The organism is Amycolatopsis sp. NPDC051373 (assembly GCF_040689465.1).
GTDB lineage: Bacteria > Actinomycetota > Actinomycetes > Mycobacteriales > Pseudonocardiaceae > Amycolatopsis.
Window position 1 is genome coordinate 1 of record NZ_JBFBAE010000016.1, and the last position, 113,340, is coordinate 113,340.

A 113,340-nucleotide genomic window follows, 5' to 3' on the forward strand; every position below is an offset into this window, starting at 1 on the left:
CCGGGGCCGGCGCGGGGGCGGGCTGTCGAGGTCGCGGTCGCGAGGCGGGCGGCGCGCACCGGCGGGCGGCGGAGCCTGGCCGGCGCCCGCGGGACGACCCGAGCCCGGCGGGCGCGTGCGCGGCCGAGCGGGCGGCTCGTCGCCGTCTTCGCGGCCGCGGGGCGGCTTGCCGTCCTTGAGTTTCACGGCGGCGTCGGGGTCGCGTTCCCGGAAGATGCGGAAGAACCCGAACAGCAGCGTGACACCGGTGGTGATCGCCATCGTCGGGAAGCCGTTGATCAGCGGCGTGCCGACGTTGAGCAGCTTCGACAGGGTGTCGCTGCCCGAGCCGGACCCGCCGGTCAGGAGCACCACACCGGGCACCGTGACGGCCAGCACCAGCGGCGGCTGCACCATCGGTCCGAACAGAGCGCGTCTTTGCACCGCGCCCACCGCGAGCACGGCCCCCACGAAGTAGCCCGCCTTGAAAACGAAGTCGAGGCTGCCCTTGGTCTTCTCGTCGATGATGGCGCCCAGCACGGCCAGGCCGAAGCCCACGAGGACAGCCGCCCACCAAGGCAGGCCGCGCCTCTCGCCGACGACGAGACGCTCGTCCCAGGGCACGGTGGCGTCTTCGGCATCAGGATCGCTCTGGCGATCGCGTATCGCGGTCACGAGGCAACACCGTAGCCGTTACTTGTCACGATCTTGCTGCCACTGCCGAAGACCGCCCTGACCAGCCACCCGGCAGCGTGACGTGGGTTGCCGACCGCCGGAACACGTGGTGCCGGGCGGGCCGTCGCGATGCGGACCGCATCCGGTCCGTGGTCTGGTCACCTGACCTGCGGATACAGCCCACTGGTCTGGTCCGACTCATCGTCCCGTCGACGCTTCGACGCCAGCCGCCCCGTCGCGCACCGGCCGCGGCGGGCGTCGACGCGGAACGTTCCCGCTCCCCGGAAGCCTCACAGCGACGGAACCAAACCCGGGGCAGCGCAAATGCCCCATCGGCCCCGAACCGGCCACGGCCGGTACACACCGTGACGAGCCGTGCGGCCCCGGCTGCCGAGGCCATGAGCCACGCCGGGCGGGCCGCCGCTGCCTCGGATTGCCGTCGGCTCGGTGCTGTTTCGCACGTCCGATGCCGGTGACGGGCCTCCGGGCGAGTTCGTCACGGGTGCCGCAGGTCGTGCGGGCGTGAGCACCAGCGCGGCAGACCATCGGCCACCGCTCGGCAAGGGCTGCCCGGCGAAGGGCCGAGGAGGCGCCGTCCGCACCTTGCCGTTGGCTCTCGGCTCCTTTCCTCACCTCCGGCACCGGAGATGAGCTGCCGGTCGCGTTTGTCTGGCGCGCTGCAGATTGCGCGGGTTCGACCACCAGGGCCGCAGACCACCAGTCGCGCGCACCAAGCGCTGCCGACCGAGCACCGAGCAGGAGCTCGCCTCGCCTTGCCGCCGGCTCGGCTCCCCTTGTACGTCCGGCTGTACGTCCGGCTGTACGTCCGGCGCCCCGCCGGGCGCGTCTTTGTGGGTGCCTGCCGACGTTCGTGCGAGCCCAGCCGCCAGCTGCTGTGGCCCGTCAGCTACGACTGACGGCCCGGTGACGGGCTGCCGGCCGCGTCCGTCGGGCGCTGCAGGTCGTGCGGGCGTGACCACCAGCGCAGCAGATCATCGGCCACCATCCGGCAGGGGCTGCCCGGCGAAGGGCTGCGAGAGAACCGACCTCAGCTAGCCGCCAACTCGTCCCCCTTCCGTACCTCCGGCACCGGCGACGGGCTCCCCGACGCGTCCGTCAGGGGTGCCACCGTCGCGCGGAAGCTCTCCAGCGCCTCCAGCTCCCGCCGTCGCGCGGAGAGGAAACGCTGCAAGTGCGTGCTCGTCAGGTTCAGCGCCTCGACCGCGTTCCCCGCTGAACGGTGCGCGGCCGCAGCCCCCGCGCGGACCTGCTCGACGTCCTCCACCAGCGCCCGGTCGCTCGCCGCGAAGAGGGCAGCCGACGCCAGTACCCCGAACCCCGTCGGTCCACACAGGAACACCCGGCGGTCGATCAGCCAGCGCAGCAGCTCCGGGTCGGTGTCGAGCGCGGCGACCACGGCCGCGTCGGACGGGACGAACATGATCGTGCCGTAGATCGCGTCGGCCCAGCGCTGGTAACCCTTGCCGGCGAGCTCGGCCGCGCGGGAACGGATCTGGCGCACGTGGGCGCGCAACGCGTCGAGCCGTTCCTCGGGATCGTCGGTCTCCACGGCCTCGGCCCAGATCGCCATGCTCGCCTTCGCGTCGACGGGCACGGTGCGGCCGCCGCCCACGCGCAGCACCATGTCCGGCTTCGCACTGCCGCCGCCCGCCAGGTCGGTCTGCAGCGTGAAGTGCAGTTCTTCGCGCAGTCCCAACGCGCGCGCGGTCTCGACCAGTACCTGCTCGCCGAGCTCACCGCGTCCGCTGATCGACGCGAACGCCACCTCGTACCGCCGCAACGCCAGCTGCTGCTGGTCGTTCTTCGCGCGCTCGGCCGCCACGAGCCGCGCCGCCGCGTCGGCCCGGCGCATGCCGTCGCCGTAGAGCCGCCACAGCAGCGCGACCGCGATGCACAGGAGCAGCGCGAGCACGACGGCCGCGGTCGTGATCACCGTCTCCACCCGAGTCTCCTTTCCCTGCCAACTCACCCGGACCGGTCGGAACGGCCGGTGCCGATCGACGCGGACATCATGGCGGACCGCACCGACAAAAACCGGCACGCTCAGTCGCGCTGCGTAGCTGACCAGCGCGTTCACCGGTTCGGTGGTCGGCGTGTCCACCAGGGCCCTGATAGGGTTCGTACACACGTTCGAGTGGCTCTCCGGCGAGTCTCCGCGGTTTAGTCGTGATCGCCTCTTACCGTGGTTGCCGTGAGACTCCTCCACACCTCCGACTGGCACGTCGGCCGCACGTTCCACGGCGCCGACCTGCTCGCCGAGCAGGAGGCCGTCCTCACCCACCTCGCCGAGCTCGTCACGAGCGAGCACGTCGACGTCGTGGTGGTGGCAGGCGACATCTACGACCGCGCGGTCCCTTCGGCCGAAGCGGTCCGAGTCGCGACCAAGGCCATGAGCCGCATCCGCCAGGCCGGCGCGCAGCTCGTGATCACGCCCGGCAACCACGACTCCGCAGCACGGCTGGGCGCCTTCGCGGACTTCGCGGCGGCCGGCGGTCTGCACCTGCGCGCCACCATCGCCGGCCTCGCCGAACCCGTGCTGCTGAACGACGAACACGGTGACGTCGCGATCTACGGCATCCCGTACCTCGAACCCGAGTTTTCGCGTCACGCCCTCGGCGTGCCTGAAGCGCGCGGCCACACCGGCGTGCTCACCGAAGCCATGCGCCGGGTACGCGAAGACCTTGCCACGCGGGCGAAAACGCGGTCCGTCGTGCTGGCCCACGCCTTCGTCACGGGCGGCGCGAGCAGCGAATCCGAACGCACCATCGCCGTCGGCGGGGTCGAGCAGGTTCCGGGTGACGTCTTCGACGGCGTCGACTACGTCGCACTCGGCCACCTCCACGGCCCGCAGACCCTCGCCGAGCACCTCCGCTACTCCGGCAGCCCGCTCGCGTACTCGTTTTCCGAAGCGCGCCAACGGAAATCGGTCTGGCTCGTCGACCTCGACGCGGCTGGGCTCGCCGAAGTCCGCCGCCACGAACTGCCCGTGCCACGCCCACTCGCGACGTTGCGCGGCGAACTGCAGGAGCTGCTGGACGCGCCGGAACACGAGGAATGGCGCGACCACTTCCTCTCGGTCACGGTCGTCGACCGCGTGCGCCCGGTCGACGCGATGCGCCGCCTGCGCGAACGTTTTCCGTACGCGGTGCACCTCGACTGGGAGCCGGAAGGCGGGCTCGCCGGCGCGCAGCTGAAGTACGCCGACGCCGTCCGCGGGCGCACCGACATCGAGATCGCCCGCAGCTTCCTCGACGACTGCCGCGGCGCGCTCCCCACGGAAACCGAGGAACGGCTGGTGTTCCTCGCGCTCGAAGCGGCCAACCGGGTGGCGGTGGCGAAGCTGTGAGGCTGCACCTGCTGGAGGTCGAGGCGTTCGGTCCGTACGCGGGCCGCGAGGTGGTCGATTTCGACGCGCTCGGCGCAGACGGCCTCTTCCTGCTGCACGGCGACACCGGCGCCGGCAAGACCACGCTGCTCGACGCCATCGCCTTCGCGCTGTTCGGCGTGGTCCCGGGCGCACGGGGTGATGTGAAGCGGCTGCGGTGCGACGTCGCCGCGCCCGAGCAGCTCACCGAGGTCGTGCTGGAGCTGACGGTGCAGCGCCAGCGGCTGCGGATCGTGCGCAGCCCGGAGTACCAGCGCGCGAAGAAACGCGGCGACGGGTTCACCACGCAGCAGGCGAAGGTGTCGCTCACCTGGGTCGGCGAGCCGCCGGCCGGGCTGCCGCCCGACGGGGTCATCCGGATCGACGAGGTCGCGCGGACCGTCGAACGTTTGCTGGGGATGACGGCCGCGCAGTTCTTCCAGGTCGTGTTGTTGCCGCAGGGGGAGTTCGCGAAGTTCCTGCGCTCCGACACCACCGAGCGCGAGAAGCTGCTGGAGCGGCTCTTCGGCACCGAGCGGTTCTCCGACGTCGAGCGCTGGTTCGCCGACCTGCGCGCCGAACGTGGGCGGGCGCTGGAAAAGCGGCAGCAGGAGCTGCGGGAGCTCGTCGCGCGCTACGCCCAGGAAGCGCAGCAGGAGCCGCCGGAAGAAGACCGGGCGGAGTGGGTCGACGCCGTGCTCGCAGAGGTCGCCGCACGCGCCGAAGCGGCGGAAACCGAAGCGGCACAAGCACGTTCGGCCGCGACCAAGGCAGAGACCACGTTGCGGGAAGCCGAGGAGGACGCCGACCGCATTCGTCGCGTCCGCACCGCGCACACGCGTCTCGCGCAGATCGCCGAGACGGCGGCCGAGCGCGCGGAGTGGACCGAGGAGATCGCGGCCGCGCGGCGGGCGTCGGCCGTGGTGCCCGAGGTCGAGCTGCTGGAACGGCGGAGTTCCGAGCTGGGCGACGCGCAGCTCGCCGAGGCCGATCACACGCGGGCCTTGAGGGAGCTGGGTTTCGACTCCGTCGGCCTCGCGTCGGCGGACCTGCGTGAGCGCGCCGGATCGTTGCGCGAGGAAGCGGGTGCGCTCGCCGAGCTGGTCGCGGAGGCCGAGCAGCAACGCGTCGACACCGAGCGGCGAGACGAGCGGAAGGTCGCGGCCGGTGCGGCGGCCGAGCGGGTCACCGAGCTGCAGACGCGGCTGGCGGAGCTGCCGGAGCGGCTCACGGCTGTGCGAGGCGAAGCCGCGTCGGCGGCCGAATCGGCGGCGAAGCTGGACGGTGCGAAGGCGCGGGTCGAGGAGCTGACTGTCGTTTCGCGCGCGGCCGCCGAGCTGCCGGAGGCCGTCGCGAAGGTCGGGCGCGGTGAGGCCAAGCTGCGTGAGGTCGTGGACGCACACCAGGCGGCTCGTCAGCATCGGCTTGACCTGCGGGAACGTCGGCTGGAAGGCATGGCCGCCGAGCTGGCCGCGAGCCTGGCCGACGGCGCGCCGTGTCCGGTGTGCGGGTCGGCCCAGCACCCGGAGCCGGCACGGCACGGGGCTGAGCTTGTGGACCCAGCCGAGGAACGGGCCGCGGAGGAGTCCGAGCAGAAGGCCGGTGCCTTGAGGCAGCGCGTGGTGTCCGCGCTGGAGGAGGCGAAGGCGCGGCTGGACGCGTTGCGTGAGCGGCTGGGTGAGCGGACGGCCGAGTCCGTGGCCGCGGAGCTGACGGAGGCTCGCGCGAGCGTGGGGGCGTTGTCCGAGCAGGCCGCGCGGAAGGACCGGCTTGCACGGCAGGTCGTCAAGCTGGAGCAGGAAGCCGACCAGCTGGCGGAGCACCGGCGGCTGGCCGACCAGGCCGTCACGGAGGCACAGGCTGAGGTCCGCGCGCTGGAGGAACGGCTGGCCGAACGCTCGAAGCGGCTGCTCGAAGGGCGTGGCGAGTTCCCGGACGTCACGGCGCGCCGGCGGCATCTGCTCACGTTGGCGGGTGCGTTGGATTCCGTCGCCGAGGCGCGCACGGCAGTGGATGGTGCGGAGTCCCGGCTCGCCGAGCAGCACGGTCTGGTCGAAATCTCCTTGCATGCCAAAGGTTTCGCCACGTCGGAAGAGATGCGTGGCGCGGTCCGCTCCGACGAGCAGGTCACGAAGCTCGAACAAGGTCTCGCCGAAGCCGAGGCGACGGCCGCGGGGGCGCGCGAGCTGCTGGCGCAGCCCGAGCTGTTCGGCATCTCGCCCGACGACGTCGTCGACGTCGCGCCACTGGGCGAAGTGGCGAAGGCCGCGCGTGAACGGGCGGACACGGCGTTCGCGGCGCTGAAATCCGTGGCGGCGCAGCACGGTGAGCTGAAGAAGCTGGCCGCGCGGATGGGCAAGGCGCTCGCGGAGTTCGAGCCGGTCCAGAAGGAGTACGACGAGCTGCGCGCACTGTCCGAAGTGGTCAACGGCCGCGGCCAGAACTCGCGCAAGATGTCGCTTCGCTCGTACGTGCTCGCCGCCCGGCTGGAGGAAGTCGCGCTCGCGGCCACCGCCCGGCTGCGCACCATGAGCCAGGGCCGCTACTCCTTCGTGCACTCCGACGCGGCCGGCGCACGCGGCACTCGCGGCGGCCTCGGCCTCGACGTGCTCGACGACTACTCCGGCGCCGTCCGCCCCGCGAAAACCCTGTCGGGCGGCGAATCGTTCCTCGCGTCGCTCTCGCTGGCGCTCGGCTTGGCCGACGTCGTCGCCGGCGAAACCGGCGGTGCGCTGCTCGACACCCTGTTCGTCGACGAGGGTTTCGGCACCCTTGACGCCGAAACCCTCGACGTCGTGATGAACATCCTCGACGAGCTCCGCGCGGGCGGCCGGGTCGTCGGCCTCGTCTCGCACGTCGAAGAACTCCGCCAACGCATCCCGACCCGCCTGCGCGTGCACAAGTCACGCACCGGCTCACGGATCGAGCTCCGCATGGCGTAACTCAGGGCGAGACGTGGCCTCCGCGCTGCGGCGCGGAGGGTTGTGGGACTGCCGACGAGAAGTGCGGCCTGCCTGTTCAGACAGCCTCGCTCGTGAGCGGCCAACGGTTGACGTCAGCTCCCAGCAGAAGCAGCCTATGGCGCTGCCGGGTGCAATGGGAAGGCGGCGGTCGCGTTCCGGGAGCCGGCTGATCCTGTTGCGCGGGGGGCCATGGGGCTGCGGACGAGGAACAGCGGCGTGCTTGCTCAGACAGCCTCGCTCGTGAGCAGGCGACACCTGGAGTCAGGGCCCGGCGGAAGGTGCTGATGTGGCAGCCGGTCAAGCGAACGGCCGAATTCCGAGCGCAGGCAGCTGCCGTGGTCGCGGACGGTAGGGGTCGGCTGCGTAGGTCAAGCGGCCTCGTGCATGAGCAGCCAGCGCTTCGCGTCCGTACCCCAACGAAAGTTGCCCACCGCCCCGCCGGTGCGGACGATGCGGTGGCAGGGCACGAAGAGGGCGGCGGCGTTGCGGGCGCAGGCCGAGGCGGCGGCGCGGACGGCCGTGGGGCTGCCCGAGAGCGTGGCGTACTCGGCGTAGCTCACCGGGCGGCCCGGCGGGACCTTGCGCAGCATGTCCCACGCGTGCTGGCGGAAGGCGCCGGAGCGTTGGCGGACCTCGATGTCGTCGACGGCGTCCAGTTCGCCCGCGTGGTAGCGGCGGACGGCGGTGGTGACGGGGCCGAGGTCGCGGCGCTGGGTGAGCGTGGCCGGGGCCAGGGACGGGGAGATGAGCGTGGTCAGCTCGGCGACGTCGGCGGTCCAGCCGGAGGCGAGGACGGCGCCGTCGCCTGTGACCACGGCGGTAAAGGGGCCGATCTTGGTGTCCACAGTGGACCAGAAGGCGGCGCTCACGAGAGGTTCTCCTCGGGGTCGAACATCTGCAGGTATCGGGTGGCGTACGAGCTCCATGGCCGCCAGCCGCAGGCCGCGCCGGGCAGGTCGAGGCCGAGGGCGGCGGCGGAGCGGCGCACGGCGGGGTCGGTGGTGAGCAGGACGTCGGGGGCGCCGAGCACGCGCATCAGGACGTAGTCGGCGTCGATGCCGAGCGAGAGCAGCTCGGCCCGCAGCTCACCCGGATCCCGGCCGACGTGGGGGTCGAGGCTGCCGTCCGCCAACGCCGCGGCGACCGCCTTGACGTGCGGTTTCACGTCGGCGGCAGCCACGACCTCGGGTGTCGGGAACAGCGTCGTCAGGGTGTCCATCGGCGGCTCACCGGACGGTACCCGGGGGCCGAGCGCGGCGACGGAGGCGGCGGCTGAGCCGAGCGCGGCGCGCAGGACCAGCTCTGGCCCGTCGACCGCACCGGGCACGCGCAGGCCCGGCACCTTCGTGACCAGCGGCGCGAGCACCGGATCCGCACCGAGGACGCGCGCGACGGCCTCTGGATCTGCGTCGAGATCGAGCAGCCGCCGGACGCGGGAGACCGCGCTGCCGAGGTCGCGCAGGTCGGTCAGCGCGAGGTCGCACCGGACATGATCCGGTTGCGGCGATAGCCACACCAGGCCGGGGCCGTGGGAGAGGCGCAGCGTGCGGCCGTAGCCGGTGATGCCGTCAGCGCTCTGTTCGACCGCCTCGATGCCCGGCAACGCACGCGACGCGTGGTAACGCAGCACACCCTGTGCGTCGAACGGTGCGCGGAACGGCAGGCGCAGGCTCAGCCGTGTCGAGCCGGTGGGTTCGGCGCGGCGGCCGCGACGCAGTGAAGCCGCGCGAAGCTGCGAAGGCGTCGTCGCGAAGACCTCGCGGATCGTCTCGTTGAACTGCCGGATGCTGGAGAACCCGGCGGCGAACGCGACGTCGGTCAGCGGCAGCGCCGAGAGCTCGATGAGCAGCCGCGCGGAGTAGGCACGGTGGGCGCGGGCGAGCGCGAGCGGGCCGGCTCCCAGTTCGGCGGTGAGGACGCGGCCGATCTGGCGTTCCGAATAGCCGAGCCGCCGCGCCAGGCCGGGCACGCCTTCGCGCTCGACGAAGCCGTCGGAGATCAGGCGCATGGCGCGGGCGGCCAGATCGGCGCGGACGTTCCAGTCGGGTGAACCCGGCACGGCGTCGGGCAGGCAGCGCCGGCACGCGCGGAAGCCGCTCGCCTGGGCGGCGGCCGACGTGGGGAAGAACCGCACGTTCTGGGCCTTCGGCGTGATCGCCGGGCACGACGGGCGGCAGTAGATGCCGGTGGTGCGCACGGCCATGATGAACTGGCCGTCGAACCGCTGGTCGCGGGCGGTGACGGCCCGGTAGCAGCGCTCGGTGTCGCGCCAGAGCGGGGCGGTCTGGGTGGCCATGTGGTCGATGGTGCCAGCAGGTCGCGGGCTTGGCTGGCGGGAATCCGACACGGCGTTACCGGGTCGGCCGGGGCGTTGGCCGGGCACGTAGACTTCACTGTCGTGAGTCTGACCCTCGGTATCGTCGGCCTGCCCAACGTCGGCAAGTCCACCCTGTTCAACGCGCTGACGCGCAACGACGTGCTCGCCGCGAACTACCCGTTCGCGACGATCGAGCCCAACGTCGGCGTCGTCCCGCTGCCGGACCCGCGGCTCGACAAGCTGGCGGAGATGTACAGCTCGGAGAAGATCGTGCCGGCTGTCGTGTCCTTTGTGGACATCGCGGGCATCGTGAAGGGCGCGTCCGAGGGTGCCGGGTTGGGCAACAAGTTCCTCGCGAACATCCGCGAGGCCAACGCGATCTGCCAGGTCATCCGCGTGTTCGACGACCCGGACGTGGTCCACGTCGACGGCCGCATCGACCCGTCGAGCGACATCGAGACCATCAACACCGAGCTGATCCTCGCCGACCTGCAGACGCTCGACAAGGCCCTGCCGCGCCTCGAGAAGGAGGCGCGCACCAAGAAGGAGGCGCGTCCGGCGCTCGAGAACGCGCAGCGCGCCAAGGAAATCCTCGACGCGGGCCGGACGCTGTTCCAGGCACAGAAGGAAGTCGACTTCGAGGCGCTGCGTGAGCTGAGCCTGCTGACGACGAAGCCGTTCCTGTACGTCTTCAACGCCGACGAGGGCGTGCTGACGGATTCCGGTCGCCGCGACGAGCTGGAGAAGCTCGTCGCCCCCGCCGACGCTGTCTTCCTCGACGCGAAGGTCGAATCCGAGCTGCTGGAACTCGACGACGAGGAGTCCGTGCGCGAGCTGCTGGAGTCCGTGGGCCAGGCCGAGCCGGGCCTCAACGCCCTCGCCCGCGCCGGCTTCCACACCCTCGGCCTGCAGACCTACCTCACCGCCGGCCCCAAGGAATCCCGCGCCTGGACGATCCCCCAGGGCGCCACCGCCCCCCAAGCCGCGGGCGTCATCCACACGGACTTCGAGCGCGGCTTCATCAAGGCGGAGATCGTGTCCTACGCCGACTTGATGGAGGCCGGCTCGATGGCCGCCGCGCGCGCCGCGGGGAAGGTGCGGATGGAGGGCAAGGATTATCTGATGGCGGATGGCGATGTGGTTGAGTTTAGGTTCAACGTCTGAGCCTGCTCTCCGTAAACGCGGTCCTTGTTCCGGCGTGGAAACTCTAAATTGACCCGGTGATCCGCGAACTGGAGGCCGCCCTCGCCGAGCACCGCGCGGCGCCGTTCCCCGCTCCCGAGGTCGTGCGGGGCCGGGACTACGGCTCGGTGTGCGCTGTGATGATCGACGCCGACATCTACGCGCCGTCGGAGCGGGTGTCTCGCGGAGAATTGCCGGCGGATGACCGGTGGAACTGGCTCGCGGAATGCGAGGCAAGACTGCAGGACTCGCTCGCCGAGTTCCCCGAAGCAGGGCGGCCGTACTACGCGCGGCTCCTGCGGATCGCCGAACTGGCGTTCCAGCGCATGGAGGCGATGGCGCCGACCCACGCCAGTTGACCGGAGGTCAGGTGAGCCCTGTTCGCTCGGTCAGACGTTCTCATCGAGGATTTCGCCCAGCTCCGTGCGCCGGCGCTGTCGGACCGTGGCGGCTTTCGTCACGGCCAGGCCGCAGAGCGCGAGCACGATCGCTGACACGGCGAGGAGCAGCCAGAACGTGCTGCCATCGGCAGAAGTGAGCGTGCCGACGAAGATGAAGACACCGACGAAGCCGTAGAACAATGCAAGCCTCACCTGCCTGGCGAATTGCTGTGCGTAGAGCTTGTGCTTCTGCCGGGCGGCGTCCAACGCTGCGGCCGATGGTGGTTCGCCGGCGACCGTGAACGGTCCGTCAGTGAGGTCGTGGACGGAGGTCGTTCCGGGCCGGGCGAGCTCCAGGCTGGGGCGCGCGCTGTCTTGTGCCACTCGGCGTACTTCCCAGCCCGCGGATTCTGCGGCGCGGCGGACGTCGTTCAATGGGATGGCCGGGTACTGACTGGCGTCCAGGAGGTAGCGGCCCTGGACGTCCGGCTCGGCAGCGGCCAGCTCACCCGCCAAGCGAGTACGCGCACTGCCGACCTCGGCAGGCTCGGTTCGCCGAGTGAAGTGCAGTGTCCAGGCTGTATCGCCGACGTCTTCAGCGCACAACATCCAGCCCTGCCCGCCGAGCACGTCCAGCAGCTCGGCTTTGGGGATCTCCCGATACTCCAGCCAGTCGAGGTCCAGCGAAGTGCCGGAGCCGAGGCTTTGCAGCCGGCACAGCTGACTTTCGCGACGGCGCCGCCGGGTCGCCCGCGGTGTGCCGGCCACCTGCGCGGCGAGGACCAGCACGACCAGCGACAGCGCGGGCAGCAGCAGCCAGAGTGCGATGGAGTTCGCGACCTTGTCAGACATCCAGTGACAGCTTCCGTCGCTGCTGAGGCGGCTTGAACTCGAGGCCGCGTGCTCCGTTGTAGGTCATCCGCTCGCCGACGTACCGGTAGCCGCGAGCGGTGGCCAGCTCTTTGATCATGTGGTCGCTCAACGGGTGCGCCGACCACACGGCGACCAACGCCGTGTCGGACCCCGGACGCAGTTTCGCCAGCTCGCGGTGCACCTGCTCGACGGCTTTGCCCAGCCGCTGGGTACGCCGGCGCAGCCGGTCGGCGAGCAGACTCAGCGCGACCAGGGCGACCACGCTCGCGCCGATCACGTTCGTCACCATGCCCTCCTCGTCATCATGGATTCACGCATCTAGTGTGGCGTTGATCGATTTGGTCGACGACGGATCGGTGAACGACACGCTGTTCACGATCCCGTTGAGGATCTCCATCAGGTACGGCCAGTCATCGAGACTCTCGCTGGACAGGCCGAACGTGGTAATCCGACGTCGGTCTGGGCACGCGAAGCTGACCTGTGCTTGACGGACCCGGTGCTCGGCAGGAGCCGGTTCGCCGAGCGGGCCGAACGGCACAGTCACCAACAGCTCCTCGGCGACGATCAGACCGTCACCCGCGGGAAACCGCTCCAGCACCACTTCACGTGGAGAGCCGGGCGTGCGCAGACCTCCTGCCGCGCCGGCGAGCGGACGTTCCGCGTGCAGGTCCGCAGCCTGGACGGTGACTGAAAACTGAGCGGTGACTATCCGGTGGGGGTCGGTCTCGGACCGAGCGCAGCACAGTCCCAGGTAGACGCCGCCGTGGTCGTTCAGCTCGGCGATCAGGTATTCCTGGCTGTAGGCGAGATGCAGTGCTTGACGCTCGGTGAGCCCGTGCAACGATGCCCGGAGCCGGTCGTAATTCCGCCGAACCCTGATCTCCGGATTCTCCGTCAGGTCGATCTCGTGTAACTGTTCCAGCACCTTGAAGGCCAGCGGCGCCTCGGTGCGTCCGGGATTGAGCAGATCCGAGATTCCCACGCTCACCTCGCGGTCAGGATGCCGGTGGCCAAACCGCCCCAGCCGGCTGCGTTCTTGGCATCGGTCGTGGCGTCGTGCGTGTCGAACAGGCCCGCTGCCGACGGCACTTGCAAAGCGACGTTGGTTCCGCCTTCGAACGCCTTCGCGACGTTCTGCGTCAGCGCGGGGTCAGTGAGCGCTCCGGTGCCCATCGCCTTGTCCGCCAGCCACTGCGCGGCCTTGCTCGGGTCCTTCATCTCGCTGATCACTCGCGGCATTTCGTCGGCGAACGCGCGCCCGCCCGCCGCCGCGGCGTCGCTCGCGGTGCTCAGGGCGCCACCGGCCCTGGTGACGTCGACCAGCCGGTCGACACCGGCGACGGCGTCACCTGCGGCGTTGAACCCCTTCGACACCGCGCCGATGCCGGGGATCAGCCCCACAACGTCGCCGCCGAGCGAGACCCAGGCGTTCGGGTCGTCGTACTTCTCGTTGACCACCATGTCCGCGCCGTGCGCGGCCAGTGCGACGGCGCCTGCACCAAGGGCGATCGGCCCGCAAATCGGGGTCAGAACGGGGATGAACGCCAGCGCACCGGCCACGGCGGACACGATGCCCGCGATGTCCCCGATATCGCCGAGGTGGTCCTTGAACCATCCCCCGATGTCGTCGAACATGCTGCCGAGCGAATCCCAGAACGACTCCTTGGGAGCCTCCTCCGCGGCATCTTTGAGAGCGTCCGCGCAGGTGTCCGCGTCGTCTTCCCATGCATCACGCACGTCTTCGGCCTGCCTGCGGAGATCTTCCACCCTGGCCCAAGCGGCGTTGGCCGCGCTGATCTTGTCCGTCGCCTCGTTGTGCATCGTGGCGTTGTCAGGCTGCTGCAGTGCAAGGTCTCGGGCGGACTCCGCGGCGGAGTTCTTCGCCTCGGCGTCACCGAGAGCTTTCCGACACTCCTCTTCCAGCTGCTTTGCCTTTTGCTGGTGCGCGTCGAGCCGGTCGGACCAATCGGCAAGAGCTTTGCCGGCCAGTGCCAACGATTTCTGGCCTTTGTCGAGGTACTCGGGTAGCTGGTCGAGCTTCCCGGCGAATGCTTCGGCGGCATCACCGGTCCAGACGTCTTTCTTGTCCTGGATGGATTTCAGCACGTTGAAGGCTTCGTCCGTGTAGGTGGCCGTGTCGCTGATTTGCCTGGCCAGTTCACGAACTGTGCTCACATTGCCGCGCGCCGGCTCGAACCGGAGAGACGGGTAGTCGGCGTCGCTCATCCAGCGGTCGCCTCCTCGATCTTGGCGGCCATGTGCTGGAGTGATCCCTTGAGACCTTCTTCCAGTTCGGCATAGCCTTGAACCGCGTTGTCGAGGCCGCCCTTGATGCCGGAGACGGCTTCCTTGATCTTCTTCAGCCCTCCGGCCCAGTCCGATGTGAAATCGGCACAGGCTTCGTCGAGATCGTCCGGGCCGATCGAGTCCGGACCGACGTCCTCCATGCGTTTGGTGGCCTGCTCGATGTTCTCGCCGACGCGGTCGAGATTCTTGCCGAGCGCCTGCAAACCGCCGATGTCGACGGTGAAGTCGGGCATGTCGAGGTCCCCCCTCGGGCATCGCGATGTCCAGTCCTGTTCGTCGGCAGGCGCCAGCAGCCGACGAAAGGCCCACCTTAGTCAAAATCGGGCGTTTCTGGTGCTGATTCGCCAGGTCCGGTGAAGGTGTGGACTGAATTCACGACAAAGTGAGGGGGTATCTCATCGAGGCGGCTGCATGTGCGCGCCGAGGGTGACGAGTCCCGAGGGCGAAAGAAGGCTCAGCCGAGCAGGCCGAGCACCACCAGAACCGCCAGCGTGAACGCCGTGGCGAACATCGTGATCCAGGCGCGCTGGGTGGCGGACAGGGTGGTGGGCGAGTTGTTCATCGCGTGTCCTAGCGGGGGCGGGGCGGGCGGATTCCGCTGGGATAGCGCGCTGATCAAGGGTGGTGTTACGGCCTGTGGTCGAGATCACGGTGGGCGCGGAAAGTGCGCCACAGGACCGCGCCGGCGGAGGCCACCATCAGGGTGAACGCGATGGTGCCGACGACGATTGCCTGGGTCATGGAAAGAGATCCCTCCTCGTGGAACGTACGAAGAGGGGACGTCTCAGACCGCGGAAGGTGTCGCGACAGTAGGGCGCGTCACACGGTGAGCGCGGCGTCGATCTGGCCGGCGAGCGCGAAGTCCTTCGAGGTGAGGCCGCCTTCGGAATGGGTGGAGAGGCGGAAGGTCACCGTGCGCCAGCGGATGTCGATGTCCGGGTGGTGGTCGGCGGCCTCGGCGAGTTCGGCGACGCGGACGACGTAGGCCACGGCGTTCGGGAAGGAAGACAGGGTCACCGAACGGGTGATCGTGGCGCCGTCGCGCTGCCAGTCGGGCACGGTGGCCAGGGCGGACGAGATCTCGGAATCGCTCAGTAGTTGCGCCATGTGTCCAATGGTGAACCCGTTTGGGCTACGCTGCACGGTTGCCACGGGAGTCCGGTACGCCGGGCTGAGAGGCGGGTGCCCGAGACCCGCGACCGTTCGCACCTGATTCCGGATCATGCCGGCGCAGGGAGGCCTGCTCTCCTTGCTCACGGCGAAGTGCAGGAGGGCAGATGATTCCGCGGACCGCACGCACGGTGCTGGGCCTGGCCACGGTCACGGTGCTGGCGAGCGCGTGCTCGCTGTCCGGCGGCTCGGGCGGCGACGCCCAGCAGACCCCGACGGTCACGCTCGTCACCCACGACTCGTTCGTCGCGCCGCAGGACGTGCTCGACGCGTTCCAGCGCCAGTCCGGGATCAAGCTCAAGATCCTCAAGTCGGGCGACGCGGGGGAGCTCACCAACAAGCTGGTGCTCACCAAGGCCAACCCGATCGGCGACGTCGCGTTCGGCGTCGACAACACGTTCGCCTCGCGCGCGCTGAACGAAGGCGTCTTCCAGGCCTACACGAGCCCCGAGGCCGACCGCGGGCCGCAGCGGTACTCGGTGGACCCGCAGCACCGCCTGAGTGCCGTCGATGTCGGCGACGTCTGCGTCAACATCGACCCCGCGTACTTCGCGAGCAAGCACCTGCCCGAACCCAAGACGTACGACGACCTCGCCGACCCGAAGTACAAGGACCTCACCGTCGCCGAGAGCCCCGCCACGGCGTCGCCCGGGCTGGCGTTCCTGCTGGGCACCGTGGCGAAGTACGGCGAGCAGGGCTGGCACGACTACTGGGCCAAGCTCAAGGCCAACGGCGTCAAGGTCGACAGCGGCTGGGAAGAGGCCTATACGAAGAACTTCTCCGGCTCCTCGGGCAAGGGCCCGCGCCCGATCGTGGTCTCGTACGCGTCCTCGCCGGCCGCCGAGATCGGTGACGACGGCAAGCCGCGCACCAAGGCGCTGCTCGACACGTGCTTCCGCCAGATCGAGTACGCCGGCGTCCTCGCGAACACCAAGCAGGTGCCGCAGGCCCAGAAGGTGGTCGACTTCCTGCTCTCGCAGCAGTTCCAGGCGACGGTCGCGGCCAACATGTACGTCTACCCGGCCCGCGAGGGCGTCGACCTGCCCGCCGGCTGGGCCGCGGCCGCGCCGCTGCCGCAGGACCCCGCGACTCTGCCCGCCGACCAGATCCAGGCCGGCCGTGAGAAGTGGATCGGTGAATGGCGCTCGCTCATGGGCGCGTAACGCAGGCGCAGACCGCGCGCACGGCGGGCCTGGCGCTGCTCGGACTGCTGCCCGTCGCGTTCCTGGTCCTGTTCTTCGCCTGGCCGGTCGTCGCGATCCTCGGCCGCGGCTTCTCGGCGGGCGGCGTGGACACCGTCCTGGCCGACGCGCAGACGTGGCAGCTCGCCGCGTTCACGCTGGTCAGCGCCGCCGCTTCGACGGTCGTCGCCGTGGTCGCGGGGCTGCCGGTGGCGTATGTGCTCGCGCGCGTGAAGCTGCCGGGCGTCGGGCTGGCGCGCACGCTGGTGCTGGTGCCGTTCGTGTTGCCGACGGTGGTCGTCGGTCTCGCGTTCCGCGCGTTGTGGCCCGACGGCGGCGTGTTGCCGCTGGTCCTGGCGAACGCGTTTTTCAACGTCGCCGTGGTCGCCCGGACCGTGGCCGGGCTGTGGAGCCACCTCGACCCGCGGGCGACGGAGGCCGCCCGCGCGCTGGGGGCCTCGCCGTGGCGGGCCTTCCGCACGGTGACGTTGCCTGCGCTCGGCCCGGCCGTCGCGTCGGCCGCGGCGGTCGTGTTCCTGTTCTGCGCCACCAGTTTCGGCGTGGTGCTCATCCTCGGCGGCGGCCGCTACCGCACGCTCGAGACCGAGATCTATCTGCGCACGGTCGACCTGCTGGACCTCTCCGGAGCGGCCGCGCTGTCGCTCATCCAGTTCGCCGCCGTCCTCGCCGCGCTCGCACTCGGCGCGATGGCCCGACGCCGCCGCGAGAACGCCGTGAAGCTCAAGCAGTCCGCTCCCCGGCGGCCGAGAAAAGGCGAGTGGTGGACGGTCGGTGCCGCCACGGTCGTGATCGCGCTGCTGATGACGCCGATCGTCGCGCTGCTGGTGGAGTCGGTGTCCACACCGGACGGGTGGAGCCTCGCCGGCTTCCGCGCGCTCGCGAGCACCGGCACGGACGACGCGCTGCAGGTCAGCGGCTGGGTCGCCGCCAAGAACTCGCTCGCCGCGGCCACCGACGCGACGCTGCTCGCGATGACGGTCGGCGTGCTGGCCAGCGTGGTGCTCGTCGCCCTGCGACGCGCACCCGGCCGCCTCGCCCGCGGCATGGGCGAGACGATGGACGCCGCCCTCATGCTGCCGCTCGGCGTCTCCGCCGTGACGGTCGGCTTCGGTTACCTCGTGACGCTTGACGCGCTGCCCGGCGACCTGCGCACGTCACCGCTGCTCGTTCCGCTCGCGCAGGCGCTGGTGATCATCCCGCTGGTCGTGCGGATGATCCTGCCGGTGCTGCGCGCCGTCGACGTGCGGCTGCGCCAAGCCGCGGCCACGCTCGGGGCGAGCCCGGCGCGCGTGTGGCGCGAGATCGACCTGCCGCTCACCGCGCGTTCGCTCGTCGCGGCCGCCGGGTTCGGCTACGTGGTGGCGCTCGGCGAGTTCGGCGCCACGAGCTTCCTCGCCCGACCCGACGCGCCGACGCTGCCCGTGGCCGTCGCGACGCTCATCTCGCGCCCGGGCGAGCTCAACAACCAGATGGCGTACGCCGCGTGCGCGCTGCTCATGGTCGTGACGGTCGCGGCCGTCGCGCTGATCGACCGCTTCGGCTCCGTGCGCGGGCACGGCACGGTGGGGGAGTTCTAGATGGCGCTGGCAGTGCGGGACCTCACGGTCCACTACGGCTCGTTCGCCGCGGTGCGCGACGCGCACCTCGACATCACCGACGGCGAGGTGCTGGCCCTGCTCGGACCGTCCGGCTCCGGCAAGTCGACGCTGCTGCGCGCCATCACCGGCCTCGAGCCCATGACGTCCGGTTCCGTGAGCTGGGACGGCACCGACCTCGCCACCGTGCCCGTGCACCGGCGCGGGTTCGGGCTCGTTTTCCAGGACGGCCAGCTCTTCCCGCACCGCGACGTCGCCGCGAACATCGCGTTCGGCCTGCGCATGCACGGGATCCCCAAAGCGAAGCACCGAGCACGTGTCGAAGAGCTGCTGGAATTGGTGGGGCTCAAGGGATTCGAGCGCCGGCGCGTCACCGAGCTGTCGGGCGGCCAGGCCCAGCGCGTGGCCCTGGCCCGCGCTCTCGCGCCCGAACCGCGGCTGCTGCTGCTCGACGAGCCGCTCTCCGGCCTCGACGCGGGGCTGCGTGAGCAGCTGGCCATCGACCTCGCGGATCTGTTGCGGCGCAGCAAGATCACCGCGCTGCTGGTCACCCATGACCAAGAAGAGGCGTTCACGCTCGCCGACCGCGTGGCCGTGCTCGACGCCGGGGAGATCCGGCAGGAAGGCGCCGTGCGCTCGGTGTGGCGCAACCCGGCGGACGACGACGTCGCGAAGTTTCTCGGCGCCACGTCGTTCGTCGACGGGCTCGCCGCGGGCGGGGTCGTGCACACCGATCTCGGTGATGTCACGCTCCCGGAACCCGAAGACGGTCCGGTGCGGCTCGGCTTGCGGCCGCACGCGTTGCGGGTGGCCGAAACCGGCGTGACCGGCGAGGTGACGGCCGCGGTGCACCGCCGGGAGCACCTCAGGCTGGTCGTACGACTGTCCGAAAAGGACACCGTGGACGCCGTCGCCCCCGTGACGGCCGACTTGCGTGCGGGCGATCCCGTCCGGCTCGCACTGGACCCGGACGGGATCGCGATCGTCGGCTGAAATCCCTCGAGCTCAGCCGTCTCGAGTGGCGAGCCGGCCGTAAGCCAGCGACAGCCCCACGATGATGTAACAAGCCGCCCGCAACGCACCTTCGGTGAGCATCGAGCCCGAGATCGGATCGGTCAGCACTTCGGTCGGGGCCTCACCCCAGTTGCGCGTGAGCAGGAACGGGTGCAGCCAGTCGAGCGAGGTCAGGAACCCCAGGATCGTGAACACGATGTCGCCGGCCAGCACCGAGGCCACCACGAGCATCGGGTGTTCCGTCCAGCTCGACACGGCCAGCGCGACCGCGCCGACGGCCCACAGCTGCAGCACGATCCAGCCCGCCACCAGCAGGATCCGGCCCAGCGCCGCGCCGAGCGACAACGTCGTGCCCGACAGCGTGAACAGCGATCCGGTGCCGTTGATGATCAGCCCGGTCACCACGCCCGTGACGCACATGGCCAGCACCGCGACCACGCACACGACCGCCACGCCGATGGCCTTCACCACCAGCAGCCGGCCGCGGCTGACCGGGGCGACGAGCCACGCGCGCAACGTGCCGTGGGCGGCTTCGCCCGCGAGCGCGTCGGCGCCGGCCATGGCCGAGGCCAGCGGCAGCAGCAGGGCCAGCGTCATCGTCAGCGCGGCGATGGGCAGCACCAGCGCGTTGTTCACGGCCGACGCGAGCAGCGCCGCGTCGCCGTCGGCCGGGCCACCGTCGGGCCCGCTGTCGCCGACGAGCGTGAGGCCGATGCCGATCACGATCGGCACCACGGCCAGTAGCGCGAGCACGGCCAGCGTGCGCGGGCGCCGGAAGATCCAGCGCAGCTCGGCCGCGACGAGCCGCGGCAGCGGCACCGTGTCGTGGCCGGTGCGGCTCACGGGTGCCGTGAGCGTCGCGGTGGTCATGCCGCCTCCGCGGAAGTGAGTACGTCGGCGGTGGTCATGCTTCCCCCTCGGATTCGGCGCCGGCCGGGTTCTCAGCGCCTTCGGTGAGCCGCGCGAACAGGTCCTCCAGCCCGGTTCGCGCGCGAGTCGCCTCGTGCACCTCGACGCCGGCGCCCACGAGCACCTGCAGCACCCGCGGCGCGGGCGTGGCGGTGAGGTCCGCGCGGACACCATCGGGCGTCAGCCGGGCCCCAATGCGGTTCTCCCGCAACACTTCCACGGCGTGTTCCGCGTCGGGCGTGCGCACGAGCAGCGCCGCGTTGCCCGACTCCAGCAGCTCGGCCAGCTCGCCCTGCGCGACGACGTTGCCCGACTGCAGCACGGCGACGTGGGTGCACGTCGCCTCGACCTCGGCGAGCAGGTGCGAGGACACGAGCACGGTGCAGCCGTCGGCGTGCAGCTCGCTGATGATGCGGCGGATCTCGCGCGTGCCGGCGGGGTCGAGGCCGTTGGTCGGCTCGTCGAGGATCACCATCCGGCGCGGCACGAGCAGCGCCGCGGCCAGCCCCAGCCGTTGCTTCATGCCGAGCGAATAGCCCTTGTACCGGCGGCGCGCGGCGACCGTGAGGCCCACGCGTTCCAGCGCCCCGTCCACGGCCGCGGGGATCGCCCCCGACGCCAGCCGCGGCTCGGCTGCGGCGAAGCGCAGCAGGTTGTCGCGCCCGGAGAGGAACGGGTGGAAGCCCGGGCCCTCCACCAGCGCGCCGACGTCGGGCAGCGCGTGCGGCGCGCCGTCGGGCATCGGCCGGCCGAGCAGCTCGACCTCGCCCTCGGTGGGCCGCACGAGGCCCAGCAGCATGCGGATCGTGGTCGTCTTGCCCGAGCCGTTGGGCCCGAGCATCCCGAGCACGGCCCCTTCGGGCACGTCGAGGTCGACGTGGTCCACCGCGACCGTGCCGCGGTAGACCTTGCGCAGCCCGCGCGTGCGCGCGGCGAGCGGGACCGCCGGGGCGGACACCTCCTCGGAGATGCCCGCCCCGGCTACCAGCGCGCTGGTCGTGTCGGTCACTTCTGGCCCAGCGCCTCGTACAGCACCTGCTCCGGCACCGCACCGGCGGCGAACCGCCCGTCGTCGGTCAGCACCGCGCCGCCGACCTTGGTGGTGAACAGGTAGCCGCTGCCCCAGGTGCCGTTCACGCGCTTGGCGAAGCGGCTGAGCAGCTGCTGCGGGTCGGCGCCCCGGCCCTCGGCCCCGGAGGCACCCGCCGGCTTCTTGCCGGACAGCGCGTCGGCCGGCACCTTGCCCGTGATCACGGTGTCCCAGCCGTCACCGACGAGCTTGGTGTCCTGCATGGCCTCGTCGGCCTTCGCCTTGGTCTGGTCGTCGACCTTCGCGGTCTTCTCCGTGACCTTGGCGCCCTGCGGCGGGGTGAAGGTGAACAGGTCGGCCGGCTGCGGCGCGAACTTCACCTCGTCGAACGCCACCTGCAGCGCCGGCGCCGTGGTTCCGTTGCTCAGCACGGAAAGCCGCAGCGGCATGCGCGTCTGCGAGTCCACGGCCACGCGGATTTCGCGCAGCAGGGTGCGTTCGGTCGGCTTCGGCGTGAAGACCAGCTCGTAGGCCGGGCGGTCGGCGACGTTCGCCGTGCCGTCCACGGAGACGGTGCTGTTCTCGCGCACCTTGGCCAGCAGTTCCTTGGTCGCCGTGGCCGGGTCGGCCATCTCGCCGGCACCCATGTCGTGCTTCGTGGCGACCTCGGCCGGGATAGTCGTCTTCGTGGCCGAGTTGTTGCTGGAGTGGTAGTCCCACACCGTGGTGCCGTCGCGGACGATCGTCTCCGGCGAAGCGCCGTTGGTCAGCGAGATCTTGGCCTTGCCGGTGCCGTCGCTGAACACGTGCGCGGAGTCGACGTTCAGCGCGCTCATCCCCGGGATCGCGCCGCCGGCGGCGCCCATCGCGGGCAGGCCGAGGTCATTGCTCACGCTCACGGTGCCGTCGAACGGACCGGGGTTGGCCGTCATCACCGACTGCACGAGGTCTTCGGCGCTGATCGCCGGCAGCTTCGGCGCGTCGCCGGCCGAAGCCGGCATCGCGACCACCACGAGCCCCCCGACCCCCAGAGCGGTGCCGACGACGGCCGCGGTGATGGCCTTCTTCTTCGGATCCATGTCGTCTCTCCCTGTGTTTCCGAGCCCCAGTGTGCTCGGCTCCCGGAACCGACGCTTCTCTCTCGAGGCTGAGATTCCCCTGAATGCTCGGCCTCCGCGGCTGAGATCGCGCTGAGAGGTCGCGCACGACCTGCGCAAACCGGCCATGATGAAACTCGTGAAACCTCGGGTGCTGGTGGTCGACGACGAGCCGGGCGTGCTCAAGGCGCTGCAACGCGGCCTGCGCGCGGAGGACATGGACGTGGTCACGGCGGCCGACGGGCCGTCCGGGCTGCGGCTGGCGCGCACGGGCGCGTTCGACGTGGTGCTGCTCGACATCATGCTGCCCGGCCTGTCCGGCTATCGCGTGCTGCAGCAGCTGCGCGCGGAGAACGTGACGACGCCCGTCCTGCTCGTGTCCGCCAAGGACGGCGAGATCGACCAGGCCGACGGGCTCGACCTCGGTGCCGACGGTTACCTCGTGAAGCCGTTCTCCTTCGTCGTGCTGGTCGCGCAGGTGCGCGCGGTGCTGCGGCGCGCCGGGCCCGACGCTTCGCGCGGCACGCTGCGGCTCGGTTCGCTGGAGGTGGACCGCGCATTGCGGCAGGTGCGCTGGGACGGCACTGAGGTACCGCTGTCGCCGCGGGAGTTCGGGCTGTTGGAGGTGCTCGTGAGCCGCGCCGGCACGGTCGTCACGAAGGACGAACTGCTGCGCGCGGTCTGGGGCGAGGAGCAGGCCGTGACGCGCAACCTCGTCGAGGTCTACGTCGGTTACGTGCGGCGCAAGCTCGACGCGGTCGGCGCGGGCGCGCTGCTGCGGACCGTGCGCGGCCACGGTTACCTCGCGTCCGACGCGCAGCTGGACGAGGTCATGTGATCGGCACACCGTCCTGGTGGCGGGGCCGTTCGCTGCAGGTCCGGATCACGGTGCTGGCCACCACGATCACGCTCGCCTGCCTGCTCGGACTCGCCACGCTTGCCGCCAGCCGGCTCGAGCCGCTGCTCGTCGACTCCGTGGATCACGAGCTCAGGGCGGCACTCGGGCCCGCGTCGGCCTCGGTCGCGGCGGGCCGGCCGCCGGCGGGCGCGGATCCGGTTTCGGTGCGCGTGCTGGACATCTCGGGCGCGCCGGTCGACGGTCAGCCACGGCCGCCGTTGAGCGGCGACGCGATCGGGCAGCTCAAGGCGGGCGTGCCCGTGCAGACGGATGGCGACCGCTGGCGAGGCCAGGTCGTGAGCGGGCCGGACGGCAGCCAGCGGCTGGTCGTCGCGGGCGCGGGCCTCGTCGGGTTCGCCGCGGCCGTGCACTCCGGCGGGTTGTGGCTGGTGATCGTCGCGCTGGTCGGCGCCGTGCTGGCGGGGCTCGCGACGTGGCTGGTGGTGCGCTTCGCGCTTCGGCCGGTGGCGCGGATGCGCGGCCTGGTGCGCTCGTTGCCGCCGGGTTCGCGGCTGCCGCTGCCGACGTCGCACGACGAGCTGCGCGCGCTGGCCGAGGAGTTCAACGCGCTGCTCGCCCGCCAGGAAGAGGTGAGCAGCCGCCTTCGCCGCTTCACCGGCGACGCGGCGCACGAGCTGCGTTCGCCCGTCGCGTCGATCCGCGTGCAGGCCGAGGTCGCCGTGACGAACCCGGATCCGGAGCTGGCGCAGGAGACGCTCACGGACATCCTCGCCGAGGCCGAACGCCTGTCGGCCCTGCTCGACGGCCTGCTGTCGCTGGCCCGTTCCGACGCCGGCGAGGTGCCACCATCCGAGCCGGTGGAGCTGGTCACGGAGGTGCGGGCGGCCGTGCACCGGCTGCCGGCCGGCGCGCCCGAGGCGCGGGTGAGCGCTGCCGTCGCGCAGGCGTGGGCGCTCGCGACGCACTCGGAGGTGGAGCTCGTGCTCGACAACCTCCTGCGCAACGCCTGCCGCTACGCCACCGGCCAGATCGTGGTGTCCGTGCTTGCCTCGCGCTCCGACGTCCGCGTGGTCGTGGACGACGACGGGCCCGGCATCGCGCCCGAGCACCGCGCCAAGGTGTTCGACCGCTTCTACCGCGTGGCCGACGACCGTGCCCGCTCGTCCGGCGGAACCGGCCTGGGCCTGGCAATGGTCGCCGAGGCCGTGCGCCGGCGGGGCGGGCGCGTACGCGTGGGGGAGTCGCCGGACGGCGGTGCGCGCTTCGAGGTCAGGTGGCGTGCGGATCGGGCCGCGGCAACCGGGTGAACGCCGTGCGGGACACTGGGCCGATGGACGGGGTCATCGTCGGGGCGGCGCTGGTGCGCGACGGGAAGTTGCTCACCCAGCAGCGGGCGTGGCCGCCGCACCACGCGGGACAGTGGGAGTTGCCGGGCGGGCGCGTCGAAGAAGGCGAGACCGACTCGTACGCGCTGGCTCGCGAGTGCCAGGAGGAGCTCGACGTCGCCGTCACGGTGGGCGGGCGCGTCGGTGACGAGGTGCCGCTGCCGGGCGGGAAGGTGCTGCGCGTGTACTCCGCCGCGCTGATCTCCCCGGGCGACGAACCGCGCGCGGTCGAGCACACGGCCTTGCGCTGGGTCGGGCCGGACGAGCTCGACGACGTCGACTGGCTGCCGGCGGACCGCGGGTTGATCCCGGCGTTGCGCGCGTTGCTGATCAGCTGACGTTCTGCCGTGGCAGGGGCGGGTTTCCCTTGTGTGTCAAGGAAAACCCGCCCCTGCTCTTCAGCCGGCGCCAATCAGGCGCAGCGCCGAGGACAGCCGGTGGTCGCCGCGCTCGGCGGCGCGGATGGCGCCGGCCTTGCGGACGCGTTCGAGCTCCGCCGTGTCGGCGAGCAGGGCCATCGTGCGTTCACGAACCGGGCGCAACTCTTCGATCACGGCGTCGGCGACGGCGTCCTTGAGCACGCCGTAGGACGGGTACTCGTCGGCCAGCCGGTTCGGATCGCGGCCGGTGCAGGCGGCGAGGATGTCCAGCAGGTTCGCGATGCCCGGCCGGCTTTCCGGCGCGTACGCGGGCACGGACCCGCCGTCGGTGCGCGCGCGACGGATCTTGCGGCGCACCTGGTCCGGCTCGTCGAGCACGAAGACCACGCCCGCGGCGTCGTGCGCCGACTTGGACATCTTGCGCGTCGGCTCGGCCAGGTCCTTCACGCGCGCGCCCGTGGGCGGCAGCACGGCCCGCGGCACGGTGAACACCTCGCCGTAGGTCGTGTTGAACCGCCTGGCCAGTGTGCGGGCGAGCTCCACGTGCTGGCTCTGGTCCTCGCCGACCGGCACGTCGGACGCGCCTTGCAGCAGGATGTCCGCGGCCATCAGCACGGGGTAGGTGAGCAGGCTCAGCCGGACGCCGGCCTGGCCCTTCGCCTTCTCCTTGAACTGGATCATCCGCGCGGCCTCGCCGTAGGAGCAGGTGCACTCGAGGATCCACGTCAGCGCGCCCAGCTCCTTCGCGATGTCGGACTGCACGAACACGCGCTCGGGGTCCACGCCTGTCGCCACCATCACGGCGAGCTGCTCCGTCGCCAGGGCGCGCAGCTTCGCGGGGTTGTGCGCGGTGGTCATCGCGTGCAGGTCGGAGACGAAGAACAGGTCGTCGGGCTCGCTGTCGGACGCGAAGCGGCGCAACGCGCCTAGGTGGTTGCCGAGGTGCACGTGGCCGGACGGGGTGATGCCGGATAACTGGACCACTGGGGTTCCTCTCCTGGGTGTGTGCCCCGGGAGGAGACCCGCCTGATAAGCGAGAAGGCCGCCCACCGGGGCGGCCTTCGCTGGAGTTCAGCGCAGAGCAACGGGGCCGCCGGAGGGCGGCCACCACTGGGTGCTGTGCGCGAACATGGTGAACACCTTAGAACACTTGCGGGTGCTCATGTGCGGAACCGGGTTTACCGTCGAGACATGTTCGTCGTCTTGCTCACCTACACCGCGCCCATCGAGGAGATCGACCTGGCGCTGCCGGACCACGCCGAGTGGCTCGGTAAGCAGTACGACCACGGTCATTTCCTGGCCTCCGGCCGCCAGAACCCGCGCACGGGCGGCGTCATCATCACGCGTCCGATGGCTCGCGGGAAGCTCGACGCCATCCTGGCCACGGACCCCTTCGCGACGCAGCACCTCGCGCACTACGAGGTGATCGAGTTCTCACCGACGAAGACGGCACCCGAGTTGCGCCTGGTCAACGAGGCCGTGGCGCACTGATCAGGGCGTTCGGCGGCAGGAGATTTCGGTCACGCTGAACGGGCGAACGGGCCGTCGTGGGGAGAAGCCGGGCCGCGAACGGCGGGTGAAACCTCTCGGAACTGTCGCCGCCGGGAAAGAAACGCTCAAGCCGCCTTCGCAAGGTCCGTTTTCGCCTTCTTCAACGCGAGAACCGGACACTTCTTGCACCTCGAGGACGACCGGCAGCACTTCTTCTTCACCTTGCCGGCCTTCATCAGCTTGCGGACGACCCCGGCTGGGGTGTCCGGCTGCTTCTTGTCCTTTTTGCCCACGGTGGGCTCCCACGTCCTCGGCGGCACTTCCTGAGTGTTCAGGTTAGGTGAGCCTAACCGATCATGGGGCGTGGCGGTCCTCACACTTCGGCAACAGGTATCCTTATGAAGTCCGCGTGTGGCCAAAGCCGGTCACGATGCCGGTTGAGGTGGCGAAGCCGTTTTGGTGGAGGCCACCGCTGGGCCCGCGACGCGGCCACCCACCCGCCTTCGTAGTTCAGGAGTCTTCGCGTGCCCGCAGCCAGCGCCACCGCAGTCGAAACCGGCCGCGCGTCCGGTAAGACCCGGCCCGACCTGCGCAACGTCGCCATCGTCGCACACGTCGACCACGGCAAGACGACCCTGGTCGACGCCATGCTCCGCCAGTCCGGCGCCTTCGCCGAACGCGCCGAGCTCGTCGACCGCGTCATGGACTCCGGTGAGCTCGAACGCGAAAAGGGCATCACCATCCTCGCGAAGAACACCTCCATCCACCGCCAGACGCCCGACGGTCAGGTCACCATCAACGTGATCGACACCCCGGGTCACGCCGACTTCGGCGGCGAGGTCGAGCGCGGCCTGGCGATGGTCGACGGCGTGGTGCTGCTCGTCGACGCGAGCGAGGGCCCGCTGCCGCAGACCCGCTTCGTGCTCCGCAAGACCCTTGAAGCCGGCCTGCCGGTGATCCTGCTGGTCAACAAGACCGACCGCCCGGACGCCCGGATCGCCGAGGTCGTGGAAGAGACCCACGACCTGCTGCTCGAGCTCGCGAGCGACATCGAGAACGCCGACCACGACGCGATCCTCGACCTGCCCGTGGTCTACGCCTCGGCGCGCGCCGGCAAGGCGAGCCTGGAGCAGCCGGCCGACGGCGAGATCCCCGAGAGCGAGAACCTCGACCCGCTGTTCGACACCCTGCTGCGCCACGTGCCGCCGCCCGCCGCGGACCTCGACGCGCCGCTGCAGGCGCTGGTCACGAACCTCGACGCGTCCAACTTCCTCGGCCGCATCGCGCTGATCCGCATCCACGCCGGCAAGCTGCGCAAGGGCCAGACCGTGGCCTGGATGCGCGAGGACGGCACGGTGCAGAACGTGCGCATCTCCGAGCTCCTCGTCACCGAGGCGCTCACCCGCGTGCCGGCTCTGGAGGCCAGCGCCGGTGAGCTCGTGGCCATCGCGGGTATCCCCGACATCACGATCGGTGACACGCTGGCCGACTCCGAGACCCCGGTGGCGCTGCCCCGGATCACGGTCGACGAGCCCGCGATCTCGATGACCATCGGCGTGAACACCTCGCCGCTGGCGGGGCGCAACGGCGGCGACAAGGTCACCGCGCGCCTGGTGAAGGCGCGTCTGGACCAGGAGCTGATCGGTAACGTCTCGATCCGCGTGCTGCCGACCGAGCGCCCCGACACCTGGGAGGTCCAGGGCCGTGGCGAGCTGGCGCTGGCCATCCTCGTCGAGCAGATGCGCCGCGAGGGCTTCGAGCTGACCGTCGGCAAGCCGCAGGTGGTGCTGCGCACGATCGACGGCAAGCTGCACGAGCCGTTCGAGCGCCTGTACATCGACTCGCCCGAGGAGCACCTCGGCGCGATCACCCAGCTCCTCGCGGCGCGCAAGGGCCGCATGGAGGACATGAGCGGCAACGGCAGCGGCCGGATCAAGCTCGAGTACGTGCTCCCGTCGCGCGGCCTGATCAGCTTCCGCACCGACTTCCTCACCGAGACCCGCGGCACCGGCATCGCGAACCACGTGTTCGAGGGTTACTTCCCGTGGGCGGGCGAGATCCGCACTCGTCACAGCGGCTCGTTGGTCGCCGACCGCACCGGCCCCGTCACCGCGTACGCGATGATCCAGCTGGCCGACCGCGGCACCTTCTTCGTCGAGCCGGGCGCAGAGGTGTACGAGGGCATGGTCGTGGGCGAGAACCCGCGCTTCGAGGACCTCGACATCAACATCACCAAGGAGAAGAAGCTGACCAACATGCGTCAGTCCTCCGCCGACGTGATGGAGACGCTGGCCCGCCCGCGCAAGATGGGCCTGGAAGAGGCGCTGGAGTTCTGCTCGGTCGACGAGTGCGTCGAGGTCGCGCCGGAGGTCGTGCGCGTCCGCAAGGTCACGCTGGACATCAACACCCGCGCCAAGGAGCGTTCGCGCGCCAAGAGCCGCGACAACGGCTGACAGTTCTTCTCGAAAGGGCGCCTCTCCCCTCGCCGGGGCGGGGCGCCCTTCGGCGTTCACGGGCGGGTCGCGCGCCGGTCACGATGCCGCGCCGCTGATCACGAACGGGAACCAGGCGGGGTTCCCGCACGTCCACCGGTTGGCGGTATCCACTCCGGTGTCGGCCGGTCCGGCCGGATGTGGGAATCTCGGTGCCGAGCAGCCTCTGGCGTGGCAGCATGTCGGCTCGGACCGCGGGAAATCGGGAGGGTACGCGTGCGGATGGGACGCAAGGCGGCGCCGGTGCTGGCGCTCGCGGGGGCGCTTCTCGCCGCGTGCTCGAACACTCCACCGCCTCCGGTGGTGACCGCGGCGCCGACGTCGAGCACCCCGTCGCAGCCCACGGCGTCGCAGATCGTGGTGGGCGTCGACGACGTGGTGGGCGGCTACAACCCGCACACGCTCGCGGACTCGTCCACGGTCACGTCCGCGCTGTCGCAGCTGCTGCTGCCCTCGGTGTTCCGCCAGTCCGACGACGGCAAGCGCACGCTCGACAAGACGCTGATGACCTCGGCCGAGGTCGTGTCGCAGATGCCGTTCACGGTGAAGTACGAGATCCGCCCCGAGGCCTCCTGGTCCGACGGCGCGCCGATCGCCACCGAGGACTTCACCTACCTCGCCGACGCCATGAAGTCGCAGCCCGGCGTGATCGAGCCTGCCGGCTACCGGCTCATCAGCGACATCGAGTCGCGCGACGGCGGCAAGGGAGTCGAGGTCACCTTCAGCAAGCCGTACCCGGCCTGGCAGACGCTGTTCGACAACCTGCTCCCGCAGCACCTGCTCAAGGACTCCCCGGGCGGCTGGCAGGCCGCGCTGGCGACGAGCTTCCCGGCCGTGGCGGGACCATTCGCGATCAAGGCCATCGACACCGCCCGCGGCGAGGTGACGCTGCAGCGCAACGACCGCTACTGGGACAAGCCCGCGGCCGTCGACACGCTGATCCTGCGCCGCTCCGACCCGTCAGGCATCGCGACCGCGCTGCGCAGCGGCAACGACCAGTTCTCCCTCACCCGCACCGACGCCAACGGCCTGCAGTTGCTCAACGACCTTGGCTCCGCTGTGAAGCTCACAACGCTGGCGCGGCCCATGGAGGCCACCGTCCTGCTGCGACCTGTGAGTGCGGTGCTGTCCGACACGCAGGTGCGCCAAGGCGTCGCGGCCCTGCTCGACCGCGGCAAGCTCATCACGGCGGGCGCCATGGGCGGCCCCGCCGCCGCCCTGAAGGCCGACGCGCAGGTCCTCCCGCCCACCGGCGCCGGCTACGCGCCCACCATCCCGGCCGGCCCGCCCGCCGCGCCGGATCCGACGAAGGCCGAGGGTTACTTCAAGGCCGCCGGCTACACCAAGGAAGCCGGCGTGTGGCGCAAGGGGACCAAGACGTTGTCGCTGGTCATCGCCTCGCCGGGCGAAGAGGAGCCCTACGCGTCGATCGCGAAGGAGCTCTCGGACGAGCTCATCGCCGGCGGCGTGCAGGTCAACACCATCACACCCGAGCCGCGCGACTTGTTCTCGACGCTGCTCGCGATGCCGGTGCTCAACGGCCAGCAGCAGGCCGGCCCGGACGCGAACGGCAACGTCGGCGTCGACATCGCCGTGGTCCCGCAGCCTGTCGGCGGCGACCCGGCCACGGTGCTCGCGTCCACCTTCGGCTGCGCCCCCGACCAGGCCACGGCCGACCCGACCAAGGCCATCGTGCCCGCCAACTCGGCCGGCCTGTGCAACGAAGGCCTCCAGGCCTCGATCGACTCGGCCCTCACCGGCTCGACGACGCTGGCGGACGCGCTGAAGACGCTCGAACCGCAGCTCTGGTCGGCCAACGTGGTGATCCCGCTGTTCCAGGAAGCCGAGACCCTGGCCGTCGGCAAGGGCATCTCCGGGCTGACGCCGGGGCCGCCGATGCTGGGGCCGTTCGGCTCCGCGGTGAACTGGACCCGCGGCACGAGCTGACCACCTGGCGGTCGCCGGTCAGCGCAGCCGATCCGCGATCTGCTGGAGGCCTTGCCGGATCAGCTGCCCGTACTCGTCGTCGCCGAGCGCGCTGATCGTCGCTTGCGCTTCGCGCAGGTGCGCACGGGCTCGGTCGAGGTCTCCGAGCTTGCGGTGGCACTCGGCCAAATTGAGGTGCAACGACGGAGACAACCCGGCCGCAGACAGCGTCAGTCCGGCCTCCGCCATGCGGGCGTCGGTCAGCCGCCCGGGGGCCGCCAGTGCGCGCTCGTCCCAAAGCAGTTCCTGTCGAACGTCGTCCTGCACGTCGGCCATCGAGTGCGCGAGCGTGCACCGGTGCAGCGGATCCCCTTGCGCACCACCGATTTCGGCCCAGATCTCGGCGAACACCCGGCGCGCGCCTTCCCGGTCGCCGCTGTGACCGAGCTGCACCGCCTCGCCGATTCGGGTGAGCGTGGGGTCCGTGATCACGGGTTACTCCTTTGTCTCACAACGAAAACGCCCCGGCGCGCGCAAGCGGCACCGGGGCGTTTCTCGTCAAGACGGACTCAGATCAGCTGCAGGCTCTCCGCGAAGTGGCACGCCGTCGGGTGGCCCTGGCCGTGGTCGATCAGCAGCGGCTCTTCCGTGCTGCACTTCTTGCGGCCCGCGTCGTCGATCTCGTTGGCGAACTTCGGGCAGCGGGTGCGGAAGCGGCAGCCCGAGGGCGGGTTCGCGGGGCTGGGCACGTCGCCGGTGATGACGATGCGCTGGCGGGTGCGTTCCTTGCGCGGGTCCGGCACCGGGATCGCCGAGATCAGCGCCTGGGTGTACGGGTGCGTCGGGCTGTTGAAGAGGTCCTCGGCCTCCGCGGTCTCCACGATCTTGCCGAGGTACATCACCGCGATGCGGTCGGACACGTGGCGCACGACCGACAAGTCGTGGGACACGAACAGGTACGACAGCCCGAGCTCGGCCTGCAGGTCCTTCAGCAGGTTGAGCACGCCGGCCTGGATCGACACGTCGAGCGCCGACACCGGCTCGTCGAGCACCAGCACCTTCGGCTTGAGCGCGAGCGCGCGGGCGATGCCGATGCGCTGGCGCTGGCCGCCCGAGAACTCGTGCGGGAAGCGGTTGCCGTGCTCCGGGCGCAGGCCCACGGTCTTCATCAGGTCACGGACCTGCTGGCGGCCGCCGTCTTCGTAGAGGCCGTGGATGCGCAGCGGTTCGGCGATGATCTCGTTGACCGGCAGCCGCGGGTCCACCGAGGCGTACGGGTCCTGGAACACGATCTGCATGTCGCGCCGCAGACGCTGCAGCTCGCGCTTCGACAGCTTCGCCAGGTCGCGGCCTTCGTAGGTGACCTTGCCGTCGGTGAGCGGCTGCAGGGCCAGCGCGATGCGGGCGGTGGTCGACTTGCCGCAGCCCGACTCGCCGACGAGCGCGAGCGTCTCGTGCGGGTAGATGTCGAACGACACGCCCGACACGGCCTGAACCGCTCCCGTGGTGCGGCGGATGACTCCGCCGCCGCGGATCGGGAAGTGCTTGACCAGGTTCTGGGCGGAGAGGACGGGCGTCCGGGTCGCCGTAACCTCGCTCATCAGATCTTCTCCGTGTCGGTCGCGGCGTCGACGGTGACCGGGACGGCTGCCGTGTCGGCCGAGGTGGCGCTGAACAGCTCGGCCGGGTCGCGGCCGATGACCTGCTCGGTGAAGTGGCAGGCCGCGAACTGCGAGCCGGGGCCCGCCACCAGGGGCGGTTCCTCCTTGTCGCAGATGTCCTGCGAGATCGGGCACCGCGGGCTGAACGGGCAGCCCGGCGGCATGTTCTGCGTGGCCGGCGGGGAGCCGGTGATCGGCGTGAGCCGTTCGGTCTTCACGTCGAGGCGGGGCAGGCTGCCCAGCAGGCCCAGCGTGTACGGCATCCGCGGCGTGTAGAAGATCTCGTCGACGGTGCCGGACTCGACGACCTTGCCCGCGTACATCACGTGCACCCGGTCGGCCTGGCCGGCGATCACGCCGAGGTCGTGGGTGATCAGCACCATCGCCGCGCCCGTCTCCTTCTGCGCCGCCTGCAGCGCTTCGAGGATCTGGGCCTGCACGGTCACGTCGAGCGCCGTGGTGGGCTCGTCGGCGATGATCACGTCCGGGTTGTTGGCCATGGCGATCGCGATCACCACGCGCTGGCGCATACCGCCCGAGAGCTGGTGCGGGTACTCGTCCGCGCGCTGCTTCGGGTTCGGAATGCGGACCAGGTCGAGCAGGTCGATCGCCTGCTTCTTGGCCACGTCCTTGCGCACGTTGTGGTGCGCGGTGATCGCCTCGGCGATCTGGTCGCCCACGGTGTACACGGGGTTCAGCGAGGTCATCGGGTCCTGGAAGACCATCGCGATGCCCTTGCCGCGGACCTTGTTGAGCTCTTTCTCGCTGGCCTTCAGCAGCTCGACACCGCCGAAGCGGATGGAGCCGGAGATCCTGGCGGTGCGCGGCAGGAGACCCATCACGGCCATCGACGTCACGGACTTGCCGGAGCCGGACTCGCCGACGATCCCGAGCACCTCGCCGCGCTGCAGGTGGTAGCTCACGCCGCGCACGGCGTTGACCACGCCGTCGTCGGTCGGGAACTGGACGGTCAGGTTCTCCACCGTGAGGACGGGATCACCGCCATGGCCATTGGACTCGTACTCGGTCATGCGCGCACCTTCGTCTGCTGGGGGTCGAACGCGTCGCGCAGGCCGTCCCCGATGAAGTTGATCGTCAGCGCGATCAGGATGATGAAAACGCCCGGGAAGTAGAACAGCCACGGGCGGGTGTCGACCGCTGTCTGCGCGGTGCTGACAAGCAGGCCGAGCGACGTGTCGGGCGCGGTTACGCCGAAACCGATGAACGACAGCGCGGTCTCGAGCAGGATGCCGATGGACACCAGGATCGTCAGGTTCACGATGATCGCGCCGAGGGCGTTGGGCACCAGGTGCCGGAAGATGATCCGCGCGTCACTCGCGCCGAGCGCCTTGGACGCTTCGACGAACTCCTTTTCGCGCAAGGAGAGCACGACACCACGGGCGACGCGGGACACGTAGGCCCAGTACAGGCCGGCGATGACCACCGCGATCAGCCACCACGTGCCACCCACCTGGTGGGCCAGCACCGCGGCCACGGCGAGCAGCGGCAGCGTCAGCACGAGGTCGGCGATGCGCATCAGCACCGTGTCGATCCAGCCGCGGTAGTACCCGGCGATCGAGCCCCAGATGGTGCCGACGATCGTCGCGAAGATCGCGATGAGCACGGAGATCTGCAGTGAGATCTGGGTTCCGCGCATCACCTGGGCCAGCGTGTCGTGCCCGACGGCGTCGGTGCCGAACGGGTGCGTGCCCGACGGCGGCGCGGAGTTGTCCTCGGTGATGGTCGCCGGCGTGAACTTCCAGACCAGCGGGCCGATGTAGGCGAACAGGACGATCAGGATGAACACGATGAGGCTGATCATCGCCAGCCGGTGCTGCAGGAAGCGCTTGAAGACCAACTGGGCCTGGCTGCGTTCCTTGACCGTGAACTCGCGCTCGGGAACGGTGTCCGGCTGGGTCGCGACGTCGAGGCGGGAGTCCGCTCCGGTCGGCAGTTCTTCGGTCGTCGATTCGTCACGCATAGCGGATCCTCGGGTCGAGCAGGCCGTAGAGCAGGTCGGCGATGAGGTTGAGCAGGATGATGAACGTGGCGGCGATGAGCAGCCACGCCTCCACGGCGTAGACGTCGCTCTGCTTGATCGCGGTCAGCAGGAACGTACCCGCGCCCTGCCATTGGAACACGGTCTCGGTCACCACGGCACCGCCGAGGATCGCGCCGATGTCCAGGGCCGTCACGGTCGTGAGCGGGATGAGCGCGTTGCGCAGCGCGTGGCGGCGGGTCACCGTCCAGCGGGGCAGGCCCTTCGCGCGGGCCAGCCGCACGTAGTCCGAGTTGAGGACTTCGAGCATCGACGCGCGCTGGAAGCGGCTCCAGGCCGCGTAGCTCGTCAGCGCGAGCGAGATGGTCGGCAGGATCAAGTGGCCGGCGACGTCACCGAGCTGTGCTCCGAACCCGTCGGGTGTGATCACCGACGAGGAGCCGATCGTGTAGAAGATCTGGTCGCCGACCGAGGTGTTGATCCCGATGCCGATCTGCTTCAGCACGATGGCGAACCAGAACGACGGCATCGACAGGAACAGGAAGCCGAAGAAGGTCGCGGTGTAGTCGAACTTCGAGTACTGGCGGGCCGCGCTGATCACGCCGATGATCACGGCGAGGATCACGGCCACGATCATGGCCAGCACGATCAGGCGCAGGGTCACGCCGAAGCGGACGAAGACCTCGTGGCCGATGTTCAGGTTCGACTGCACCGACGGGCCGAAGTCACCGCTGAAGACACCGGTGATCCAGTGCCAGTACCGCTCGAAGATCGGCTGGTCGAGGTGCAGGCGGATCCGCTCGAGCTCGATCGTCTGCGGGGGTGGCGGCGGGTTTCTCTGGATCAGGTAGCTCAACGGGTTGGCCGAGAGCGACACCATCACGAAGACGAGGAACGTCGACACGATGAGGATCGGCACCGAGACGAAGAGCCGGCGCAGTGCGAAGGCAAGCATGGAGGTCTTCCTGCTCTGGTGGTTCTGCCGTGGCCCGCCGCTTGTGGTGGCAGGGCCGAGGCGACGAGAGAGGCAAATCTGGAGTTCGGGATGAAGCGGACTTGACGGTTCGGACATGCGGTGAGGGGCCGGCGATGTGCCGGCCCCTCACCGGTTGTCCTGCGTGAATCTACCCGCGAATCTACCGGGTGGTGATCACTTGCGGAGGCCCCACTCCGCCATGTTGTAGACCGGGGCGTCGAGCGTCGAGTTGTTGCGGATGTTCCCGATCTTGTCGGACGAGGCGATGAAGGTCGGCTTCTGGTACAGCGGAAGCACGTACGCGTCGTCGGACATGATCTGGTCGGCCTGGTTCAGCAGGTCCGTGGCCTTGGCCTGGTCGGTCTCGGTGTTGGCCTGGGCGATCAGGCTGTCGACCTGCGGGTTGGAGTACTTGCCGTAGTTGCTGCCCTGACCGGTGACCCAGTTCTGGACGGCACCCGCGAACGGGAACGGCGAGGACACCCAGGCGAACACGATGATGTCGTAGTCGCCCTTGGTGGTGGTGTCACCGAGGTCGTCGGTCGGCGAGACGTTCACGGTGATGCCCAGCTGCTTGGCGGCCGCGGCGAACAGCTCGCACTCGTCCTGGCGGATCTGGTTGCCGACGGTGTAGCGGATCCGGTACGGGCCGACGTTCTTGCCCGACGGGTCCTGCAGCTGCGTGCCGTTGAGCTTGTAGCCGGCGTCCGTGAGCAGCTTCTTCGCCTTGTCGATGTCACCAGTGCCCTGGCCGGTCGACGAGACGACGTCCTTGAAGCCCGACTGCTGCGGCATGAAGTTGTGGTTGTTCAGCGGCTCGACCTTGTTGGTGAACTGGCCGACCGTCTTCGCGATCATGTCCTTGCGGTTGATCGCCGTGAACATCGCCTGACGCAGCGCCTTGTTGTCGAGACCCGGCGACTTCAGGTTGAAGTCGAAGTGCTCCCAGGTCAGGCCGAGGCCGATGTAGGAGGAGATGTTCGGCATGTTCTTGACCTGGTTCACGAGGTCGACCTGCGGCTGCGGGTAGATGACCTGGACCTCGTTGTTCTGCAGGGCCGTCGGCTCCTGCGTGGCGTCGGTGATGACGCGGAAGATCACGCTCGACAGGTGCGGCTTGGCGCCCCAGTACTTGTCGTTCGGGACCTCGGTCACCGACTGGTTGTTCACGAACTTCGAGATCTTGAACGGACCCGCGGTCCAGGTCGGCACGGTGTCGCCGAACCACTTGTACGACGAGGCGAGGCCGGCCGGGGTCTTGGTGTCACCGTGCTGGGCGGCCAGGTGCGCCGGGTACATCGCGCCCGAGGAGCTCCACAGCTGGCGCCAGTCGGTGAACGGCTTGGAGAAGGTCGCGGTCACCGTCTTGCCGTTGTCCGAACCGACGACCGAGGAGACCTGGTCGTAGCCCGAGGTCGTGGCGGCCTGGCAGTCGGGGCAGTCCTTGCCGTTCTGGACCTTCCAGTTGTAGATGAAGTCGTCGGCCGACACCGGGGTGCCGTCGTCCCAGGACGCCTTCGGGTTGATCTTGTAGACGACCACCTGCGGGTTGGTGCTGGTGACGTCCGCGGACTCCACGAAGTCCTTGTTCAGGACCGGCTTGAGGTCCGGCGTCGCGTAGAAGGTGTAGGGCAGGATGCCCTTGGTGACCATGCCCGTCTCGAAAACGTTGCCCTCGGCCGAGGTCACGTTCCAGTTCGGGATGTTCTTCTCGATGGCGTACGTGACGTCGCCGCCCTGCTGCAGCTGGTCAGCCTGGACCGTGTTGCAGCTGTTCGGGTTCTTGTCGCAGTCGGCGAATGCCTGCCCGGTCTGCACCGCGCTGTTGCCGCCGCCGCCACCGCCACACGCGGAGAGCAGAAGGGCCGCACCCGCGACGAAGGCACCGAGCTTCGCGGCGCGCGACCTTGTCGTCACTAACATTCATTCTCCTTGCTCGACGCCGTCGCGGGTTTGCGAGGCGACCTCTTCCTGACCGCGAGCTTCGATGTAATCGAGTTCGCTCACCGTAGTCGTGCAACCTAGGCAGTGGACAGCCGTCAAAACTATCGATCCGGACACTCTGAGTGAGATCGTGATGGAACAGCAATCTCGTCTTGCCTATCTCCACCACGGGTTCTGCGGTTGATCGACTACTCACGGTAGCTAATCTTCGATCATCGCAGTCCTCGTTCGGGGACGGCCACGGCTCGGTGGGTCATTCGGCTCGGGGGACAATAACCGACGCCATGCTCTTTGTGGACCCCGCGAATGGACTAGTCACACAGCCGTGACGAACCGGAAGTGACAAGGAATTAACCTGATCTCGTGAACGGTGGCGACCGTTTACCGGAGTGCGGGCCGGAGGGCGTGTCCCACCCTTTCCGGGGCGGTCCCGCGAGGTGGGCGGAACCCCTGCCGCGGAACGTTCCGGGATCGGGAACGGCGGGGCCCCGGCCCCGCGGGCGGAGTTCATTAACCTGGTGTCGTGATCCGAAAGCTCCTGCTCGTCCACGCGCACCCCGACGACGAGACCATCACGACCGGCGGCGCCATCGCGCGGTACGCCGCCGAAGGCGCCGAGGTCGCCGTGGTCACGTGCACTCTCGGCGAGGAAGGCGAGATCGTGCCGCCGCGGCTGGCGCTGCTGGCCTCGGGTGCCGCGGACCAGCTCGGCGGCTACCGCTCGGGCGAGCTCGCGGCCGCCTGCGCCGCCCTCGGCGTGACGCGCCACGAGTACCTCGGCGGGATGGGCCGCTGGCGCGACTCGGGCATGGCCGGCACGCCGGCGGCCGAGCACCCGCGCGCGTTCGCCGGCGGCAGCCTCGACGAGCAGGCCGCCCAGCTGGCCGAGCTGCTCGACGAGCTGGCGCCCCAGGTGGTGGTCAGCTACGACTCCTTCGGCGGCTACGGCCACCCCGACCACATCCGCGCCCACGACGTCACCATGGCGGCGGCACCGCGCGCGGCCTCGGTCGAACGCGTCTTCCACGTGGTGCACTCCCGGGCTGCAGTCGACGCGGGGCTCGCGCGGCTGCGCTCGAATGGCGGCTCACCATTCCGGGTACCCGAAGACGACGAGCTCCCCGGCACCGCGGATGAGAAGGTCACGACCGTGCTCGACACCTCGGCCCACCTGCCGGCGAAGATCGCGGCCCTGCGCGCCCACGAGACGCAGCTGACGGTCGTCGACGGAGAGATCGCGCACTTCGCCCTCACCAACGACATCGCGCAGCCGATCCCGCCCGCCGAATACTTCGTGCTCGCCCACGGCGGCGCGGCCGGCGCGGACACCGACCTGTTCGGAGGGCTGTGACGTGCCGGCCCCGCTGAGCCCCGATCAGCGCTTGATGCTGGTGGTGCTGTGCCTGGACGCGCTGCTGCTGGCGTTGCTCGAAGTGTTCTTCCTGCCGCTGCGCGTCGGCGCGCTCGGGGAGGTGCCACTGCCGCTGACGGCGCTCGTCGGCGCCGTCACGACGCCGTGGCTGGTGCTGGCGGCTGCGAAGCTCGTGCGGCCGGGGTTGTCGTGGGGGCCGCTCGTGGTGTGGGTGGTCGTGGTCTTCGCCATCGGCTTGGCCGGACCCGGCGGCGATCTCGTGCTCGTTCAGGACTGGCGGGCGATCCTGCTGCTCGGCGCGAGCGCGCTGCCGGCGGCGCTCGTGCTCGGCGGCGGGCTCGGCCGCGCGGCCTCGGCGAAGGGCAAGCTCCGTGGCTGAGGCCATTTCGGACCGTCAGGTCGTGGCGGTGCTGCGCCCGTTCGTCCGGGCCTGCGCGCCGATGCTCGACGCGCTGCGCGAGTCGGACCCGTTCGGCCTGCGGGCGCGGGCCCGCAAGACCGAGGCGGCCGAGGAGTTCGGCGACGACGGTTTCAAAGAGAAGGTGCTCGGCGCGCTCACGTCGGTGAAGGTTCCCGGCACCGCGGCGTGGGCCGGCATGGACATCGACGCGCGCTGCGGCTGGTGGGTCAATCGCGTCGGCCGGCTCACGTCGGCGCTCACCTCGATCCCGGGCCTCGGTGGCGCGCTCGCCGACCGGCTGCCGGTGCAGGACACGCTCGGCGCCGCGTCGCAGGGGCTGCTGCTGTGCGCGATCGCGGGGGAGTACGGCGTGACCGATGTCGGCAGCCGGGTGCGGCTGATCGCGTCGGTGCTGTTCGAGCGAGACCTCGACCCGGTGCTCGCCGCGGGCAAGCCCGCCGACGAGTCCGCAGAGGACAGTGCGGCGGCGCGGCTCACCGAAGAACTGACGGAATCCGAACGCGCCCACGGCAAGGTGACGGTGAAGGCCGTCGCCGGGACACTGTGGCGGCTCGGCCGGTCACTGTGGGGGATCACCGAGGAGCTGGAGAAGCGCCCGCGCGGCCGCTTCTACCACCGGGCCCTCGGGCTGGTCCCGGTGGTCGGCGCGGCGGGCGACTACCTCGGCGAGCGCTGGGGGCTCAAGCAGATCTGGAAGCGCGCGCACGGCTGGCTGATGGCCAACTCGCACTGGGCTTCTTTTTCTTGAGCTGAACCGCCTGAACTCCGAGCCGGACCGCGGCCGTCAACGCCAGAAGAGGAACGCCGACTGCCCGAACTGCGCGGCCAGGTCGCTGCCGCCGAGCGCGTCGAAGATCAGGCCCGCGACGTACCAGAGCGCGTCGGACAGCGGGCGGAACGCGAAGAACAACGCGAAGAGCACCAGCGGCGCCCACGGCCGCACGCGCGCGCCGAATGCCCGCGCCTGCGGCGAGAGGTACGGCTCGATCGCGCCCCAGCCGTCGAGGCCGGGGATGGGCAGGATGTTGATCAGGAACGTCATCACCTGCAGTAGCGCCAGGTAGGACAGGCCGAAGAACAGGCCGGTCGACATCGGCACCAGCGCCACCACGAGGCACAGCGCGGCGCCGACCCCGAGGTTCGACAGCGGGCCGGCGAGCGAGACCCACGACGACGTCGCGCGGTTGCGCAGCGCGCCGCGGTTGATCCACACCGCGCCGCCGGGCAACGGGATGCCGCCGATGAGGAGGAAGATCAGCGGGAGCAGGATCGACAGGACGGGGTCGGTGTAGCGCCGCACGTCCAGGGTGAGGTAGCCCTTCTGGGCGACCCCGGCGTCGCCGCCGCGATAGGCCACGAAGGCGTGGCCGAACTCGTGCAGGGTCAGCGAAGCGATCCACCCGCCGGCCACGAGGAGTACGACTCCGGTGACGTAGAGCGGGTCCTTGTCACCCGTCAGACTCAGTGAATCACCGTACGCGGCCAGGATTCCGCCGAGGACGGCGACCGCGAGGATGCCGATGAAGACCGGGCTGGGCCGCACTGCTGATCTCTGCACTCCACCAGTCTTCCGTATGCCCGGTGTGAAGTCTTCGGCGTGTCCCCTTGCGCAACGCGCGAGAGGTATCCCCCGAACTCGCTACTCCGCTTGACCTGACCGCACTACACGGGTGTAATCACAGTGATGTCATTCGCTGTCGAGAGGGGACAGCGGATGTCGTTTCACCACCGCCAGCCTGGGGAGTGCGTAGGAGCGAGGAGGCGGACGTGCGGTTGGAAGCGGAAGGCTCGAGGACCGACTCGAGGCCTGAAAAGAGGGAGTGGGGGCACGTCGTGGGTTGGGGCGAGAACCCTGAGCAGGAGCTGGGGGATCTGACCGACCTCTTCGATGCCACCGAGGAGGAACAGGATTGGCAGGAGCGCGCCTTGTGCGCGCAGACGGACCCCGAGGCGTTCTTCCCCGAGAAGGGCGGCTCGACCCGCGAAGCCAAGCGGATCTGCCTCGGCTGCGAGGTCAAGGACGAGTGCTTGGAGTACGCCTTGGCGCATGACGAGCGCTTCGGCATCTGGGGCGGTCTGTCCGAACGCGAGCGGCGGAAGCTGAAAAAGCGCGCGATCTAGCGAGGGGGAAGTGTGTCCACGGAAAGCGTGGACCACGTCTCGCTAGATCGGTGTCTTCTGGGGGTGCAACCCCCAGACCCCGCCCGGGGGCGAGCCCCCGGACCCCCGGCGTGGTCGCCTTGGGAGTTTGGCGTGTGCGGCGGGTTGACTGGTTCTGTTAGGGGTGAGGTGGGTCCGTGCATGGCGCGGGCCCTCTCGCTTTTGTGGTGTTTTTACTGGTATAGCGCCGGATCGGGCTACCGGGTCAGGCGCGGCCGGGGTTGTGGATCTTTCTCGAACTTCGGGGTTTGGGCGGGCAACCGCGTGGGTAGCCAGGCGTCAATGGAGTGTGCGTGGGGAACTTGCCGCTGTGGCGGGGTTTCGGCGCGAACCAATCCCAGCCTGGCGGTGGGGATCGAAGTGGGCGACGACGGTAGTTGTGCCGTCGTGGTGTGTCGCATGTGGTCGGTGCGTCCCGAGGCGTGGACGTATGTGGTGGAGACGTCAGTGTGATCGACACGGCGTTCGGCGCGAAACGTTCGACGCCGCGACGGCGAAAAGGTGGGTGCGGGTCCGGCGCCGCGTGCGCGGGTGAAGCCGTAGGGTGACCGCACCCGCCCGCAGCCTGACCAGGAGTGGTTGTTGACCCGCACCGTCGCACCGTCGCTCGTGAGGACGCTGCCCGTTCTGGCCATTGTGGTCTGTCACGACGGCGAAGAGTGGCTGCCGCTCGCACTTTCTTCCTTGCGGCGCAGCACGGTCCGGCCGCGGCACGTGCTCGCGGTCGACACCGGGTCCACCGACCTGACCGCGAAGCTGCTCGCCGAGGCGGCCGAACCCGGCGGGGTCACAGCGGGGCCCGATTCGCAGCCGGTGCTGTCCGGCGTCATCACTCTTTCGAGTGAAACTGGCTTCGCTGCGGCGATTGCGGCCGCCGTGGCGCACGCGGTGGAACGGTGGGGCGACCCGGGTGCGTGGCTGTGGCTGCTGCACGACGACTGCGCGCCCGAACCCGACTGCCTCGAGCAGCTCCTGCAAGCCGCCGATGCGGCGCCGTCCGCGAAGGTGCTCGGGCCGCTCGGGCTCGACTGGGCCGAGCCGCGCCTGATCGTGGAGGCGGGGCTGTCCACGGACGCGTCCGGGCACCGCCAGCAGATGGCCGCGCCCGGCGACCAACCCGGTGAGGTGCTCGCCGTGCCTAGCGCGGGATCGTTGGTGCAGCGCGAACTCTGGGACACCCTCGGCGGCTTCGACGAGGACTTCTCCTTGCTGCGCGAGGATCTCGACTTCGGCTGGCGCGCCAACGCCGCCGGCGCGCTCGTGCTCTCGGTGCCGGCCGCCCGCGTCCGCCACGCGCGCGCCCTGTCGACGGGCCGGCGCGCGCCCGACGCGGCGGGCCGCTCGCTCGCGGCCGTGAACCGCGCGCACGGGCTGCGCGTGTTCCTCGTGAACTGCTCGCCGTTCTCGTTCTGGTTCGGGCTCGTCCGGCTGCCTCTGCTCCTACTGCTGCGCGCGCTCGTCTTCTTCGTCCTGAGGCGCGCTCCCGAAGCGCGCGCGGAACTCTCCGCGCTCGCCTATCTCACGAGCGGTCGCGGAAAACTCCGGGCAGCGCGGGCGAAACGGCGGAACTCTCCGCGCCCCGGCACGGTGCGGGGATTGTTCGTCGGCCGGTACACGCGGCTGCGCAACGCCCTGCGCGCCGGCGTCGTCGGGCTCGTGCGCCGTGGCGTGGAGAGCGACGTCGCGCTCGGCACGGTCCCCGAACGCCTCACCGAGGAGCCGGCGTGGATCGCGCCGGAAGCGCTCGGCGCCGCGGACCGCCGGCCCGTCGGACCCGAAGCTTTGCCCGCAGGAGCCTTGCGCGGCTTGAGTTCCCGTGGTTCGGGGTTGCGCCGGCCGGGCACCGTCGTGGCCGTCGCGGTGCCGGCGGAACAGGACACGGCGCCGGAACGCGAGGAAGTTCCGGAGGAAACCGTCGCCGATCCCGGCGACGGCGCGAAGCCCTCGCCCACACCGCGCCCGGCTCCGGCCCGTGAACCCGGACTCGTCTTCGTCGAGGTGAATCGCCGCCGCGTGCTGGCCGCGACGATCTTCGCCCCGCCGGTGGTCCTCGTCGTGCTGCTGACGGCCCTGGCTTTCGCGGTCAACCGCGGCCGCCTCGGTCTGGACCTCTCCGGCGGCGGGCTGCTGCCCGTCGGTGGTCTCGGCGATATCTGGTCCACCTACCTCGCGCCGTGGCACGCGGTCGCGGGCGGCACCGGCGCGCCCGCGCCCGCGACGCTGCCCGTGCTCGGCACCATCGGCGCGATCTTCGCGCCCGTGGGCGGCCCGGCCGCGCTCGTGGCGATCCTGCTCATCGGCGACATCCCGCTCGCCGCGCTGAGCGCGTACGCGGCCACGCGCAAGCTGCCCGTGCGCCGCTGGGTGCGCGCGGTCGTCGCGGCCACGTACGCCCTGCTGCCCGCCGCCACCGCGTCGGTCGCGCAGGGGCGCCTCGACGTCGTGGTGGTCCACCTCATGCTGCCGCTCGTCGTCGCCGGGATCGCTCGGTTGCTGACGCGCCCGGGCACGCGCTGGCTGCACGTGTCGGCGCTCTCGGCCTTCGGCGTCGCGGTGCTCGGCGCGTTCTCGCCGCTCGCGCACGCTCTCGCGCTCGTGGGCCTGCTGCTCGGCTTCGTCGTTCTTCCGGCGCCGACGGGCCTCGCACGCCGCGCCGCTTCGGTCGGGATCGTGGTGATCTTGCCGCTCGTGTTGCTCCTGCCGTGGCCGACGGTGCTGCTCAAGCACCCCGAACTGCTCCTGCACGGTCTCGGCGGTCCCGCCGCGCCCGCGTCGGGCGCCGACCTCGCCGGGCTGACACCGGGTGGCCCGGGGGCGTGGCCCATCGGTGTCGCGGTGCTGGCGGCCACGCTCGTCGCGCTCGTGGTCCGGCCGACGAAGCAGGTGGCCGGCGGCCTCGCGCTAGCCGTGCTCGGTGTCGCCGCGGTCGTGCTCGTGCGGCAGGTTCCGGTGACACCGATGCAGGGCGGTCCCGCCGCCGCCGGCTACACGGGCGTGCCGCTGCTGGTCGTCGGCGCCGGGCTGCTGTGGGCGGTCCTCGCGACCTGGCAGCGCGGCGGCTCGGCGAGTGTGCCCGCGCCGTGGCTGCCCAAGGTCGCGGGCGCCGCCGGGGTGGTGGTGCTGATCGCGTTGGGCGTCAGCGCCGTCGGCACCGGCCACAGCGGCCCGCTCACCGCCCAGCCGCGCCCCGCCCTCGCGCCCGAGGTGGCCGCTGACCTCGCCGGCAGCGGCCGCGCGGTGCTCGATCTGGGCCGGCTCACCCGCCAGACCGGCGGCCGGCTGGCCCTCTTCGGCGACGACCAGCTCGCCGCGACCCCGGGCACGCGCGAGCGGCTTGCGAACTGGCGCCGCGACCTGCTCACGGGGGACGCCAACGCGGTCAAATCAGCCGTCGCGGCCGCCGCGGTGTCCGGCGTCGAGTACGTGATCCTCCCGCCCGGCAGCAATCCGCAGGCCCTCGTCTCGCCGGCCGGCGACCTTGTCGCGTCGGCGGCCCCGATGTCCGACGGCCGGCCCGTGGTCCGGCTCCTGCCGAAGGCCGGCGAGGTCACGCTGATCTCCCCGGAGCTGGCCAAGGCGGCCGTCACGGGCGGCGGCGCGCCCGGCGCGTCACCCGGAGTCTCGCCGGTGGACGCGCGGTTGCCCGACGTCCGCGTGCGCGCCTCCGACGGCCCGACCGGCCGGCTGCTGGTGCTGGCCGCCGAGCAGGAGGCCGGCTGGACGGCGAGCGTAAACGGCAAGGCCGTGCCGATCGTGCCTGCCTGGGGTCACCAGGTGGCGGTGTCGATCCCGCCGCAGTCGTCGGAGGTTTCGCTTGCGTTCCCGGGCACCGAGCGCGGCCTGCTGCTGCTCGCCCAGCTCGCCGCGGTGCTGTTCACGGCGCTCACCGCGGTGCCCTCCCGCCGCCGCACCCCTCGCCCCTGAACCGGGCCGCCGTGCGGCAAAGCCGGGCCACCGGGCGGCAGAGCTGTGCGGCGTACGGCGGAGCGGTGCAGCGGAGAAGGGCCGCCGTGTGGCGGAGCGGTGCAGCGGAGCCGAGCCGGCGTACGGCGGAGCTGTGCGGCGGAGAAGGGCCGCCGTGCGGCAGAGCTGTGCAGCGGAGCCGGGCCGGCGTACGGCGGAGCCGGGCGGCAGCGCCGGGCCGCCGTGCGGCAGAGCCGGGCCGCAGGGCCGGGCCACCGTCCGGCACAGCCGGTCCACCCGACCGGACCACCTACGACGGGGCACCAGCCCCCATCAACTCAGTCGCCTTCGATCACGTCCGGTTCGACGCCGAGGTAGCCCGCGACCTGCTCCACCAGCACGTCATGCACGAGCTCCGCCAGCTCACCCGGGTCCTTGGCGCGCGCCTCGAGCGGCCGCCGGTAGAGCACGATCCGCGCGCGAGTCGGCAGCCCTGCTCGGTCGACCCCGGCCGGGACCAGGCGCGACAGGGGCACGGAGCCGTCGTGGAGCACGCCTTCGGCCGGCGCGCGGCCGTCCGGGCGCACCTCGGGGACCTCGTCCACCGCCACGTCGAGCTTGGTCAGCTCGTGGCGCCAGCGCGCTTCGATGGGTTCCAGCGCGTCGAGCACGAGCGCGTCGAACTTCTCCGCCCGGCTCGCGGCGGCGGGCAGGGACGCGGGGTAGAGCGCTCCGCGCAGGCCCCGGCCGTGCCGGTCCCTCCGCATTCGCTGCCGCTGTCGGTAATCACGAGCCGTCGCCACCGCGCAAGTCTATGCGGTCACGCGCGTCACGCGCGTGTCGCCGGGGGCCCCTTGCGGCGACGCGCTATCGTTCTGGATCGTGCGGAGCGTACGGAAATGTTCGCGAACGGGTTGTCCAGAGCCCGCTGTCGCCACGCTCACGTATGCGTACAGCGATTCCACTGCCGTCGTCGGTCCCCTCGCCACCGCCTCTGAGCCGCATTCGTACGACCTGTGCGAGGCCCATGCGCTGCGGCTGACCGTGCCGAAGGGCTGGGAAGTCGTGCGCCACGAGGGCACGTTCGCGACTCCGGAGCAGTCGGCCGACGAGCTGACCGCGCTGGCCGAGGCCGTCCGCGAGGCGGGCCGCTCGGACCGGCCGGCGCCGCCGCCCGAGCCGGAGGGCCCGTCCGGCAGGCGCGGCCACCTCCGCGTGCTCCCCGGGCGCGCCTGAGCCCCGCTCCCGCCGGTAGGCTTTCCGCGCGGCGCGACCGGCGCCGCGACGAGAAACTGACGGCGGGGAGACGGCGTGCCAGATCTTTCGGGCATCGTGAAGGCCTACGACATCCGAGGCGTGGTCGGCGAGCAGCTCGACGCGTCACTGGTACGCGACTTCGGTGCCGCGTTCGCGCTGCTCATCAAGGCCGAGTCGCCCTCGGTGGTGATCGGCCACGACATGCGTGACTCGTCCCCGCAGCTGTCGTCGGCGTTCGCCGAAGGCGTGACCTCGCAGGGCCTCGACGTCGTGTCGATCGGCCTGTGCAGCACGGACGAGCTGTACTTCGCCTCCGGCTCGCTGAACATGCCGGGCGCGATGTTCACCGCCAGCCACAACCCCGCGAAGTACAACGGCATCAAGATGTGCCGCGCGGGCGCCAGCCCCGTCGGGCAGGACACCGGGCTCGCGGAGATCCGCGACACCGTCGAGCAGGGCGTGCCTGCGTTCGAGGGCAAGACCGGCAGCGTGAGCGAGCGCGACGTGCTGGGCGACTACGCCGCCTACCTGCGCAACCTCGTCGACCTCACGCACTCGCGGCCGCTGAAGATCGTGGTCGACGCCGGCAACGGCATGGGCGGCCACACCGTTCCCACGGTGTTCGCCGGGCTGCCGATCGAGGTCGTGCCGATGTACTTCGAGCTCGACGGCACCTTCCCGAACCACGAGGCCAACCCGCTGGACCCGGCCAACATCGTCGACCTGCAGGCCAAGGTCCGCGAGGTCGGCGCCGACGCCGGCGTGGCCTTCGACGGCGACGCCGACCGCTGCTTCGTGGTCGACGAGCGTGGCGAGCCCGTTTCGCCGAGCGCGATCACGGCGCTGGTCGCCGTGCGCGAGCTGGCCAAGGAGCCGGGCGGCACGGTCATCCACAACCTGATCACGTCGAAGGGCGTGCCGGAGATCGTCTCCGAGCACGGCGGCAAGCCCGTGCGCACGCGCGTGGGCCACTCGTTCATCAAGGCGGAGATGGCCCGCACCGGCGCGATCTTCGGCGGCGAGCACTCCGCGCACTACTACTTCCGCGACTTCTGGCGCGCCGACACCGGCATGCTGGCGGCGCTGCACGTGCTCGCGGCGCTGGGCGAGCAGGACGGCCCGCTGTCCGCGCTCACGCAGGACTTCTCGCGCTACGCGGCCTCGGGCGAGATCAACTCGACCGTGTCCGACCAGGTCGCGCGCATGCTCGCGGTGAAGGACGCGTACGCGGACAAATCGGGCGTCGAGATCGACGAGCTCGACGGCCTGACCGTGCAGCTTCCGGGCGGCGCTTGGTTCAACCTGCGCCCGTCGAACACCGAGCCGCTGCTGCGGCTCAACGTGGAGGCCGCCGACCGCGCCGCGGTCGAGGCGCTGACCGACGATGTACTGGCAATTGTCCGGGGCTGAGCAAGGCACGCTGATGGGGACCGACCGAGGCGAACTGTGTCCGGAAGGTGCCGTTGCGACCCACCTACGCGTGGTATGGAGGAACCATGGCCATCACGCTTGACGCCCAGCTGCTCGAGATCCTCGCGTGCCCGTCGCCGGATCACGCACCGCTGCGTCCCGGCACGCCGGACGACGCGGATGCCGAAGCGCTGACCTGTACCGAGTGCGGCCGGGTGTACCCGGTCCGTGACGGGATTCCCGTGCTGCTTCTCGACGAAGCGGTACTCAGTGGTGACCACACTCCCGGTGAGCCGGATGACAGCCATGCCGACAGTGCTTGACGATTCGCTGCTCGACGATCCCGCGCGCCTGGCCGAGGCCGACAGCGCGGGGCTGCTGCGTGCCGCCGCCATGGCCGGGGCGCAGGTGCGGGCCACCGCCGAGGCCGCGGCCGAGCTGGAGCTGAGCGACCGGCTCGACCTGGGGCGCCCGCGTTCGCTGGTGCTCATCGACCGGCCTGGCGTCAGCCGCACGCTCACGCGGCTGCTGGCGGCGCTGCTCGCGCCGACGTGCCCGGTGCCGGTCGTGGTGGCCGAGATCGTGCCGTCGTGGATCGGCGCGCTCGACGTGGTGTTCGCGCACACCGACGACGCGGGTGACCGCGAGCTGGCCGCATCACTGGAGCGCGCGGCCCGGTTCGGTGCGACCGTGGTGCTCTCCGCTCCGGCGGAGGGTCCTGTCGCCGCTTCGGTGGCCGGCAAGGGCGTGCTGCTCGCGCCGCGCATCCCCGTGCCGCCGGAGCTCGCGTTCCCGCGGGGGCTCGCCGCCGGGCTGCTCACGGCCAACGCGCTGGGCCTGCTGGTGGCCGACGTGCAGGCCCTGGCCGACCAGCTCGACCTCGAAGCCGAGAAGGACTACCTCGCGCGCGAGTCGTTCGCGAACCCGGCGAAGGCGCTCGCGCTGCGCGTGGCCGACCGCGTGCCGCTGCTGTGGGGTCTCGACCCCGTGGCGGTGGCCGTCGCGGAGCACGCGGCGCACGCGTTCGCGGCTCACTCGGGCGTGGTGTGCGACGCCGAGGACTTCAGGCAAGCGCTTGCGCGGCCCGCGCTTCGCAGAGTTGCGCAATCGGGCGGCCAAGAGCGTGACATCTTCGCCGATCCGGACGACTCACCCGGTGGAACCGCCACGAGGGTGCTGTTGGTCTCGGTGCGGACCGGGCCCGCCGCCGAGGCGGCCCGCTTCCAGGCCGAGGAGTTCCTCCCGGACGCGGACGTGATCGCGCCGGCCGAGGAGTTCGAAGCGGACGAGATCGTCCGGGCCGCGGTGCTCGCGCTGCGGTTCGAGCTCGCCGCGGTGTACCTCGGGCTCGCGGCGGGCAGCATCGGTGGCGCCGGGAGATACGAGCCGGCCACCGCCTGACGGCTCACGGGATCAGGGGGAGGAAGTGCGGACGGGCGCCGTGGGGACGGCACCGCCCGCACGACATCGGCTCCGGTCGATGGGAAGGATTGGGAGTTGAGGTGACAGTGGAGCTGTTGCGCAACGCCGTACGGCCCTACGCGTGGGGATCGCGCACCGCGATCCCGCAGCTGCAGGGACGTCCGGTGCCGGCGCCGCACCCCGAGGCCGAGCTGTGGATGGGTGCCCACCCGGGCGACCCCTCCCGCGTGCTCGCCCCGGACGGCACCGAACGGAGCCTGCTGGAGCTCGTGGACGCCGATCCGGTCGGCCAGCTCGGCGAACGCTGCGCGAAGCGCTGGGGCGGCCGCCTGCCGTTCCTGCTGAAGATCCTGGCGGCCGAGGAGCCGCTGTCGATGCAGGCGCACCCGTCGGCCGCGCAGGCCGCCGAGGGGCACGAACGCGAGGAGCGCCTCGGCATCCCGCGCGACGCGCCCAACCGCAACTACCCGGACCCGACGGCGAAACCCGAGCTCGTCTGCGCGCTCACGGAGTTCCACGCGCTGGCCGGGTTCCGCGACCCGCAGCGCACGGTGAAACTGCTCAAGGCCGTCGAGACGCCGGGGCTGGCGAAGTACACCGGCCTGCTCGAAGCGCAGCCGGACCCGGCGGGGCTGCGCGCGTTGTTCACCACGTGGATCACGCTGCCGCAGGCCTCGCTCGACGAGCTGCTGCCCGAGGTTCTCGACGCGTGCGTGCGCCACATCGCCGACCACGGCGAGTTCGGCGTGGAGTGCCGGACCATCCTGGAGCTGGGTGAAGCGCACCCGCGTGACGCCGGGGTGCTGGCCGCGCTGCTGCTCAACCGCCTCACGCTGCGCGCGGGCGAGGCGATCTACCTGCCGGCCGGCAACCTGCACCTCTACCTGTCCGGCACCGCCGTGGAGATCCTGGCCAACTCCGACAACATCCTTCGCTGCGGCCTCACGCCAAAGCACGTGGACGTGCCGGAGCTCCTGCGGGTGGTCGACTTCGCGTGCGGCGAGATGCCTGTACAGCAAGGCGAATGCGCGGGCCGGGGCATGGCCGTCTACCACACGGACGCGCCGGAGTTCGAGCTCTCGCGCATGCAGTGGGAGGCCGGCGACGACACCGAGCTCGTGGTCGACTGCACCGGCCCGCAGATCCTGCTCTGCACCGACGGCGACCTGCTCGTGACGGCCGACGACGGGGAGCAGGTCGAGCTGCTGCGCGGCCAGTCGGTGTGGCTCCCCGCGGCCGATCCGGCCGTCTCGGTTCGCCCGCTCGCGGGCCGGCCGGCCCAGCTGTTCCGCGCCACCGCCGGGACCTGCGAAGACTGACTTCCGACGTTGCCGTGAAGGGCACCTTGAGGGACTCCGCGTCCGGCAGGGTGCCCTTCACGGTTCGTGTGGTTCGAGCACTAAACGTTCACATGGCCGAAGCGACGGCGTGATGATCGGTCCTCTAGGCTCCCGATCGGGCATTTCGGGAATCCATTGCGCAACAGGCAGGGGAGCACGCCGTGTCAGCAGGTGGCGGTACCAAGGCGATCATCGCGGCGCTCGCGGCCAACGCCGGGATCGCGGTGGCGAAGTTCGTCGGGTTCCTGGTCACGGGCTCGTCGTCGATGCTGGCGGAGTCGGTGCACTCGCTGGCCGACACGTCCAACCAGGGCCTGCTGCTGCTCGGGCAGAAGACTTCGCGCCGGCGCGCCACGAAGGAACACCCCTTCGGTTTCGGCCGGGAGCGGTACTTCTACTCGTTCATCGTCGCGCTGATGCTGTTCACGCTCGGTTCGGCCTTCGCGCTGTACGAGGGCATCCACAAGATCATCGAACCCGAGCCGCTCGAATCGCCGATCGTGGCCGTGATCATCCTGCTGGTCGCGATCTGCCTGGAGGGCTACAGCTTCTACACCGCCATCGGCGAGTCGCGGAAGATCAAGGGCAACGCCGGCTGGTGGCGCTTCATCCGCCAGGCCAAGGAACCCGAGCTGCCCGTCGTGCTGCTGGAGGACACGGGCGCGCTCATCGGCCTGGTGTTCGCGCTGCTCGGCGTCGGCCTGTCCACGCTCACCGGCGACCCGGTGTGGGACGGCATCGGCACCGTGATGATCGGCCTGCTGCTGGGCGTGATCGCGGTGATCCTCATCGTCGAGATGAAAAGCCTGCTCATCGGCGAGGGCGCGACGGACACCGACCTCGAGGCGATCGTCGACGAGCTGGCCGCAGGCAAGGTCGAGCGCGTGATCCACATCCGCACGCAGTACCTCGGCCCCGACGAGCTGCTCGTGGCCGCCAAGCTCGCGCTGGTGCCGGGCCTGGACACGTCCGAAGTCGCCCTGGCCATCGACGACGCCGAGGCCCGCGTGCGCGCGAAGGTCCCCGTCGCGTCGCTCATCTACCTCGAACCGGACCTCGACCGCGACGCACGGTGATCAACTCCCACCGCGCAGCCTCCTGTTTGCCGCGTTAGGGTGATTCTCCCGTTTCCACGCAGGTCAACTGGAGGTCACTGTGCCCGGGCAGGGTTTGTGGCGCACGAAGTCGATCGAGCAGTCCATGGCGGACACCGACGAGCCAGATACCAAGCTCCGAAGAAACCTGAGCGCTTGGGATCTGACCGTGTTCGGCGTCGCGGTCGTCATCGGCGCGGGCATCTTCACGCTCACCGCGCGTACGGCGGGTGACTTCTCCGGCCCGTCGGTGTCGGTCGCGTTCGTGTGCGCTGCGATCGCGTGCGCGCTGGCGGCGCTCTGCTACGCCGAGTTCGCCTCGACCGTGCCGGTCGCGGGCAGCGCGTACACCTTCTCCTACGCCACGTTCGGCGAGTTCATGGCGTGGATCATCGGCTGGGACCTGATCCTGGAGCTGGCGGTGGGCGCGGCCGCCGTGTCGAAGGGCTGGTCGGTCTACCTCGAGACGGTGCTCGGTTACCTCTTAGGCGAGGGCGCCAAGACCACGTTCGATCTCGGCTGGGTCACCATCGACTGGGGTGCGCTGGCGGTCGTGGTCGTGCTGACGACGCTGCTGGCCATCGGCACGAAGCTGTCTTCGCGGTTCTCCATGGTGATCACGGGGATCAAGGTCGCCGTGGTGCTGTTCGTGATCATCCTCGGCGTCTTCTACATCAAGGGCGCGAACTACACGCCGTTCATCCCGGAGGCCAAGCCCGGCGGCCCGGGCGACAGTGGGGTCGACCAGTCGCTGTTCTCGGTGATCCTGGGTGGCGGCGGCAGCGTGTTCGGCATCTTCGGTCTGCTGGCCGGTGCGTCGCTGGTGTTCTTCGCGTTCATCGGGTTCGACATCGTGGCAACCACCGCGGAGGAGACGCGCAACCCACAGAAGTCCGTGCCGCGTGGCATCTTCGGCTCGCTGGCCATCGTCACGGTGCTGTACGTGGCCGTTTCGCTCGTGGTCGTTGGCATGGTGCCCTACACCGACCTGGCGACCGAGGCGGGCGACGGCAGCCACAAGACGCTCGCCACAGCCTTCTCCGTCAACGGCGTCGACTGGGCCGCGAACATCATCTCCGTCGGCGCGCTGGCGGGCCTCACGACCGTGGTGATGGTGCTGATGCTCGGCCAGGTGCGGATCATCTTCGCGATGTCGCGCGACGGGCTCATGCCGCGCGGGCTGGCCAAGACCGGCGGCCACGGCACCCCGAAGCGCGCGACGCTGCTCGTCGGCGGCCTGGTGGCCCTGGCAGCCACATTCTTCCCGGCCGACAAGCTCGAGGAGATGGTGAACGTCGGCACGCTGTTCGCGTTCATCCTCGTGTCGGCGGGTGTGCTGGTGCTGCGCCGGACGCGACCGGACCTGCCGCGCGCGTTCCGCGTGCCGGCGGTACCGCTGATCCCGATCCTGGCGATTCTCGCGTGCCTGTGGCTGATGCTGAACCTGACGGTGCTGACCTGGCTGCGGTTCATCGCCTGGATGGTTCTCGGGGTCGTCATCTACTTCGTCTACAGCCGGCGCCACTCGCTGCTCGGCAAGCGGATCGCCACCGGTGAGGAACCGGCTGCGAAGTCCGCTTCGTCGGAGTCTTCGACACCTTCAGAGGACTGAACCACTGCTCGTTACGGCCCGTCGTCCCACCCGGGGCGGCGGGCCGTTTCGCGTCCCTGACCTGGGGAATCACCGTAGTGCGGGAAGGTTGCGTGAGGTTGCCGAGTTGTCATCTAAGTCAGAATTATCACGAGAAGGTCACCTCCGCGTCTCGGTTTGGATCACGCTCTCGAACGCAGGGTGATCGGGTGAGCGGTATGCGATACCGTCCGGCTCTGCTTCCTTCTGGTGGGTTAATCACTCGTGTGTGATTCATACGGTAAGTGGTTTCGATCCTCACTGGGAGTGCACAATTCTTCGCTCGTATCCCCCGTTCGGTACAGGAGCTTTCTGAATGCCCACGATCACCAGACGACCCCTTCGCGCAGGTCTGACAGTCGCTGCCGTCACCGGCTTGGCGCTGCTGGGCACTGCCACCGCCGCGCTGGCGTGCCACTCCGACGACACCCGCGCGAACCCGGTCGGCGCGAACGTCACGACCTGCGCCGGCGCGCACCTGCCGGGCACGTTGGTGAAGCAGGAGGACGCCGCGACGGTTTTCACCTTCACCGGTGGCACCAGCAAGGACAAGTACCTCAACATCACGAAGGTCGCCGACGGTGTCACCGTCGAGGCCATCGTCGTCAAGGGCGGCGATGGGTACAACGTCTACGAGCCCGGCAAGCGCGACCTCGCGACCACCCCGCCGTGGGAGAAGCTCCGCTCGCCGCTGAACGGTGGTGGCCAGCAGGCGACGATCAGCCACTGGTTCGCCTGTATCGGCAAGACGACGCAGCCGACTGAGACGACGCAGCCGACCAAGCCGGCGGAGACGCCGACCACGCAGCCGACCGAAACCTCGTCGGTGCCGACCACGTCTCAGGCCGCCCCGACTGAGGCGCCCGCCAGCACCTCGGCCGTTGTCGCCGCCCCGGCCGGCAACGAGACCGGTGGCACCGGCGGCCAGCTCGCCAACACCGGCTTCGACAACGCGTGGCTGATCTACATCGCCGCCGCGCTGCTCGTCGTCGGCGGTGGCCTGCTCGCGCTGCTGAAGTTCCGCCGCCGCAGCACCAACTGATCTGCTTTTCGGGTTCCTGAAACCGGAGGGGATCCTCGCCCGTTTGCCCACGGGTGGGGATCCCCTCCGGTCTTTTTGTTACCGCACAAGGGTTTTCAACGCGGGCGGGGCAGGTCGCCGAACAGCGAGCCCTGCTCGCCGAGCAGACGCGAGCGTCCGCTCGGGCGGCCGAGCCCCGCGGCCATCGCGAGCGCCTGGTCCCATTCGGCGTCGGCCAGGTAGTCGGTGTGCTTGAGCACGCCCGGGGCCCAGCGGTGGCGGCCATCGGGCGCGCGCAACGGGTCGGGCAGCCAGTGGTCGCCGCCGAGCACGAGCACGCCGGACTCCTCGGGTGTCGCTTCGAGCGCGCCCGAGCCGCCCTCGGGCAGGTAGCCGTCGCCGATGAGGTGGCGGCCGGAAACGTTGTGCCGCCAGGTCGTGACGCCGCCGCCGAAGATGTCCGTGCCGCGGCACAGCGCGCGCCAGCGGCCGTCGAGGTCGCCGAACAGCGTCGCGAGCGAATCCTGTGGCAGCACCGCGGGGAACGCGCGCTGGTAACCCCATTGCAGGGGCGACCCCGCGGTGAGCAGGCCGACGCGGTCGCGTTCGTCGGGGGTCAGATCCGTGAACAGGCGCGCGGCCGTGAGCACGGTGAGCAGGCTGCCGAGGTTCTGTCCGGACAGGACCACGCGCGTGCCCGGTTCGGTGAGGTGCTCCTTCACGCGTTCGGCCAGTTCGGGCACGACCTTCAGCGCGTAACACGGCGGCACGGTCGGGTGCGCCGCGCGCGGCCAGAACGACACGAGGTCCGACAGCGCGCCGAGGTGCCGGTTGCGTTCCGGTGTGCGCGCAGCGGAGTAGACCACCCGCAGCAGGCCCGCCGCGAACCCGCCGAGCGCGAACACACCGATGGCCGACACCGGCGTGAACCACGCTGGCCGCAGGTCGAAGCCGAAGCGCACGACCAGCAACGCGAGCCCGGCGACGCCGAGCCCGATGGCCACGATCATCGCCAGCTGGTGCAGGTGCCGGCGTTCCCACGCGGAGCGGGCCCACGCGCGAGCTGCGACCTTCTCCTGCTTGGCGTTGAGCTGCACCAGTTCGACCAGCGCCGGGATCCCGCGGCGACGCCGGCGCAGCGGCACCGCGATCGCGTACCCGGCCACGGCGAGCACCGCGATCAACGCGAGCCCGGCGCCCCACAGCACGGTGATCAGCTCGTAGGTGTCGGGCAGCCGCAGCCCGCCCGTGCCCAGCAGCCGCCGGACGGCGATGCCCAGCCCGGCGCCGAAGCCACCGCCGAGCAGGCCCGCGAGCGTGACGACGGGCGCCGCCGCCCAGCCGCCGAGCCACGGACGCAGCCGTTTCGGCCGCGTCTTCCAGGTCGTTCGCGCGAGCAGCGCCATCGGCACGAGGGCCAGCGCGAACAGGACGGTGATCGCGACCAGCGCCGCGCCGAGTCCTTCGACCGTGCCGTCGGTGCCGCGCAGGCCGCCGCGCGCGGGCAGCGGCGCGGCGAGCACCGCCGCGAAAACCACCAGCGCCGCTGCGAAGGTCATCAGCGTGCGCCGGGCGATGCGTCCGGGGTCGCTCCCGATCGCCGCGCCGACGATCACCGCGACCGCCAGCCCCAGCCCGCAGATCCAGCCGATCAACCGGGGCACGTCGTCGGGCACGTGCAGCGGTCCGCCGAGCAGCAGCAACGCGACGCAGGCCAGGGCCGCGACCGTGTGCGTCGCGGACATCCCGGGTGCCTCCGGGTCGGCGAGCAGTTGCAGCGGCGAGCCGCGCCGGGCGCGCGGCTCAGGGGCCTTGACCTGCCAGTTCGACGACGAGATCCGGTGCAGCAAGAGGATCAGCGCGAACAGGACGGCGACGCCGATCGTCAGCCGCGCCGGGTCCGAGCGCAGCCACGACGGCACCCACGGCAGACAGCCGCTGCCCGGCGCGAGGCATTGCGTGGCGAACAGGTCGAGCACGGTCGCGGCGACCTGCCCGATCAGCAGCATCGTGAGCAGCACGGCGACCACGCGCAGCAGCCCGCGGCACAGCCCGCCGAGCCACCGGGCGCGGTGCACCGGCGGCAGCATCCAGAACGCGACGTTGGCCAGCGAGAACGGGAACAGCAGCGCCCACGTGGCCTTGGCGGCGCCGCCCGAGGTCATGCGGCTCCACAGGTATCCTTCGAGTGTGCGTGGGATGGACCGGCCCAGCGCGGGCACCATCGGACCGGGGGCCGGGCGCCGCAGCCGGTCCGCCGGGCGCACGACCCTGCCGATCCCGTCGCCGGCGACGTCGACGGTGGCCACGGCGTCCAGCAGCGTCTCGCCGCTCGTGCCCGCGAGTCCGGCCACCCTGAGCTCGACGATGCGGGTGTCGGGGCCGGGCAGCGGGGCGGGCACGGTAAGGGTCTCCTAAGCCGGTCGGGGGGACGTCAAGCCGACAACGGTACTGTTCAGATGCCATCAATCCTTGGAGGAACCGCACTATGACCCCCGAAAGCGTTGCCAAGCGGCACGACACCCGGGGCGGCATCGAGTTCGCCGTCGCCGACCTCGAGGCCGCCGAGTTCGGCCGCAAGGAGATCCGCCTCGCCGAGCACGAGATGCCGGGCCTGATGTCGCTGCGCCGTGAGTACGCCGAGGTCTACCCCTTGCGGGGCGCGCGGATCTCCGGGTCGCTGCACATGACCGTGCAGACCGCTGTCCTCATCGAGACGCTGGTGGCGCTGGGTGCCGAGGTCCGCTGGGCCTCGTGCAACATCTTCTCCACGCAGGACCACGCGGCCGCCGCCGTGGTCGTCGGCCCGCACGGCACCACCGAGGAGCCCAAGGGCGTACCGGTGTTCGCCTGGAAGGGTGAGTCGCTGGAGGAGTACTGGTGGTGCACCGAGAAGATGCTCACCTGGGACGGTGAGGGTCCGAACATGATCCTCGACGACGGCGGCGACGCCACCATGCTCGTCCACAAGGGCACCGAGTACGAGAAGGCCGGCGTCGTGCCGCCCGCCGACGAGGACGACTCGGACGAGTGGAAGGTCTTCCTGGAGCTGGTCCGCGCGTCTGTCGCTGCCGACAACTCCAAGTGGACCACCATCGGCGCGGGCATCCGCGGCGTCACCGAGGAGACCACCACCGGCGTGCTGCGGCTCTACCAGCTGGCCGCCGCGGGTGAGCTGCTGTTCCCGGCGATCAACGTGAACGACGCCGTGACCAAGTCGAAGTTCGACAACCGCTACGGCATCCGCCACTCGCTGATCGACGGCATCAACCGCGGCACGGACGTGCTCATCGGCGGCAAGGTCGCCGTGGTCTGCGGTTACGGCGACGTCGGCAAGGGCGCGGCCGAGTCGCTGCGCGGCCAGGGCGCGCGCGTGATCGTGACCGAGATCGACCCGATCTGCGCGCTGCAGGCGGCGATGGACGGCTACCAGGTCAAAACGCTCGAGAACGTGCTGCCCGAGGCCGACATCGTGATCACCACCACCGGCAACAAGAACGTGGTGATGGTCGAGCACATGGCGAAGATGAAGCACCAGGCGATCGTCGGCAACATCGGCCACTTCGACAACGAGCTCGACATGGCCGGCCTCGCGCGCTACCCGGGCATCCACCGGATCAACATCAAGCCGCAGGTCGACGAGTGGGTGTTCCCCAACGGCAACACGATCATCGTGCTGTCCGAGGGCCGGCTGCTCAACCTCGGCAACGCGACCGGCCACCCGTCGTTCGTGATGTCCAACAGCTTCTCGAACCAGGTCATCGCCCAGATCGAGCTCTTCACCAAGCACGAGGAGTACGACAAGGAGGTGTTCCGCCTCCCCAAGAAGCTCGACGAGAAGGTGGCGCGCATCCACCTCCAGGCGCTGGGCGGCGAGCTGACGAAGCTCACCAAGGAGCAGGCGGAGTACATCGACGTGGACGTGGAAGGCCCGTTCAAGTCGGACCACTACCGCTACTGAGCGGTCAGCACAGCCGAAGCGGCGCCCGGAGTGTTTTCCGGGCGCCGCTTCGGCGTCCTGGCAGTGCCTGTCATCCACAGTGGACGCCCGCTTGGTTCGGACCACCCCGTAGTGCACTCCGGTTCCCCGATCGATGACAAGTCCACGACGTCCGATGTGCCCGAAGATCCGCTTCGGGTCTGCCTCCTGGGCTCCGGCCTCTCCGCGTCCGGACCCGTTCGGAGCGCTCCCGTGGTTCCTTCGAAGAGGAGCGGCCGCACACGGCGGCCGGGGGATTGTCGAAGTGAAGGGGATCTGCCTTGTCCGCAGGAGAAGTGGGCCGAAGAGGGGTGCTCGCCGGAGGGCTGGCCGCGGTGGCGGCGGGAGCGATGAGCACTCCCGCGTCCGCCCAGGGTGCCACGACCACGCCGGTGAACGAACGGCTCAAGGGCTACAGCTATCCGCTCAGCGCCCGTGGGGTGGCCAACCTCGCGCCGACGCCGCCGTGGCACTACGTGGGTGACGTGGTCGGCGTCGAGTTCTGGACCACGCCGGCCGCGGCGGCCGCGTCGCTGCCGACCGGTCTGGACCCGGACCCGGCGAGCTCAGGGCACGGCTACGCGCTGTTCATCGACTGGCAGTTTTCCGCCAGTGACAACGAGTACCTCGACCCGGTGCGCAGCCAGTACAGCGAGTTCCTCGTGCTGCTCGACGCCGTGCACATGGGTTCGCCCGTGGCGTGGTGCCCGTTCATCTACGTGGACAACGACGAGGCGCTGGCCCGCGGCTGGATCCAGGGCTTCCCGAAGAAGATCGGGGCCGTGCACCAGACCCGCGCGTTCGGCGTGCCGAGCCAGGCCGGCCCGGTGGTCGGCCCCGGCGGCCGGTTCGGTGCCACGCTGTCGTCGAACGGCCGGCAGCTGGCCGAGGCGCGCGTGACGCTCGAGAAGACCGCGCCGACCATCCCGGCGCTGGGGCGGCCGATCGTGAACCTGCGCTACTTCCCGCGGCTCACGGCCGGGCAGCAGCAGAACCCCGCCGTGCACGAGCTGACGCAGTCCGTTTTGGACACTCCGCAGGTGGCCGGTACGTGGACCGGCACCGGCGAGCTGTCGTTCTTCCCGGCGCAGGCCGAGGAGCTGGCCGACCTGGCGCCGCAGCGCACCGGCGCGGGCTTCCGCGGCTCGTTGTCCTACAGCGTCACGGATCTGATCATCCTCTGACGCGGTGGCGGCCGGGTCGCCCGCGCGGCGCCCGGCCGCTCAGAGCCGTTCGTCCCGCATCACCTCGAGGTTGTGGAACACCGGCGGCCCGTCGCACAGCTTGCCGATCCGCTCGGCGAACTTCGCGGTCTCCGGCAGCTCCGAGTTCCGCATCGCCTCTTCGTACGACGGGAACTCGACGAACTCCATGTACGTCCCGGGGTTGTCGCGGTCGCTCATCACCACCGCGTGGGTGGCCGTGCGACTGCCCTGCGTCGCGGTTTTCCACTCGTCCATGAGCTCGTTCAGCTCGTCCGGGTGTGAGGTCTTGAACTCGATGACTTGCACGAAACTCATATCCGGCTCCTGGTGAGGCTGCCCCGAAAACTCATCGTGCGCGCGGCATCGGGGCCCGTCAACGCAGGTCGGGGCCCGGCTGTTCACCGGTCGCCTCAGTTCCACTCGACGGCGATGCCGGCCAGCCCCGGTCCCGCGTCGCGGAAGTAGCCGCTCGTCACACCACCCGTGTCGAGCGGGAGCTCTTCGGCCTCGACGGGCAGGGCGTCGTCGCGCGCGCGGACCTGGCGGGTGCAGCGCGCAGGCATCGCGGTGGGCGCGAACTGCAGCTGCAGCAGGTAACTCGCGGCCTGGTCGCGCAGCATGCGGTAGTAGCCGGGGAACAACGCGCTGGAGTCGTCGCGCACCTCAAAGCAGAAGACGTGGATGTCGCCTTCGCCGAGTTTGCGGTCGAAGAGCAGCTCGGTCGCCATCGTCTCGCCGCCGGGGTGGCGCCGGATCCGCCCGACGCGACAGCCCTCGGCGGTGATCAGCTCGACGTCGTCGATCTTGCAGCCTGGGTCGCCGTTGTACACGGTCACGTAGCGGTCGGGGCCGTGCCGCCGGGCGCGCGTGACCAAGCGCGTGCGGATGCTGACCTGGCGGCGGCGCTCGTCGACCGTGATGCGGTCGTGGACCGAGAGCAGCTCCAGGTCGGCGTTGGAGTGATTCGACGAGGGCAGCACGCCCAGGTCGGTGAGCAGCTGGTCGACGATCGAGCCCATGTCGCCCGAGCGCAGGTCGTGGAACGACACCGCGGCCTGGTGACCGCGCGGGCGGGCGGTGCGCGGGCCGATCAGCACCACCAGCGAGTCGGACGGCAGCTGCAGCACCGACTCCAGAGCGCGCACGGCCGGCAACGCTTTGGGCACCTCGGGCTGGCGCAGCCCCCGCTGCCAGTAGCTGAGCGTCGACTGTCCAATCTGGACGCCGCGCAGCGCCAGGTGGGCGCGCAGGCGGGCCAGCGACAGTCCCCGGTGCGAGATGGCCGTGCGCAGGGCGTGGTGGAACTCGCCGGTGCGCAACGCGTCGGCCAGCTCCGCGGGCAGATCGCCCGAGCCACGGCGAACAGGTTCGATGATCAGTGCGCCTTCCCCGTCTCGAGACACCGCTTGTCCCTTCACCAGACCAGTGTGGAGATCACTGCGTGCGCCGGCCGTGAACACCGCGGAACGTTCACGTTAGCAGCGCACGGTAGCCGCTCCGACCCCCGTTCGGGGTGGTTGGCCACGCAAGGGTGCCCATTCCGTGTTCCAGGACTGACCCGGAACGCGTTGATCACCGGAAGAGCATCTTGCTCCGCGTGACCGCACTGTTCACCGTTGTGACGACCGAGGGTCACGTCGTGGGGTGGGGAGGTCCGTGCCGGTGTTCGCCGAGCAGTTACCCGTCACCACCCGGGCGGCCGTCCGTCGTGGCCGGGTCCGGATCGAGAGAGTACGCACCGCGGGCCGGGTCCTGGCCCTCGTGGTGCTCGTCGGCATGGCGTTGCTGACGTCGGCACCGGGCGCGAGCGCGGCGCAGCCCTCCGGCGTCGGCAACGCCCACCTCGTCCCGCAGTCGGGCACCGGTGAGGCGCACGCCGTCCGCCTCGTCGCCGACGTCCTGCCGCGCGGCGACACCCCGCCGCCCGAGGACCACGACTCGGGCTGGCTGCCGTTGCTCATCCTCGGGGGCCTGCTGCTCACCGGCGGCGGGGGCTACCTGCTGCACGCGCGGCGCGAGGCGGCCTAAGGCGTACCGGCCGGCCCGGCGGTGCCGTCCCTCCCGCCGGGCCGCCGGTCGACCACCGTCTCGTCCGGTGCGACGGCCACGGCGTCGAGCGCCGCGTGCAGGTAAGGGATCAGGCCTTCGGCGTCGGGCCCGGTGAACACGGTCGAACCGAGCAGCGTGCGGTTGAGCAGCATCCCGGCGCAGATGGCGATCAGCAGTGCCGAGCGGCCGGTCGCGTCGGTTCCGGGGAGGGCGTCGGCGAGCCGGCTCTGGTAGTTGCGCTCGATGCTCTCGCGCATGATCGCCGCCGCACGCGGGTTGGCGACCGAGCGCAGGGTCAGCAGCAGTCCGTCGGACGTGTGCTGGTCGTCGCCGGTCAGCAGGGCGCGCGCCGCCTCGGCGTTGAGCTCGGGCGTCATCATCATCGACTTCTCGAACGCGACCTCCACCACCTCGGCGAAGAGCCCTTCCTTCGAGCCGAAGTACTTGCCGATCAGCCGCGCGTCCACGTCGGCCGCGCCGGCGATCTCGCGGACGCCGGCGCCGTCGTAGCCGTGCTCGGTGAACGCCTTGCGGGCGGCGTTCAGGATCGCCGCGCGGGTGGCCACGGGGTCCCGGCGCTTCGGCGTCGAATCAGGGCTCATGGTCGCCAGGGTACGAGCCCTGGTCCCGGCTTCGGGACAACTGCGGGTTGCTAAGTCCTCAGTCGTAGACTTATGGTGGTCCACGGGTGTGGACTTGACCGCACCGACGACACGGCCGACGCCCTCATCGGCCGCGCGCTGGATCTCGGCGTCACCCTCGTCGACACCTCCGACCGGTACGGCGCCAGCGAGGAGATCATCGGCAAGGCGATCGCCGGTCGGCGCGAGAAGGTGGTGCTGGCGACCAAGTTCGGCATCGTCGAAGGCCCGACCGCGGACACGCGACCGGTGATCAACGGCCGCCCCGAGTACGTGCGCGAGCGCATCGAGCACTCGCTGCGGATGCTCGGCACCGACCACGTCGACCTGTACTACCAGCACCGCGTGGACCCGGACACGCCCATCGAGGAGACCGTCGGCGCGATGGCCGAGCTCGTGGCGGAGGGCAAGGTGCGCCACCTCGGCCTGAGCGAGGCCGCGCCCGACACGATCCGCCGCGCGCACGCCGTGCACCCGATCACTGCCGTGCAGACCGAGTGGTCGCTGTGGTCGCGCGACATCGAGGAGGAGGTGTTCCCGCTGTGCCGCGAGCTCGGCATCAGCGTCGTCCCGTACAGCCCGCTGGGCCGCGGGATGCTGACGGGCAAGCTCACGTCGTTCGACGAACTGCCCGAGAACGACTACCGGCGCAAGATACCGCGGTTCGCCCGGGAGGTGTTCGAGGCCAACCTCGCTGCCGTGGAGACCGTGCGCGACATCGCCGCGGCCCACGGCGCCGCACCCGGCCAGGTCGCGCTCGCGTGGCTGCTCGCGCAGGCGCCGGACGTGGTCCCGATCCCGGGCACGCTGCACCTCGGCCGGCTGGCGGAGAACGCCGGCGGCGCGTCGCTGGAGCTCAGCGGCGACGAGCTGAAGCGGCTCGACGCGCTGACCGTCATCGGCGAGCGCGAGGTCGCGCTGGACCACAACTGGTCCTACGGCGTCACCCCGCCGAGGTCCCGGTAGCGCCTGTCCTAGGGTGAGCCCCGTGGGGCGACTGGTCGTGATCGAAGGTCTGGACGGTGCCGGCAAGCGCACCCTCGCGGACGGGCTCACCGCTGAGCTGCAGCGCGGGGGCGCGCGGGTCGGCAGCCTGGCGTTCCCGCGTTACGGCCGCAGCATCCACGCGGACCTCGTGCGCGAGGCCCTGCACCGTGGCCACGGCGACCTCGCCGACTCCGTCTACGGCATGGCCCTGCTCTACGCCCTCGACCGCAGCGGCGCGGCCGACGAGATCCGCGCGCTGCTGGCGGACAACGACGTGGTGCTGCTCGACCGCTACGTCGCCTCCAACGCCGCGTATGCCGCCGCACGCCTGCGGGAGAACGCCGACGGCGACGTCGTGCGCTGGGTGTGGGGCCTCGAGGTCGACCGCTTCGCGCTCCCGCGGCCCGACGCGCACCTGCTGCTGCGGGTGTCCCCTGAGGTCGCCGCCGAACGCGCCGTCCGCCGCGCCGCCACGGACAGCGAGCGCGCGCGGGACGCGTTCGAATCCGACGACGCCCTGCAGCAGCGCTGCGCCGCCGTGTACGACGAGCTGGCCGCGGCCGGCTGGCTCGCGCCGTGGCACGTGCTCGACGGCGTGGCCGGTGTCGACCTGCCGACGCTGGCCAAGTCGCTGCTGTCCTGAGCGGTCAGCGTTCGTCGAAACGTGCCGGGTCGAACAACGCGATCGGGTGCGTCGTGCTCCCGTCGACGATCAGATCGGCCACGATCTCCCCGACCACCGGCACGAACTTGAAGCCGTGCCCCGAAAACCCGCACGCCACGACCACGCGAGGGTGCGCCGGGTGCCGCGCGATCACGAAGTCCTCGTCGGGCGTGTTCGTGTACAGGCAGGTCGCGGCGCGGCGGAACGTGCCCAGCGCCGGCAACCGCGAGCCGACGAGGCCGGTGACGGCGCGCACCTCGTCGTCGTGCACCCGGCGGTCGATCGTGTCGGCCGTGCACGGCGTGCCGGCGAGGTGCGAAGCCACCTTCACGCCCTGCGGTGAGTGCGCGGGAAAGCCGTAGAACTGTTCGCCCTGCTCGGTTTCCCACAGGTACACCGGATGCCGGTCGGCCGCGAACGCCGCCGCGTCCGCCGGTTCGAACCAGTACTGCACCTGCCGCTGCACCTCGAAGTCCACGCCGAGGTCGGCCAGCAGCGACGGCGCCCACGCGCCGGGGCACAGCACCAGCCGCGAAGCCGTGTAGTAGCTCGACGCCGTCCCCACGCGCACGCCGGACTCCGACGTGCTCCACGTGAACACCTGCTCCTCGTGGTGCAGCTCGGCGCCGTGGCGCGCGGCCAGCTGCAGGTGCGCGGCGACGCTGCCCTCGGGCGACACGAACCCGGCGCCCGGCTCGTAGAGGGCCACCTCGTCCTCGCGCGGGGCCATCGTGGGGAAGCGGCGACGGATCTCCGGCGCGTCGAGCAGCTCGTGCGGGATGTCGAACTTCTCGGCCGAGAGCACGCTGCCGGTGATCGTGCGCGAGTCCGGCGGCCCGGCCATCAGCCCGCCGCAGCGCGTGAACAGGTGCCGGCCGGTATCGCGTTCGACCTCGTCCCACAGCTCGTGCGCGCGCAGCAGCAACGGCACGTAGTCGGGACCTTCGAGGTAGGCCTGGCGGGTGATGCGCGAACCGCCGTGGCTGGAGCCGAGGTTGTGCACGGGCGCGAACTGGTCGATGCCGAGCACCCGTTGTCCGCGCTGCGCGAGCCGGTACGCCGCGGCGCTGCCCATGCCGCCGAGGCCGATCACGATCACGTCGTAGTGCGTCAAGCGGTTCTCCTCGTCCGTTCCGCCGAATCGGCCACCACCGCGGGCACTCGTTCGCCGAAGTACTCGATCTCCACCGGTGTACCAGGTTTCGCGCATTCGACGGGAAGCCACGCGTACGCGAGGTTATTTTCGACGGTGTAGCCGCGCGCCGCGCTCGTGACGTAGCCCGCCGGGTGGCCCTCGAAGTACACGGGTTCCCTGCCCAGCACGAGATCGCCGGTGACCAGGGACGTCAGCGTGCGCCCGACGGTGGTGGCCGATCGGCCGAGCAAGGCGTCGCGGCCGAGGAAGTAGCCCTTGTCCATCCGCACGGCGAACCCGAGCCCGGCCTCGTACGGATCGTGCTCCGTGGTGAAGTCGACGCCCCACGTGCGGCGGCCGTCCTCCAGCCGCAAGCTCGTGAGAGCCTCGCATCCGGCCGCGACGATCCCGTGCGGCTGCCCGGCTTCCCACAGCGTGTCCCACAGCAGACGGCCGAGGTCCGCGCTGGTGTGCAGCTCCCAGCCGGGTTCGTGGGGCGGGCGCAGCGCGAGCACCGGCACGTTGCCGACGTACGTGTCGAAGGCGTCTTCGTCTACTGTGGACAGTTCTGGGAGAACCTGCCGCGCGAGCGGTCCCCGCAGGCCGAGGCAGCACGTGCCGCCGGTGGTTTCGTGGATCTGCACCGTGCCGTCGCCGGGCAGGTGGCGGCGCAGCCAGTCGACGTCGAGCGCGCTGTTCGCCCCGACGTGGAACCGGGCGGCGCCCAGCCGCGCCACCGTCAGATCACTGCGGACACCACCGTCTTCGCCGAGCAGCAACGTGTACGTGACCGCACCCGGCGTGTGGCCGAGCTGGTTGGTGGTCATCGTCTGCAGGAACGGCAGCGCACCCGGTCCGGTGATCTCCAGCCGGGTCGCCGGGGTCAGGTCGAACACCGCCACCCGCTCGCGCGCGACGATCGCCTCCGCACCCGCTGTCCGCGCTCCGGATGACGGCACGCGGGAGAGCTCAGACAGGGTTTCGTTGGCGGAGAACCAAACCGGGCGCTCCCAGCCGCCGGTTTCCGCGAAGCACGCACCCAAAGCGACGTGTCGCTCGTAGAACGGCGAAGTGCGCAACGGCCGCCGCGGCTCGTCGTGCCGTATGCCCGCGACCGTCCGGATCGCGCGTTCCCGAACGTGGTCCGGCGCGAGTTGCGCCCGCTCGAACCGGGCGAGATCGCTCGTGTGCAGGTCGAGCCGCGGCTGCCCGTCGACGAGCCACCGCGCCACCTCACGCGCGACGCCGGCGGTATGCGAGGAGGCCACGGCCTCGGCGATCCAGAAACCGTCGAGGTCCGGGTGCTCGCCGACCAGCGGCCTGCCGTCCGGGGTGGCCGCGACCAGGCTGGTCACGCCGTCCTCGACTTTGGCGTCATCCAGCGCGGGCAGCAGGCGCGCGGCCTCGGCCCAGGGCTGCTCGAAGTCGGCCCGGGCGAACGGCTCGGCCGTGCGGGGCGCGGCGTGGCCGATGCCGAGGCGGTCGACGTGCTCGCGCACGGTCAGTCCGCCGTGGCGCAGGACCGGCTTGCCCGCCTCGGTGAAGTCATCGTTGTCACCGGCGAGCGAGGGCAGCGCGGTGGTGCGCGCGTAGTGCTGCGCCAAGGGCACGAGCGGCACGGTGAGCTCCACGAGTCGTCCGATCTCCGGCGCTCCTGCACCCGCGCACGAGACCACCACGTCGGCGCGGAAGCGATCGGTCCCGGTGACCACGCCGGTCACGCGCCCGGCACTGCGTTCGATGGCCGTAACCCGTTGTCCCGTCAGGAAACGCGCCCCGCGTCCGGTCGCCCGGCGGGCCTGCGCCCAGGCCGCGCGCCGGGGTTTCGCCAGGCCGTCGCCCGGGGTGTGGAGCCCGCCGAGCACCTTCGCCGCGTCGAGCAGCGGGTGCAGTTCGGCGCACTCGGCCGGCGAGCGCAGGTAGCTGCGCACGCCCCACGACGTGGCCCAGCCGTGGCGCCGCTTGAGCTCGGCGAGCCGCTCCGGCGTGGTCGCGAGCTCCAGGCCGCCGACGGGCTGGAAGCACCAGCCGCCGTCGAGCGTGAGCGAGCTGTACTTGGCCACGGTGTACTGGGCGAACCGCGTCAGCGTGCGGTCGGGATCGGTCTGGAACACCAGGCCCGGCGCTTCGGCGCTCGCCGGTCGGCCTTGGTCCAGCACCGTGACGTCGGTCCAGCCGCGTTCGGTGAGCTCGTCGGCCAGTGCGCAGCCGAGGAGCCCGGCGCCGATGACGACCACTCGCGGACGGGCTGCCATCGCGGTACCTCCTGGCCGGGTTCACCGGGCACGCCGAACGACCCGCCGGGCACGGGCCAGGTTGCGGATGGGGGTGTGTGTTCCGTCTTCTGCAACAAAGTGCGGGATCGCGGGGGTACGTGTCAAGACTGCGCGCGGAAGGGGTTTTTCGCTTGCGCCCAGGCAGGTGAAGCCCGTAACGCGAACCTCGGCAGGGGCGATTCGACGCCGGAGGAGTATCAGCCGGCGTAGTAGCCCAGTTGCGCCGAAAGTTCGTTCGCCGCTTCCGTCATCGGCCGCACGATCTGCTTGATCCGCTGCTTCGACAGCCGGTACGACGGCCCCGAAGCGCTCATCGCCGCCACGACCTCGCCGCCCGGGCCGTGGATCGGCACCGCGACCGCGTGCATGCCGAGCTCCAGCTCCTCGAAGCAGGCCGCGTAACCGTCCTCGGCCACGCGCTCGACCTCCGACTCGAGCTCGTCGGGGTCCACGGTCGTGCGCGGCGTGTACTGCTCGAGGCCGTGGCCGAGCACGCGCTTGCGGTCGGCCACGGTCATCGCGGCCAGCAGCACCTTGCCGCTGGAGGTCGCGTGCAGCGGCGTGCGCTGCCCGGTCCAGTTCTGCGTGGTGATGGCGGCCGCGCCGCGGGCCTGGCTGATGTTGATGGCCACGCCGTCGTCGGCGATCGCGATGTTCACGGTCTCGCCCAGCTCCTCGGCCAGGGCCTGACAGGTCTGGCGGCCGAGTTTCGCGAGGTCCATGCGGCCGGTGGCCGCGCCGGCGAGGCGGACGATGCCGAAGCCGATCGCGTACTTCCCGCGCTCGCCCAGCTGCTCGACAAGCCCGTGCTGTTCCAGGACACTCAGCAGCCGGGACGCCGTCGACTTGTGCACACCGAGCTCACCGGCGATCTCCGTGATCCCCGACTCCCCGTTGCGCGCGAGCAGTTCCAGCACGAAAATCGCGCGGTCGACCGACTGAACTTGACTTCCCGTTGCGTTGCCCGAGTCCTGGTTCCGCATAGCGCAACACTAACGGCTGGGCGGCGATCTGTTCGGCTGAGCGGGCGAATCCCTTGACGATGAGGGCGCGCGGGCCGCACTGTTGCGCACAGTGCACATCGACGCGTCATGCGCAACATTCACGAACCGCTCCCGGTTCCCGTGACCCGTTTCCCGGAGGCTGCCCGATGATCCGTGCCTGCGCCGTCGCCGACCTGCCCGAGGGCGAGTCCCTCCGCATCGACGGCCCGATCCCGATCGCCGTCTTCCACACCGCCACTGGCTTCTACGCCATCGACGACACCTGCACCCACCAGGACGCCTCGCTCGCCGACGGCTGGCTCGAAGGCTGCTTCGTGGAGTGCCCGCTGCACGCGGCCCAGTTCGACCTGCGCACCGGCGCGCCGACGTGCCTGCCGGCGAAGGACCCGGTCCGCACCTACGCCGTGGTCGTCACCGACGGCGTGGTGTTCGTCGACGCGCCGGTGCCGGCGGTCGTCGGCGAGGGCAGCGCCCAGCTCACCGTCTAGCTCTTCCCACCCGAGGCCCGTGGGGGTTCCCGAGCGCCCGCCCGGGAACCTTCACGGGCCGTCCACACCTGCTCGGGAGCGCCCGGATGGAGCAATCCGAGCTCGCGATCTTGATCTTTCTGGTGGTCAAACGCGCGGGTCGTGCTCGACGGCGGCGCAAGTAGTGCGAACATGTGCTCATGAAGGCACGTGTCTTGGTGGTCGACGACGACCCCGCGCTGGCGGAGATGCTCACCATCGTGCTCCGCGGTGAGGGGTTCGACACCGCGGTGGTCGCGGACGGTTCGCGCGCGCTGCCGGCGCTGCGCGAGCTCAAACCGGACCTGGTTCTGCTGGACCTGATGCTGCCCGGCATGAACGGCATCGACGTCTGCAAGGCGATCCGCGCCGAGTCCGGCGTGCCGATCGTGATGCTGACGGCCAAGAGCGACACCGTCGACATAGTGCTGGGCCTGGAGTCCGGCGCCGACGACTACGTGGTCAAGCCGTTCAAGCCGAAGGAGCTCGTCGCCCGCGTGCGCGCCCGCCTGCGCCGCACCGAGGCCGAGCCCGCCGAGTCGCTGACCATCGGCGACCTGGCGATCGACGTGCCTGGCCACGAGGTCACCCGCGAGGGCAAAGCCATCCCGCTCACGCCGCTGGAGTTCGACCTGCTCGTGGCGCTGGCCCGCAAGCCGCGCCAGGTCTTCACCCGCGAAGTGCTGCTGGAGCAGGTGTGGGGCTACCGCCACGCGGCGGACACGCGGCTGGTCAACGTGCACGTCCAGCGTCTGCGGTCGAAGGTCGAGAAGGACCCGGAGCACCCCGAGGTGGTGTTGACGGTGCGCGGCGTCGGTTACAAGGCCGGCCCGCCGTGATGAGGCGATGACGGCTTCCGCGGCAGCCGGCCCACCCGCCGGGACAAAGAGTCACCCGAAGGTGGGACGGCTGACCGCTTTCGCCCGAGCCACGATGCGCTTCGTACGGCGCCTCGTGGTCTTGGCGCGCCGCCGGGTGGTGGCGTTCAACGAGCTGTGGCGCCACTCGCTGCAGTTCCGCGTGACGATCTCGACGCTCGCGCTGTCGGCCGCCGTGGTTTTCGTGCTGGGCATGGTGCTGCAGAACCAGATCACCGAGCGCCTGCTCGACACGAAGCGCAGGGCCGCCGTCGAGCAGACGCAGGCACTGGCCGACACCGCGGCGCGCGAGCTGGTGGGTGTCGGAGGCGAGTCGCCCGACGCGCTGCACACGCGGCTCGAGAACGCGTTGAAAAAGATCTCCACGACGTCGGCGTCGCCCGCGGGGTCCACGGCGGGCACGTTCGAGCCGGTGCTCGCGAGCGTCGGGCGCGACCAGTCGGACGCCGACCCGGTGTTCGTGGGTCCGTTCACGTCGGTGCCGGTGCGGCTGCGCCAGTTCGTGGAAGGCGGCAACCTCGCGCGCGTCGAGCACACCGTCTCCGAGAACAACGCGAACACCACGTACCTCATCGTGGGCACGCCGCTGAGCTCGGTGGCGAGCCCGCTGCAGCTGTACTTGCTGTTCCCGCTGACCAGCGAGCAGAACACCGTGTCGACCGTGCAGAACACGCTGCTCGTGGGCGGGCTCGTGCTGCTGCTGTTGCTGGCCGGCATCACGAACCTGGTGGTCCGGCAGGTGGTGCGGCCCGTCCGCCAGGCCGCCGCGGCGGCCGAGCAGTTCGCGGGCGGTGACCTGGAGCAGCGCCTCGCCGTGGTCGGGGAAGACGACCTGGCGAAGCTCGCCGTGTCGTACAACGGCATGGCCGCGAGCATCCAGCGCCAGATCCGCCAGCTCGAGGAGTTCGGCGGGCTGCAGCGCCGGTTCACCTCCGACGTCTCGCACGAGCTGCGCACCCCGCTCACCACCGTCCGCATGGCCGCCGACGTGCTGCACGCGTCCCGCGAGCAGTTCCCCGCCGGCCTCGCGCGGTCCACGGAGCTGCTGGTCGACGAGCTCGACCGCTTCGAGGCGCTGCTCGGCGACCTGCTGGAGATCAGCCGGCTCGACGCCGGTGTCGAAGAGCTGTCGGCCGAGTACATCGACGTGCGGCCCATCGCCACGCGCGCGGTCGAGCAGGTGCGCGTGATCGCCGGGACCGCGGGCAGCTCGGTCGAGTTGATCCTGCCCGAGGAGGACGCCTCCGCCGAGGTCGACGCCCGGCGCGTGGAGCGGATCCTGCGCAACCTGCTGGGCAACGCCGTCGACCACAGCGAGGGCAAACCGGTGCAGCTCACCGTCGCCGTGAACGAGACGGCGGTGGCCATCACCGTGCGCGACCAGGGCGTGGGCCTGCGCGCGGGCGAGGCCGACCTGGTGTTCAACCGGTTCTGGCGCGCCGACCCGTCGCGCAACCGGCGCACCGGCGGTACCGGCCTCGGCCTGGCGATCAGCCAGGAGGACGCGCGGCTGCACGGTGGCGTCCTCGACGCGTGGGGCGAGCTGGGCCAGGGCGCCTGCTTCCGGCTCGTGCTGCCCCGCCACCAGAACGTGCCGATCGAGGAGAACCCGCTGCGCCTGCCGCCGCCCGACGCCACGTCGGAGATCACGCTGTCGCCGTCGTCGGTGCTCGAGGTGCAGCCGGCGCCCGACGCGATCCTCGCCGACCGCGACGCCGAGCGAATTTCCGACCGCGGTTCCGACCGCGAGGAGGTCGGCCGGTGAAGCGCGTTTTCCTCGCGCTGGCGTGCCTGCTGCTGCTCGCCGGCTGCGCCAACGTACCGCTGGAGTCGCAGCCGCTGGTCGTGTCCGTGGACTCGACGCCGCCGGTGGCCAACGACGCTCCCGAGCCGGCGCACGGCCTCGCCGCGCTCGACATCGTGCGGGAGTTCATCCGCAACAACGGCGACCCGCGGTCCAACAACGCCGCCGCCCGGGCGTACCTCGACGACCAGCAGCGCAGCACGTGGAAACCCAGCCGGGCGATCACGATCATCGACAACACGTTCAGCACCGTCTACGAGACCCCGCCGCAGCCGCCGTCCTCGACGACGCCGCCGGACCCGAACGTGCGGGAGGTCGGGCTGCGCGGCTACACCCTGGGCACACTGAGCGGCGACTCCGCGTTCATCCCCGGCTCCGGCCCGGCCGAGCTCACGATCGAGGTGCGCAAGCAGCCGAGCGGTGAGTGGCGCATCTCCTCCCCGCCGGCCACGCTGGTGGTGACCGACGACGACTTCGAGGCGAACTACAACCGCGTCCCGGTGAGCTTCTACTCGCCCGACTCCGGCACGTTCGTGCCCGACCTGCGGTACGTGCCGGCGAAGCCGCAGTCGGGCCTGCCGGGGCGCGTGATGGACCTGATCGTGCAGGGGCCGTCGGCCGGGCTCGGCGGGGCCGTGAAGAACCTGCTGGGCGACCAGGTCACGCTCGACACGAACGTGAAGAACACCGACGACGGCTCGCTGCTCGTGCAGCTTTCGGGGCTCACCGGCGCGAGCCCCGAGACGAGAACGCTGATCGCGGCACAGATCGTGCTGTCGATGCAGGCCGTCACGTCCACGCGCATCCGGCTGCTCGCCGACGGCCAGCCGCTGGTGCGCGGCATGGAGTACTGGCGAAGCAGCGACGTGCCGAACTACAGCGCCGCCTCCTCGCCGAGCCCCGATCTGCAGGGCCTGATGACCGTCGACGGCCGCATCCGCTCGCTCACCGACGGCGCGCCGGTGGCGGGCCCGGCGGGCAACGGTGGGTACGCCGTGGTCAGCGCCGCGCAGTCGATCGACGGCAAGCGGCTCGCGGTGGTGGAACGCAGCGGTGACCGCGTGCAGCTGCGCGTCGGCGACCTCGGCCGCGACCTGCCGCTGGTGGACCTCTCAGGCGGTTCGCTGAGCCGTCCGACGTGGCGGCCCGCGCCGAGCGGGGCCGGTCCGTCGGGTGAGGTGTGGACGGTGGTGGACCACTCGATCGTCGCCCGCATGGTCCTCGACCCGACCGGCCACTGGCTGCGGCAGAGCGTGAACGCCAACGACCTGCTCGCGCTCGGCACCGACATCGACGCGTTGCGCCTGTCGCGCGACGGCGCCCGCGTGGCGGCGATCGTCAACGGCCAGCTCGTGGTCGCGGCGGTCGTGCGCGACGGCGACACGGTGACGCTGCGGGAGCCGCGCGTGCTCCAGCCCGGTGACCTGTCGGACGTCGTGGACCTCGACTGGGGTTCGACGGCGGACACGCTGGTGGTCGTCACGTCGGCGAGTTCCCAGCCCGTGCAGCGCGTTTCCGTGGACGGGCGCCGGATGGACGCGTTCAACGGCTCGAACCTGACCGCGCCGGTCACCGCGGTCACGGCCGCACCCAACCGGCCCATCGTGGTGGCCGACCCGGGCGGGCTGTGGAACGCCACCGAACTGGGTGAGGTCTGGCGGCCCCAGGCCCACACGATGCTCAACGCGACGCCGTTCTACCCGGGCTGACGAGGGTTATTCCGCTCGTTTTCGCCGGGCGGGGCTCGAGGGTGCCGAAACTGTCGGTGCCCGGGTGCACACTGCGAGTCATGGTTCTCGATCTGCTCGTTCCCGCCCGTTGCGCCGGCTGTGGTGCCCGGGGTGTCCCTTGCTGCGCGGAGTGTTCGCGGGTGTGGGGGTCACTCACGGAGGTGGTCCGCGCGCCGCTGACCGGTCTCGCGCCCGCGTACGCGCTGGCCCGCTACCAGGGTGTCGCCAAGCGCGTCTTGATCGCCTACAAGGAGCGCGGGCGCCGCGATGTGGCGCCGGCACTCGGACGGGTGCTCGCGTCCGCGCTGGCCGCCTTGCCTCGCGCCGGTTCTCCCCGCCCCGATGCTTCCCGCGCCGGCCCGCGCCGCGAGGGACACTCACTCGGTGGACCTTCGTTCGATGAACCGACCTTCGTCGGGTCTTCGCCCACCGATCTCCGCCTCGTAAAGCCCGCTGTCCCCGGGAATTCCACCTTCCCTAGGGATTCCAAGGTCCGCAGAGATTCCACCGTCTCCTGGAATTGCACAGCCGCCGGGGATTCCGTGCGCGCCGGGCCGTGGTGCCTCGTCCCGGCACCGAGCCGTCGCTCGGCTTCACGCCTCCGTGGTGGCCCGCACGTGCAGCGCCTCGCCGAGGCCGCTGCGCGCTGTCTCGCCCAAACGGGCGCCGAGGCCTTCGTCGCGCCCGCTCTCGCGCTGAAGGGCGCCCGCGACGCCGTGGGTCTCAGCCGGGCGGAGCGCGTCGCCAACCTGGCCGGGCGGTTGCGGTTCGTGCCCGCCGGCCGGCCACCGCCGGGCAGCCGGGTCGTGGTGCTCGACGACGTGGTCACCACGGGTGCCACGGCGGCCGCGTGCGTGCGGGCACTCACCGACGCCGGGGTCGCCGTGTCGGCTGTGGTCGCGTTGCTCGCCGCAGGGTGAGCAGACGTCACCTACACGAGTGACGTCAAGAGGGAACGCGGCGCGACGGCCGCCCGTTGTCGGGACATGAGGGTCTGGCTCGGATTCACGCGGGCGGCCGAACACTCCACCGGGGTGGCGGCTGTGGCGCGGCGGGCCGTGACTCTCGGCTTCCGGGCTCCCGCACCGTTGCGCCGTACGCGTGAAAATGCATCGCTCGCGTTCGGCCGTCAGGGGCGGGATTTCGGGCTGCACACGGGGGTTTCGCTGCGCGCCGTAACGGGTTCCCGAATCGTGACATCCCCCGGCCCGGGGGCTGTTGCGAGAGGCGTGATGAAGCTAACGTGCTCCGCTATCAGCAATCCCCGCAGGCAGGGAGGTGTGCAGCCCATGTCCCTGGCGCCGGAGGCGCGCTGAGTCCGCGCTCGAGCATCCGCCACGAGACGTCGTGACCGGCCATCGAGTTCTTCTCAGCCCGCCAGATCCGGGCTCCGTCCCCGCACTACCGGCGCCGTGTGAACACACAACAGCTCGCAGTCATCTCAGCGAGGGAGGTCGTGTATGGACATCGTCGTAAAGGGCCGCAACGTGGAGGTGCCCGACCACTACCGGGCACTCGTCAGCGAAAAGCTGGCCCGTCTTGAGCGCTACGACAAGAAGGTCATCCGGTACGACGTGGAGTTGTTCCACGAGCCGAACCGCCGGCAGGCGAAGAGCTGCCAGCGCGTCGAGATCACCGGAAAGGGCCGCGGCCCGGCCGTGCGCGCCGAAGCGTGCGCCGCGGACTTCTACGCAGCGCTCGACTCCGCCGTCACGAAGCTGGAGAACCGGCTGAGGCGGACACACGACCGGAGGCGCGTGCACTACGGGCGCAGCCGCCCGGAGTCGGTCGCCGAGGCGACCTCGATGGCGATGGCCGGCGGATCGCCGGACGCCGTCGCCCGTCCCACAGCGAGCACGGCGGTGCTGGAGGCACCCGCCGCGGACACGGCCGAACCGATCACCGATGGTTTCGCGGCCGTCAGCTCCGGTGAGATCACCCTGCCCCAGCAGAAACGCTGGGAAGACGACGATCTGGGCTACCAGCCCGGCCGCGTAGTCCGCGAGAAGAAGCACAACGCGGACCCCATGTCGGTGGACCAGGCTCTCTACGAGATGGAGCTGGTCGGTCACGACTTCTACCTGTTCAACGACTCCGAGTCCGGGCGGCCGAGCGTCGTGTACCGGCGGAAGGGTTTCGACTACGGCGTGATCCGGCTCGGCGGCTGAGCCTGCCGAGCCGGCGCGGCCGGAGGGGGAGCCGGCCGGTGCCACGGGTGGCCCGCACGCGAGCGCGTGCGGGCCACCCGCGTGCCGGGAGTAGGGTGCGAAGGGGCCTCTCGTGACCTTCTGCGAGCACGTGCGTGCGCGGACCACTGTGTGTTCCCTACGATGTGGTGAGACGGCGGCGCCGCACTACGAGTGCGCGCCGTGCCCACAAGCCCGGGACCGGCTCGGGTGCGATCATGATCAGCTAGTGAGGTCGACCGGATGGTGCTGAACCGCCTGCTCCGCGCGGGTGAGGGCAAGATGGTGAAGCGGCTGCGCAACATCGCCGATCACATCAACACCCTCGAAGACGACGTGAAGGACCTGTCGGACGCCGAACTGCAGGCGAAGACCGGCGAGTTCAAAGAGCGGTACGGCAAGGGTGAGTCGCTCGACGAGCTGCTCCCGGAGGCCTTCGCGGTCGCCCGCGAGGCCGCCAAGCGGGTGCTCGGCCAGCGGCCCTACGACGTGCAGATCATGGGCGGCGCGGCGCTGCACCTCGGCCAGGTCGCCGAGATGAAGACCGGTGAGGGCAAGACCCTCACCTGCGTGCTCCCGGCCTACCTCAACGCGCTGTCGGGCGACGGCGTGCACGTCGTCACCACCAACGACTACCTCGCCAAGCGCGACGCCGAGTGGATGGGCCGCATCCACCGCTTCCTCGGGCTCGAGGTCGGCGTGATCCTCGCCGAGCAGGACCCGCAGGAGCGCCGCCGGCACTACGAGGCCGACGTCACCTACGGCACGAACAACGAGTTCGGCTTCGACTACCTGCGCGACAACATGACGTGGTCGCTCGACGAGTGCGTGCAGCGCGGGCACAACTTCGCGATCGTGGACGAGGTCGACTCGATCCTCATCGACGAGGCGCGCACGCCCCTGATCATCTCGGGGCCGGCGGACCAGTCGTCGCGGTGGTACATGGAGTTCGCCCGCCTCGCGCCGCTGATGCAGGGCATCGACACCACCACGATGGGCTCGCGCGAGCGCGTCGAGAAGACCAACCTGATCAACTCGAAGTACCACTACGAGATCGACGTGCGCAAGCGCACCGTGGCGGTCACCGAGAAGGGCGTGCGGTTCGTCGAGGACCAGCTCGGCATCGAGAACCTCTACGAGGCCGCGAACACGCCGCTGGTCGGCTACCTGAACAACGCGTTGAAGGCCAAGGAGCTCTACAACAAGGACAAGGACTACATCGTCCGCGACGGTGAAGTCACGATCGTCGACGAGTTCACCGGCCGCATCCTGGTGGGCCGCCGCTACAACGAGGGCATGCACCAGGCGATCGAGGCCAAGGAAAAGGTCGAGATCAAGGCCGAGAACCAGACGCTCGCCACGATCACGCTCCAGAACTATTTCCGCCTGTACAACAAGCTTTCGGGCATGACCGGTACGGCCGAGACCGAGGCCGCGGAGTTCCACCAGACCTACAAGCTGGGTGTGGTGCCGATCCCGACGAACCGGCCGATGGTGCGCGCCGACCGCGCCGACCTGATCTACAAGACCGAGCAGGCCAAGTTCGAGGCCGTCGCCGAGGACATCGCCGAGCGGCACGAGAAGGGCCAGCCGGTGCTGGTCGGAACCACGAGCGTCGAGAAATCCGAGCACCTCTCGAAGCTGCTGCTGAAGCTGGGCGTGCCCCACGAGGTGCTGAACGCGAAGTACCACGGCCGGGAGGCGCTGATCGTCGCGCAGGCCGGCAAGGTCGGCGCCGTCACCGTCGCCACGAACATGGCCGGTCGCGGTACCGACATCGTGCTGGGCGGCAACCCGGACATCATCGCCGACCAGGTGCTGCGCGAGCGCGGGCTCGACCCGGTGGAGAACTCCGAGGAGTACGAGGCCGCGTGGCCGAAGGTGCTCGAGGAGATCAAGACCGGTGCCAAGGAAGAGGCCGAGCAGGTCCGCGAGGCCGGTGGTCTCTACGTGCTCGGCACCGAACGCCACGAGTCGCGCCGCATCGACAACCAGCTGCGCGGTCGTTCCGGCCGTCAGGGCGACCCGGGCGAGTCCCGGTTCTACCTGTCGCTGGGCGACGACCTCATGCGCCGGTTCAACGCCGTGATGGTCGAGCGCGTGATGACCACGATGCGCCTGCCCGACGACGTGCCGATCGAGCACAAGATGGTCTCCAAGGCCATCAAGAGCGCGCAGACGCAGGTCGAGCAGCTCAACATGGAGACGCGCAAGAACGTCCTCAAGTACGACGAGGTCATGAACGAGCAGCGCAAGGTGATCTACGCCGAGCGCCACCGCGTGCTCGAGGGCGAGGACCTGCGCGAGCAGATCGAGCACATGACCGTGGACGTCGTCGGTGCGTATGTCGACGGAGCCACCTCCGAGGGCTACGCCGAGGACTGGGACCACGAGCAGCTGTGGACCGCCCTCAAGACGCTCTACCCCGTCGGCCTGAACTGGGACGACCTGGTGGAGAACGGCGACCTCGACGCCGAGGGCCTGCGCGAGGCGCTGGTCAACGACGCGGTCGAGGCGTACGACAAGCGCGAGGCGGAGATCGACGAGCTGGTGGGCGAGGAGGGCGCGATGCGCCGCCTCGAGCGCCAGGTGATGCTGACCGTGCTGGACCGCAAGTGGCGCGAGCACCTCTACGAGATGGACTACCTCAAGGAGGGCATCGGCATGCGGGCACTCGCTCAGCGCGACCCGCTGATCGAGTACCAGCGCGAGGGCTTCGACATGTTCCGCGCGATGCTCGAATCGCTGAAGGAGGAGGCCGTCGGCTTCCTGTTCAACCTCCAGGTCGAGCGCAGCGAGCCCGAGCCCGCGCCGCAGCTGGACCCGTCGGCGCTGCCCGCGGGCATCACGTCGGCCACGGGCGCCGCGGCCGCTTCCTTCGGCGACGACGGCGGCCGCCACTCACGCCCGACCCCGCCCCAGCCGCCCACGACCGACACCGAGTCGGTGCCGTCGGCCTTGCGCGGCAAGGGCGTCGGCGGCGGCGTCCAATCCGGACTGACCATGTCCGGCCCCGCCGAGGGCGGCGGTGTTGAGTCCCATTCGGACAGTGCCGACTCCGACGGCGCCGGCGCGGGCAACACACGCCGCGAACGCCGCGCCGCCGAGCGCGCGCAGGCGAAGAAGGGCAAGAAGGGCCCGCGTCGCTGACGCAGGTTTTCCAGGGCGGGCCGCATTCGTGTGGCCCGCCCTCTTTGTGCGCTACGCCGGGGTCGCGTTCGGGCGGCGAAGCACCGCTGTTGCCGACGAAGTTCTTCGAAGGGCCGGGCCCGGCCGCCTTCACGTGACGGGATTCGCCTACGCGCCTAACGTGGTCGGTGGTGCCGTCGAGGGGGAGAGCCGTGGCTGACCTGGAAACCTTCACACAGATGTTCGCGCCCGAGTACAAAGCGGACCCGTACCCGTTGTACCGCAAGTGGCGTGAGGCCGAGCCCGTCGCCGAGATCGCGCCGGGGTTCCTCGTGGTGAGCGGCCTGGCGGAGGCGACGGAGGTCGTGCGTGATCCCGCGTTCGGGCACCCGCAGCCCGAGGTCCTCGACCCGGCCACCCGCCACCCGGACGACTTGGTCGATGCCGAGGGCCGCCCGGTGGTGTCGTTCCTCGGTCTCAACCCGCCGGACCACACGCGCCTGCGCCGGCTCGTGTCGAAGGCCTTCACGCCGCGGATGGTCGAGCGCCTGCGCCCGCGCGTCGAGGACATCACCGCGCGCCTGATCTCCGACCTGATCGACGCCGGTTCGGCCGACCTGATGACCGCGCTGGCCGCGCCGCTGCCGGTCGAGGTCATCAGCGAGATGCTCGGCGTCCCGATGGCCGACCGGTCGCGCTTCGCCGAGTGGTCGCACGCGCTGGCCCGCGCCCTCGACCCGGCGTTCCTTGTCGCCGACTCCGTGCTCGAAGAAGCGGGCGACGCCGGCCGCGAGTTCAACGCCTACTTCCGCGAACTGGCCGCCGAACGCCGCCGCAACCCCGGTGAGGACCTCCTGTCGGACCTCGTCGCCGTCACCGATCAGGGCGACAAGCTCACCGAGGCCGAACTCCTGGTCACGCTCACCCTCCTGCTAGTCGCCGGGCACGAGACCACCACCAACCTCATCGGCAACGGCGTCCTCGCCCTGCTCGGCACCGACGCGGGCCTCCGCTCCCTCGGCGACGACGGCGCCCTCGCGCCCAATGCCGTCGAAGAAGTCCTGCGCCACGACTCCCCGGTGCAGCTCACCAGCCGCGTCGCCCTGAAGCCCACGCGCATCGGCACCACCGACGTCGCCCCCGGCGCCCAGGCGATCGTCCTCATCGGCGCCGCAAACCGCGATCCCGCCACCCACCCGGACCCGGACACCTTCGATCCCACCCGCAAGCCCTCCCGCCACCTCGCCTTCGGCCAGGGCATCCACTTCTGCCTCGGCTCGCCCCTGGCCCGCCTCGAAGGCCAGACCGCCCTGCGCGAACTGGCCGTCCGCACCCCGGCGCTGCACCTGGTCGGTCCCCCGACCTGGAACCCGACCATCACCATGCGCGGCCTGTCCCAACTCCCGGTGGCGATCGGCTGACGCCGTGACCTGCTGTTCGGGACACCCGTCCCATCAAGCAGCCGACGGACGCGCCGGCACCGCACGCGCCGGCCCCAGCCGCGGCGCCAGCAAGTGGAACCGCGTACAAACCCACCCCGTCCGTGTCCGCTCGAACCGCGCCGCCAAAGCGAGCACCCGAGGCCCATTCCGAATGGTCGTCGCGGCCTCCAGCGCAAGATCCGTCGGGTGGCACACGTGCAGCGTCCCGACCCGATGCCGCGTGCTCGGCAGGCGGCTGTGCGTCAGAAGCCGCGCGAACAAGGCCGGGTCGACGAGGTTCTGCACCTGCGCCGCGGCACGGCGGCCGCCGAGGACTTCGAGGATGGCGTTGAGGCGGCCGGTCAACTGGCGTTCGCTCGGGGGTCCCAGGAGCTGCACCACGTTGTGGCCCGCGGGTGGCAGGTCGCGGACCGGCGGGCGATGCCGCGTGACGTGGCGGACAGTGCGGGGCCGGGCGGCGGGCTCGCTGCCCGCGAGGCCCCGGAGGCGGTGGGTCGTCATGTGTTCCTCCCCTGAAACGCGGACGATCCGCTGCAGGTAGTGCCCGGACAAAGCCGAAACCGGGACTGCCTGCGCCCGATCCGGCGAAATCCGCGAAACCGCCCATTCCGATCTGCAAGATGCGCTACGCCCGTTGCCGCGCACGCGGATCGCTAGGGTGAGCCCGTGCTCAAAGGCTTGCTGGTCGACTACGCCGGCGTCCTCACCGACCCCGACGCCCACCTGCTCTACGACTACCTGCGCGCCATCCGCTCCGGCGGCACGCGCACCGGCCTGGTCTCCAACGCGCCCGGCGCCACGTCGGCCGTCCGCCACCAGCTGGGCGACTACTTCGACACGCTGGTCTTCTCCGGCGAGGTCGGCGTGGCCAAACCCGACCGCGAGATCTACCTCGTGGCCGCCGAACGCCTCGGCCTCGCCGCCGCCACCTGCGCGTTCGTGGACGACGCGGCCCGCAACGTCCGCGGCGCCGCCGAGGCTGGCATGGTCGCCATCCACCACGTCACGATGGAGGGCACCCTCGAAGAGCTGGCCGCTCTCTTCAGCTAGTCCGTCGCACCAGCTCGAACGACAGCACCGCGGCCGCCGCCGAGACGTTGAGGGACTCGACGTCGCCGGGCATCGGGATGGAGACCCACTCGGTCACCAGCTCGGCCACGGCCGCGCCCACGCCTTCCGTCTCCCCGCCCAGGACGAACGCCGCCCGCTGGGGGAGCGAAACGTCGAACACCGTCGACTTGCCCGATGCACTCAGTGCGTACAGGCCATAGCCGGCGTCCGTCAGCATTTCCGCCGCGTCACGGGCGCTGCCGCACCGCAGCACCGGCGCGCGGAACGCCACGCCGGCCGAAGCCTTGACCACCATCGGGTCCAACGCGGCCACGCCCCGCCTCGGCACGATCACGCCTTCCAGACCGGCGGCGGTTGCCGTGCGCAGGATCATGCCGACGTTCGCCGGCGTCGTGATGCCGTCGAGCAGCAGGACTCGCGAGGGCGGGCGGCGGTCGTCGAGCGCGGCGGCGAGCGAGCGCATCCGCGGCGCGACGACGTCGGCCAGCACACCCTGGTCCTGCTTGCCGTTGCCGGCCAGCACCTTCACGCGGTGGGCGCTCGCGCGCTGCACCGGCACCCCGGCGTCCTTCGCGGCGCGCTGGATCTCCGCGGCGGCCGGGCCGCGGGCGGTGTCGGCGAGGATGACCTTGTCCACCTGCAGCCCGTCGTCGGCCAGCGCTTCGAGCACCGGCTTGCGCCCGTAGACGGTCAGGAACCGGTCCTTCGGAGAAACCTCCGCCTCATCACCCACGCCGGTCAGTCTCGCACTGTGTAAGGATCGGCCCATGCCCGACCGCCTGTCCGCGCTCGACGCCTCGTTCCTGTACGTCGAGGACCACGCGACCCCGATGCACGTCGGCGGCGTGGCGATCTTCGAGCGGCCACGCGGCGGGCTCGACTACGCGCAGGTGCTCGACCTCGTCGGCTCGCGCCTGCCGTTCCTGCCTCGCTACCGCCAGCGCGTGCTCGACGTTCCCGGGCACCTCGCCCGGCCCGTGTGGGTGGACGACGTCGACTTCGACCTCAACTACCACGTCCGCCGCTCCGCGCTGCCCCAGCCGGGCACCGACGAGCAGCTGTTCGACCTGGTCGCGCGCCTGATGTCGCGCCGGCTCGCACCCGAACGCCCGCTGTGGGAGGCCTACTTCGTCGAGGGTCTCGCCGGCGACCGCGTGGCGCTGGTGACGAAGACGCACCAGTCCGTTGTGGACGGTATCGGCACCATCGATCTCGGCCAGCTCATCCTCGACGACGCCCCGGCGCCGCCCGAGCCGTACGAGGACACCTGGACGCCGCGGCGCGAACCGAGCCGCGCGCAACTGGTGTTCGACGCCGTGAGCGAGGCCGTGCAACGCCCGGGTGAGCTGGTGGAGAACGTCCGCTCTGCCGCCAACGACGCGCTGACGTCGGTCGGCAAGGTCGCCGAGACGCTGGGCGATGTGGCGTCGACGCTGCGCACGGTCGTCAACCCGGCACCGCAAGGCCCGCTCAACGTGCGCGTGTCCGGCGGCCGGCTGTTCTCCGTGGTGCGCACGCGGCTGGAGGACTTCCGCAAGATCCGCGCGGAGCACGGCGGGACCGTCAACGACGTGATCCTCACCGCGATCACCGGCGCGCTGCGCGAGTGGCTCCTGTCGCGCGGGGTGAACCTCACGTCCACGGCCACCGTGCGCGCGCTGGTGCCCCTGGCCGTGCGCGACGAGGACACGGCCGAGTACTCCACGCCGGCGCTCGTCGGCAACCAGGTGGCGGCCTACCTCGTCGACCTGCCGGTGGGCGAGCCGAACCCCGTGCTGCGGCTGCAGCACGTCGGCCACGCGATGACCGAGCACCTCGACTCCGGCCGTTCCGTCGCCGCGCGCGGGCTGCTGAAGGTGAGCGGCTTCGCCCCGGCGACGCTGCATTCGCTCGGCGCGCGGGCCGGCGGTTCGCTGTCGGGCCGGATTTTCAACATCATGATCACCAACTCGCCGGGGCCGCAGGAACCGGTGTACGCGGGTGAGGCGAAACTGATCGAGATGTTCCCGGTGATGCCGCTGATGCGCACCCAGGCGCTGGCGATCGGGGTCACGTCCTACCACGGCGGTGTCTACTTCGGACTCAACGGCGACCGCAAGGCCGCGTTCGACGTCGACCTCCTCGGCGGGATGATCGAAGAAGCGTTGGAAGAGCTGAAGGGGGCGCACTGGTGAGGGTCTACATTCCGGCGACGATCGCGATGCTCCGCGAACTCGAGTCGAACGGCGAGTTCCGGGCCCGCAGCGGCACGGCGTTCGCGCTGACGCCCGGGCTGCGCGAGGCGTACGTGAGCGGCTCCGACGAAGAGCTGGAGTACGCCGCGTTGCTGGACGCCGCACGTGCGTCACTGCGCCTGATCAACGCGGAGGAAAAGGGCGAGCCCCGCCGCGCCGTCGTCTCGGCCGACGTGGACAACGTGACATTGCGCGCGGACCTCGACGCCGCCGTCGTCCGCCTCGACGGCCCCGTCGCGCTCAGCCGGATCGCCGCGATCCACGTGGACTCCGCCGAAGCCGCCGACGCCGTCTCCGCGGCCGCCGCCGTGATCGACGCCGCCGATCTGGGCGACGAGGACGCCGAGTTCGTGCTGGGTGATGCGGAGGACCATGAGCTGGCTTGGTATGCGCCGCAGGAGCTGCCGTTCTTGCTGGAGCTGATGTAGTCCCCGTTTTTGTCGGACCCGGCTGGCAGAGTTCGGTCTCGTGACGGAACTCGACTTCTGGCAGCTCATCGACCCCTCCCGCACCGACGTGGCCGCCCGCGCCGGCGCGCTGCTCGCGGCCCGCCCGCGCGCGGAAATCGTTGCCGCGCACGGGGTTTTGGGCGGACTCCTCACGGAGTCCTACCGCAGCCCCCTGTGGGCCGCCGCGTACCTCATCAACGGCGGCTGCTCCGACGACGGCTTCGACTACTTCCGCGGCTGGCTCCTCACCCAGGGCCGCGAGGTCTTCACCCGCGCCCTCGCCGACCCCGACTCGCTGGCCGACGTGCCGGCCGTCCGCGCCGCCGCCGCTGAGGGCGAGGAGCTGGAGTGCGAAGAGATCCTGTACTTCACTTCGGCGGCCTATCTCGCCGCTACCGGGGAACCACTTCCGGAGGACTCGCCCGTTGCGCTGCCGCCGCTGGACCCGGACTTCGACGTCGAAGATCCGGATTCGGCTCGGGAACGGTTACCGCGGTTGTCTGCGCTGTTCGCCGCCTGAGCCGGGGTTAACGGTGGTCGAGACCGTCGATCATCAACCCCACCGTGAAGTCGAACCGGTCGTGGCCCTCGCCGGCCGTGAGTGCCGTGGCGTGGCGCGTCGTGTGCGGGAAGGTCTCGGCGGGCAGGGCGGTGAGGCGGCGGCGGAGTTCGTCGCGGTCGAGGACCCAGGCGGTGTCGTCGAGGGTTGAGCGCCGGCGGGCGATGGAGAGCTCCAGGCAGTAGGACGCGACGTACAGCAGGAGCGCGTCGATGGCCCACGCGGCGGTCTGCGGCGCGACGCCGCCCGTGAGCAGGATCGCGAGCATGCCTTCGTTGACGCGCACGGCTTCCAGGTCGGTGGGGACCATGGCGAACGCGGCGCTGGAAATGCCGGGGTAGCGCAGGTACTGGTCGCGCAGCTGCTCGCACACGTCGCGGATCTGGTCGCGCCACTCCTCGGTGGAAGGCGAAGGCAGCGCGAGCTCGGAGCACAGCCGTCCGATGAGCAGCTCGCCGAGGTCGGCCTTGTTGACCACGTGGTTGTAGAGCGACGCGGGTCCGGTGTCGAGGGCGTCGGCCAGGCGCCGCATGGTCAGGGCCTCGTAGCCCTCCCGGGCGATCACCTCCAGGGCCGTGTCGATGACCTGTTCCACGATCGGGGGCTTGCGACGGCGCCGCGGTCGGGTGTCGGCCTGGAGGTTCGGCGGCTGGTGGCGCGCCGCGCGTCGCTCTCGCGGGTTCACGGGAACCACCCTAGCTTGACACGAACAACGTTCGTAAGTAGAACATTGTTCGTATCTGACGATCGCGTAGACGTGACCGTGGTCGGTGCCGGCCCGGTGGGCCTGGTGCTCGCCGCCGAGCTGGCCTTGTCCGGCGTGAAAGTGCAGGTACTGGAGCGGCTGACCGAGCCGGACCAGGCGGTGAAGGCCGGCGCGATCAACGTGCCGACGGCCGAGGCCCTCGACCGCCGCGGCCTGCTGCCGGCGGCCGAGCAGGTGCAGCGGGAGCTGCTCGGGCAGGTGGGGTCATTCGCGCGCCTGGTCGGGCAACGGGATCGTCCTGCTCGACCGCACTCCCGACGGCGCTTTCGCGTCTCTCGCCGCCCCGTGGTCCACCCGCGTCACCACCGTCCCCGACGCCCTCACGACCCCAATCGGCCTCCTGCTCCGCCCGGACGGCATAGTCGCCTGGGCCACGGACACCCCCGACCCCGCCGATCTCGCGACGGTCCTGCACCAGTGGGCCGGCGCGCACTCACCCGAACCCGCGCAGGTGGGCTAAACCACCGCCGGTGTCAGCCACCGATCAGCGTGCCGACCTGGTCCGCCGCCGGGGCCGTGACGTTCACCGGTGAGCCCCACGCCGAGTAGCGCGCCGTGATGCTGGCGCTGCCCTGGCCGCCGGAGCCGCGCAGGACGGGGGACAGGTCGAGGACCAGCTGCAGCGGCCGGTTGTCCTCGTCGAGCCACAGGTCGAGGGGAACCTTCGTGCCACCGAGCTGCGCGTCCGCCGGCAGGCCCGCGGGCAGCTCGGCGCCGAGGTGGGCCAGGTCGACGTCGACGCGGTAGTGGGAGGCGTCCGTGCCGTCGAGGGTGGTCGTGTCGCCGGCAGTGAGGGTGCCGGCGGTGCGGACCTGTTCGAGCGTGTGCACGGGGTCGTTCTGCTCGGCGAGCTGCGCGAGGCTGCCGCCGAGAACCTGGGAAAACGGGTCGCTGCCATCGGGCGAGACCTTCACCCACGGTTTGCGGCCGGTCACCTGGTCGAGGGCGCTCGGGGGGACCTTCGCGTACAGCGTCTGCGCGACCAGGCGTAGCTCCAGCGGCTCGCCGACGTAGTCCGTGGTCATCTGCAGCGCCGTCCCGCCGGGGCCGAACACGGCCTCACCCTGGCCGTGGGACACGAGGGCGCCCGCGGCGACGTCGGTGGTGAACTTCGCGGAGTGACCGGCGTTCGTCGCCGCGACGGCCGCGTCGGCCAGGGCGCGGGCGTCGGAGAACCGCTCGGGCGAAGCCGAACACCCGCCGATCACGAGCAGCGCGGCGCACGCCAAAGCCGTCCTGCGCATCCGGAAACCCCGTCCTGACCGGCGGAAAGAGACCCTACAAAAGCACAGACGGCTCCGAAGACCCGTTCGGGGGAAGTGGAATTGCCCGTAGTAACGCGAAGTGCGCCCCGACGGTTGTCGAGGCGCCCTTCGGGTCAAGCAGCGAGCGGTCAGCCGCCCATCTTCTTGATCAGCTCGCCCATGTCGGCGACCTGGTCGGCCGGCGGAGCGGCAATGGTTACCGGGACGCCCCAGTCGCTGTACTTGACGACGAACTTGCCGGTGCCGGCAGAGGCGGCGTTACCGCCCATCTCCTTGACCATTTCGCTCTCGTCCATGCTGATTTGGAGCGGCAGCTGGTCCTTGTCGACCCAGAGCTCCATCGGAATCCGGATGTTCTTGCCCTGCGCCGCTTCCTTCACCTTCGCCTTGGTCTCCTCAGGCAAAGCCTTCAGCAACTTGTCGAGAGCCTTGACCATGTCAATGTCGATCTTGTAGTGGTTGACCTTCTGGCCGTTGAGCTCGGTCTGGTCGGAGCTCACGATCTTGCCGGCTTCCGAGAGCTGGTCGAGCAGCTGGGTCGGGTCGCTCTGCTGACCCGCCTGCGCCATGCTCCCGGCGAGCGCCTTCGAGATCGGGTCGTCGCCATCCGGCGAGATCTTCAGCCACGGCTTGTCGGTGCCGAGCTGAGTGGCCTGGTCGGCGGGGATCTTCAAGAACGTCGCGTTGTCGACCAAGATCATCTCGGTCTGTTCGCCATCGGCGTCGACCGTCATGTGAAAGGTCGTGCCCTGTGCTCCATACGCAGCTTCACCCTGCGCGGTGATGGTCTTGCCGTCTGCCGTCATCTCCATCGACATCTTCGACGACTTCGACTTCTGCGTGCCCTGCTTCGACGCCGCCGCCAGCTCGATCACGTTCGAGAACGGCGCGGCCAGCCCCAGCTCCGGCTTCGCCCCCGCCGGCCCGGCGGCGCCGTTTTCAGCCTTCGAACCACAGCCGGTCAGCACGAGCGCCAGCGCGGCACCCGCGGCGACGACGAAAGTGGTTTTGCGCATGCAATCCCCCTAGGAAGGTCATTACTCCACCCGCAGTATCGCTGGATCGGGGCAACGGTTACGCCCTTTCGATCACGATTTGGGTACTCGATCACCCGTTGTGTCGTCCACCTGCGGAGTAATCATGGGACGCGCGGTGACGGCCGTAGGTTCCGGCCGCTTTCAGCGGGTCGCGACCGGCAGCTCCTCCAGCCCGTGCATCAGCGTCGAGAACCGCCACCGCGCTGGATCGGCACCGTCGGCGAGCCGAAGCGCGGGGAACCGTTCGATGAGCGCGCCGAGCGCGATCGCTCCCTCCAACCGGGCGAGCGGCGCGCCGAGACAGTGGTGGATGCCGTGCCCGAACGCCAGGTGCCCGCCGGCCGGTCGGGTCACGTCGAGCTCATCGGGATCCGCGAACCGCTCGCCGTCGCGGTTCGCGGAAAGCAGCGACACGGAGAGGAACTCGTTCGCCGGGATCTCGACGCCACCGACCGTGATCGGGGCGGTGGTGAACCGCGTGGTCGCGATGTGCACCGGTCCGTCGTAGCGCAGGAGCTCCTCGACGGCATTCGGCACGAGCGACGGGTCGGCCCGCAGAGCCGCGAGCTGCGCGGGGGCACGCAGCAGCGCGAGCGTGCCGTTGGCGATGAGGCTGACCGTGGTGTCGTGCCCGGCGATCACGAGCAGTTCGGCCATGGCGACGAGCTCCTGCTCCGACAGGCGGTCGCCGCTGTCGGTCACGGCGACCAGGTCGGACAGCAAGTCCTCGGCCGGCTCGGCCCGCTTGGCGGTGACGAGTTCACGCAGGTAGGCCAGGAACAGCTCGGACGCCTCGACGAGCCGCTGATCACCGGCCGACGTGATCACCTCGACCCACGAGCCGAACTTCTCGCGGTCGGTTTCGGGCACACCCAGCAGCTCGCAGATGACGATCATCGGCAGCGGCGCGGCGAAGCTCGCGACCAGGTCGACCCGATCCTGCCCGGCCATCGCGTCGAGCAGCTCGGCGGTCACACTCTCGATCCGCGGCCGCAGGCGCGCGATCGCGCGGGTCGTGAACACCTTCGCGACGAGCCGCCGCAGCCGCGTGTGATCCGGCGGGTCGCTGTTGAGCATGTGCACCTCGAGCAGCCGGAACGCGGGGGACAGCATCGCGAACGACGAACCGTGCCGGTCGGCGATGATGTGCGCGCGCCTGCCCTCGTCCTTGTGGACGTCCGGGCTGGTCAGGACCTGTTTGACGTCCTCATACCTGGTGACGAGCCACGACCGCATTCCCCGCGGCGTCTGCACCAGCCGGACGGGTGCTTCGATCCGCAGCTTCGCTTCGATCTCGTGGGGATTCTGGACGTACTCGATGTCGAGGGGGTAGGCCTCGGGGTCGGTCGGCACGGGCGGCGGCTCCTTGTGGTGGGGATTCCCACCCCATCGGCTCCGCGCGCGGTTGCCAACCTCCGGCCGCCGTCAGCGCCCGTTTTTCCCGTGATCAAGAGTCACTCCGCGCCACCCGCGCGTGAAACGAGCAGCCGACGCAGCGAGGCCAGCCGCTCAGCGCTCGCGCGGCCTTCGGTGACGACGGCGTCGAGCGCGCAGTTCGGGTCCTCCGGCGGGCCGAGGTGACCGCAGTTCGTGGGGCATTCCTCGGCGGCCTCGGCGAACTCCTCGAAGGCGTTCACGATGTCGTCGGCGGTCACGTGTGCCAGCCCGAACGACCGCACGCCCGGCGTGTCGATCACCCAGCCGCGGCCCGCGAGGGGCAGCGGCAGCGCGACGGCCGCCACGGACGTGTGGCGTCCCTTGCCGACGGAGCTGACGACGCCCGTGGCGAGCTCGGCGTCGGGCACCAGGCGGTTGACCAACGTTGACTTGCCGACGCCGGAGTGCCCGACCAACGCGGACACGCGGCCTTCGAGGCGCTCGGCCAGGCCTTCGGGCTTCTCGTCGTGGCGCGTGACGATGGCCGGCACGTCGAGGCCCGCGTAGCTCGCGAGCAGCTCGTCGGGGCTGGCCAGGTCGGCTTTCGTGAGGCAGAGGACGGGCTCGAGCCCGCCCGCGTAGCAGGCGACCAGGCAACGGTCGATGAATCCGGTCCGCGGCGGGGGATCGGCGAGTGACGTGACGATCAGCAGCTGGGCGGCGTTCGCGACGACCACGCGCTCGTACGGGTCGGTGTCGTCGGCGGTCCGGCGCAGCACGCTGGTGCGCTCGTCGACGCGGACGATGCGCGCGAGTGTGTCCGGCAGCCCCGAGACGTCGCCGACGAGGGCGACCATGTCGCCGACGACCACGGAGACGCGCCCCATCTCGCGGGCGCGCATGGCCGTGACCACGCGTTCGGGGTCGGCGTTCACGGCGCACGTCCAGCGGCCGCGGTCCTTGCCGATCACCATGGCGGTGACGGCGTCGGCGTGCTCGGGCCGGCGTTTGGTCCGGGGCCTGGTGCCCTTGCCGGGGCGAACCCGCACGTCGGATTCGTCCAGCTTGCTCCAGTCGCCTCGCGCCAAACCGCCCACCGTCCTCCCGCTCGTCCTGCCTGGTCGAAATGATCCCATGCCGGTCGCGCCCGGCCCGGCCTGCGTGTAACGATGGCGTCTTGAGAGGTGCGAGGAGGCTGGCATGTGCGGCCGTTACGCGGCGACGAAGGACCCGGCGAAGCTGATCGACGAGTTCGCGGCGGTCGATTTGACGGAGGGTGCCGCGCGCGAGGACTACAACGTCGCGCCGACCAAGAACGTCGTCACCGTGGTCCAGCGCCACCCCCGCGACGCCGAGGGGCAGGTGCTCGAGGACGAGCCCGCCGAGCGGTCGCTGCGGATCATGAAGTGGGGCCTCGTGCCGTTCTGGGCGAAGGACCCCTCGGTCGGCTCGCGCATGATCAACACGCGCGCCGAGACGGCGGCTGAAAAGCCCGCCTTCAAACGCGCTTTGAAGTCGCGCCGCTGCCTGGTCCCGGCCGACGGCTGGTTCGAATGGCGCCGCACGGGCAAGGAGAAGGAGCCGTTCTACATGACGGATCCTTCGGGCTCGTCGCTCGCGTTCGGCGGGATCTGGGAGAGCTGGCGCCCGAAGGACGGCTCGTCCGACGAGCAGCCCTTGATCACGTTCTCCATCATCACGACCGACGCCGAGGGCCAGCTGCGGGGCATCCACGACCGCATGCCGCTGGTCGTCCCGCGCGAGCACTGGGACGGCTGGCTCGACCCGGAGCAGTCCTCCGTGGACGGTCTCCTCGTGCCCACGCCGCCGGACTTCGTCGAGTCGCTCGAGCTGCGACCGATTTCCACGCTGGTCAACAACGTCCGCAACAACGGCCCCCAACTGCTCACGCGCGCCGAGCCCGCCGCCTCGGAAACCCTGTTCGACGCGCCATGACCACCCTCGAGATCGACACCCCCCACGGCCCCGCGCGCGCCGAGCTCCACTGCGCCAAGGACGGCGCCGCCGCGCTCCTGCTCGGCCACGGCGCGGGTGGGGGGATCGGGGCCAAGGACCTGGTGGCGGTCGCGCAGGCCGCGAAGGCGGCCGGGGTGCACGTGGCTTTGGTGGAGCAGCCGTACCGGGTGGCGGGGCGCCGGGCGCCCGCACCGGCGAAGCAGCTGGACACGGCTTGGCTGGCTGTGGCGGACGAGTTGTCGGCGCACTTCGACGACCTGCCGTTGGTCTTCGGTGGCCGTTCCTCGGGCGCGCGGGTGGCCTGCCGGACTGCTTCGGCCGGTCAGGCTGTGGCGGTGTTGTGCCTGGCGTTTCCCGAGCACCCGCCGGGCCGGCCGGAGAAGACGCGGCAGCCGGAGCTCGATGCGGTGGAGGTGCCGACCCTGGTGGTGCAGGGCGAGCGGGATCCGTTCGGCCGTCCTTCGGCGGGGCCGCACCACGAGGTGGTGATGGTCTCGGGGGACCACACGCTGTCGGCTGACTTGGACGCGGTGTCGCGCGCGGCGGCGGAGTGGCTGGGGCGGGTGCTGAGGCCGCACCTCTGAGTGGTCAGGCGCCCTCGGTCCAGAACTGGTTGACGCGCGCGATCGCTTCCTCGCGGCTCATCGCGGCGACCTCGGCGTCGGGGATACCGACCTGGTGGATCAGCGTGTGGACGACCTGTGCCGGCACGCCGGCCTCGGCCACCGGACGCGCGATGGACCGTTCCGGGACCACATCGTCCTGCACACACGCCCAGTACTCGGCTTCGGTCACGCAGAGCTGGTGACGCAGGACCGCGCGCCACATCTGCGGTCCGTCGGTCGACCGGTTCGGCCGACGGGAATTCCTCGTCCGCAGCACGCGCCCGTCGGACAGGTGCAGCTCGTAGGTCACATGGTGCGTGACGGAGCGCTCCCGCGCATCCCGCACGAGTTGCCATCCCTCGGCTCGGCAGAACGCGTCGTGATCCGCCCGGGTCGGTGCCGGCCACGTCATCGGCTGCTGTTCACCAGCCAAGCCTGCAGGTCCGCGTCGCTGCTGAGCTCGATCAGCTGGACCAGGCTCCAGTTGTCCCGGTGGGTCGGCGCGTCGCGCAGGTGGTCCTGCCAATCGTCCGCGTACTCCCGCAGCGCCCCCACCATGTCGGCGACGGCGTCGTCGAAGGTCTCGGCATCGGCCGCCACCGTGTCGTTGTCGCGGCGCATCGTGGCCACGCGGCCCTGCGCCTGGTTGCCCACAGACTTCCCCCAGGTGTGGACAACCAGGCGTTCACCACTCGTCAGCCTGCGATCGAAGCCACGACAGCCCCCGTCAACCGCACCAGATCCCCAGGCGCCAGCTCCACCTCGAGCCCCCGCCGCCCAGCCGAGCAGTAGACCGTCGCAAACCCCGAAGCCGACTCGTCCACCACCACCGGCAGACGGCTCCGGTGCCCCAGCGGCGAAATCCCCCCGAGCACATACCCGGTAGCTCGCTGGGCAGCCGCCGGATCCGCCATCCGCGCCTTCTTGCCCCCGGCCGCGGCGGCCAGCGCCTTGAGGTCCAGAGACCCCGTCACCGGCACCACGCCCACCGTCAGCTTGCCGTCGACGTCCGCCACCAGCGTCTTGAAGACGCGCGCCGCCTCCAGGCCCAGGGCCTCGACGGCCTCCAGGCCGTACGACTCGGCGCGCGGGTCGTGGTCGTACGAATGCAACGTGTGCGCCACCTTGTGTTTCGTGAGCAGTGCCGTCGCCGGTGTTCCCTTGCCCGCCATGGGATCGGAGTCTACGAAGGGGCCGGGAATGGAAGGCCGCCACGTTCTGTTGAAAGAGACGTGACCACGACGCTTACCACTGCCCGCCCTCGTAGGCGCAGCACCGAGCCGGGCCTTCCGAGCCCCCGCGTAAACTCGGCGTTGCCGTATGCGCAGAAGCGCATCGACGCCGAACGGGAAGGGAACGGTTTGCCGAGCACCCCTAACACCGCGCCGGAGACGGCGGCCGACGAGCTGGAGCTGGCGGAGCGCTTCGAACGCGACGCGATGCCCCTGCTCGATCAGCTGTACTCGGCCGCGATGCGGATGACGCGGAACCCCTCCGACGCCGAGGACCTGGTCCAGGAGACCTTCCTCAAGGCATACGCGGCGTTCGCCTCCTTCAAGGCCGGCACGAACCTCAAGGCGTGGATGTACCGCATCCTCACCAACACCTACATCAACGGCTACCGCAAGCGTCAGCGGCAGCCGGTGCAGCAGCCGACCGAGGAGATCACCGACTGGCAGATCGCCAAGGCGGAGAGCCACACCTCCAGCGGGCTGCGCTCGGCTGAGGTCGAGGCGATGGACAACCTGCCCGACACCGACGTGAAGGGCGCGCTGCAGAAGCTGCCCGAAGAGTTCCGGCTTGCCGTCTACCTGGCGGACGTCGAGGGCTTCGCGTACAAGGAGATCGCCGAGATCATGGACACGCCCATCGGCACCGTGATGTCCCGTCTGCACCGCGGTCGCGCCCAGCTGCGCGACCTGCTGGCCGACGTCGCGCGCGAGCGCGGCTTCATCCGCGGTGACCGCGAGGAGGTGGCGAAGCGATGAGCACGGGTGACGCGCCGGGGACCGAGGACAAGGTCCGCTGCGAAGAGGCGCTTTCGGAGATCTACCTGCTCCTCGACAAGGAGTGCAGCCCCCTGCGCGACGCCGAGCTGCGGCGCCACATCGAGGACTGCCCGCCGTGCCTCGAGGAGTACGGCATCGACGAGCAGATCAAGGAGCTGCTGCATCGCAAGTGCGGCGGTGACTTGGCGCCGGCGGAGCTGAAGAGCCGCCTGCGCGCCTCGATCCGCCAGACCGTGGCCACCCGCGGCGGCGTGACGGTCGAGCGCACCGAGATCACCGTCGAGCAGCGCACCGGCGAGTAACCCACGCTCTGAACACGACGACGGCCCCCGTACCAGCTGGTGCGGGGGCCGTGTCGCGTCCGGACGCCGGAATCAGGCGTTGGGCTTCTTGCCGTGGTTCGCGCCGTTCTTCTTGCGGTCGCGACGCTTGCGGGCGCGCTTCGACATGCTTCACTCCTCGTATTCACGCGGGATGGCCCGGGTGCGGGGTGCCGAAGCACCTGCCGGGCTCGGGTCAACCGCTCCAGTGTGTCATGCGTGCCCCGGCTCACCTGCGGCGCCCGTGCTGATCGGCGCCCGCTCTGGTTTGATGGGCGGATGACCGGAGGAACCGCGCACCACGCACTCGTGGTCGCCGAGTAGCTCGTGTCCACCCTTTCCGACCTGCTCGCCGAGAACACCGGCCTCCCCGGTGAGGCGGCCGACCATCTGCAGACCGTCGTCGCGGAGTGGCAGCTGCTGGCCGATCTGTCGTTCGCCGATTTCCTGCTCTGGGTCCCCGTCGCGAAGGATCTGCAGCCCGAGGGCGGCGATTTCGTGTGCGTCGCGCACGCCCGGCCCACCACGGCACCCACCGCGCACCCCGAGGACGTCGTCGGCACGCGGTTCACCGTCGCCGAGCACCCGGAGCTGGCGAAGGCCGTCCGCGAGCGGACGATCGGCCGCGAGGAAGACCCGCACTGGTACCGCGACCTGCCGATGCGCCGCGAAGCCGTGCCGGTGAGCTTCGGCGGCGACGTGATCGCAGTGCTCAGCCGCGAGACGAACCTGGCCGCGCCGCGCGTGCCGAGCCCGCTGGAGATCGCATACCTGGGCAGCGCGGGCGACCTGTGCCAGATGATCGTCGACGGCACGTTCCCGCCCCCGGGCGGCAACCAGGCCGACACGCACACCAGCCCCCGCGTCGGCGACGGCCTCATCCGGCTCGACCCGAGCGGCACCGTCGTGTTCGCCAGCCCCAACGGCCTGTCCGCCTACCACCGCATGGGCCACGAGTCCGACCTGGTGGGGCAGCGGCTGGCGCCGTTGACGCGTTCGCTGATCCGCGACCCGTTCGACGCCACCGAGGTCTCGCACCGCATCATCGAGGCCCTCGACGGCAAGCCCTCCACCCGCACGGAGGCCGATTCCCGCCGCGGCGCCGTGGTGCTGTTCCGCGCGCTGCCGCTGCGCCCGTCGGGGCAGGCGGCCGGCGCGCTCGTACTGGTCCGCGACGTCACCGAGGTCAAGCGCCGCGACCGCGCCCTGCTGTCCAAGGACGCGACGATCCGCGAGATCCACCACCGCGTGAAGAACAACCTGCAGACCGTCGCGGCGCTGCTGCGGCTGCAGTCGCGTCGCACCACGAGCGAAGAGGCCCGCCTCGCGCTCGGCGAGTCCGTGCGGCGCGTTTCGTCGATCGCGATGGTCCACGAGGCACTGTCGATCTCCGTCGACGAGCGCGTGGACCTCGACAAGCTGCTCGACAACGTCCTGCCGATGGTCGGCGAGGTCGCCACCGCGGAGTCGCAGGTGGGGCTCACGCGCAAGGGCTCATTCGGCATCGTCATCGCCGAGATCGCGACGCCGCTGGTCATGGTGCTGACGGAGCTCGTGCAGAACGCCATCGAGCACGCGTTCCCGCAGGGCCGCCCGGGCAAGGTCGAGATCATCGTCGAACGCTCAGCGCGCTGGCTGGACGTCCTCATCCGCGACAACGGCCGCGGCCTGCCTTCGGGCTTCTCGCTGGAACGCAGCGACGGTCTCGGCCTGCAGATTGTGCGCACGCTGGTGGAGTCGGAACTGCGTGGGTCCCTGTCGCTGCGCAAGGTGCGCACGGACTCCACCGGCGCGCGCGTGCCGGGCACCGAGGCCGCGCTGCGCATCCCGCTCTCCCGCCGGCTCTAACACCAGTATTCGACGCGCTGCCCGTCGGTGTCGGCCACGAAGACGACCGCGTCGGCGCCGTCGATCTGAGCTGGGCTCAGCGGGAGGTGGCCGGGCAGGATCGGCTCGCCCGTGCCGGTCGACGCGGGCAGCGCGCCGCGCAAAGCCTGCGCCGGGAACAACGTGCGACGGGTGGTGGCCTCGGCCAGTTCGCCCTGGAGCGTGCCGGGTTCCGCGTCGGGGTTGGCGTCGGTGGCGACGAAGACGTAGCGCTCGCCCAGCGTCAGCGCGACTAGCGCGCCCGCGCTGCCCCACGTCGCCTCCTCCGGGCCCATCCGCAGGGTGGACGGCACGCGCTGCAGGTGCACGTTGTGCGCGAACACCAGGCTCGGCCCGCGGTCGCGCTCCTGCGAGAGCATCGCGAGCAGGTTGTCGGCCATCATCTCGGCGCGCAGGCTGAGCAGGGTCCCGAACCGATCGGGCGCGGCGAAGGCCATCGCCGCGTGATAGCGGAGCAGGCCCACGGCGGTGCGTGCGTACGCGGCGGCGAGCGTGTAGGCGGCGGGATCGGCGGGCTGGAGCACGGGCGCCGCGCGGTGGAGCGCGCTCGCGAGGTCGTCGGCGACGATGCGCAACGCGCGGGCGCGGTCGGAGCCGCCGATCGACGCGGCTGCGTCGTACATGGCCTGCTCGTTCGTCCAGTCGTCGTCTTCGCCGAGCAACGCGTCCAGGTCGTGACTCGAGGCAGGCCGCAACGCAGTGGGCAGGTAGTCGATCACGGTGGTCAACGCGCGCCGCGGGCTCGGCGCGGAAGTGGTCTCCGTCGGCGCGTCGAAGCCGTGGAATCGCACGTGATCCTCGGGCGCGCGGCCGGCGTTGTGCGCGCGCAGCCACTCGACGAGCTCTCGGTTGCCCGGCACGCGACCGAACCAGTGGCTGAAGCCGGTTTTCAGCACCTCGTCGAGGTCACCGGCGCCGCCGGTCACGTAGTCGTTGACGATGGACGCGGCAAAAGCGTCGATCTCCAGCGAGATCGACCGGTAGCCCCGCTCGACGAGGTGGGCAAGAAGTTCGTTGCGCAGCAAGGGAAACGCTCGGATCCCGTGCGTCGGCTCGCCGAGGGCGAGCAACGCGGGCCGGGCCTCGGCGAGCAGCTCGTCGACGGCGCGGCCCAGGCTCGCCGCGTCGTCGATGTCGCGGCCAACCCCGTGCAGGGTGGTGGCAGTGGACATGGAAAACCCCTTCCAGAGAAACCTGTCCTCGACCGTATCGTTGAAGAATCGAGTGAAACTTCGATGCGAACCACCTGCAGTTCAAGACCGAAAGCTTCAAACGGAGGTTCACCCTGCGGCCCATCGACCTCGCGCGGGAGCACGGGTTGTCCGCCCAAGCCGTCCGCAACTACGACGACGCCGGCGTGCTCCCGTCGACCGAACGCAGCGACACCGGCTACCGCCGCTACACACCGCTGCACGCGCAGGCCCTGCGCGTCTTCCTCGCGTTGCGCGCGGGCCACGGGCACCGGCCGGCAGTGGAGATCATGCGCTCGATCCACCGCGGTGACACCGAATCCGCGTACCGGCTCATCGACGCCGCGCACGTCGCTCTGCTCGCCGAACGCGACACCCGCACGGAGGTCGCGGCGGCCCTGGGCACCTTGTCCACGGCACCGGCACCGTTTCGCGGCCCGCCGCTGACCGTCGGCGAGCTCGCGCGACGGCTCGACGTGCACCCGGCGACGCTGCGCGCCTGGGAAACCGAGGGCATCCTGCGTCCTGAACGAGATCGGGCCACCGGTTATCGCGAATACGGCCCGGACTGCGTGCGCGACGCCGAGATCGCCCGGCAGCTGCGCCGTGGCGGTTACCTGCTGCGCCAGGTCGCGCAGTTCCTCGAGTCGCTGCGCGAGGCGGGCGGGGCCGACGCATTGAGCGCCTTCCTCGACGCCTGGCAGCACCGGCTCACCGCGCGCAGCCGCGCCCTGCTCGCCGGCGCCGCCCAGCTCGACGCCTACCTCACCTTGCGCGATTCGGTCACACCTGGCTGAGCTCGACCACCGGGAACTCGACGCGTTCCGGAGCGCGCCCGGCCTGCAGCATCCACGCCTCCCCGGTGCCCTCACCCGCGGCGACCGTCGCGACCGCCGACGCGATTTCCGCCGGAGAAGCCACGGCCAAGCCGTTCGCCACGAGCGTGTCCTTGAGCCCGCCGATCATCCGCGTCTCCACGAACCCCGGGCACACGGCGTTGAGCGTGATCCCCGAATCGGCACAGGCCGGGGCCAGCGACCGCACCAGGCCGATGATCGCGTGCTTGCTCGCCGAGTACACCGGGTCGAACGTGGCCGGCGAGATGCCGGCAAGGCTGGACGTCACCACGATCGCGCCACCGCCATGAGCCCGCAGCGGCGGGACGGCGGCGCGCAGGCCGAACATCGTGCCGTCGACGTTCACCGCCAACGTGCGGCGATAACGCTCCAGGTCGAAGTCGTCGAGGCCGCCCGCGCCGCCGGTGCCGGCGTTGAGGTGCACGACGTCGAGCCCGCCGTACTCGGCCACCGCCGCGGCCACGGCGGCTTCGTTGTCCTCGGGCCGCGTGACGTCGGTGCGCACGAACAGGCCCCCGACCTCGGCCGCGACCTCCGCGCCCGCAGCCTCGTCGACGTCGGCCACCACCACCCGCGCGCCCTCAGCCGCGAAGTGCCGTGCCACGGCGGCGCCGATGCCGCTCGAACCCCCGGTGATCAGAACGACGGTCATGCAGGCGATTCCTCTCCGACTTCGGCCGCGATGGCGGCGGCGACACTCTTGCGACGGGCGTAGACCCGCGTGGCGACCTCGAGCGCGAGGTACACGGCCACGTACTGCAGCCCGCTGATCAACGGCACCCGGTCCACGGGCAGCGTGTAGGCCAGCACCACGCGCACCCCGGCGTCGAGCACGAGCACCACGCCCCACATCGCGGTGGTCACGCGCAGCACGTGGCGGTAGGTGGGCGAGCCGAGCCAGTTGCGCTCCATGCGGTCGCGCGCCTCCTGGCCGAGGAACGACCGAAGCACCTGGTACAGGAACGGCGTCCGCAGCAGCGTCGCCAGCATCCAGAGCCCGGCGGCCGCGGTCATCCAGCCGTCCTTGGCCAGCAGGAACCGCGGGCTGCCGGACAGGAACGACGTCGCGACGCTCAGCACCAGGATGCTCAACGTGAACACCGCGAGCGTGTCCACGCGCCGCTTCCTGACCACCGTCTGCACGGCGCGCACGGCCGGTGGGACGACGCCCGCCAGCAGCGCCAGCCACTGGTTGACGCCCAGTGCGCGCAGGCCGTAGAAGAGCCCGGCCGGGGCGACGAGGTTGATGGCGAGGTTGACGATCAGCTCCCGGCGCAGTTCCGGGGGAGTGGTGGGCTTTTCGGGAGGGGCGAGCGTGGTCATCACCGGACCTCGATCCGCTGACGGTCGCGGTGGCGCCAGGTCTTGGCGAGCACGGCGACGGTGACGGCGGCCAGGACGACCAGCGCGAGCCAGCCGATCCAGCTGCCGGTCTCGGCGAAGGCGCTGCCGAGCGCGGGATCGAGTACGCGCGCCTCGAGGAACAGATACGCGAGCGGTCCCGTCGCCGCGAGGACGAGCACGGTGCCGGCGACGGCCGTCGCGAGCGTCCAGCGGCCCAGCCGCAGGTTCGCCACCGCCAGTGCGAGCGAAAGCACCAGCACGACAACGAAGAACGGCACCCAGAACCCCCACAAAGTGGGGTCGAGCACCGGCACCCGCGCGCCGGACGCCGTGGTCACGAGCATGGCCGAACGCTGCACGAACAGCGCAACCACCAGCAGCACCGCGAGCACGATGCCGCTGCCGACCTCGTTCCACGTGGTGGTCGCCGTGGCGTCGGAGAACGGGAGCTGGTCGGGTTTCCAGTCCTCGTCGGGTTCCCCGGGACCGCGCTCGCTGCCGAACCGATCGACGAGTACATAAAGGACAGTGATCCCGGCGAGCAGGTACACCGCGACGTTCAACGTGGCACCCAGCGGCGAAAAGATCGCCGCCCCCACGTTTTCGCCGCGCACCCAGTGCCCGATCCCGTTCACGACGTAGGCGATGGGCAGGACGGTCGCGCTCAGCAGGCGCACCGCCTTGGCGTAGGACGGGTAGGTCGCCGGCCCGATCAGCACGGTCGCCTTGTCGGCGTACCGCGTCGCCAGCTGCGCCGGGTCGCCGAGCTCTGCCAGCGCGGCGTACTCGGCCTGGCCCGGGCTCTCCCCGAGCGAGATTCGTGCGTCGACGTCGTCTGCGATCGCGGCCCGCAGCTCGCGGTCGATCTCGCCGCGGTGCTTGCCCGAGACGTGGCGCACGGTGGCGGCCACGTATCGGTCGGTGAGTGTGGTGCTCATGGTTGTTCCCCCAGTTCGGTGTCTTCTTCGGTCTTCGTCTCCGGACCCGCTTCGGCGTCCAGCAGGCTCAGTGCGGTGTCGATGGCGCGCCACTCCTTCTGCAGCTCCTGCGCGAGCCGCAACCCGTCGCGGCTGGTGCGGTAGAACTTCCGCGGCCGGGTGCCCGAGGTGTCCCACTCGCTGGTCAGCAGCCCTTGACCCTCCAGGCGGCGCAACAGCGGGTACAGCGTGTTGGCCGGCGCGGGCACCCCCGCGCGCTCCAGTGCATCGAGCAGTCCGTAGCCGTACCCGGGCTTCTGCAGCGCCAGCAGGCTCGCCAACACGACCGTCCCCCGCCACAGCTCCTGCCGATGCGCGTCCAGCAAGTCGGTGTCTTTCACGCTCACCACGATAGTGTGTGAGACACAGTATCGTCAAATGGCAATGCTGTGCGAGGGGCCAGGGTGTGCGAGAGAGGGGGCCGCGCGGGCTGGGATCGCGTCCCGTTCAGGAGTCGTTTAGCAAACGTTCAACCGGCGACGTGCCGCTCATCGGGAGCGCGGGCGGCAGAGCGGGCTCCTGCCGGCGGCAGGGGAGCGTCGAACGCGAAAGATCTTCTACCCCAGGGGGATCGGCCGCGAGGGTCAGTCCACAACGGACGGCCGGCGGGCGACGGGGTCGGCGGCGCCGAAGAGGGCGCGGCCGGAAGAGCCCCGGACACGCCGAAGGGCCGGTACCGAACGAATCGGTACCGGCCCTCACGACGTTCCGCGGGAGGACTTGTTCAGTCCTGGTGAGGTGCAGTGCACCCGGGTGCGGGTGGTTTCACCTCAGTTGTTACGCTTAAACCGGATGGGTATCGCCCCAAGTCGCAGGCGGAGGGGACACAAGATGCCCCCTGCGACTTTCCAGTTCAGGGTTGGTGCTTCTGAGCCTTCAAGGCTCAGGCGATGGTACGCGTGCCGATCTGCGTACGGCGGCGCTTGAGCGCGCGTCGCTCGTCCTCGCTCATGCCGCCCCACACGCCGGCGTCCTGGCCGCTGGCAAGAGCCCAGGCCAGGCAGTCGGAAGCGACGGTGCAGCGGTGGCACACGGCCTTCGCCTCGGAGACCTGCAGCAGAGCCGGACCGCTGGTTCCCACCGGGAAGAACAGCTCGGGGTCCTCGTCTCGGCAGGACGCGTCGTGGCGCCAGTCCATGTTCGTGAGCTCCTTCATAGTGGCGCGGGAGAGCCGCGCCACAGTCGTCATGGCGGTCGTGTTTTTGGGTGCTTGTGAATGCTTTCACGAAGCACCGCGTTCGACAAGGGTTTCCCGAAGATCGGTGAGTCAGCTCACCCGGCCGAGCGACGCCTCTGACCTGCGGTTTCTGTCCGAAACAGACCGCCCGGCGGAAGCACGATGCGGTGAGCGGAGGTTCTGTGTCGACGAGCGGCAAGATGCACTTTGCCGCAGGCGATCAGTGGTCGCACCGTCACACGATTACTGTGAGTGCATCCCGCACGCTGTGGAATTCCACTCGCGTCCGCTGCCCGACGAGGTCCCCGTCGACCTGGAAGTTCACCGGTTCAGCTGCGTCGATGCGGATCATTGGCACGTCGTCGCGGCGCATCAGGTGACGCCCGTGCTGGTCGCTCTTCGTGAGCAAAGCTTGGCGTACATGTGTGAACACGGTGGGCAACCGCAGACCGTTCAACGCGAACAGGCCCAATCCCGTCTCGAACGAGCAACTCGAGTTGAGGTGGACGGCGCGATCACCGAGGTAGGTCCACGGATCGGTGTTGGACACGAACGCGGTCACCACCTCGGCGGGTTCCTCGCCCGGGATCCGCACGGTCAGGGTGGGCCGGCCCATCGGCGGCCGGAAGTAGGAGCCCACTGATGCGCGTAGATAGAGCGCGGCGCTCGTTTCCTTGCCGCGCCGCTTCGCCACGCGGCCCACCACGTCGGCGTCCCAGCCGAGCCCGGCGTTGAAGGTGAACCAGTGCCCGTCGGCGAGCCCGAGCCCGATGCGGCGGCGCCGGTCGTTCTCCAGGGCGTTCAGCAGCTGGTGCGTGGCTTCGACGGGATCCACGGGAAGGCCGAGGGCGCGCGCGAACACATTCGCCGAGCCGCCGGGCACCACGCCGAGCATCGGGACGCACCCGAGCTCGCCCGGGTCGCCGGTGGAGTCCGCGAGGAGACCGTTGACGACCTCGTTGACCGTGCCGTCGCCGCCGTGGGCCACGACCAGGTCGAAACCGTCGCGGGCCGCCGAGCGCGCCACGGCCATCGCGTGGCCGCGGTAGTCCGTCTCGACGACGTCGAGCTTCACCTGGCTGGCCAGCGCGTGCGCCAGCACATCCCGGCCACCGGCGGTGGTCGAGGTGGCCTGGGGGTTCACGACGAGGATGGCGCGCACTTCCCCACCGTAGGTGACGTTCGCCCGCGTGGAGAACCTTCGACGGCACAAGGTGACGCGAAGCTCAACGCGGGGAACGGCGCTCCGGATGCACAGGAGGAATGCGCCAGTACTGCGTCCGGTGACCCTGTGGCGGGCGATCCTCCCTTGCGTACGGCGAACATCCGCTCGTCGTGACAAGTGCACCCGGGCCGACCGCCCGCTCATCGACGACAACCCCGATTTTCACGTGCCCGGCGCCCCGCGAAAACGGCCGACCGGGTGGCATACGATCGAAACTGCTCACCCACCGTGACCCGCGCAGGTCGGGTCGCTGTGCTCCCGCAAAGCAGCTTGGAAGGCCGCACCCGTGTCGCTCGACGAGAACCAGCCGCCCACCCCGTTCGAGGTCCGGCTGGCCGGGATCCTCACCGCGCTGCCCGGTCTCGGGCTCCTGGTGCTGGGCGTCGTGATCCTCGTGCGCAGCCTGCAGGAACCTTCGCAGCCGGGCAACAACATCTGGGCCGAGTTCGGCACCTACGCGGTGCTGGCGATCGCGTTCCTGGCCGCCTCGGCGGGGCTGGTCCTCGGCCGGCAGTGGGCGCGCTCGCCCGGTGTCGTGGTCGCGCTGCTGCTCATCGGCGTCGGCTGGTACGTGCTCGGCCCGTCCGGCCAGCCGGCCTGGGGCGTGCCGATCGGCGTGTGCGGCCTCGCGGCGCTCGTGCTGCTCTTCCGCCGCCCGGCCCGCGCGTGGGCGCTCGGCCTGCGCGAAGGCGAGACGGAGGAAGAAGCAGCCGAACGCGGTGGCCTCGCCGGGCGTCGCGAGGAACGCGAGCGCCACGAGAAGGACTGAACCTCAGGCGTCCGCGGCCAGCGCCTTCAGCGGCGCGTCCGTGAGCCGGTAGGTGGTCCACTCGTCCTGCGGCAGGGCGCCCAGCGCCCGGTAGAACCCCACGGCCGGGTTCCAGTTCAGCACCGCCCATTCGAGCCGCTCGTAACCCTGCTCCACACATTCTGCGGCCAGCGCTGCCAGCAGCGCCTTGCCGAGCCCTGAGCCGCGCAGCTCCTGGCGGACGTACAGGTCTTCCAGGTAGATGCCGTGCACGCCGCGCCAGGTGGAGAAGCTCAGGAACCACAGCGTGAACCCGGCGACGCGGCCGTCGACCTCCGCCACATGGCCGAACAACGCCGGCGCGGGACCGAACAACGCCTTGTGCAGCTGCGGCGCTTCCAGGCGGCACTCTTCGGGCATGCGCTCGAACTCGGCCAGCGCGTAGACCAGTTCGACGACGGCGTCGACGTCTTCGGGGCGGATCCGCCGCACTCTCGGGTCGGACACTCGGTCAGCCTTCCAGCGCGGGCAGCAGGTTGAGGTGTTCGACCTGCGGCTCGCCGCGTTCGTCGCCGAGCACCGCGATGCCGGCCGGGTCGAGTCCGAAGTGGACACCCGCCGTCGAGGACAGGCGCACCCAGCGCGCCACGAGCACGCGGCTGAAGTGCCCGTGGCCCACCAGGACCACGTCGCCGTTGTCGATCTCGCGGCGCGCCCGGTCGAGCACCTTGTCGGCGCGCGCGGCCACGTCGGCGGCGCTCTCGCCGCCTGGGACCGCGTGCGTCCACACCGTCCAGCCCGGATCGGTTTCGCGGATCTTCGGCGTGGTGAGGCCTTCGTAGTCGCCGTAATCCCATTCGGCGAGGTCTTCGGTGATCTCGTCCACGCGCAGGCCCGCGAGCTCGGCCGTGCGCTTCGCGCGTTCGCGCGGACTGGAGATCACGAGTTTGGGACCGCCGAGCAGAGTGCGCAGGGTGCCGCCCGCCGCGCGTGCCTGGTCCTCACCCGCCGCCGTGAGCGGGATGTCGGTGCGCCCGGTGTGCCTGCCGTTGACGGACCACTCGGTCTGCCCATGTCTGAGGAGGAAAAGCCGATGTGCCACGAGCCCGAATATAGCCCTGGCTCCGTTTGCGGGCAGGTCGTGCGCCATGCCTATCTACTCGTGAGTAGATAGCAGGAGGGGCGGCGATGGGCATGAATCCGACGTACGCGCTGTGGCGCCGGCTGGCCGGCAAACCGGGCGGTAAGCAGCTGTTTTCCGCCGCCATGTGCCTGCACGTGCCCTGCTTCGCCGACTGCGCTGCCGTCGGTGCGGCAGCTGCGTCCAGGGCACTGTTCGGTCACCGCGCCGAGGTGGTGGGGTGGCCACAACCACATCCGGACCTTTCACGCGATCGCCGCGTACAACCTCGCGGAGATCGCGATGGGCAGCTCGCGGAGGCGACCGTGCCGCCGCCGCACCGCTGGCTGCCCGAGGGGATGGACGTGCGGTACCTCGCCAAGGCGACCACGGGCCTGCGTGCCGTTGCCGAGCTGCCGGAGCTGCCCGAGTTCGGCGACGGGGGTTCGACCTCCCGGTGCCGGTGCGGATCCTCGACGCGCGCGGGGCAATCGTCGTCACGGTGGCCGTCGCCATCTGGGTCACGCGGAAAACAGCGAACGGGGTCAGTTGCGAATTGATCCGGCCGGGTGAAACTTAACGCCGTTTACTGGTGGATGCGAATACTGCTCATTTTCGGCCTGGTCAGCCCCTGGACCGCGACAAGGTTTTCTGCGAGATGCTGAACCCCGACCAGCGCTCGATGTGGTTCAAGAACCGCACGCAAGCGCCGCTCGCGTCGTTCCTCTGGCTCGACATCGCCAACCGCGACATCAAGCCGTACGCCGGGGTGCTCGACCGCGTGAACTACGGCGACATGTCCGTGTACCTCGGCCGCGGTGTCGGCGGCGGCTCGCTGGTCAACGGCGCGAGCAGTGGTTCGAGAATTGCCGCTCCTACCGGTACGCGCGCGTTTCGCGGAAAGCCGCGCGGAAAGCCGGTTTCACGACGACTTTCGTGCCCAGCGTTTACGACTTCTCTTACTTGGCACAGGAAGAGGCCGGCACCATCGAACGCTCCGCGCTCGCGTCGGAAGTGATCTACGGCAATAACCACGGCAAGCGTTCGCTCGACAAGTCCTACCTCGCGGCCGCGCTCGGCACCGGGTACGTCACGATCCAGACCCTGCAGTCCGGTATGCCCGCGCTCGGCATCGACAACTGGAACGACCCCGTGCGCCCGGTCTTCGCGGAGATCGCGCCCGTCCCGGCCGGGCTCGAGACGTGGGTGAGCCCGTACCTGGCGATCACGAAGAACCCGGAACGTGGGCACTTCACCTACGATGTGGCTTCGGATTCGGCGAACTGCAGTGGACCGCCGCGCAAGGCCGGCCGTCGATCGACGCGGCGAAGGGGATGTTCGACAAGATCAACGCGGCCAACGTCACCATCTACCGCGACAACCTCTTCGGCGACACCCGCCCGTTCGAGAACCGGTTCACCTACCACCCCCGCGGCGGCCTCGTCCTCGGCGACGCGACGGACGACTACGGGCGCGTAAAGGGCTACCGCAACCTCTACGTGACGGACGGCTCGCTCATCCCGGGCAGCACGGGGGTGAACCCGGTCGCCACGATCACGGCCCTGGCCGAGTGCAACGTCGAACGAGTGCTGGCGGAGTACGTGCCGGCCTGAGCCCTCACGTCCCGAGCTCGGCCAGTGCGGACACGAACCCACCCGCCCGCTCGCCGAGCCCGCCGAAGAAACGCGCGTCGGCGTCTTCGACGTCGTGCAACGCTTTCGCGACGAGCGCCGAGCCGGCTCCGGTGAGCTGTACCCGCTTCGCGCGCGCGTCGGCCGGATCGTCGGCGCGCGTGAGCAGGCCGCGGTCCGCGAGCTTGCGCACGACCTGACTGGTCATCATCGTGTCCGTGCCGGCCTGCTCGGCGAGCTGCCGCTGCGTGGGCGGCTCGCCGGAGCGCGTGAGCCACCACGTGGTGGTGAGCAGCACGAACTGGACGTGCGTGAGGTCGTGCGGCGCGAGCGCGGCGCGCATCACGCGTTGCCAGGCCAGTGTGACGCGCCACAGCAGGAAGCCGGGGCTCTCGTCGGGACCGGGCAGGCGGGACTCCGGAGCGGTCATGCCCGCAAGGATGCCTCGGCAAGCCGCGCCAGCGCGCGCACGGCGTCCGGGGTGTCCTCGGTGACTGCCGGGCCCAGCTCCGGTGGTCCGTCCACCGTCACGCGGTAGACGATGCGCGTGCCGTCTTCGGCGTCCTCCAGCCAGTGCTCGAAGACGAGCGTGGCGCCGGGCAGCCGGGTCTCGTCGGTGAACCCGCGGCCGTCGTCGACGGCGGTGAGCGTGAACGGGATCGGCGGCAGGTCCGGCATCGTCATGGTGCCGCTGGTGCCTGCCTCGAACGGGCCGTCCAGCACGACTTTCCGCAGGCCCGCGTCCCATTCGGGCCAGCGCGACATGTCCGTCCACAGTGGCCAGACGGCCGACGCGGGCGCGGTGGTGGTCTCGGTGTGCTCGTACTCGAACAGTGTCATGCGGGCATACTATATGCGCGCATATTAAATGGGCAACAGCGAGAACCGGCCGCGCGGATCGCCCGGAACTCAGTGGTGAACGGAGCGCAGCTTCTCGTAGTAGGCCGTGCAGTCCGCGTACGACGGCAGCAGCCCCTGTGCCTCAGCCTCCGCCAGCGTCGGGGCGGAACGGTCCTTTTCGGACACGATCGGCGTCAGATCGGCGGGCCACGGCAGGTCGAGCGCGGGGTCGAGTGGGCTGATGCCGTGCTCGCCCGACGGGTTGTACGGCTCCGAGCACAGGTACGCCATCGCCGTGTTGTCCTCGAGTGCCACGAACGCGTGGCCCAGGCCCTCGGCGACGTACACGGCGCGGAAGTCCTTCGCGTCGAGCAGGACGGAGTCACACTGGCCGAAGGTGGGGGAGCCGGTGCGCACGTCGACGATCACGTCGAGCAGGGAGCCGGCGGGGCAGTAGACGTATTTCGCCTGGCCCGGCGGTACGTCGGCGAAGTGCACTCCGCGGATGGTGCCGCGGCGGGAGACGCTGTGGTTGGTCTGGCCCATGCGGATCGGGTGCCCGGTGGCGCTCAGCAGTGCCTCTTCCTGGAACGGCGCCACGAAGAGCCCGCGCTCGTCGTGGAACGCGCGGGGGGTGAACTCGTAGGCGTCGGCGACCTTCAGCGGGCGGAATTGCATGCGCTCACCTTATCGAGTGCCGCGCGGCGCGAAATGCGGGTGGCCGCGATCACTGAATCGGTTCGGAACCATTCAACAAAACCGGACGGACGTCTTGGGAATAGGGGTTTTTCGGCGGTTTTCCTCGGGAAGTCCATGGAATCTGTGACTTGAGCCGCATCGAGGGTTCGCCTCCGGAGGCGCTCCTGTCATGATTGGGAGACCGCAGCGTCCGCGGCCATCAGCCACACCCCACGGATCGGATGGCCGCTGTGACGCCTCGCCGACAGGCCGGCGCTACCGCGCTGGGCTGCCGTCCGGAGGACAAGTTCCAAGGGTGTGCGGGTGCGCCTTCGCCCGCCGCCAGTGGTCCCCCGCTCGCAGTCCCTGGAGTAATTCAGTGACGCAGATCCACCCCGCGAGTTCCGCGATCGCCGAGGGGCGAACGCCGGAAACGACGACAGGAACCCCGATGACCGACCAGGCCAGCACGGCCGCCACCGCCGCGCCGGTGACGGACGCCGAGATCTTCGCCGGGCACGAGGGCGGCAAGCTCTCCGTGGCGGCCACCCGGCCCATCTCCGACCCGCGCGACCTCTCGATCGCCTACACGCCCGGCGTGGCGAAGGTGAGCCGCGCGATCGCCGAGGACGCCGCCCAGGCGAAGCGGTACACCTGGGCCGACCGTCTCGTGGTGGTCGTCAGCGACGGCACGGCGGTGCTCGGCCTCGGCGACATCGGCGCGAGCGCGTCGCTGCCCGTCATGGAGGGCAAGTCGGTGCTGTTCAAGACGTTCGGCGGCCTCGACTCGATCCCGCTGGTGCTCGACACCACCGACGTCGACGAGATCGTGGAGACGCTGGTGCGCCTTCGCCCGTCGTTTGGCGCGGTGAACCTGGAGGACGTCTCGGCGCCGCGGTGCTTCGAGCTGGAGGACAAGCTCAAGGCCGCGCTCGACTGCCCGGTCATGCACGACGACCAGCACGGCACCGCGATCGTCACGCTCGCGGCGCTGCGCGGGGCGAACCTGGTGCTGGATCGCGCGATCGCCGACCAGCGCGTGGTCATCTCGGGTGCGGGCGCGGCGGGGGTGGCCTGCGCGAAGATCCTGCAGGAGGCCGGCGTCGGCGATGTCACGGTGCTCGACTCGCGCGGCATCATCCACTCGGGACGCGAGGGTCTGAACCCGATCAAGCAGCAGCTGGCCGCGACCACCAACTCCTCCGGTCTCACCGGCGGTCTCGAAGCCGCGCTGAAGGGCGCCGACGTGTTCCTCGGGCTGTCCAGCGCGACGATCGACCCCGAGCTGCTCGGCTCGATGGCCGACGACCCGATCGTGTTCGCACTGTCCAATCCGGACCCGGAGGTGCACCCGGCCGACGCGGCGCGCTACGCGGCGATCGTCGCCACCGGGCGCAGCGACTTCCCGAACCAGATCAACAACGTCCTGGCGTTCCCCGGCGTCTTCCGCGGCGCCCTCGACGCCGGTGCGCGCGCGATCACCGAGAACATGAAGCTGGCCGCGGCCGACGCCATCGTCTCCGTGGCGACCGACGACCTCGGCCCCGACCGCATCGTGCCGAGCCCGCTCGACCCGCGCGTCGCCCCTGAGGTCGCGGCGGCCGTCGCCAAGGCCGCGGTGGCCGACGGTGTGACCGGCTGATCGTCGTTGTGGGACAAGGGCTCCCCGCGCCTAGTGTGCGCGGGGAGCCCTTTGTGCCCGGACGGCCTTGCTCTGCGCCGGCGCCCTCGTGACACCGCCGCGAGCACACGCGGCTCGCCCTGTATCCGCGATTCTGGACTTGCCGGTCCATTTTTTGGTCGCCACGCTGGGGGCATGACGATCGACCTCGGCGCCTACGGCGTCTGGCAACCGGCCGCTCTGGCCACCCCGGCGATGGCGAAGGAGGTCGAGCAGCTCGGCTTCTCCACGTTGTGGGCCGCCGGCCCACCAACCGACCTCGCGGGCCTCGACGAACTCCTCGAAGCCACCTCGACGCTCGTGGTCGGCACGAGCATCCTCAACATCTGGCACGGTGACCCCGCCGTCGCCGCGAAGGCGTACGACCGGCTGGTTTCGCGGTTCCCCGGCCGGTTCTGGCTCGGCATCGGTGCGGGGCACCCGGAGCACACGCGGGAGTTCACCAAGCCGCTCGCCGCGATGAAGAGTTACCTCGACGGCCTCGATGAGGGCGGCGTTCCGGTCGAGGGCCGTGCGATCGCCGCGCTGGGGCCGAAGATGCTGGAGCTCACGGCTTCGCGCGCGGGCGGGTCGGTGCCCTACCTCGTGCCGCCGTCGCACACGCGGCTTTCGCGTGCGGCGCTCGGCCCTTCCGCGCTGCTGGCGCCCGAGCAGAAGGTGGTGTTCGACCCGGACCCGGCGCGCGCCCGTGACACGGCGCGGCCACGTATCAAGCACCCGTACCTGGGCCTCACCAACTACACCGGCAACCTGCGTCGATTGGGCTTCACCGACGAAGACCTGGCCGGCGACGGCAGCGACCGCCTCGTCGACGCCGTCGTGGCCCACGGTGACGCGGCCGCGATCGCCGGGCAGCTCGGTGAACACCACGACCAGGGCGCGAACCACGTCGCCATCCAGGTGATCACCACCCGCCACGCCGCCCACTCGGCCATGCCGGACGTCGAGCTGCAGGTCTACGACGACGAGGTCTTCAGTGTCTACAAGGCACTGGCCGCGGAGCTGTTCTGAGCCACCGCGGTGCCCGGCTTCAGCGCAGCAGTTCCACCAGCCGGTGCCGCGGCACGTCCACGAGCCGCAGATCCGTGAGCTCGCGCGGCACGTCGAGCGCGACGTTCGCCAGCCGCGCGTGTGCCCGAGTCAGGACCTCCGACGGGTCGTCGACCATGTCCGCGGTGACCACGGCGTGGCGGTTGTCCGGCGTGCTGCGCAGGAATCGCAGGCGGTACTTGCCGGCCATGAGATCGGTGAGTGCCGCCTGCGAGGCCGCGTCGGCGAGGTCCGGGTGGTTGTTGGGCACGAGCAGCGCCAGGCGGCGCGCGTTGGTGCCGAGCAGGGTGCGCAGCAGCCACGGGCCGGGGTCGGCGGTGAGGTCCATGGCGACGGCGTCACCCTCGGGCGCGGACATCGACCAGTCGACGGGCCGGGTTTCCAGGGCCAGACCGCCTTCGGAGGCGATGTCGCGCAACGCGGACAGCAGCGTCGGCTTCGTGCCCGTGGCCTCCACGGACTGCGGCCCGTGGGTGTAGATGGCCGACTTTCCCTTGCCCCGGCCCGTTTTGCGGGCCTTCGCGGTGGGCTGGCAGACGTAGAGATCGGCGGCGGCGCCGATGGCCTGGGCGCCGTCGTAGCGATTGAAGTCGGGCAGGATCGCCTCGAACGTGAGCCCGAGCGTCGCCAGCGAACGCTGCACCTGGGCGCCGAGTGCGGGGTGGCGGGGGCTGTAGCCGTAGGCCAACAGGATGCGGCCCTCGGTCGGCTCGCGCAGCGCCTGCACGGCGCGGGCGGCGAACAGCCCCATGCCGTCCGGGGTGTAGGGCGGATCACTGAAGACGAGGTCCGCGCGGCCCGTCACGGCGGGCGGCAGGCCGACCCGCAGGTCGGCGTGCGCGGTGGCGACCTTCCGGTCGCTGGTGGAGTCCAGGTAGGACAGAACGCGCTCGTCGAGGTCCACCACGGTCAGCTCGGCCTCGGGGCACACGGCGTGCACGGCCAGCGACGTCAGGTCGTGGTCGCCGAGGAAGAGCAGGTGGGAGCGGCGCAGGTCGTAGCGGGCGTTGAGCCACAAAGCACGCCGCAGCACCGTCTCGGGCGTCGCCTGCACGTGGTCGAGGGCGGCGAGCGGTGCCGGCACGCCGGCGACCCAGCCGGAAATCGACGCGAGCAGCTCGGAATGCGCGGCCACCGCGTCGTCGAGCGGATCGGGCAACCGCGGCAAGCGGTACGCCTCGTACTTGGGCACCGCGTCGGGTGCGATCCGGACACCCGCGGCGGAACGCTCCAGATCACGCTCCAGCGCGGCCAGCACGTCCTCGACACTGCGCCGGGGTGCCGCGGCCAGGCGCACCAGGTCGGCCAGCTCGCGGGGACCCGAGCGGAGCAGGTCGATCACCTCGTACAGCGGGCGTACGCCGGCGCCGTGCGCGGTCAGGAGGTCGTCCAGAGCGGTCACCGGGGAAGACTAACCGGCCACAGTGCGGGAAAGGCTGCCAAGGCCCGCCGAGTGGGCTACGGTCGATCTGCATCTGACGTGGGGAGAAGTCCGTGACGATCGAGTTCCGCGATGTGACCAAACGCTATCCGGACGGCACGGTGGCGGTGAACGGACTCTCGCTCACCGTCGACGACGGCACCATCACCGTGCTCGTCGGCCCTTCGGGCTGCGGGAAGACCACGTCGCTGCGCATGATCAACCGCATGGTGGAGCCCACGTCGGGAGCCGTGCTGCTCGACGGCAAGGACGTGAGCGAGGGCGACGCCGCGCTGCTGCGCCGCGGCATCGGTTACGTGATCCAGCACGCCGGCCTCTTTCCACACAGGACGGTGCTCGACAACATCGCGACCGTGCCGCTGCTGTCCGGCTGGGACAAGCGCAAGGCCCGCGCCCGCGCGGCCGAGCTGCTGGAGACCGTCGGCCTGCCGAAGGAGCTGGGCAAGCGGTATCCGGCGCAGCTTTCGGGTGGCCAGCAGCAGCGCGTGGGCGTGGCCCGGGCGCTCGCGGCCGACTCGCCGGTGCTGCTGATGGACGAGCCGTTCTCGGCCGTCGACCCGATCGTGCGCGAGGAGTTGCAGGACGAGCTGCTGCGGCTGCAGTCGCAGCTGGGCAAGACCATCGTGTTCGTCACGCACGATATCGACGAGGCCGTGCGGCTCGGCGACAAGATCGCGGTGCTGCGCGTGGGCGGCGTGCTCGCCCAGTACGGCACCCCGTCCGATGTGCTGCGACACCCGGTGGACGACTTCGTGGCGTCGTTCGTCGGCCGCGACCGCGGCTACCGCGGTCTGTCCTTCGTGTCCGCCGGCGGCGTCGAGGTGTCCCCCGTGGACGTCGTGGAGCTCGGCACGAAGCTGCCGGAGCCGTCGAAGAGCTGGCAGCTCGTCGTGAATTCCGAGAAGCAGCCCCGCGGCTGGCTGCCACCGAACTCCACTGTGGACGGTGAGCTCGCCGAGGGCGACATCGTGGCCGGCGGATCCCTCTACGTGCAGGGCACGCCGATCCGCGGCGCGCTCGACGCCGCCCTGTCGTCGCCTGCCAGCCTCGGCGTGGTCGTGGACGAGGAACACCGCGTGGTGGGCACCGTCTTGGCCCACCAGGTCCTGGACGTGATCGAGGCCACCCCGCAGGCGTTCTGATGGGCGGGTTCTTCGACGAGCTCGGGCGTTACCTGGGCAGCGCGAACAACCGCGGCGAGATCCTCGGTGACCTGGGCGAGCACATCTACCTCGCGTTGGTGCCGCTGGTGATCGGGATCGTGATCGCCATCGTGCTGGGCTGGCTCGGGCACCGCTGGCAACCGGTGCGCAGCGTGCTGCTGGTGGTGGCGAACCTGCTGTACACGATCCCGTCGCTGGCGCTGTTCGTGGTGGTCCCGGGTCTGATCGGGTCGAAGATCCTCGACAGCGTCAACGTGATCGTCGCGCTCACGATCTACACCGCGGCGCTGCTTGCGACCACTTCGGACGATGTGTACGCGCAGCTGAAGCAGAGCCTGCCGGCCGGGTTCGAGGTCCTTGACCAGGCCCCGGCGCAGGACAAGGACTTGCTCGTGGTGCGCCCCGAACTGGCGGCCTCCGGCGTCCGCACGTTCTCGGACCTGGGCCGGCGCTGCGGCGAGCTGGTGATGGGCGGGCCGGGCCAGTGGAGCAGCCGGTGGAAGGACCGCATCGAACAGCTGTACGGCTGCTCCTTCAAGGAGATCCGCACCACCGACACCGGCGGCCCCGTCACCGTGGCCGCGCTGAAGTCCGGCGAGGTCCAGGTGGCCGACCTGTTCAGCACGTCGTCGACGATCATGTCCAACGGCTTCGTCCCGCTGGACGACGACAAGAACATGTTCCCGGCGCAGAACATCGTGCCGCTCGTCGCCCGCGGGACTCTGTCCCCGGCCGAGGTCGCCGCCCTGAACCGCGTCTCGGCCGCCCTGACGACCGACCAGCTGACCGAGCTGAACGTGCAGTTCACCGACGAGAAGCGCAACCC

At 70.6% G+C, this 113,340-nt stretch carries 107 protein-coding genes, 4 pseudogenes and 1 riboswitch (1 of these 112 only partly in view); of the genes and pseudogenes, 58 read left to right on the plus strand and 53 right to left on the minus strand.

Annotated elements, in window-relative coordinates; all coding sequences use genetic code 11:
* Together AB0383_RS28150 and rmuC are read right to left on the minus strand one after the other, a co-directional pair.
* A partial coding sequence (locus AB0383_RS28150; RefSeq protein WP_366188968.1) for a DUF6542 domain-containing protein occupies positions 1-654 on the minus strand: 654 nt, incomplete at its 3' end.
* 1,048 nt (positions 655-1,702) lie between these two features.
* A complete protein-coding gene (rmuC, locus tag AB0383_RS28155; RefSeq protein WP_364172183.1) occupies positions 1,703-2,617 on the minus strand; it encodes a DNA recombination protein RmuC in 915 nt (304 codons plus the stop codon).
* 249 nt (positions 2,618-2,866) lie between these two features.
* Here rmuC and AB0383_RS28160 point away from each other — a divergent pair, with 249 nt between their 5' ends.
* Together AB0383_RS28160 and AB0383_RS28165 are read left to right on the plus strand one after the other, a co-directional pair.
* Positions 2,867-4,021, plus strand: coding sequence for an exonuclease SbcCD subunit D C-terminal domain-containing protein (locus AB0383_RS28160; RefSeq protein ID WP_366188969.1), 1,155 nt, complete (start codon positions 2,867-2,869; stop codon positions 4,019-4,021).
* Complete coding sequence (locus AB0383_RS28165) at positions 4,018-6,981, plus strand: SMC family ATPase (RefSeq protein ID WP_364172180.1); 2,964 nt, start codon at positions 4,018-4,020, stop codon at positions 6,979-6,981. Before AB0383_RS28160 ends, AB0383_RS28165 begins: the two co-directional genes overlap by 4 nt.
* A 389-nt stretch (positions 6,982-7,370) precedes the next feature.
* Here the strand turns inward: AB0383_RS28165 and AB0383_RS28170 are convergent, their stop codons facing one another.
* Both AB0383_RS28170 and AB0383_RS28175 read right to left on the minus strand, forming a co-directional pair.
* A complete protein-coding gene (locus AB0383_RS28170) occupies positions 7,371-7,871 on the minus strand; it encodes a methylated-DNA--[protein]-cysteine S-methyltransferase (RefSeq protein WP_364172178.1) in 501 nt (166 codons plus the stop codon).
* Positions 7,868-9,298 (minus strand): AlkA N-terminal domain-containing protein, encoded by a 1,431-nt coding sequence (locus AB0383_RS28175; protein WP_366188970.1) that lies wholly within the window; start codon positions 9,296-9,298, stop codon positions 7,868-7,870. The genes AB0383_RS28170 and AB0383_RS28175 overlap by 4 nt, the downstream gene beginning before the upstream one ends.
* Before the next feature lie 102 nt (positions 9,299-9,400).
* Here AB0383_RS28175 and ychF point away from each other — a divergent pair, with 102 nt between their 5' ends.
* Together ychF and AB0383_RS28185 are read left to right on the plus strand one after the other, a co-directional pair.
* Positions 9,401-10,483 (plus strand): redox-regulated ATPase YchF, encoded by a 1,083-nt coding sequence (gene ychF, locus AB0383_RS28180; protein ID WP_364172175.1) that lies wholly within the window; start codon positions 9,401-9,403, stop codon positions 10,481-10,483.
* 56 nt (positions 10,484-10,539) lie between these two features.
* Positions 10,540-10,860 carry a hypothetical protein gene (locus AB0383_RS28185; protein ID WP_364172173.1) on the plus strand — a complete coding sequence of 107 codons (321 nt, stop codon included), beginning with the start codon at positions 10,540-10,542 and terminating at the stop codon, positions 10,858-10,860.
* Positions 10,861-10,890: 30 nt separating this feature from the next.
* Here AB0383_RS28185 and AB0383_RS28190 read toward each other — a convergent pair whose 3' ends face one another.
* The 6 genes from AB0383_RS28190 to AB0383_RS28215 form a co-directional block, all read right to left on the minus strand.
* A complete protein-coding gene (locus AB0383_RS28190) occupies positions 10,891-11,733 on the minus strand; it encodes a hypothetical protein (RefSeq protein ID WP_364172171.1) in 843 nt (280 codons plus the stop codon).
* Complete coding sequence (locus AB0383_RS28195) at positions 11,726-12,043, minus strand: hypothetical protein (RefSeq protein WP_364172169.1); 318 nt, start codon at positions 12,041-12,043, stop codon at positions 11,726-11,728. The genes AB0383_RS28190 and AB0383_RS28195 overlap by 8 nt, the downstream gene beginning before the upstream one ends.
* A 21-nt stretch (positions 12,044-12,064) precedes the next feature.
* A complete protein-coding gene (locus AB0383_RS28200) occupies positions 12,065-12,742 on the minus strand; it encodes a hypothetical protein (protein ID WP_366188971.1) in 678 nt (225 codons plus the stop codon).
* Positions 12,739-13,980, minus strand: a complete 1,242-nt coding sequence (locus AB0383_RS28205) for a putative T7SS-secreted protein (protein ID WP_364172165.1) — start codon at positions 13,978-13,980, stop codon at positions 12,739-12,741. Before AB0383_RS28205 ends, AB0383_RS28200 begins: the two co-directional genes overlap by 4 nt.
* The gene (locus AB0383_RS28210; protein WP_364172164.1) at positions 13,977-14,294 is read right to left on the minus strand and encodes a hypothetical protein; all 318 of its coding nucleotides are present in this window, start codon (positions 14,292-14,294) and stop codon (positions 13,977-13,979) included. The genes AB0383_RS28205 and AB0383_RS28210 overlap by 4 nt, the downstream gene beginning before the upstream one ends.
* A gap of 586 nt (positions 14,295-14,880) precedes the next feature.
* Positions 14,881-15,168: a 4a-hydroxytetrahydrobiopterin dehydratase gene (locus tag AB0383_RS28215; protein WP_360594286.1), complete on the minus strand. Its 288-nt coding sequence runs from the start codon at positions 15,166-15,168 to the stop codon at positions 14,881-14,883.
* 33 nt (positions 15,169-15,201) lie between these two features.
* Positions 15,202-15,315, plus strand: a riboswitch (TPP riboswitch).
* A gap of 23 nt (positions 15,316-15,338) precedes the next feature.
* On the opposite strand from AB0383_RS28215, the gene AB0383_RS28220 reads away from it, so the two are divergent.
* The 3 genes from AB0383_RS28220 to AB0383_RS28230 are packed head-to-tail and all read left to right on the plus strand — an operon-like array spanning position 15,339 to position 19,021.
* Entirely contained in the window at positions 15,339-16,394 is a 1,056-nt protein-coding gene (locus tag AB0383_RS28220; protein ID WP_364172162.1) for a thiamine ABC transporter substrate-binding protein, read from the plus strand.
* Positions 16,370-18,010 carry an iron ABC transporter permease gene (locus AB0383_RS28225; protein WP_364172160.1) on the plus strand — a complete coding sequence of 547 codons (1,641 nt, stop codon included), beginning with the start codon at positions 16,370-16,372 and terminating at the stop codon, positions 18,008-18,010. Before AB0383_RS28220 ends, AB0383_RS28225 begins: the two co-directional genes overlap by 25 nt.
* Complete coding sequence (locus tag AB0383_RS28230) at positions 18,011-19,021, plus strand: ABC transporter ATP-binding protein (protein WP_364172158.1); 1,011 nt, start codon at positions 18,011-18,013, stop codon at positions 19,019-19,021.
* Between the two features lie 12 nt (positions 19,022-19,033).
* Here the strand turns inward: AB0383_RS28230 and AB0383_RS28235 are convergent, their stop codons facing one another.
* Genes AB0383_RS28235 through AB0383_RS28245 form a run of 3 tightly spaced genes read right to left on the minus strand, consistent with a single transcriptional unit; the run spans position 19,034 to position 22,060 of the window.
* A complete protein-coding gene (locus AB0383_RS28235; RefSeq protein ID WP_364172156.1) occupies positions 19,034-19,912 on the minus strand; it encodes an ABC transporter permease subunit in 879 nt (292 codons plus the stop codon).
* 34 nt (positions 19,913-19,946) lie between these two features.
* Positions 19,947-20,960, minus strand: coding sequence for an ABC transporter ATP-binding protein (locus AB0383_RS28240; protein ID WP_364172154.1), 1,014 nt, complete (start codon positions 20,958-20,960; stop codon positions 19,947-19,949).
* A complete protein-coding gene (locus AB0383_RS28245) occupies positions 20,957-22,060 on the minus strand; it encodes an outer membrane lipoprotein carrier protein LolA (protein WP_366188972.1) in 1,104 nt (367 codons plus the stop codon). The genes AB0383_RS28240 and AB0383_RS28245 overlap by 4 nt, the downstream gene beginning before the upstream one ends.
* A gap of 145 nt (positions 22,061-22,205) precedes the next feature.
* Here AB0383_RS28245 and AB0383_RS28250 point away from each other — a divergent pair, with 145 nt between their 5' ends.
* From AB0383_RS28250 to AB0383_RS28260, 3 genes are read left to right on the plus strand one after another with little or no spacing between them, the layout of a single operon-like run.
* Positions 22,206-22,916, plus strand: coding sequence for a response regulator transcription factor (locus tag AB0383_RS28250; protein WP_360594300.1), 711 nt, complete (start codon positions 22,206-22,208; stop codon positions 22,914-22,916).
* On the plus strand, positions 22,913-24,244 hold the full coding sequence (locus AB0383_RS28255; RefSeq protein ID WP_366188973.1) for an ATP-binding protein: 1,332 nt from the start codon (positions 22,913-22,915) through the stop codon (positions 24,242-24,244). Before AB0383_RS28250 ends, AB0383_RS28255 begins: the two co-directional genes overlap by 4 nt.
* A 23-nt stretch (positions 24,245-24,267) precedes the next feature.
* On the plus strand, positions 24,268-24,660 hold the full coding sequence (locus AB0383_RS28260; protein ID WP_285972604.1) for a (deoxy)nucleoside triphosphate pyrophosphohydrolase: 393 nt from the start codon (positions 24,268-24,270) through the stop codon (positions 24,658-24,660).
* Between the two features lie 60 nt (positions 24,661-24,720).
* On the opposite strand, the gene trpS is transcribed toward AB0383_RS28260, so the two are convergent.
* Positions 24,721-25,686, minus strand: coding sequence for a tryptophan--tRNA ligase (trpS, locus tag AB0383_RS28265; RefSeq protein WP_364172146.1), 966 nt, complete (start codon positions 25,684-25,686; stop codon positions 24,721-24,723).
* 207 nt (positions 25,687-25,893) lie between these two features.
* On the opposite strand from trpS, the gene AB0383_RS28270 reads away from it, so the two are divergent.
* Complete coding sequence (locus tag AB0383_RS28270; protein WP_220244063.1) at positions 25,894-26,193, plus strand: YciI family protein; 300 nt, start codon at positions 25,894-25,896, stop codon at positions 26,191-26,193.
* 125 nt (positions 26,194-26,318) lie between these two features.
* Here AB0383_RS28270 and AB0383_RS28275 read toward each other — a convergent pair whose 3' ends face one another.
* Positions 26,319-26,486, minus strand: a complete 168-nt coding sequence (locus tag AB0383_RS28275) for a hypothetical protein (RefSeq protein WP_220247896.1) — start codon at positions 26,484-26,486, stop codon at positions 26,319-26,321.
* Positions 26,487-26,717: 231 nt separating this feature from the next.
* On the opposite strand from AB0383_RS28275, the gene typA reads away from it, so the two are divergent.
* Positions 26,718-28,646, plus strand: a complete 1,929-nt coding sequence (gene typA / locus AB0383_RS28280) for a translational GTPase TypA (RefSeq protein WP_364172144.1) — start codon at positions 26,718-26,720, stop codon at positions 28,644-28,646.
* A 261-nt stretch (positions 28,647-28,907) separates the two neighbouring features.
* Positions 28,908-30,632 (plus strand): ABC transporter family substrate-binding protein, encoded by a 1,725-nt coding sequence (locus AB0383_RS28285; protein WP_364172142.1) that lies wholly within the window; start codon positions 28,908-28,910, stop codon positions 30,630-30,632.
* Between the two features lie 18 nt (positions 30,633-30,650).
* On the opposite strand, the gene AB0383_RS28290 is transcribed toward AB0383_RS28285, so the two are convergent.
* From AB0383_RS28290 to AB0383_RS28315, 6 genes are all read right to left on the minus strand, one after another.
* The gene (locus AB0383_RS28290) at positions 30,651-31,103 is read right to left on the minus strand and encodes a hypothetical protein (protein ID WP_364172140.1); all 453 of its coding nucleotides are present in this window, start codon (positions 31,101-31,103) and stop codon (positions 30,651-30,653) included.
* Positions 31,104-31,180: 77 nt separating this feature from the next.
* Positions 31,181-32,212, minus strand: a complete 1,032-nt coding sequence (locus AB0383_RS28295; protein WP_364172138.1) for an oligopeptide/dipeptide ABC transporter ATP-binding protein — start codon at positions 32,210-32,212, stop codon at positions 31,181-31,183.
* The gene (locus AB0383_RS28300) at positions 32,212-33,303 is read right to left on the minus strand and encodes an ABC transporter ATP-binding protein (protein WP_364172136.1); all 1,092 of its coding nucleotides are present in this window, start codon (positions 33,301-33,303) and stop codon (positions 32,212-32,214) included. The genes AB0383_RS28295 and AB0383_RS28300 overlap by 1 nt, the downstream gene beginning before the upstream one ends.
* Positions 33,300-34,253: an ABC transporter permease gene (locus AB0383_RS28305; protein ID WP_364172134.1), complete on the minus strand. Its 954-nt coding sequence runs from the start codon at positions 34,251-34,253 to the stop codon at positions 33,300-33,302. Before AB0383_RS28305 ends, AB0383_RS28300 begins: the two co-directional genes overlap by 4 nt.
* Positions 34,246-35,226: an ABC transporter permease gene (locus tag AB0383_RS28310; RefSeq protein WP_364172132.1), complete on the minus strand. Its 981-nt coding sequence runs from the start codon at positions 35,224-35,226 to the stop codon at positions 34,246-34,248. The genes AB0383_RS28305 and AB0383_RS28310 overlap by 8 nt, the downstream gene beginning before the upstream one ends.
* A gap of 195 nt (positions 35,227-35,421) precedes the next feature.
* A complete protein-coding gene (locus tag AB0383_RS28315) occupies positions 35,422-37,170 on the minus strand; it encodes an ABC transporter family substrate-binding protein (RefSeq protein ID WP_364172130.1) in 1,749 nt (582 codons plus the stop codon).
* 544 nt (positions 37,171-37,714) lie between these two features.
* Here AB0383_RS28315 and mshB point away from each other — a divergent pair.
* The 3 genes from mshB to AB0383_RS28330 are packed head-to-tail and all read left to right on the plus strand — an operon-like array spanning position 37,715 to position 39,732.
* Positions 37,715-38,542: an N-acetyl-1-D-myo-inositol-2-amino-2-deoxy-alpha-D-glucopyranoside deacetylase gene (gene mshB, locus AB0383_RS28320; protein WP_364172128.1), complete on the plus strand. Its 828-nt coding sequence runs from the start codon at positions 37,715-37,717 to the stop codon at positions 38,540-38,542.
* Between the two features lie 34 nt (positions 38,543-38,576).
* Positions 38,577-38,942 carry a hypothetical protein gene (locus AB0383_RS28325; RefSeq protein ID WP_364172607.1) on the plus strand — a complete coding sequence of 122 codons (366 nt, stop codon included), beginning with the start codon at positions 38,577-38,579 and terminating at the stop codon, positions 38,940-38,942.
* Positions 38,935-39,732 carry a hypothetical protein gene (locus tag AB0383_RS28330; protein ID WP_366188974.1) on the plus strand — a complete coding sequence of 266 codons (798 nt, stop codon included), beginning with the start codon at positions 38,935-38,937 and terminating at the stop codon, positions 39,730-39,732. The genes AB0383_RS28325 and AB0383_RS28330 overlap by 8 nt, the downstream gene beginning before the upstream one ends.
* 36 nt (positions 39,733-39,768) lie before the next feature.
* On the opposite strand, the gene AB0383_RS28335 is transcribed toward AB0383_RS28330, so the two are convergent.
* Positions 39,769-40,527: a site-2 protease family protein gene (locus AB0383_RS28335; RefSeq protein WP_364172605.1), complete on the minus strand. Its 759-nt coding sequence runs from the start codon at positions 40,525-40,527 to the stop codon at positions 39,769-39,771.
* Between the two features lie 320 nt (positions 40,528-40,847).
* On the opposite strand from AB0383_RS28335, the gene AB0383_RS28340 reads away from it, so the two are divergent.
* Positions 40,848-41,105 carry a WhiB family transcriptional regulator gene (locus tag AB0383_RS28340; protein WP_220247102.1) on the plus strand — a complete coding sequence of 86 codons (258 nt, stop codon included), beginning with the start codon at positions 40,848-40,850 and terminating at the stop codon, positions 41,103-41,105.
* A gap of 621 nt (positions 41,106-41,726) precedes the next feature.
* A complete protein-coding gene (locus AB0383_RS28345) occupies positions 41,727-45,068 on the plus strand; it encodes a glycosyltransferase family 2 protein (RefSeq protein ID WP_366188975.1) in 3,342 nt (1,113 codons plus the stop codon).
* A 317-nt stretch (positions 45,069-45,385) separates the two neighbouring features.
* On the opposite strand, the gene AB0383_RS28350 is transcribed toward AB0383_RS28345, so the two are convergent.
* A complete protein-coding gene (locus tag AB0383_RS28350; RefSeq protein WP_220244053.1) occupies positions 45,386-45,814 on the minus strand; it encodes a metallopeptidase family protein in 429 nt (142 codons plus the stop codon).
* A 115-nt stretch (positions 45,815-45,929) separates the two neighbouring features.
* Between AB0383_RS28350 and AB0383_RS28355 the strand changes: the two genes are divergently transcribed.
* From AB0383_RS28355 to AB0383_RS28390, 8 genes are all read left to right on the plus strand, one after another.
* Positions 45,930-46,283 (plus strand): DUF3499 domain-containing protein, encoded by a 354-nt coding sequence (locus AB0383_RS28355; protein ID WP_204093559.1) that lies wholly within the window; start codon positions 45,930-45,932, stop codon positions 46,281-46,283.
* Positions 46,284-46,358: 75 nt separating this feature from the next.
* On the plus strand, positions 46,359-47,714 hold the full coding sequence (locus tag AB0383_RS28360) for a phosphomannomutase/phosphoglucomutase (RefSeq protein WP_364172122.1): 1,356 nt from the start codon (positions 46,359-46,361) through the stop codon (positions 47,712-47,714).
* An 86-nt stretch (positions 47,715-47,800) separates the two neighbouring features.
* Entirely contained in the window at positions 47,801-48,037 is a 237-nt protein-coding gene (locus AB0383_RS28365) for a Trm112 family protein (protein ID WP_220244051.1), read from the plus strand.
* The gene (locus AB0383_RS28370) at positions 48,021-49,115 is read left to right on the plus strand and encodes a hypothetical protein (RefSeq protein WP_364172121.1); all 1,095 of its coding nucleotides are present in this window, start codon (positions 48,021-48,023) and stop codon (positions 49,113-49,115) included. Before AB0383_RS28365 ends, AB0383_RS28370 begins: the two co-directional genes overlap by 17 nt.
* 107 nt (positions 49,116-49,222) lie before the next feature.
* Positions 49,223-50,455, plus strand: a complete 1,233-nt coding sequence (gene manA / locus AB0383_RS28375; RefSeq protein WP_366189035.1) for a mannose-6-phosphate isomerase, class I — start codon at positions 49,223-49,225, stop codon at positions 50,453-50,455.
* A 182-nt stretch (positions 50,456-50,637) separates the two neighbouring features.
* Positions 50,638-51,552 carry a cation diffusion facilitator family transporter gene (locus AB0383_RS28380; protein WP_364172119.1) on the plus strand — a complete coding sequence of 305 codons (915 nt, stop codon included), beginning with the start codon at positions 50,638-50,640 and terminating at the stop codon, positions 51,550-51,552.
* 79 nt (positions 51,553-51,631) lie between these two features.
* Complete coding sequence (locus AB0383_RS28385; RefSeq protein WP_366188976.1) at positions 51,632-53,182, plus strand: amino acid permease; 1,551 nt, start codon at positions 51,632-51,634, stop codon at positions 53,180-53,182.
* Between the two features lie 334 nt (positions 53,183-53,516).
* Positions 53,517-54,242: an LPXTG cell wall anchor domain-containing protein gene (locus AB0383_RS28390; RefSeq protein WP_366188977.1), complete on the plus strand. Its 726-nt coding sequence runs from the start codon at positions 53,517-53,519 to the stop codon at positions 54,240-54,242.
* A gap of 95 nt (positions 54,243-54,337) precedes the next feature.
* Here the strand turns inward: AB0383_RS28390 and AB0383_RS28395 are convergent, their stop codons facing one another.
* Complete coding sequence (locus AB0383_RS28395; protein WP_366189036.1) at positions 54,338-56,611, minus strand: hypothetical protein; 2,274 nt, start codon at positions 56,609-56,611, stop codon at positions 54,338-54,340.
* 98 nt (positions 56,612-56,709) lie between these two features.
* Here AB0383_RS28395 and ahcY point away from each other — a divergent pair, with 98 nt between their 5' ends.
* Together ahcY and AB0383_RS28405 are read left to right on the plus strand one after the other, a co-directional pair.
* Entirely contained in the window at positions 56,710-58,182 is a 1,473-nt protein-coding gene (gene ahcY, locus AB0383_RS28400) for an adenosylhomocysteinase (protein WP_364172113.1), read from the plus strand.
* Between the two features lie 299 nt (positions 58,183-58,481).
* On the plus strand, positions 58,482-59,384 hold the full coding sequence (locus AB0383_RS28405) for an acetoacetate decarboxylase family protein (RefSeq protein ID WP_366188978.1): 903 nt from the start codon (positions 58,482-58,484) through the stop codon (positions 59,382-59,384).
* Between the two features lie 39 nt (positions 59,385-59,423).
* Here the strand turns inward: AB0383_RS28405 and AB0383_RS28410 are convergent, their stop codons facing one another.
* Both AB0383_RS28410 and AB0383_RS28415 read right to left on the minus strand, forming a co-directional pair.
* Entirely contained in the window at positions 59,424-59,720 is a 297-nt protein-coding gene (locus AB0383_RS28410; protein WP_220244044.1) for a hypothetical protein, read from the minus strand.
* A gap of 95 nt (positions 59,721-59,815) precedes the next feature.
* Positions 59,816-60,808 carry a hypothetical protein gene (locus tag AB0383_RS28415; RefSeq protein WP_366189037.1) on the minus strand — a complete coding sequence of 331 codons (993 nt, stop codon included), beginning with the start codon at positions 60,806-60,808 and terminating at the stop codon, positions 59,816-59,818.
* Between the two features lie 241 nt (positions 60,809-61,049).
* Here AB0383_RS28415 and AB0383_RS28420 point away from each other — a divergent pair, with 241 nt between their 5' ends.
* Positions 61,050-61,433, plus strand: a complete 384-nt coding sequence (locus tag AB0383_RS28420; RefSeq protein WP_364172109.1) for a hypothetical protein — start codon at positions 61,050-61,052, stop codon at positions 61,431-61,433.
* Here AB0383_RS28420 and AB0383_RS28425 read toward each other — a convergent pair.
* Positions 61,430-62,056, minus strand: coding sequence for a TetR family transcriptional regulator (locus AB0383_RS28425; RefSeq protein ID WP_366188979.1), 627 nt, complete (start codon positions 62,054-62,056; stop codon positions 61,430-61,432). The two genes, AB0383_RS28420 and AB0383_RS28425, sit on opposite strands and share 4 nt — an antisense overlap.
* A gap of 72 nt (positions 62,057-62,128) precedes the next feature.
* Between AB0383_RS28425 and AB0383_RS28430 the strand changes: the two genes are divergently transcribed.
* Together AB0383_RS28430 and AB0383_RS28435 are read left to right on the plus strand one after the other, a co-directional pair.
* Entirely contained in the window at positions 62,129-63,061 is a 933-nt protein-coding gene (locus AB0383_RS28430) for an aldo/keto reductase (protein ID WP_366188980.1), read from the plus strand.
* 13 nt (positions 63,062-63,074) lie between these two features.
* Positions 63,075-63,725: a dTMP kinase gene (locus AB0383_RS28435; RefSeq protein WP_364172104.1), complete on the plus strand. Its 651-nt coding sequence runs from the start codon at positions 63,075-63,077 to the stop codon at positions 63,723-63,725.
* 4 nt (positions 63,726-63,729) lie between these two features.
* Here AB0383_RS28435 and solA read toward each other — a convergent pair whose 3' ends face one another.
* The 3 genes from solA to AB0383_RS28450 form a co-directional block, all read right to left on the minus strand.
* Positions 63,730-64,860: an N-methyl-L-tryptophan oxidase gene (gene solA, locus AB0383_RS28440; protein ID WP_364172102.1), complete on the minus strand. Its 1,131-nt coding sequence runs from the start codon at positions 64,858-64,860 to the stop codon at positions 63,730-63,732.
* Positions 64,857-67,136: an FAD-dependent oxidoreductase gene (locus AB0383_RS28445; protein WP_366188981.1), complete on the minus strand. Its 2,280-nt coding sequence runs from the start codon at positions 67,134-67,136 to the stop codon at positions 64,857-64,859. Before AB0383_RS28445 ends, solA begins: the two co-directional genes overlap by 4 nt.
* A gap of 218 nt (positions 67,137-67,354) precedes the next feature.
* A complete protein-coding gene (locus tag AB0383_RS28450; RefSeq protein ID WP_364172099.1) occupies positions 67,355-68,140 on the minus strand; it encodes an IclR family transcriptional regulator in 786 nt (261 codons plus the stop codon).
* Positions 68,141-68,307: 167 nt separating this feature from the next.
* Between AB0383_RS28450 and AB0383_RS28455 the strand changes: the two genes are divergently transcribed.
* The 8 genes and pseudogenes from AB0383_RS28455 to AB0383_RS28490 all read left to right on the plus strand — a co-directional run bounded on the left by AB0383_RS28455 (position 68,308) and on the right by AB0383_RS28490 (position 79,815).
* Positions 68,308-68,649, plus strand: coding sequence for a bifunctional 3-phenylpropionate/cinnamic acid dioxygenase ferredoxin subunit (locus AB0383_RS28455; protein ID WP_364172097.1), 342 nt, complete (start codon positions 68,308-68,310; stop codon positions 68,647-68,649).
* A gap of 179 nt (positions 68,650-68,828) precedes the next feature.
* The gene (mtrA, locus tag AB0383_RS28460; RefSeq protein WP_139099890.1) at positions 68,829-69,506 is read left to right on the plus strand and encodes an MtrAB system response regulator MtrA; all 678 of its coding nucleotides are present in this window, start codon (positions 68,829-68,831) and stop codon (positions 69,504-69,506) included.
* 94 nt (positions 69,507-69,600) lie between these two features.
* Positions 69,601-71,310, plus strand: a complete 1,710-nt coding sequence (gene mtrB, locus AB0383_RS28465) for an MtrAB system histidine kinase MtrB (protein ID WP_366188982.1) — start codon at positions 69,601-69,603, stop codon at positions 71,308-71,310.
* Positions 71,307-73,058, plus strand: a complete 1,752-nt coding sequence (locus tag AB0383_RS28470) for an LpqB family beta-propeller domain-containing protein (protein ID WP_366188983.1) — start codon at positions 71,307-71,309, stop codon at positions 73,056-73,058. The genes mtrB and AB0383_RS28470 overlap by 4 nt, the downstream gene beginning before the upstream one ends.
* 578 nt (positions 73,059-73,636) lie before the next feature.
* Positions 73,637-73,999, plus strand: a pseudogene (locus AB0383_RS28475) (ComF family protein); the annotation flags it as partial.
* 540 nt (positions 74,000-74,539) lie between these two features.
* The gene (gene raiA / locus AB0383_RS28480) at positions 74,540-75,247 is read left to right on the plus strand and encodes a ribosome-associated translation inhibitor RaiA (protein ID WP_364050270.1); all 708 of its coding nucleotides are present in this window, start codon (positions 74,540-74,542) and stop codon (positions 75,245-75,247) included.
* 261 nt (positions 75,248-75,508) lie between these two features.
* Positions 75,509-78,415 carry a preprotein translocase subunit SecA gene (gene secA / locus AB0383_RS28485; RefSeq protein WP_364172091.1) on the plus strand — a complete coding sequence of 969 codons (2,907 nt, stop codon included), beginning with the start codon at positions 75,509-75,511 and terminating at the stop codon, positions 78,413-78,415.
* 191 nt (positions 78,416-78,606) lie between these two features.
* On the plus strand, positions 78,607-79,815 hold the full coding sequence (locus AB0383_RS28490) for a cytochrome P450 (protein ID WP_366188984.1): 1,209 nt from the start codon (positions 78,607-78,609) through the stop codon (positions 79,813-79,815).
* Between the two features lie 33 nt (positions 79,816-79,848).
* Here AB0383_RS28490 and AB0383_RS28495 read toward each other — a convergent pair whose 3' ends face one another.
* On the minus strand, positions 79,849-80,337 hold the full coding sequence (locus AB0383_RS28495) for an Rv3235 family protein (protein ID WP_366188985.1): 489 nt from the start codon (positions 80,335-80,337) through the stop codon (positions 79,849-79,851).
* A gap of 165 nt (positions 80,338-80,502) precedes the next feature.
* Between AB0383_RS28495 and AB0383_RS28500 the strand changes: the two genes are divergently transcribed.
* On the plus strand, positions 80,503-80,886 hold the full coding sequence (locus tag AB0383_RS28500; RefSeq protein WP_364172085.1) for an HAD-IA family hydrolase: 384 nt from the start codon (positions 80,503-80,505) through the stop codon (positions 80,884-80,886).
* Here AB0383_RS28500 and AB0383_RS28505 read toward each other — a convergent pair.
* Positions 80,879-81,640 (minus strand): RNA methyltransferase, encoded by a 762-nt coding sequence (locus AB0383_RS28505; protein WP_364172084.1) that lies wholly within the window; start codon positions 81,638-81,640, stop codon positions 80,879-80,881. The two genes, AB0383_RS28500 and AB0383_RS28505, sit on opposite strands and share 8 nt — an antisense overlap.
* A gap of 34 nt (positions 81,641-81,674) precedes the next feature.
* On the opposite strand from AB0383_RS28505, the gene AB0383_RS28510 reads away from it, so the two are divergent.
* Genes AB0383_RS28510 through AB0383_RS28520 form a run of 3 tightly spaced genes read left to right on the plus strand, consistent with a single transcriptional unit; the run spans position 81,675 to position 84,110 of the window.
* Positions 81,675-83,081, plus strand: a complete 1,407-nt coding sequence (locus AB0383_RS28510) for a wax ester/triacylglycerol synthase family O-acyltransferase (protein WP_364172082.1) — start codon at positions 81,675-81,677, stop codon at positions 83,079-83,081.
* The gene (locus AB0383_RS28515; RefSeq protein ID WP_220244028.1) at positions 83,078-83,569 is read left to right on the plus strand and encodes a hypothetical protein; all 492 of its coding nucleotides are present in this window, start codon (positions 83,078-83,080) and stop codon (positions 83,567-83,569) included. The genes AB0383_RS28510 and AB0383_RS28515 overlap by 4 nt, the downstream gene beginning before the upstream one ends.
* Before the next feature lie 40 nt (positions 83,570-83,609).
* Positions 83,610-84,110, plus strand: a complete 501-nt coding sequence (locus AB0383_RS28520) for a DUF4240 domain-containing protein (RefSeq protein WP_366188986.1) — start codon at positions 83,610-83,612, stop codon at positions 84,108-84,110.
* 7 nt (positions 84,111-84,117) lie between these two features.
* On the opposite strand, the gene AB0383_RS28525 is transcribed toward AB0383_RS28520, so the two are convergent.
* On the minus strand, positions 84,118-84,834 hold the full coding sequence (locus AB0383_RS28525; protein WP_364172078.1) for a TetR/AcrR family transcriptional regulator C-terminal domain-containing protein: 717 nt from the start codon (positions 84,832-84,834) through the stop codon (positions 84,118-84,120).
* A gap of 72 nt (positions 84,835-84,906) precedes the next feature.
* Here AB0383_RS28525 and AB0383_RS28530 point away from each other — a divergent pair.
* A pseudogene (locus AB0383_RS28530) lies at positions 84,907-85,098 on the plus strand (FAD-dependent monooxygenase); the annotation flags it as partial.
* A 55-nt stretch (positions 85,099-85,153) separates the two neighbouring features.
* The gene (locus AB0383_RS28535) at positions 85,154-85,375 is read left to right on the plus strand and encodes a hypothetical protein (protein ID WP_366189038.1); all 222 of its coding nucleotides are present in this window, start codon (positions 85,154-85,156) and stop codon (positions 85,373-85,375) included.
* 13 nt (positions 85,376-85,388) lie between these two features.
* Here the strand turns inward: AB0383_RS28535 and AB0383_RS28540 are convergent, their stop codons facing one another.
* From AB0383_RS28540 to rsgA, 4 genes are all read right to left on the minus strand, one after another.
* Complete coding sequence (locus AB0383_RS28540) at positions 85,389-86,159, minus strand: hypothetical protein (RefSeq protein WP_364172074.1); 771 nt, start codon at positions 86,157-86,159, stop codon at positions 85,389-85,391.
* A 149-nt stretch (positions 86,160-86,308) separates the two neighbouring features.
* Positions 86,309-87,148: a hypothetical protein gene (locus AB0383_RS28545; protein WP_364172072.1), complete on the minus strand. Its 840-nt coding sequence runs from the start codon at positions 87,146-87,148 to the stop codon at positions 86,309-86,311.
* Between the two features lie 210 nt (positions 87,149-87,358).
* Positions 87,359-88,570 carry a cytochrome P450 gene (locus AB0383_RS28550; RefSeq protein ID WP_366188987.1) on the minus strand — a complete coding sequence of 404 codons (1,212 nt, stop codon included), beginning with the start codon at positions 88,568-88,570 and terminating at the stop codon, positions 87,359-87,361.
* A gap of 101 nt (positions 88,571-88,671) precedes the next feature.
* A complete protein-coding gene (rsgA, locus tag AB0383_RS28555) occupies positions 88,672-89,682 on the minus strand; it encodes a ribosome small subunit-dependent GTPase A (protein WP_364172068.1) in 1,011 nt (336 codons plus the stop codon).
* Between the two features lie 112 nt (positions 89,683-89,794).
* Between rsgA and AB0383_RS28560 the strand changes: the two genes are divergently transcribed.
* Both AB0383_RS28560 and AB0383_RS28565 read left to right on the plus strand, forming a co-directional pair.
* Positions 89,795-90,550 (plus strand): SOS response-associated peptidase, encoded by a 756-nt coding sequence (locus tag AB0383_RS28560; protein ID WP_366188988.1) that lies wholly within the window; start codon positions 89,795-89,797, stop codon positions 90,548-90,550.
* On the plus strand, positions 90,547-91,155 hold the full coding sequence (locus AB0383_RS28565; protein WP_366188989.1) for an alpha/beta family hydrolase: 609 nt from the start codon (positions 90,547-90,549) through the stop codon (positions 91,153-91,155). Before AB0383_RS28560 ends, AB0383_RS28565 begins: the two co-directional genes overlap by 4 nt.
* A 4-nt stretch (positions 91,156-91,159) precedes the next feature.
* Here AB0383_RS28565 and AB0383_RS28570 read toward each other — a convergent pair whose 3' ends face one another.
* The 3 genes from AB0383_RS28570 to ybaK all read right to left on the minus strand — a co-directional run bounded on the left by AB0383_RS28570 (position 91,160) and on the right by ybaK (position 92,348).
* Positions 91,160-91,522 (minus strand): cytotoxic translational repressor of toxin-antitoxin stability system, encoded by a 363-nt coding sequence (locus tag AB0383_RS28570; RefSeq protein ID WP_366188990.1) that lies wholly within the window; start codon positions 91,520-91,522, stop codon positions 91,160-91,162.
* Positions 91,523-91,584: 62 nt separating this feature from the next.
* On the minus strand, positions 91,585-91,830 hold the full coding sequence (locus tag AB0383_RS28575; RefSeq protein ID WP_366188991.1) for a hypothetical protein: 246 nt from the start codon (positions 91,828-91,830) through the stop codon (positions 91,585-91,587).
* Between the two features lie 41 nt (positions 91,831-91,871).
* Complete coding sequence (ybaK, locus tag AB0383_RS28580) at positions 91,872-92,348, minus strand: Cys-tRNA(Pro) deacylase (RefSeq protein WP_220244019.1); 477 nt, start codon at positions 92,346-92,348, stop codon at positions 91,872-91,874.
* A 189-nt stretch (positions 92,349-92,537) separates the two neighbouring features.
* Between ybaK and AB0383_RS28585 the strand changes: the two genes are divergently transcribed.
* The 3 genes from AB0383_RS28585 to AB0383_RS28595 all read left to right on the plus strand — a co-directional run bounded on the left by AB0383_RS28585 (position 92,538) and on the right by AB0383_RS28595 (position 95,353).
* Positions 92,538-93,164, plus strand: a complete 627-nt coding sequence (locus AB0383_RS28585; protein WP_364172059.1) for a sigma-70 family RNA polymerase sigma factor — start codon at positions 92,538-92,540, stop codon at positions 93,162-93,164.
* Positions 93,161-93,487 carry a mycothiol system anti-sigma-R factor gene (gene rsrA, locus AB0383_RS28590; protein WP_220244017.1) on the plus strand — a complete coding sequence of 109 codons (327 nt, stop codon included), beginning with the start codon at positions 93,161-93,163 and terminating at the stop codon, positions 93,485-93,487. Before AB0383_RS28585 ends, rsrA begins: the two co-directional genes overlap by 4 nt.
* A gap of 345 nt (positions 93,488-93,832) precedes the next feature.
* Complete coding sequence (locus tag AB0383_RS28595; RefSeq protein WP_364172057.1) at positions 93,833-95,353, plus strand: histidine kinase N-terminal domain-containing protein; 1,521 nt, start codon at positions 93,833-93,835, stop codon at positions 95,351-95,353.
* On the opposite strand, the gene AB0383_RS28600 is transcribed toward AB0383_RS28595, so the two are convergent.
* Positions 95,350-96,564: an erythromycin esterase family protein gene (locus AB0383_RS28600; protein ID WP_366188992.1), complete on the minus strand. Its 1,215-nt coding sequence runs from the start codon at positions 96,562-96,564 to the stop codon at positions 95,350-95,352. The two genes, AB0383_RS28595 and AB0383_RS28600, sit on opposite strands and share 4 nt — an antisense overlap.
* A 113-nt stretch (positions 96,565-96,677) precedes the next feature.
* On the opposite strand from AB0383_RS28600, the gene AB0383_RS28605 reads away from it, so the two are divergent.
* Complete coding sequence (locus AB0383_RS28605; RefSeq protein WP_366189039.1) at positions 96,678-97,379, plus strand: MerR family transcriptional regulator; 702 nt, start codon at positions 96,678-96,680, stop codon at positions 97,377-97,379.
* Here the strand turns inward: AB0383_RS28605 and AB0383_RS28610 are convergent.
* From AB0383_RS28610 to AB0383_RS28635, 6 genes are all read right to left on the minus strand, one after another.
* Positions 97,366-98,091: an SDR family oxidoreductase gene (locus tag AB0383_RS28610; protein WP_366188993.1), complete on the minus strand. Its 726-nt coding sequence runs from the start codon at positions 98,089-98,091 to the stop codon at positions 97,366-97,368. The genes AB0383_RS28605 and AB0383_RS28610 overlap by 14 nt on opposite strands.
* Positions 98,088-98,762 (minus strand): VC0807 family protein, encoded by a 675-nt coding sequence (locus AB0383_RS28615; RefSeq protein ID WP_366188994.1) that lies wholly within the window; start codon positions 98,760-98,762, stop codon positions 98,088-98,090. Before AB0383_RS28615 ends, AB0383_RS28610 begins: the two co-directional genes overlap by 4 nt.
* Positions 98,762-99,721 carry a permease prefix domain 1-containing protein gene (locus tag AB0383_RS28620; RefSeq protein ID WP_364172049.1) on the minus strand — a complete coding sequence of 320 codons (960 nt, stop codon included), beginning with the start codon at positions 99,719-99,721 and terminating at the stop codon, positions 98,762-98,764. The genes AB0383_RS28615 and AB0383_RS28620 overlap by 1 nt, the downstream gene beginning before the upstream one ends.
* A complete protein-coding gene (locus AB0383_RS28625; protein ID WP_364172047.1) occupies positions 99,718-100,101 on the minus strand; it encodes a PadR family transcriptional regulator in 384 nt (127 codons plus the stop codon). The genes AB0383_RS28620 and AB0383_RS28625 overlap by 4 nt, the downstream gene beginning before the upstream one ends.
* Before the next feature lie 542 nt (positions 100,102-100,643).
* Positions 100,644-100,898, minus strand: a complete 255-nt coding sequence (locus AB0383_RS28630; protein ID WP_220247091.1) for a WhiB family transcriptional regulator — start codon at positions 100,896-100,898, stop codon at positions 100,644-100,646.
* A 274-nt stretch (positions 100,899-101,172) separates the two neighbouring features.
* A complete protein-coding gene (locus AB0383_RS28635; RefSeq protein WP_364172045.1) occupies positions 101,173-102,099 on the minus strand; it encodes a diacylglycerol kinase family protein in 927 nt (308 codons plus the stop codon).
* Between the two features lie 349 nt (positions 102,100-102,448).
* On the opposite strand from AB0383_RS28635, the gene AB0383_RS28640 reads away from it, so the two are divergent.
* A complete protein-coding gene (locus tag AB0383_RS28640) occupies positions 102,449-102,931 on the plus strand; it encodes a hypothetical protein (RefSeq protein ID WP_366188995.1) in 483 nt (160 codons plus the stop codon).
* Positions 102,932-102,934: 3 nt separating this feature from the next.
* On the opposite strand, the gene AB0383_RS28645 is transcribed toward AB0383_RS28640, so the two are convergent.
* A complete protein-coding gene (locus AB0383_RS28645) occupies positions 102,935-103,417 on the minus strand; it encodes a GNAT family N-acetyltransferase (protein WP_366188996.1) in 483 nt (160 codons plus the stop codon).
* A 4-nt stretch (positions 103,418-103,421) separates the two neighbouring features.
* On the minus strand, positions 103,422-104,012 hold the full coding sequence (locus tag AB0383_RS28650) for an acid phosphatase (protein ID WP_364172039.1): 591 nt from the start codon (positions 104,010-104,012) through the stop codon (positions 103,422-103,424).
* An 86-nt stretch (positions 104,013-104,098) separates the two neighbouring features.
* Between AB0383_RS28650 and AB0383_RS28655 the strand changes: the two are divergent.
* Positions 104,099-104,610 (plus strand): annotated as a pseudogene (locus AB0383_RS28655) (hotdog fold domain-containing protein).
* A gap of 63 nt (positions 104,611-104,673) precedes the next feature.
* A pseudogene (locus AB0383_RS28660) lies at positions 104,674-105,643 on the plus strand (GMC oxidoreductase); the annotation flags it as partial.
* A 4-nt stretch (positions 105,644-105,647) separates the two neighbouring features.
* On the opposite strand, the gene AB0383_RS28665 reads toward AB0383_RS28660, so the two are convergent.
* The 3 genes from AB0383_RS28665 to rfbC form a co-directional block, all read right to left on the minus strand.
* The gene (locus AB0383_RS28665; protein WP_364172037.1) at positions 105,648-106,091 is read right to left on the minus strand and encodes a MarR family winged helix-turn-helix transcriptional regulator; all 444 of its coding nucleotides are present in this window, start codon (positions 106,089-106,091) and stop codon (positions 105,648-105,650) included.
* The gene (locus AB0383_RS28670; RefSeq protein ID WP_366188997.1) at positions 106,088-106,501 is read right to left on the minus strand and encodes an SRPBCC family protein; all 414 of its coding nucleotides are present in this window, start codon (positions 106,499-106,501) and stop codon (positions 106,088-106,090) included. The genes AB0383_RS28665 and AB0383_RS28670 overlap by 4 nt, the downstream gene beginning before the upstream one ends.
* 69 nt (positions 106,502-106,570) lie before the next feature.
* Complete coding sequence (gene rfbC, locus AB0383_RS28675; protein ID WP_366188998.1) at positions 106,571-107,179, minus strand: dTDP-4-dehydrorhamnose 3,5-epimerase; 609 nt, start codon at positions 107,177-107,179, stop codon at positions 106,571-106,573.
* A 451-nt stretch (positions 107,180-107,630) separates the two neighbouring features.
* Here rfbC and AB0383_RS28680 point away from each other — a divergent pair, with 451 nt between their 5' ends.
* Entirely contained in the window at positions 107,631-108,821 is a 1,191-nt protein-coding gene (locus AB0383_RS28680) for an NADP-dependent malic enzyme (RefSeq protein ID WP_364172033.1), read from the plus strand.
* Between the two features lie 174 nt (positions 108,822-108,995).
* Positions 108,996-109,871, plus strand: a complete 876-nt coding sequence (locus tag AB0383_RS28685; RefSeq protein WP_366188999.1) for a TIGR03620 family F420-dependent LLM class oxidoreductase — start codon at positions 108,996-108,998, stop codon at positions 109,869-109,871.
* A gap of 19 nt (positions 109,872-109,890) precedes the next feature.
* Here AB0383_RS28685 and AB0383_RS28690 read toward each other — a convergent pair whose 3' ends face one another.
* The gene (locus tag AB0383_RS28690; RefSeq protein ID WP_366189000.1) at positions 109,891-111,312 is read right to left on the minus strand and encodes a bis-aminopropyl spermidine synthase family protein; all 1,422 of its coding nucleotides are present in this window, start codon (positions 111,310-111,312) and stop codon (positions 109,891-109,893) included.
* Positions 111,313-111,404: 92 nt separating this feature from the next.
* Here AB0383_RS28690 and AB0383_RS28695 point away from each other — a divergent pair, with 92 nt between their 5' ends.
* Both AB0383_RS28695 and AB0383_RS28700 read left to right on the plus strand, forming a co-directional pair.
* Positions 111,405-112,493: an ATP-binding cassette domain-containing protein gene (locus AB0383_RS28695; protein WP_364172027.1), complete on the plus strand. Its 1,089-nt coding sequence runs from the start codon at positions 111,405-111,407 to the stop codon at positions 112,491-112,493.
* A protein-coding gene (locus AB0383_RS28700; protein WP_366189001.1) for a glycine betaine ABC transporter substrate-binding protein crosses the window boundary here: on the plus strand, positions 112,493-113,340 show its 5' portion. 49 nt of this gene lie beyond the right edge of the window; the window shows 848 of its 897 coding nt (coding positions 1-848); it begins with the start codon at positions 112,493-112,495; its stop codon lies off the right edge, out of view. Before AB0383_RS28695 ends, AB0383_RS28700 begins: the two co-directional genes overlap by 1 nt.

Bases quoted from the DNA above. Each gene is read 5' to 3' on its own strand.
- AB0383_RS28175 (WP_366188970.1), bottom strand. From the start codon at position 9,298: ATGGCCACCCAGACCGCCCCGCTCTGGCGCGACACCGAGCGCTGCTAC.
- AB0383_RS28190 (WP_364172171.1), bottom strand. From the start codon at position 11,733: ATGTCTGACAAGGTCGCGAACTCCATCGCACTCTGGCTGCTGCTGCCC.
- AB0383_RS28195 (WP_364172169.1), bottom strand. From the start codon at position 12,043: ATGGTGACGAACGTGATCGGCGCGAGCGTGGTCGCCCTGGTCGCGCTG.
- AB0383_RS28205 (WP_364172165.1), bottom strand. From the start codon at position 13,980: ATGAGCGACGCCGACTACCCGTCTCTCCGGTTCGAGCCGGCGCGCGGC.
- AB0383_RS28210 (WP_364172164.1), bottom strand. From the start codon at position 14,294: ATGCCCGACTTCACCGTCGACATCGGCGGTTTGCAGGCGCTCGGCAAG.
- AB0383_RS28215 (WP_360594286.1), bottom strand. From the start codon at position 15,168: ATGGCGCAACTACTGAGCGATTCCGAGATCTCGTCCGCCCTGGCCACC.
- AB0383_RS28220 (WP_364172162.1), top strand. From the start codon at position 15,339: ATGATTCCGCGGACCGCACGCACGGTGCTGGGCCTGGCCACGGTCACG.
- AB0383_RS28225 (WP_364172160.1), top strand. From the start codon at position 16,370: ATGGCGCTCGCTCATGGGCGCGTAACGCAGGCGCAGACCGCGCGCACG.
- AB0383_RS28230 (WP_364172158.1), top strand. From the start codon at position 18,011: ATGGCGCTGGCAGTGCGGGACCTCACGGTCCACTACGGCTCGTTCGCC.
- AB0383_RS28235 (WP_364172156.1), bottom strand. From the start codon at position 19,912: ATGACCACCGCGACGCTCACGGCACCCGTGAGCCGCACCGGCCACGAC.
- AB0383_RS28245 (WP_366188972.1), bottom strand. From the start codon at position 22,060: ATGGATCCGAAGAAGAAGGCCATCACCGCGGCCGTCGTCGGCACCGCT.
- AB0383_RS28250 (WP_360594300.1), top strand. From the start codon at position 22,206: ATGATGAAACTCGTGAAACCTCGGGTGCTGGTGGTCGACGACGAGCCG.
- AB0383_RS28260 (WP_285972604.1), top strand. From the start codon at position 24,268: ATGGACGGGGTCATCGTCGGGGCGGCGCTGGTGCGCGACGGGAAGTTG.
- AB0383_RS28270 (WP_220244063.1), top strand. From the start codon at position 25,894: ATGTTCGTCGTCTTGCTCACCTACACCGCGCCCATCGAGGAGATCGAC.
- AB0383_RS28285 (WP_364172142.1), top strand. From the start codon at position 28,908: ATGGGACGCAAGGCGGCGCCGGTGCTGGCGCTCGCGGGGGCGCTTCTC.
- AB0383_RS28295 (WP_364172138.1), bottom strand. From the start codon at position 32,212: ATGAGCGAGGTTACGGCGACCCGGACGCCCGTCCTCTCCGCCCAGAAC.
- AB0383_RS28300 (WP_364172136.1), bottom strand. From the start codon at position 33,303: ATGACCGAGTACGAGTCCAATGGCCATGGCGGTGATCCCGTCCTCACG.
- AB0383_RS28305 (WP_364172134.1), bottom strand. From the start codon at position 34,253: ATGCGTGACGAATCGACGACCGAAGAACTGCCGACCGGAGCGGACTCC.
- AB0383_RS28310 (WP_364172132.1), bottom strand. From the start codon at position 35,226: ATGCTTGCCTTCGCACTGCGCCGGCTCTTCGTCTCGGTGCCGATCCTC.
- AB0383_RS28315 (WP_364172130.1), bottom strand. From the start codon at position 37,170: ATGTTAGTGACGACAAGGTCGCGCGCCGCGAAGCTCGGTGCCTTCGTC.
- AB0383_RS28325 (WP_364172607.1), top strand. From the start codon at position 38,577: ATGCTGGTGGTGCTGTGCCTGGACGCGCTGCTGCTGGCGTTGCTCGAA.
- AB0383_RS28350 (WP_220244053.1), bottom strand. From the start codon at position 45,814: ATGCGGAGGGACCGGCACGGCCGGGGCCTGCGCGGAGCGCTCTACCCC.
- AB0383_RS28365 (WP_220244051.1), top strand. From the start codon at position 47,801: ATGGCCATCACGCTTGACGCCCAGCTGCTCGAGATCCTCGCGTGCCCG.
- AB0383_RS28370 (WP_364172121.1), top strand. From the start codon at position 48,021: ATGCCGACAGTGCTTGACGATTCGCTGCTCGACGATCCCGCGCGCCTG.
- AB0383_RS28390 (WP_366188977.1), top strand. From the start codon at position 53,517: ATGCCCACGATCACCAGACGACCCCTTCGCGCAGGTCTGACAGTCGCT.
- ahcY (WP_364172113.1), top strand. From the start codon at position 56,710: ATGACCCCCGAAAGCGTTGCCAAGCGGCACGACACCCGGGGCGGCATC.
- AB0383_RS28410 (WP_220244044.1), bottom strand. From the start codon at position 59,720: ATGAGTTTCGTGCAAGTCATCGAGTTCAAGACCTCACACCCGGACGAG.
- AB0383_RS28425 (WP_366188979.1), bottom strand. From the start codon at position 62,056: ATGAGCCCTGATTCGACGCCGAAGCGCCGGGACCCCGTGGCCACCCGC.
- AB0383_RS28430 (WP_366188980.1), top strand. From the start codon at position 62,129: ATGGTGGTCCACGGGTGTGGACTTGACCGCACCGACGACACGGCCGAC.
- AB0383_RS28445 (WP_366188981.1), bottom strand. From the start codon at position 67,136: ATGGCAGCCCGTCCGCGAGTGGTCGTCATCGGCGCCGGGCTCCTCGGC.
- AB0383_RS28450 (WP_364172099.1), bottom strand. From the start codon at position 68,140: ATGCGGAACCAGGACTCGGGCAACGCAACGGGAAGTCAAGTTCAGTCG.
- AB0383_RS28455 (WP_364172097.1), top strand. From the start codon at position 68,308: ATGATCCGTGCCTGCGCCGTCGCCGACCTGCCCGAGGGCGAGTCCCTC.
- mtrA (WP_139099890.1), top strand. From the start codon at position 68,829: ATGAAGGCACGTGTCTTGGTGGTCGACGACGACCCCGCGCTGGCGGAG.
- mtrB (WP_366188982.1), top strand. From the start codon at position 69,601: ATGCGCTTCGTACGGCGCCTCGTGGTCTTGGCGCGCCGCCGGGTGGTG.
- raiA (WP_364050270.1), top strand. From the start codon at position 74,540: ATGGACATCGTCGTAAAGGGCCGCAACGTGGAGGTGCCCGACCACTAC.
- secA (WP_364172091.1), top strand. From the start codon at position 75,509: ATGGTGCTGAACCGCCTGCTCCGCGCGGGTGAGGGCAAGATGGTGAAG.
- AB0383_RS28495 (WP_366188985.1), bottom strand. From the start codon at position 80,337: ATGACGACCCACCGCCTCCGGGGCCTCGCGGGCAGCGAGCCCGCCGCC.
- AB0383_RS28510 (WP_364172082.1), top strand. From the start codon at position 81,675: ATGCCCGACCGCCTGTCCGCGCTCGACGCCTCGTTCCTGTACGTCGAG.
- AB0383_RS28540 (WP_364172074.1), bottom strand. From the start codon at position 86,159: ATGCGCAGGACGGCTTTGGCGTGCGCCGCGCTGCTCGTGATCGGCGGG.
- AB0383_RS28560 (WP_366188988.1), top strand. From the start codon at position 89,795: ATGTGCGGCCGTTACGCGGCGACGAAGGACCCGGCGAAGCTGATCGAC.
- AB0383_RS28565 (WP_366188989.1), top strand. From the start codon at position 90,547: ATGACCACCCTCGAGATCGACACCCCCCACGGCCCCGCGCGCGCCGAG.
- ybaK (WP_220244019.1), bottom strand. From the start codon at position 92,348: ATGGCGGGCAAGGGAACACCGGCGACGGCACTGCTCACGAAACACAAG.
- rsrA (WP_220244017.1), top strand. From the start codon at position 93,161: ATGAGCACGGGTGACGCGCCGGGGACCGAGGACAAGGTCCGCTGCGAA.
- AB0383_RS28600 (WP_366188992.1), bottom strand. From the start codon at position 96,564: ATGTCCACTGCCACCACCCTGCACGGGGTTGGCCGCGACATCGACGAC.
- AB0383_RS28610 (WP_366188993.1), bottom strand. From the start codon at position 98,091: ATGACCGTCGTTCTGATCACCGGGGGTTCGAGCGGCATCGGCGCCGCC.
- AB0383_RS28615 (WP_366188994.1), bottom strand. From the start codon at position 98,762: ATGACCACGCTCGCCCCTCCCGAAAAGCCCACCACTCCCCCGGAACTG.
- AB0383_RS28620 (WP_364172049.1), bottom strand. From the start codon at position 99,721: ATGAGCACCACACTCACCGACCGATACGTGGCCGCCACCGTGCGCCAC.
- AB0383_RS28630 (WP_220247091.1), bottom strand. From the start codon at position 100,898: ATGGACTGGCGCCACGACGCGTCCTGCCGAGACGAGGACCCCGAGCTG.
- AB0383_RS28665 (WP_364172037.1), bottom strand. From the start codon at position 106,091: ATGACCGCTCCGGAGTCCCGCCTGCCCGGTCCCGACGAGAGCCCCGGC.
- AB0383_RS28670 (WP_366188997.1), bottom strand. From the start codon at position 106,501: ATGACACTGTTCGAGTACGAGCACACCGAGACCACCACCGCGCCCGCG.
- rfbC (WP_366188998.1), bottom strand. From the start codon at position 107,179: ATGCAATTCCGCCCGCTGAAGGTCGCCGACGCCTACGAGTTCACCCCC.
- AB0383_RS28680 (WP_364172033.1), top strand. From the start codon at position 107,631: ATGACCGACCAGGCCAGCACGGCCGCCACCGCCGCGCCGGTGACGGAC.
- AB0383_RS28685 (WP_366188999.1), top strand. From the start codon at position 108,996: ATGACGATCGACCTCGGCGCCTACGGCGTCTGGCAACCGGCCGCTCTG.